General features: G+C 70.1%; 95 protein-coding genes, 3 rRNA genes and 1 pseudogene (2 of these 99 only partly in view). 31 read left to right on the top strand and 68 right to left on the bottom strand.

Features of this window, described 5'->3' with window-relative positions; all coding sequences use genetic code 11:
• Positions 1 to 467 carry the 3' portion of an ABC transporter ATP-binding protein gene (locus OG430_RS37945; RefSeq protein WP_327357188.1) on the top strand. 445 nt of this gene lie to the left of the window's left edge, so only the last 467 of its 912 coding nucleotides appear in the window; the start codon falls outside the window, past its left edge; the stop codon is at positions 465 to 467.
• Positions 464 to 1,294 carry an ABC transporter permease gene (locus OG430_RS37940; protein WP_327357187.1) on the top strand — a complete coding sequence of 277 codons (831 nt, stop codon included), beginning with the start codon at positions 464 to 466 and terminating at the stop codon, positions 1,292 to 1,294. The genes OG430_RS37945 and OG430_RS37940 overlap by 4 nt, the downstream gene beginning before the upstream one ends.
• A 35-nt stretch (positions 1,295 to 1,329) precedes the next feature.
• Here OG430_RS37940 and OG430_RS37935 read toward each other — a convergent pair whose 3' ends face one another.
• Positions 1,330 to 2,289, bottom strand: a complete 960-nt coding sequence (locus tag OG430_RS37935; RefSeq protein WP_327357186.1) for a DNA polymerase Y family protein — start codon at positions 2,287 to 2,289, stop codon at positions 1,330 to 1,332.
• Positions 2,286 to 5,774: a DNA polymerase III subunit alpha gene (locus OG430_RS37930; protein WP_327357185.1), complete on the bottom strand. Its 3,489-nt coding sequence runs from the start codon at positions 5,772 to 5,774 to the stop codon at positions 2,286 to 2,288. The genes OG430_RS37935 and OG430_RS37930 overlap by 4 nt, the downstream gene beginning before the upstream one ends.
• Positions 5,775 to 5,948: 174 nt before the next feature.
• Between OG430_RS37930 and OG430_RS37925 the strand changes: the two genes are divergently transcribed.
• Positions 5,949 to 7,076, top strand: a complete 1,128-nt coding sequence (locus OG430_RS37925) for a DUF3533 domain-containing protein (RefSeq protein ID WP_327357184.1) — start codon at positions 5,949 to 5,951, stop codon at positions 7,074 to 7,076.
• Entirely contained in the window at positions 7,073 to 7,738 is a 666-nt protein-coding gene (locus OG430_RS37920; RefSeq protein ID WP_327357183.1) for an acetate uptake transporter, read from the top strand. The genes OG430_RS37925 and OG430_RS37920 overlap by 4 nt, the downstream gene beginning before the upstream one ends.
• Before the next feature lie 157 nt (positions 7,739 to 7,895).
• Here the strand turns inward: OG430_RS37920 and adhE are convergent, their stop codons facing one another.
• The 12 genes from adhE to OG430_RS37860 form a co-directional block, all read right to left on the bottom strand.
• Positions 7,896 to 10,514 carry a bifunctional acetaldehyde-CoA/alcohol dehydrogenase gene (gene adhE, locus OG430_RS37915; RefSeq protein ID WP_327357182.1) on the bottom strand — a complete coding sequence of 873 codons (2,619 nt, stop codon included), beginning with the start codon at positions 10,512 to 10,514 and terminating at the stop codon, positions 7,896 to 7,898.
• Positions 10,515 to 10,810: 296 nt separating this feature from the next.
• Complete coding sequence (locus OG430_RS37910) at positions 10,811 to 11,896, bottom strand: S1 family peptidase (protein ID WP_327357181.1); 1,086 nt, start codon at positions 11,894 to 11,896, stop codon at positions 10,811 to 10,813.
• A gap of 342 nt (positions 11,897 to 12,238) precedes the next feature.
• On the bottom strand, positions 12,239 to 13,207 hold the full coding sequence (locus OG430_RS37905) for a slipin family protein (RefSeq protein WP_327359411.1): 969 nt from the start codon (positions 13,205 to 13,207) through the stop codon (positions 12,239 to 12,241).
• Between the two features lie 640 nt (positions 13,208 to 13,847).
• Positions 13,848 to 14,750, bottom strand: a complete 903-nt coding sequence (locus OG430_RS37900; protein ID WP_327357180.1) for a S1 family peptidase — start codon at positions 14,748 to 14,750, stop codon at positions 13,848 to 13,850.
• Positions 14,751 to 15,020: 270 nt separating this feature from the next.
• Positions 15,021 to 15,818, bottom strand: a complete 798-nt coding sequence (locus OG430_RS37895) for a DUF1684 domain-containing protein (protein WP_327357179.1) — start codon at positions 15,816 to 15,818, stop codon at positions 15,021 to 15,023.
• Entirely contained in the window at positions 15,815 to 17,134 is a 1,320-nt protein-coding gene (locus tag OG430_RS37890) for an NtaA/DmoA family FMN-dependent monooxygenase (protein WP_327357178.1), read from the bottom strand. The genes OG430_RS37895 and OG430_RS37890 overlap by 4 nt, the downstream gene beginning before the upstream one ends.
• On the bottom strand, positions 17,131 to 18,207 hold the full coding sequence (locus OG430_RS37885; RefSeq protein ID WP_327357177.1) for an LLM class flavin-dependent oxidoreductase: 1,077 nt from the start codon (positions 18,205 to 18,207) through the stop codon (positions 17,131 to 17,133). Before OG430_RS37885 ends, OG430_RS37890 begins: the two co-directional genes overlap by 4 nt.
• 1 nt (position 18,208) lies before the next feature.
• On the bottom strand, positions 18,209 to 19,255 hold the full coding sequence (locus OG430_RS37880; RefSeq protein WP_327357176.1) for an ABC transporter substrate-binding protein: 1,047 nt from the start codon (positions 19,253 to 19,255) through the stop codon (positions 18,209 to 18,211).
• Positions 19,256 to 19,257: 2 nt separating this feature from the next.
• Positions 19,258 to 20,010, bottom strand: a complete 753-nt coding sequence (locus OG430_RS37875; RefSeq protein WP_327359410.1) for an amino acid ABC transporter ATP-binding protein — start codon at positions 20,008 to 20,010, stop codon at positions 19,258 to 19,260.
• A 41-nt stretch (positions 20,011 to 20,051) separates the two neighbouring features.
• On the bottom strand, positions 20,052 to 20,948 hold the full coding sequence (locus OG430_RS37870) for an amino acid ABC transporter permease (protein WP_327357175.1): 897 nt from the start codon (positions 20,946 to 20,948) through the stop codon (positions 20,052 to 20,054).
• A 69-nt stretch (positions 20,949 to 21,017) separates the two neighbouring features.
• On the bottom strand, positions 21,018 to 22,778 hold the full coding sequence (locus OG430_RS37865; protein ID WP_327357173.1) for an FAD/NAD(P)-binding protein: 1,761 nt from the start codon (positions 22,776 to 22,778) through the stop codon (positions 21,018 to 21,020).
• On the bottom strand, positions 22,778 to 23,653 hold the full coding sequence (locus tag OG430_RS37860) for an amino acid ABC transporter permease (protein WP_327357172.1): 876 nt from the start codon (positions 23,651 to 23,653) through the stop codon (positions 22,778 to 22,780). The genes OG430_RS37865 and OG430_RS37860 overlap by 1 nt, the downstream gene beginning before the upstream one ends.
• A 518-nt stretch (positions 23,654 to 24,171) precedes the next feature.
• Between OG430_RS37860 and OG430_RS37855 the strand changes: the two genes are divergently transcribed.
• Positions 24,172 to 25,116, top strand: coding sequence for an ABC transporter substrate-binding protein (locus OG430_RS37855; RefSeq protein ID WP_327357171.1), 945 nt, complete (start codon positions 24,172 to 24,174; stop codon positions 25,114 to 25,116).
• Positions 25,117 to 25,134: 18 nt separating this feature from the next.
• On the opposite strand, the gene OG430_RS37850 is transcribed toward OG430_RS37855, so the two are convergent.
• Positions 25,135 to 26,394, bottom strand: coding sequence for a DUF5685 family protein (locus OG430_RS37850; protein WP_327357170.1), 1,260 nt, complete (start codon positions 26,392 to 26,394; stop codon positions 25,135 to 25,137).
• A 287-nt stretch (positions 26,395 to 26,681) separates the two neighbouring features.
• Between OG430_RS37850 and OG430_RS37845 the strand changes: the two genes are divergently transcribed.
• Complete coding sequence (locus tag OG430_RS37845) at positions 26,682 to 27,131, top strand: cell division protein SepF (RefSeq protein WP_327357169.1); 450 nt, start codon at positions 26,682 to 26,684, stop codon at positions 27,129 to 27,131.
• 30 nt (positions 27,132 to 27,161) lie between these two features.
• Here the strand turns inward: OG430_RS37845 and OG430_RS37840 are convergent, their stop codons facing one another.
• Together OG430_RS37840 and OG430_RS37835 are read right to left on the bottom strand one after the other, a co-directional pair.
• The gene (locus OG430_RS37840; protein WP_327357168.1) at positions 27,162 to 28,352 is read right to left on the bottom strand and encodes an acyl-CoA dehydrogenase family protein; all 1,191 of its coding nucleotides are present in this window, start codon (positions 28,350 to 28,352) and stop codon (positions 27,162 to 27,164) included.
• Positions 28,353 to 28,490: 138 nt separating this feature from the next.
• Entirely contained in the window at positions 28,491 to 30,164 is a 1,674-nt protein-coding gene (locus tag OG430_RS37835) for an MFS transporter (RefSeq protein ID WP_327357167.1), read from the bottom strand.
• Between the two features lie 228 nt (positions 30,165 to 30,392).
• Between OG430_RS37835 and OG430_RS37830 the strand changes: the two genes are divergently transcribed.
• Both OG430_RS37830 and OG430_RS37825 read left to right on the top strand, forming a co-directional pair.
• Positions 30,393 to 31,556, top strand: coding sequence for a glycosyltransferase family 39 protein (locus tag OG430_RS37830; protein WP_327357166.1), 1,164 nt, complete (start codon positions 30,393 to 30,395; stop codon positions 31,554 to 31,556).
• A gap of 227 nt (positions 31,557 to 31,783) precedes the next feature.
• Positions 31,784 to 32,818: a phosphatase PAP2 family protein gene (locus OG430_RS37825; RefSeq protein ID WP_327357165.1), complete on the top strand. Its 1,035-nt coding sequence runs from the start codon at positions 31,784 to 31,786 to the stop codon at positions 32,816 to 32,818.
• 132 nt (positions 32,819 to 32,950) lie between these two features.
• Here OG430_RS37825 and OG430_RS37820 read toward each other — a convergent pair whose 3' ends face one another.
• Positions 32,951 to 33,166, bottom strand: coding sequence for an I78 family peptidase inhibitor (locus tag OG430_RS37820; protein ID WP_327357164.1), 216 nt, complete (start codon positions 33,164 to 33,166; stop codon positions 32,951 to 32,953).
• Between the two features lie 439 nt (positions 33,167 to 33,605).
• Between OG430_RS37820 and ctaD the strand changes: the two genes are divergently transcribed.
• Positions 33,606 to 35,321 (top strand): aa3-type cytochrome oxidase subunit I, encoded by a 1,716-nt coding sequence (gene ctaD, locus OG430_RS37815; protein WP_327357163.1) that lies wholly within the window; start codon positions 33,606 to 33,608, stop codon positions 35,319 to 35,321.
• Here ctaD and OG430_RS37810 read toward each other — a convergent pair.
• Positions 35,245 to 36,240, bottom strand: a complete 996-nt coding sequence (locus tag OG430_RS37810; protein WP_327357162.1) for a helix-turn-helix transcriptional regulator — start codon at positions 36,238 to 36,240, stop codon at positions 35,245 to 35,247. The two genes, ctaD and OG430_RS37810, sit on opposite strands and share 77 nt — an antisense overlap.
• A 62-nt stretch (positions 36,241 to 36,302) precedes the next feature.
• Between OG430_RS37810 and OG430_RS37805 the strand changes: the two genes are divergently transcribed.
• Positions 36,303 to 37,478 (top strand): epoxide hydrolase family protein, encoded by a 1,176-nt coding sequence (locus OG430_RS37805; protein WP_327357161.1) that lies wholly within the window; start codon positions 36,303 to 36,305, stop codon positions 37,476 to 37,478.
• A gap of 34 nt (positions 37,479 to 37,512) precedes the next feature.
• On the opposite strand, the gene OG430_RS37800 is transcribed toward OG430_RS37805, so the two are convergent.
• The 4 genes from OG430_RS37800 to OG430_RS37785 form a co-directional block, all read right to left on the bottom strand.
• Positions 37,513 to 38,358, bottom strand: coding sequence for a hypothetical protein (locus OG430_RS37800; protein ID WP_442816631.1), 846 nt, complete (start codon positions 38,356 to 38,358; stop codon positions 37,513 to 37,515).
• Complete coding sequence (locus OG430_RS37795) at positions 38,355 to 39,623, bottom strand: glycosyltransferase family 4 protein (RefSeq protein WP_327357160.1); 1,269 nt, start codon at positions 39,621 to 39,623, stop codon at positions 38,355 to 38,357. The genes OG430_RS37800 and OG430_RS37795 overlap by 4 nt, the downstream gene beginning before the upstream one ends.
• Before the next feature lie 172 nt (positions 39,624 to 39,795).
• Positions 39,796 to 41,100: an ABC transporter substrate-binding protein gene (locus OG430_RS37790; protein ID WP_327359408.1), complete on the bottom strand. Its 1,305-nt coding sequence runs from the start codon at positions 41,098 to 41,100 to the stop codon at positions 39,796 to 39,798.
• A complete protein-coding gene (locus OG430_RS37785; protein ID WP_327357159.1) occupies positions 41,100 to 41,606 on the bottom strand; it encodes a hypothetical protein in 507 nt (168 codons plus the stop codon). The genes OG430_RS37790 and OG430_RS37785 overlap by 1 nt, the downstream gene beginning before the upstream one ends.
• Before the next feature lie 287 nt (positions 41,607 to 41,893).
• On the opposite strand from OG430_RS37785, the gene OG430_RS37780 reads away from it, so the two are divergent.
• From OG430_RS37780 to OG430_RS37770, 3 genes are read left to right on the top strand one after another with little or no spacing between them, the layout of a single operon-like run.
• Positions 41,894 to 42,400 (top strand): hypothetical protein, encoded by a 507-nt coding sequence (locus OG430_RS37780; RefSeq protein WP_327357158.1) that lies wholly within the window; start codon positions 41,894 to 41,896, stop codon positions 42,398 to 42,400.
• A 1-nt stretch (position 42,401) separates the two neighbouring features.
• On the top strand, positions 42,402 to 45,176 hold the full coding sequence (locus OG430_RS37775) for a branched-chain amino acid ABC transporter permease/ATP-binding protein (protein ID WP_327357157.1): 2,775 nt from the start codon (positions 42,402 to 42,404) through the stop codon (positions 45,174 to 45,176).
• On the top strand, positions 45,173 to 45,856 hold the full coding sequence (locus OG430_RS37770) for an ABC transporter ATP-binding protein (protein WP_327357156.1): 684 nt from the start codon (positions 45,173 to 45,175) through the stop codon (positions 45,854 to 45,856). Before OG430_RS37775 ends, OG430_RS37770 begins: the two co-directional genes overlap by 4 nt.
• On the opposite strand, the gene OG430_RS37765 is transcribed toward OG430_RS37770, so the two are convergent.
• Positions 45,798 to 46,541: a transglycosylase family protein gene (locus OG430_RS37765; protein ID WP_327357155.1), complete on the bottom strand. Its 744-nt coding sequence runs from the start codon at positions 46,539 to 46,541 to the stop codon at positions 45,798 to 45,800. The genes OG430_RS37770 and OG430_RS37765 overlap by 59 nt on opposite strands.
• Positions 46,542 to 46,678: 137 nt before the next feature.
• The gene (locus OG430_RS37760) at positions 46,679 to 47,290 is read right to left on the bottom strand and encodes a transglycosylase family protein (RefSeq protein ID WP_327357154.1); all 612 of its coding nucleotides are present in this window, start codon (positions 47,288 to 47,290) and stop codon (positions 46,679 to 46,681) included.
• 463 nt (positions 47,291 to 47,753) lie between these two features.
• On the opposite strand from OG430_RS37760, the gene OG430_RS37755 reads away from it, so the two are divergent.
• Positions 47,754 to 48,584 carry a hypothetical protein gene (locus OG430_RS37755; protein WP_442816630.1) on the top strand — a complete coding sequence of 277 codons (831 nt, stop codon included), beginning with the start codon at positions 47,754 to 47,756 and terminating at the stop codon, positions 48,582 to 48,584.
• A gap of 320 nt (positions 48,585 to 48,904) precedes the next feature.
• Positions 48,905 to 49,210, top strand: a complete 306-nt coding sequence (locus OG430_RS37750) for a hypothetical protein (protein ID WP_327357152.1) — start codon at positions 48,905 to 48,907, stop codon at positions 49,208 to 49,210.
• 90 nt (positions 49,211 to 49,300) lie between these two features.
• Here OG430_RS37750 and der read toward each other — a convergent pair whose 3' ends face one another.
• From der to OG430_RS37725, 5 genes are all read right to left on the bottom strand, one after another.
• Entirely contained in the window at positions 49,301 to 50,794 is a 1,494-nt protein-coding gene (der, locus tag OG430_RS37745) for a ribosome biogenesis GTPase Der (protein ID WP_327357151.1), read from the bottom strand.
• Positions 50,795 to 50,898: 104 nt separating this feature from the next.
• On the bottom strand, positions 50,899 to 51,594 hold the full coding sequence (locus OG430_RS37740; protein WP_442816629.1) for a lysophospholipid acyltransferase family protein: 696 nt from the start codon (positions 51,592 to 51,594) through the stop codon (positions 50,899 to 50,901).
• Positions 51,552 to 52,262, bottom strand: coding sequence for a (d)CMP kinase (cmk, locus tag OG430_RS37735; RefSeq protein ID WP_327357149.1), 711 nt, complete (start codon positions 52,260 to 52,262; stop codon positions 51,552 to 51,554). Before cmk ends, OG430_RS37740 begins: the two co-directional genes overlap by 43 nt.
• 375 nt (positions 52,263 to 52,637) lie before the next feature.
• On the bottom strand, positions 52,638 to 53,777 hold the full coding sequence (locus tag OG430_RS37730; protein WP_327359407.1) for a prephenate dehydrogenase: 1,140 nt from the start codon (positions 53,775 to 53,777) through the stop codon (positions 52,638 to 52,640).
• Positions 53,778 to 53,962: 185 nt separating this feature from the next.
• On the bottom strand, positions 53,963 to 54,394 hold the full coding sequence (locus OG430_RS37725; protein WP_327357148.1) for a YidB family protein: 432 nt from the start codon (positions 54,392 to 54,394) through the stop codon (positions 53,963 to 53,965).
• Positions 54,395 to 54,623: 229 nt separating this feature from the next.
• On the opposite strand from OG430_RS37725, the gene OG430_RS37720 reads away from it, so the two are divergent.
• The 4 genes from OG430_RS37720 (at position 54,624) to OG430_RS37705 (ending at position 57,314) form a co-directional block, all read left to right on the top strand.
• On the top strand, positions 54,624 to 55,304 hold the full coding sequence (locus OG430_RS37720; protein ID WP_327357147.1) for a hypothetical protein: 681 nt from the start codon (positions 54,624 to 54,626) through the stop codon (positions 55,302 to 55,304).
• A gap of 43 nt (positions 55,305 to 55,347) precedes the next feature.
• A complete protein-coding gene (locus OG430_RS37715) occupies positions 55,348 to 55,944 on the top strand; it encodes a DUF6529 family protein (protein ID WP_327357146.1) in 597 nt (198 codons plus the stop codon).
• An 11-nt stretch (positions 55,945 to 55,955) separates the two neighbouring features.
• The gene (locus OG430_RS37710; protein WP_327357145.1) at positions 55,956 to 56,489 is read left to right on the top strand and encodes a Rieske (2Fe-2S) protein; all 534 of its coding nucleotides are present in this window, start codon (positions 55,956 to 55,958) and stop codon (positions 56,487 to 56,489) included.
• Between the two features lie 96 nt (positions 56,490 to 56,585).
• A complete protein-coding gene (locus OG430_RS37705; RefSeq protein WP_327357144.1) occupies positions 56,586 to 57,314 on the top strand; it encodes a nucleotidyltransferase domain-containing protein in 729 nt (242 codons plus the stop codon).
• Here the strand turns inward: OG430_RS37705 and OG430_RS37700 are convergent.
• The 12 genes from OG430_RS37700 to OG430_RS37645 form a co-directional block, all read right to left on the bottom strand.
• Complete coding sequence (locus tag OG430_RS37700; RefSeq protein WP_327357143.1) at positions 57,276 to 58,055, bottom strand: nucleotidyltransferase domain-containing protein; 780 nt, start codon at positions 58,053 to 58,055, stop codon at positions 57,276 to 57,278. The two genes, OG430_RS37705 and OG430_RS37700, sit on opposite strands and share 39 nt — an antisense overlap.
• Positions 58,056 to 58,619: 564 nt before the next feature.
• Positions 58,620 to 59,639 (bottom strand): ADP-ribosylglycohydrolase family protein, encoded by a 1,020-nt coding sequence (locus tag OG430_RS37695; RefSeq protein WP_327357142.1) that lies wholly within the window; start codon positions 59,637 to 59,639, stop codon positions 58,620 to 58,622.
• Positions 59,636 to 60,358, bottom strand: coding sequence for an NUDIX hydrolase (locus OG430_RS37690; protein WP_327359406.1), 723 nt, complete (start codon positions 60,356 to 60,358; stop codon positions 59,636 to 59,638). Before OG430_RS37690 ends, OG430_RS37695 begins: the two co-directional genes overlap by 4 nt.
• Before the next feature lie 186 nt (positions 60,359 to 60,544).
• Positions 60,545 to 61,801 carry a pseudouridine synthase gene (locus OG430_RS37685; protein ID WP_327357141.1) on the bottom strand — a complete coding sequence of 419 codons (1,257 nt, stop codon included), beginning with the start codon at positions 61,799 to 61,801 and terminating at the stop codon, positions 60,545 to 60,547.
• Positions 61,801 to 62,445: an SMC-Scp complex subunit ScpB gene (gene scpB, locus OG430_RS37680; RefSeq protein ID WP_327359405.1), complete on the bottom strand. Its 645-nt coding sequence runs from the start codon at positions 62,443 to 62,445 to the stop codon at positions 61,801 to 61,803. The genes OG430_RS37685 and scpB overlap by 1 nt, the downstream gene beginning before the upstream one ends.
• Before the next feature lie 11 nt (positions 62,446 to 62,456).
• Positions 62,457 to 63,782, bottom strand: coding sequence for a segregation/condensation protein A (locus OG430_RS37675; RefSeq protein WP_442816628.1), 1,326 nt, complete (start codon positions 63,780 to 63,782; stop codon positions 62,457 to 62,459).
• 289 nt (positions 63,783 to 64,071) lie between these two features.
• On the bottom strand, positions 64,072 to 64,671 hold the full coding sequence (locus OG430_RS37670) for a hypothetical protein (protein ID WP_327357140.1): 600 nt from the start codon (positions 64,669 to 64,671) through the stop codon (positions 64,072 to 64,074).
• Positions 64,656 to 65,675 carry a ParA family protein gene (locus tag OG430_RS37665; RefSeq protein ID WP_442816627.1) on the bottom strand — a complete coding sequence of 340 codons (1,020 nt, stop codon included), beginning with the start codon at positions 65,673 to 65,675 and terminating at the stop codon, positions 64,656 to 64,658. The genes OG430_RS37670 and OG430_RS37665 overlap by 16 nt, the downstream gene beginning before the upstream one ends.
• A gap of 509 nt (positions 65,676 to 66,184) precedes the next feature.
• Positions 66,185 to 67,300, bottom strand: a complete 1,116-nt coding sequence (ald, locus tag OG430_RS37660) for an alanine dehydrogenase (RefSeq protein ID WP_327357138.1) — start codon at positions 67,298 to 67,300, stop codon at positions 66,185 to 66,187.
• Positions 67,301 to 67,444: 144 nt separating this feature from the next.
• Positions 67,445 to 69,553 (bottom strand): tetratricopeptide repeat protein, encoded by a 2,109-nt coding sequence (locus tag OG430_RS37655; RefSeq protein ID WP_442816626.1) that lies wholly within the window; start codon positions 69,551 to 69,553, stop codon positions 67,445 to 67,447.
• A gap of 169 nt (positions 69,554 to 69,722) precedes the next feature.
• Positions 69,723 to 70,349, bottom strand: coding sequence for an NUDIX hydrolase (locus OG430_RS37650; protein WP_327357137.1), 627 nt, complete (start codon positions 70,347 to 70,349; stop codon positions 69,723 to 69,725).
• Positions 70,350 to 70,472: 123 nt separating this feature from the next.
• The gene (locus OG430_RS37645) at positions 70,473 to 72,143 is read right to left on the bottom strand and encodes a CTP synthase (protein ID WP_327357136.1); all 1,671 of its coding nucleotides are present in this window, start codon (positions 72,141 to 72,143) and stop codon (positions 70,473 to 70,475) included.
• 442 nt (positions 72,144 to 72,585) lie between these two features.
• Here OG430_RS37645 and OG430_RS37640 point away from each other — a divergent pair, with 442 nt between their 5' ends.
• Positions 72,586 to 74,388, top strand: a complete 1,803-nt coding sequence (locus tag OG430_RS37640) for a glycoside hydrolase family 15 protein (RefSeq protein WP_327359402.1) — start codon at positions 72,586 to 72,588, stop codon at positions 74,386 to 74,388.
• Positions 74,389 to 74,420: 32 nt separating this feature from the next.
• On the opposite strand, the gene OG430_RS37635 is transcribed toward OG430_RS37640, so the two are convergent.
• Together OG430_RS37635 and OG430_RS37630 are read right to left on the bottom strand one after the other, a co-directional pair.
• A complete protein-coding gene (locus OG430_RS37635; RefSeq protein WP_327357135.1) occupies positions 74,421 to 76,043 on the bottom strand; it encodes a flavin monoamine oxidase family protein in 1,623 nt (540 codons plus the stop codon).
• Between the two features lie 14 nt (positions 76,044 to 76,057).
• Entirely contained in the window at positions 76,058 to 77,602 is a 1,545-nt protein-coding gene (locus OG430_RS37630) for an APC family permease (RefSeq protein ID WP_327357134.1), read from the bottom strand.
• A 160-nt stretch (positions 77,603 to 77,762) separates the two neighbouring features.
• On the opposite strand from OG430_RS37630, the gene OG430_RS37625 reads away from it, so the two are divergent.
• A complete protein-coding gene (locus OG430_RS37625; protein WP_327357133.1) occupies positions 77,763 to 79,415 on the top strand; it encodes a PucR family transcriptional regulator in 1,653 nt (550 codons plus the stop codon).
• A gap of 17 nt (positions 79,416 to 79,432) precedes the next feature.
• Here the strand turns inward: OG430_RS37625 and OG430_RS37620 are convergent, their stop codons facing one another.
• From OG430_RS37620 to recN, 3 genes are all read right to left on the bottom strand, one after another.
• A complete protein-coding gene (locus tag OG430_RS37620) occupies positions 79,433 to 80,587 on the bottom strand; it encodes a glycosyltransferase family 4 protein (protein WP_327357132.1) in 1,155 nt (384 codons plus the stop codon).
• Between the two features lie 519 nt (positions 80,588 to 81,106).
• A complete protein-coding gene (locus OG430_RS37615; RefSeq protein WP_327357131.1) occupies positions 81,107 to 81,892 on the bottom strand; it encodes a hypothetical protein in 786 nt (261 codons plus the stop codon).
• Positions 81,893 to 82,071: 179 nt separating this feature from the next.
• Complete coding sequence (recN, locus tag OG430_RS37610) at positions 82,072 to 83,799, bottom strand: DNA repair protein RecN (protein WP_327359401.1); 1,728 nt, start codon at positions 83,797 to 83,799, stop codon at positions 82,072 to 82,074.
• A gap of 296 nt (positions 83,800 to 84,095) precedes the next feature.
• Between recN and OG430_RS37605 the strand changes: the two genes are divergently transcribed.
• The gene (locus tag OG430_RS37605; RefSeq protein WP_327357130.1) at positions 84,096 to 85,436 is read left to right on the top strand and encodes an ABC transporter permease; all 1,341 of its coding nucleotides are present in this window, start codon (positions 84,096 to 84,098) and stop codon (positions 85,434 to 85,436) included.
• Positions 85,437 to 85,581: 145 nt separating this feature from the next.
• On the opposite strand, the gene OG430_RS37600 is transcribed toward OG430_RS37605, so the two are convergent.
• The 3 genes from OG430_RS37600 to OG430_RS37590 are packed head-to-tail and all read right to left on the bottom strand — an operon-like array spanning position 85,582 to position 87,672.
• Positions 85,582 to 86,532, bottom strand: coding sequence for an NAD kinase (locus tag OG430_RS37600; RefSeq protein WP_442816625.1), 951 nt, complete (start codon positions 86,530 to 86,532; stop codon positions 85,582 to 85,584).
• The gene (locus OG430_RS37595) at positions 86,529 to 87,344 is read right to left on the bottom strand and encodes a TlyA family RNA methyltransferase (RefSeq protein ID WP_327357129.1); all 816 of its coding nucleotides are present in this window, start codon (positions 87,342 to 87,344) and stop codon (positions 86,529 to 86,531) included. Before OG430_RS37595 ends, OG430_RS37600 begins: the two co-directional genes overlap by 4 nt.
• A 7-nt stretch (positions 87,345 to 87,351) precedes the next feature.
• Entirely contained in the window at positions 87,352 to 87,672 is a 321-nt protein-coding gene (locus tag OG430_RS37590; protein WP_327357128.1) for a hypothetical protein, read from the bottom strand.
• Between the two features lie 42 nt (positions 87,673 to 87,714).
• On the opposite strand from OG430_RS37590, the gene OG430_RS37585 reads away from it, so the two are divergent.
• On the top strand, positions 87,715 to 88,062 hold the full coding sequence (locus tag OG430_RS37585; RefSeq protein WP_327357127.1) for an SCP2 sterol-binding domain-containing protein: 348 nt from the start codon (positions 87,715 to 87,717) through the stop codon (positions 88,060 to 88,062).
• 40 nt (positions 88,063 to 88,102) lie between these two features.
• Here OG430_RS37585 and OG430_RS37580 read toward each other — a convergent pair whose 3' ends face one another.
• From OG430_RS37580 to OG430_RS37565, 4 genes are all read right to left on the bottom strand, one after another.
• The gene (locus OG430_RS37580; RefSeq protein WP_442816757.1) at positions 88,103 to 88,981 is read right to left on the bottom strand and encodes an ABC transporter ATP-binding protein; all 879 of its coding nucleotides are present in this window, start codon (positions 88,979 to 88,981) and stop codon (positions 88,103 to 88,105) included.
• Between the two features lie 11 nt (positions 88,982 to 88,992).
• A complete protein-coding gene (locus tag OG430_RS37575) occupies positions 88,993 to 90,021 on the bottom strand; it encodes a FecCD family ABC transporter permease (RefSeq protein WP_327357126.1) in 1,029 nt (342 codons plus the stop codon).
• Positions 90,018 to 91,079: a FecCD family ABC transporter permease gene (locus OG430_RS37570; protein ID WP_327357125.1), complete on the bottom strand. Its 1,062-nt coding sequence runs from the start codon at positions 91,077 to 91,079 to the stop codon at positions 90,018 to 90,020. Before OG430_RS37570 ends, OG430_RS37575 begins: the two co-directional genes overlap by 4 nt.
• 148 nt (positions 91,080 to 91,227) lie before the next feature.
• Positions 91,228 to 92,256: an HAD hydrolase-like protein gene (locus OG430_RS37565; protein ID WP_327357124.1), complete on the bottom strand. Its 1,029-nt coding sequence runs from the start codon at positions 92,254 to 92,256 to the stop codon at positions 91,228 to 91,230.
• Positions 92,257 to 92,328: 72 nt separating this feature from the next.
• Between OG430_RS37565 and OG430_RS37560 the strand changes: the two genes are divergently transcribed.
• Positions 92,329 to 93,603 (top strand): DUF1015 domain-containing protein, encoded by a 1,275-nt coding sequence (locus OG430_RS37560; protein ID WP_327357123.1) that lies wholly within the window; start codon positions 92,329 to 92,331, stop codon positions 93,601 to 93,603.
• A gap of 66 nt (positions 93,604 to 93,669) precedes the next feature.
• On the opposite strand, the gene OG430_RS37555 is transcribed toward OG430_RS37560, so the two are convergent.
• The 6 genes and pseudogenes from OG430_RS37555 to OG430_RS37530 form a co-directional block, all read right to left on the bottom strand.
• Entirely contained in the window at positions 93,670 to 94,497 is an 828-nt protein-coding gene (locus tag OG430_RS37555) for a tetratricopeptide repeat protein (RefSeq protein WP_327359397.1), read from the bottom strand.
• Between the two features lie 486 nt (positions 94,498 to 94,983).
• Positions 94,984 to 95,829 (bottom strand): annotated as a pseudogene (locus OG430_RS49555) (hypothetical protein); the annotation flags it as partial.
• 126 nt (positions 95,830 to 95,955) lie between these two features.
• A 5S ribosomal RNA gene (rrf, locus tag OG430_RS37545) occupies positions 95,956 to 96,072 on the bottom strand.
• Positions 96,073 to 96,204: 132 nt separating this feature from the next.
• Positions 96,205 to 99,327, bottom strand: a 23S ribosomal RNA gene (locus OG430_RS37540).
• Positions 99,328 to 99,634: 307 nt separating this feature from the next.
• Positions 99,635 to 101,160: ribosomal RNA gene (locus tag OG430_RS37535) — 16S ribosomal RNA — on the bottom strand.
• The 16S, 23S and 5S rRNA genes sit together here, the layout of an rRNA operon.
• 628 nt (positions 101,161 to 101,788) lie before the next feature.
• Positions 101,789 to 102,430 (bottom strand): DNA-3-methyladenine glycosylase, encoded by a 642-nt coding sequence (locus OG430_RS37530; protein ID WP_327357122.1) that lies wholly within the window; start codon positions 102,428 to 102,430, stop codon positions 101,789 to 101,791.
• Between the two features lie 175 nt (positions 102,431 to 102,605).
• Here OG430_RS37530 and OG430_RS37525 point away from each other — a divergent pair, with 175 nt between their 5' ends.
• From OG430_RS37525 to OG430_RS37515, 3 genes are all read left to right on the top strand, one after another.
• On the top strand, positions 102,606 to 103,388 hold the full coding sequence (locus OG430_RS37525) for a sporulation protein (protein ID WP_327357121.1): 783 nt from the start codon (positions 102,606 to 102,608) through the stop codon (positions 103,386 to 103,388).
• A 42-nt stretch (positions 103,389 to 103,430) separates the two neighbouring features.
• On the top strand, positions 103,431 to 103,964 hold the full coding sequence (locus OG430_RS37520) for a YbhB/YbcL family Raf kinase inhibitor-like protein (protein ID WP_327357120.1): 534 nt from the start codon (positions 103,431 to 103,433) through the stop codon (positions 103,962 to 103,964).
• A 146-nt stretch (positions 103,965 to 104,110) separates the two neighbouring features.
• The gene (locus OG430_RS37515; protein ID WP_327357119.1) at positions 104,111 to 104,620 is read left to right on the top strand and encodes an HNH endonuclease; all 510 of its coding nucleotides are present in this window, start codon (positions 104,111 to 104,113) and stop codon (positions 104,618 to 104,620) included.
• A gap of 77 nt (positions 104,621 to 104,697) precedes the next feature.
• Here OG430_RS37515 and OG430_RS37510 read toward each other — a convergent pair whose 3' ends face one another.
• From OG430_RS37510 to OG430_RS37500, 3 genes are all read right to left on the bottom strand, one after another.
• Positions 104,698 to 105,627, bottom strand: coding sequence for an SPFH domain-containing protein (locus tag OG430_RS37510; RefSeq protein WP_327357118.1), 930 nt, complete (start codon positions 105,625 to 105,627; stop codon positions 104,698 to 104,700).
• Positions 105,628 to 105,742: 115 nt separating this feature from the next.
• Positions 105,743 to 106,171, bottom strand: coding sequence for an NfeD family protein (locus tag OG430_RS37505; protein ID WP_327357117.1), 429 nt, complete (start codon positions 106,169 to 106,171; stop codon positions 105,743 to 105,745).
• A 41-nt stretch (positions 106,172 to 106,212) separates the two neighbouring features.
• Positions 106,213 to 107,004 carry an ABC transporter ATP-binding protein gene (locus OG430_RS37500; protein ID WP_327357116.1) on the bottom strand — a complete coding sequence of 264 codons (792 nt, stop codon included), beginning with the start codon at positions 107,002 to 107,004 and terminating at the stop codon, positions 106,213 to 106,215.
• A 142-nt stretch (positions 107,005 to 107,146) separates the two neighbouring features.
• On the opposite strand from OG430_RS37500, the gene OG430_RS37495 reads away from it, so the two are divergent.
• Positions 107,147 to 107,935 (top strand): hypothetical protein, encoded by a 789-nt coding sequence (locus OG430_RS37495; RefSeq protein WP_327357115.1) that lies wholly within the window; start codon positions 107,147 to 107,149, stop codon positions 107,933 to 107,935.
• A 354-nt stretch (positions 107,936 to 108,289) separates the two neighbouring features.
• Here the strand turns inward: OG430_RS37495 and OG430_RS37490 are convergent, their stop codons facing one another.
• The 4 genes from OG430_RS37490 to OG430_RS37475 form a co-directional block, all read right to left on the bottom strand.
• Positions 108,290 to 108,529 carry a chaplin gene (locus OG430_RS37490; RefSeq protein ID WP_327357114.1) on the bottom strand — a complete coding sequence of 80 codons (240 nt, stop codon included), beginning with the start codon at positions 108,527 to 108,529 and terminating at the stop codon, positions 108,290 to 108,292.
• A gap of 256 nt (positions 108,530 to 108,785) precedes the next feature.
• The gene (locus OG430_RS37485; RefSeq protein ID WP_327359395.1) at positions 108,786 to 109,031 is read right to left on the bottom strand and encodes a chaplin; all 246 of its coding nucleotides are present in this window, start codon (positions 109,029 to 109,031) and stop codon (positions 108,786 to 108,788) included.
• 168 nt (positions 109,032 to 109,199) lie between these two features.
• Positions 109,200 to 109,844, bottom strand: a complete 645-nt coding sequence (locus tag OG430_RS37480) for a response regulator transcription factor (RefSeq protein ID WP_327357113.1) — start codon at positions 109,842 to 109,844, stop codon at positions 109,200 to 109,202.
• A complete protein-coding gene (locus OG430_RS37475) occupies positions 109,837 to 110,982 on the bottom strand; it encodes a GAF domain-containing sensor histidine kinase (protein ID WP_327357112.1) in 1,146 nt (381 codons plus the stop codon). The genes OG430_RS37480 and OG430_RS37475 overlap by 8 nt, the downstream gene beginning before the upstream one ends.
• Before the next feature lie 172 nt (positions 110,983 to 111,154).
• Here OG430_RS37475 and OG430_RS37470 point away from each other — a divergent pair, with 172 nt between their 5' ends.
• The 3 genes from OG430_RS37470 (at position 111,155) to OG430_RS37460 (ending at position 113,957) form a co-directional block, all read left to right on the top strand.
• On the top strand, positions 111,155 to 111,853 hold the full coding sequence (locus tag OG430_RS37470; protein WP_327357111.1) for an SDR family NAD(P)-dependent oxidoreductase: 699 nt from the start codon (positions 111,155 to 111,157) through the stop codon (positions 111,851 to 111,853).
• Between the two features lie 50 nt (positions 111,854 to 111,903).
• Positions 111,904 to 113,013: an S-adenosylmethionine:tRNA ribosyltransferase-isomerase gene (locus OG430_RS37465; RefSeq protein WP_327359394.1), complete on the top strand. Its 1,110-nt coding sequence runs from the start codon at positions 111,904 to 111,906 to the stop codon at positions 113,011 to 113,013.
• 266 nt (positions 113,014 to 113,279) lie between these two features.
• Positions 113,280 to 113,957, top strand: coding sequence for a transglycosylase SLT domain-containing protein (locus OG430_RS37460; protein ID WP_327357110.1), 678 nt, complete (start codon positions 113,280 to 113,282; stop codon positions 113,955 to 113,957).
• 139 nt (positions 113,958 to 114,096) lie between these two features.
• On the opposite strand, the gene OG430_RS37455 is transcribed toward OG430_RS37460, so the two are convergent.
• Positions 114,097 to 114,211, bottom strand: partial view of an ABC transporter ATP-binding protein/permease gene (locus OG430_RS37455; protein ID WP_327357109.1) — the 3' portion only. The gene runs 2,459 nt beyond the window's last position; the window shows 115 of its 2,574 coding nt (coding positions 2,460-2,574); its start codon lies off the right edge, out of view — the gene reads right to left on this strand; its stop codon occupies positions 114,097 to 114,099.

The following is a 114,211-nucleotide window of genomic DNA, read 5'->3' as shown; positions in this document are numbered from 1 at the left end:
TGCTCTTCGACGAGCCGCTGAACGGCCTGGACGTGGAGGGCGTGCTGTGGGTGCGCGCACTGCTGAGGCGGCTCGCGGACGAGGGGCGGACGGTGTTCGTGTCCAGCCATCAGATGAGCGAGATGGAGAACACCGCCGACGAGCTGATCGTCGTGGGGCGTGGTGAGTTGATCGCGGCGGAGAGCCTGACAGAGTTCGCCGCGCGCGGCACCCGCCTCAGTGTCGCCGTCCGCACGCCCGACCTCGCGGAGCTCACCGGCGTGCTGACGGCCGAGGGTGCCTCGGTGCAGCCGGCCGGCCCGGAGCTGTGCGCGGTGACCGGGCTCAGTGCGGCGCGCATCGGTGAACTCGCCTTCGCCCACCGGGTGTTGCTGCATGAACTCAGCCCCAGGACCGCCTCGCTCGAAGAGGCCTTCCTGGAACTCACCGCCGACAGCGTCGAATACCTCGCAGGAGATGCCCGATGAGCGCCCTTGCCCAGGAACCCCGGGCCCGTTTCCGTGATCTGCTGGCCGCCGAGTGGATCAAGTTGTGGTCGCTGCGGTCGACGTACTGGGTCCTGTTCGTGGGCGCCCTGGTCGTCATCGGGATCAACGTCAACTCGGCCCTGTCCAACGCGGATCTGCTGGCGAACCAGCCGGCCGTGAACCCCAGGGACCCGGGGATGCGCATCGACCCGATGGGTCCCGCCTTCGTCGAACCTGCCTACCAGATCCTGATGCTCATCGCGGGCAGTGTCGGCGCGATCTCCGTCTTCGGGGAGTACACCAGCGGTCTCATCCGTACGACGTTCACGGCCGTGCCCGCCCGGCGCCCGGTGGTGGCGGCGAAGATCGTGGTCGTGACGGTGGTGACGCTGGTGCTCGGCACGGTCGTCGCGGCGGCGTCGTTCGGCGTGACCCAGTCGATCCTCGGCGAGTACGGCGGCCGCTCGCTCGGCGATCCCGGCTCGCTGCGGGCCGTCGCGGGCTCCGCGCTGCTCGCTCCGGTGTGCGCCGTCGTCGGGATGGCGCTGGGCGCGCTGATCCGGCACGCCACGGGCACGGTCGTCGCGGTGGTCGCCGCCCTGCTGCTCCTGCCCGCGCTGTTCGGCGGCGAGACCTACCGCTGGGTCGCGGAGATCGGCAACGCCATGCCGCTCTCCGCGTGGTTCGCCCTGATCCAGGGCCCCACCAGCACCTGGGATCTGGGCCGGTACCAGACGTCGGTCACCGAGGCGTGGATCGTGTTCGCGGCCTGGCCGCTGGTCGCGGGCCTGGTCGCGGTGTTCGTGGTGGACCGCCGCGACGTATGACCGCTCCGGCCCGCGGGCCTCTCCGTCGGACAGGTCTACGCCGCCAACGCTCCCGGCACCACGGCCCCGGGCCCGAACTTGGCCCGCGCCCGGTCCGCGACCTCTTCGATCCGGCGGGCCTTGTCGTCCGCCGGGTCGAAGGTGAGCTGGTGGGAGGCGAGTTCGGCGGGCCCGAGCCCCTCCGCGCGCAGCGAGAGCGCCCTGACCCGGGCGCGCTGCAGGCCGAGCGCCTCGTACATGCGGTACGCGGCCGCCGCGAGCGCCGCCGAGTGCGCGGTGGGTTCGGGCAGGGCCCGGCTGCGTACCGTGGTGGACCGGTCGGCGTAGCGCACCGTGAGGGTCAGGGTCTTGCACACCTGCTGCTCGCCGCGCATCCGGGCGCCCAGCTCCTCGGTGAGGGAGAGCAGCGCACGGCGGTGCCGGTCCTGGTCCAACTCGTCGCGGGAGAAGGGGCGTTCGGCGGCGACCGAGCGGGATGCGGCATTGCGTACGACCGGCACGTGGTCGATGCCACGGGCCCGCTCGTGCAGCTCACGCCCGGCCTTCGCGCCGAGGATGCGCTGGACGGTGCCGAGCGGCGCGGCGCCGAGCTTGCCGATGGAGTCGAGGCCGTACGCACACAGGGTGCGGGCAGTGGCGCGGCCGACGCCGTCGAGGGCGGCGACGGGTTTGCGGGCGAGGTAGTCCGCCGGGTCGTCCACGACGAGGGTCACCCCGGGCGCCGCGTCCCGCGCCGCCATCCGGGCCAGCATCGGACCCGGCCCGGCCCCGATCACACAGTCCACGCCGTACAGGGCGAGCGCCCTGACCCGGACGAGCGCGGCCAGTTCACCGGCACCCCGCCCGAAGTACTTGAGGGCGCCCCGCACATCGGCGAGCGCCCCGTCGGGCGGCACGGCCTCGACGACGGGCGTGAACTGGCCGAGCAGCGCGAGGAGTTCGGGCAGCAGCGCCTCACCCTCGGGCCCGATCCGGAAACGTACGAAGAGAATCATCCCGCGCTCCCCGGACTCTGGTGCCACAACTTCCTTGCGCTCCCCGCCCCTTCGCCCGCCGGACGCAGATCCGCCCAGGGGTGCATCTCGTAGCCCGTGGCCATCCGGATCCGCCGCCCGCCCACCGGGTCACCGGACTCCGCCCCCGACTCCGACCCGCCGGACGCCGCCCCTTGAGCCCGGTCCGCCGGACCACCGCCCTCCGCCGCCCCTGCGGAGCCCTCCGTCGCGAGCCGCGCGGCCACCGCCTCAAGGCCGCCCTCCCCCCGCAGCTCCACCAGTTCGGCGAGGTTCCACGCGGCCGCGCCCACCACGCTCAGGCTCTGCGGCCCGCGCCGCTGCACCACACCCCGTACGAGCAGCAGCCAGGAGTGGAAGACGGTGTGCGCGCACCGCTCGTGGCTGTCGTCGAAGAAGGCGAGGTCGACCAGGCCCGTGCCGTCGTCGAGGGTGGAGAAGATGACGCGCTTGCCGGAGCGGATGGGCGGGGTCTGGGTGGCCGCCTTGGCGCCCGCGACGAGGACGGTCTGCCCGTGCTCGGCCATCCGCAGGCGCTTGGCGGAGGTCACCCCGAGCTCGCGCAGGAAGTCGTGGTGGTCGCCCATCAGATGGCGGGACGCGTCCATGCCGAGCACGCCGAGCTCGGCGCTGAGCCGTTCGGCGTCGCCCAGGTCGGGCAGCCCGGCCGGGGCCGTCTTCCGCCCTCCCGCGAGCGGAAGTTGCTCGCCGTACGAGCCGCGTGCGCCCCGGTGCAGCTCCGCGAGGTGCAGGAGCAGATCCCGCCGATTTCCACCGAAGGCGTCCAACGCCCCTACCTGCGCGAGCCGTTCGGCGACCGGCTTGCCGGGCCTGGCCCGCTCCCAGAAGTCGAGCAGCGAGGAGTACGGCTGCCCGTCGGCGATCCGCGCGGCCTCGGCCGCACTGATCCTGTGCACGTCGGACAGCGCGAGCCGCACGCCCCACTGGTCACCGGAGGATCCAGTACCGTACACCAGTTCGATCCGATGAGCGACCGCAGAGTGGTTCACATCCAGCGGGAGCACCGGCACCCCCCGCCGCCGCGCGTCCGCGAGCAGCAGCCGCTTCGGATACATCCCCGGATCGTGCGTGAGCAGCCCCGCATAGAAGGCCGCCGGATGGTGCGCCTTCAGCCAGGCCGACTGATAGGTCGGCACGGCGAAGGCCACGGCGTGCGCCTTGCAGAAGCCGTATGAGCCGAAGGCCTCGATGATCTCCCAAGTCCGCCCGATCACCTCGGCGTTGTACCCCCGGGCCGCCGCCTGCTGCGCGAACCACACCCGGATCCGCCCCTGCGACTCGACGTCGGAGAGCCCGCGCCGCACCCGGTCGGCCTCGTCGCGGCCGCAGCCCGTCATGAGGTTCACCATCTCGATGATCTGCTCGTGGAAGACGACGACGCCGTACGTGTCGCGCAGCGCCTCTGCCAGGTCCGGATGCGGATACCGCACGGCCTTGCGCCCGTGCCGGGCCTCGATGAACGGCCGCACCATGTCCGCCGCGACCGGCCCGGGACGGAACAGCGAGATGTCCACCACCAGATCGTGGAAGGTCGCGGGCTGCAGCCGCCCGACCAGATCCCGCTGCCCCGGCGACTCGATCTGAAAACACCCCAACGTCTCGGCGCTGCGGATGAGTTCATACGTCGCCGGGTCACCCTCCGGTACGGAGTCGAGGTCGAGCGGCGTACCGGTGGCCCGCTCCACCTCGGCGGCGGCGTGCGCCATCGCGGACTGCATCCGTACGCCGAGCACGTCGAGCTTGAGCAGCCCGAGGTCCTCGACGTCCTCCTTGTCGAACTGGGACATGGGAAATCCCTCGCCGCTGGTCGGCATGACCGGCGTACGGGCGAGCAGCGAGGCGTCGGAGAGCAGCACCCCGCACGGGTGCATGGCGATCCCGCGCGGCAGGGCGTCCAGCGCCTCGACCAGCTCCCACAGCCGCCCATGCCTCTCCATCTCCCCTGCCACCGCCCGCAGTTCGGGCAGTTCCTCCATCGCGGCGCGGGCGTCGCGGGCGCGGATGTGCGGGAAGGCCTTGGCGATGCGGTCGATCTCGGCCGGGTCCATGGACAGGGCCGCACCCACGTCGCGTACCGCATGACGCACCCGGTAGGTCTCGGGCATGGAGACGGTCGCGACCCGCTCGGTGCCGAAGCGGCCGATGATCGCGCGGTACACCTCGAGCCGGCGGGCGGATTCCACGTCGATGTCGATGTCGGGCAGGACGGAGCGCCGCTTGGACAGGAACCGCTCCATGTAGAGGTCGTGCGCGACCGGATCGGCGTGCGCGATGCCCAACAGATGGTTGACCAGGGACCCGGCACCGGACCCCCGGGCGGCAACCCGGATCCCCATCTCCCGTACGTCGTCGACGACTTGAGCGACCGTCAGGAAGTAGGAGGCGAACCCGTGGTGCTCGATGATGTCCAGCTCGTGGTGCATCCGCTCCCAGTACGCGCGCCTGCCGTCGTACCCGCGCCGCACCATGCCGGCCGCGGCCCGGGAGGCGAGCACCCGCTGGGCGGTGCGCCGCCCCGCGCCCACCAGGTGCGGCTCGGGGAAGTGCACGGTGCCGATGCCGAGATCGTCCTCGGGGTCGACGAGGCACTCGGCGGCGGTCTCCTGCGTGGTCTCCATCAGGCGGTACGCGATGTCCTTGCGATAGCCGGCGGCCTCGACGATCCGCTCGGCGGCGCCCAGCATGTCCGCCGCACCCTTGAGCCAGCGCTCACCGCTGTCGAGGCCCTTGCGGGGGTCGATCGGCACGAGGCGGCGGGCGGCGTCGAGAACGTCGACGACGGGGCCCTGACCCGGGTCGGCGTACCGGACGGCGTTGCTGAGCACGGGACGTACGCCCTGCTCGGCGGCGAAGCCGACGGTGCGGGCGGCGAGGCGCAGCGAGCCGGGGCCGGTGCCCCGCAGCCCGTGGTGCACGGCTTCGAGGCGCAGCGCGTCGCCGTAGATCTCCCGCCAAGGGGCGAGCAGCTTGGCGGCCCGGTCGGGCCGGCCCGCGGCGAGCGCCCGGCCCACGTCGGAGGCGGGCCCGAGCAGCACGGTCAGACCGTCGCCGTGATTGGCGTCCCAGGCCAGCAGGGGCCGGTCCTCTGCGGTGTGCGCGGCGGTGACCAGGCGGCACAGGTCGGCCCACCCCGCGGCCCCGTCCCTGGCCAGGAAGGTGACACGGGGCGCGGACTCGTCGATGAAGGCGCCGCCCCGCACGGGCGCCCGCCGCTGCCGACCGCGCACCGGCTCCCCCACGGCGAGCTCGGCCCCGAACAGCGGCCGCACCCCCGCCTTGGCGCAGGCCTTGGCGAACCGCACGGTTCCGGCCACGGAGTCCCGGTCCGTCAGGGCGAGCGCGTCCATGCCGCGCTCGACGGCGCGCTCGGCAAGGCGCTCGGGGTGCGAGGCGCCGTAGCGCAGCGAGAACCCGGAAACGGTACGCAGATGCGTGAACCCCGGCACACGCACCTCCTGACCCAATCCGCTCTCACCTCCCCGCCTCCACCATAGACCAGTTTCGAACAGTAGTACGACTCCACGAATCGGGCATCTTCCGCCGACTTCCTTCAGCCCGCCCCGTCACTCATTCGGCCCCGCCCTGCTGCGAGCCAGGCCGGAGACACGGAGCGTGGGGCCATGACACGGACCACACGCGGCGGCGGCCTCGACGGCGACCCGAAAACCGGCTTCCTCAGCGAGGTCAAGGACGCGGTCAGCACCAGAACCGCCCTCCTGGTCCTCGGCGTCCTGGCCGTCCAGCTCGCCTTCATCGCCTCGTACATCGGCGCCTTCCACCAACCGAAGCCGCACGAGATCCCGATCGCGGTCACCATGGCCGCCCCGGCGCAGGCCCCGGCCGATCCGGCGCAGGCCAAGGCCGCCGAGGCGCAGCTCGCCCAGGCGGCCGACAAGGCCGTACAGCAGCTGAAGGCCCTGCCCGGCAAGCCGCTCAAGCCGAGCTCGTCCACGGACGAGGCGGACGCGATCGCCCGGATCAAGGACCGGGGCGTCGACGGCGCGCTGGTCATCGACCCCCAGGGCACCCAGGACAAGCTCCTGGTGGCCAGCGGCGCGGGCGCCTCCCTCTCGCAGGCCCTCGAAGAGATCCTGACCGCCACCGAGGCAGCCCAGAAGCGCACGGTGAAGGTCGTGGACGTCGTGCCCGACGCGAAGGGCGACGCCCGCGGTCTGTCCGCGTTCTACCTGGTCGTCGGCTGGTGCGTCGGCGGCTACCTCTGCGCCTCCGCCCTCGCGATCAGCGCCGGCGCGAAGCCCGCGAACCCGGCCCGCGCCCTGATCCGGCTCTGTGTGATGTTCGGGTACGCGGTCGTGGCGGGCCTGCTCGGAGCGGTGATCGCAGGACCCGTACTGGGCGCGCTGCCCGGCAGCGTCATGGCCCTGTGGGGGCTCGGCGCACTGATCGTCTTCGCGGTGGGCGCGATCACGCTGGCCTTCCAGGGCATCGCCGGAGTCGTCGGCATCGGCCTGGCGATCCTGCTCGTCGTGGTGCTCGGCAACCCGAGCGCGGGCGGTGCCTATCCGTATCCGCTGCTGCCCGGGTTCTGGCGCGGCATCGGCCCGGTGCTGCCACCGGGCGCGGGCACCTTCGCGGCCCGCTCGATCGCGTACTTCAAGGGCAACGGCGCGGGCGGACCCTTCCTGGTCCTCTCCGCCTGGGCGGTGGGCGCGGCGGCGGTCACGCTCGTCCTGTCCTTCCTGCGCCAGGACAACAAGGCACTCGGGCTCGTGAAGGATGACGCATGAACCTCCTGAACCACCGCTCCGGCCCCATCGCCCAGGCGCTCTCCGTCAAGCGCATGGAGCCGTCCGCGCAGGCCCAGTTGGGGCCGCTCGGCCTCACCGGCTTCATCGTCGTCACGATGATCGCGACGGGCATCGACGCGGGCGTCTTCCCGGAGAAGCTGCTGCACTCGGTCGTGCCGATGGTGGGCTTCTTCATCGGCGGTCTGGCTCAGCTGCTCGCCGGGGTCTTCCAGGCGCACCGCGGTGACACCTGGCACGCCACGGTGTTCGGCGGCTTCGGCCTGTTCTGGATGGCGAAGGCGCTGATGCTGCAGTGGGTGGTGCCGGGTCTGGACCCGTCGCTGCGCGGCGACACGATGGGCCTGTTCACGCTGCCCTGGGTGTTCGTGGTGTTCGTGCTGTGGCTGGGCACCTGCCGCATCCACGTGGCACTGCTGTTCACCTTCACCTGTGTGCTCGGCGCGTTCGTCGGCATGACGGTGAACGGCTTCACGGGCAGCATCGGCTGGAACCGCTTCACCGGCTGGTGCGGCCTGCTGGCCTCGGCCGGCGCGCTGTACCTGCTCGCGGGCCAGATCCTGGCCTCGACGTGGGGCCGCAACGTACTGCCGATGGGCAGGTTCATCGCGCCGCGCCTGGAAGAGGAACACCCCGAGGAGTAACCCCCTCCAGCCGTCGGGCATCCTCATTCAGCCCGTCCGGCGTTTGAGGACAATCTTTTAGAAGCCGGCGGCAGCCTTACGGGAAGGGGCGGGGAGGGGAATCAAAAGGGCCCGCCCGGCACGGATTCCGTACCAGGCGGGCCCAACTCCCAGCGGGTCACGCTGCCTTGGGCGCACCTTCGAGGTTGCCGTAGTAGGCCTGCTTCATGAGCTGCTGCAGATCGTCGATCATCGGCATCCGCGGGTTCGCGGGCGCGCACTGGTCGGCATAGGCGTTCATGGCCTGCTGCGGCAGAGCGGCGATGAAGGCCGACTCGTCGATGCCCTCGGCCTGGAACGAGGCCGAGATGCCACAGCGGTCGCGCAGCTCCTCGACGGCCTTGGCGTAGGACTCGACGCCTTCCTCGGGGGTCTTGGCCTTGAGGCCGAGGAGCTTGGCGATCTCCTGCAGACGCTCCGGGGCGCGGTAGACCTCGGCCTTGGGCCACGGGGTGGCCTTGTGCGTCACGGTGCCGTTGTGGCGGATGACGTGCGGCAGGAGCAGCGCGTTGGTGCGGCCGTGCGGGACGTGGAAGGTGTTGCCCAGGGTGTGCGCCATGGCGTGCACCATGCCGAGGAAGGCGTTGGCGAAGGCCATGCCCGCCACCGTCGACGCGTTGTGCATCTTCTCGCGCGCCTCGGGCGCCTTCGCGCCGAGCTTCACGCAGTCCTCGAGGTTCTCGAAGATCAGCTTGATGGCCTGCAGGCAGAGGCCGTCGGTGTAGTCGTTGGAGTACGCCGAGATGTACGCCTCGGTGGCGTGCGTCAGCGCGTCGAAGCCGGAGTCGGCGGTGACGGAGGCCGGCAGGCCCATCGGCAGGTTCGGGTCGACGATGGCGACGTGCGGGGTCAGCGCGTAGTCCGCGAGGGGGTACTTCTGGGCGGCCTTCGGGTCGGAGATGACCGCGAAGGGGGTGACCTCGGAGCCGGTACCCGACGTGGTCGGGATGGCGACCATCTTGGCCTTGGCGCCGAGCGAGGGGAACTTGAAGGCGCGCTTGCGGACGTCGAAGAACTTCTCCTTCGTGTCGGCGAAGGCGATCTCCGGGTGCTCGTACATCAGCCACATCACCTTGGCGGCGTCCATCGCGGAGCCACCGCCGAGGGCGATGATCGTGTCGGGCTGGAAGTCCCGCATGCGCGCGGCGCCCTCTTCGACGGTCTCCAGCTCCGGGTTGGGCTCGACGTTGTCGATGACCTGGATGTTGACCGCACCCTCGCGGCTCTGCAGGATGTCGATGATCTTCTGGGCCATGCCCAGGGCGACCATGGTCTTGTCGGTGACGAGCGAGACCTTCTTGATGCCGTCCATCTCGCCGACGTAGCGGATGGAGTTGCGCTCGAAGTAGATCTTCGGCGGGACCTTGAACCACTGCATGTTGGTGTTGCGCCGTCCGATCCGCTTGACGTTGACCAGGTTGACCGCGGTGACGTTGTTGGACACCGAGTTGTGGCCGTAGGAGCCGCAACCGAGGGTCAGGGAAGGCAGGAAGGCGTTGTAGACGTCGCCGATGCCGCCGAAGGTGGAGGGCGAGTTGGCGATGACGCGGATCGCCTTGACGCGCTTGCCGAACTCCTCGATGAGCTGCTCGTCCTCGGCGTGGATGGCGGCGGAGTGGCCGAGGCCGTGGAACTCGACCATCTGGGCGGCCAGTTCGATGCCGAGCTCGGTGGAGTCGGCCTTCAGTGCGGCCAGGACGGGGGCGAGCTTCTCGCGGGTCAGCGGCTCGTTGACACCGACCTCGGCGCACTCGGCCAGGAGGATCGAGGCCTCCGCGGGCACCGAGAAGCCGGCCTGCTCGGCGATCCACTGCGGGGACTTGCCGACGACGGTCGGGTTCAGCTTGGCGCTCGTGACGTTGTCCGCGAAGGCGCTGGTGCCGAACATGAAGTTCTCCAGCTGGGTCTTCTCCGCCGCGGAGACGACGTACGCACCCAGGCGCTTGAGCTCCTTCATGCCCTCGGCGTACACCTCCTTGTCGAGGATGACGGCCTGCTCGGAGGCGCAGATCATGCCGTTGTCGAAGGCCTTCGACAGGACGATGTCGTGGATGGCGCGCTTCAGCTTGGCGCTCTTGTGGACGTACGCGGGGACGTTGCCCGCACCGACGCCGAGGGCCGGCTTGCCGCAGGAGTACGCGGCCTTGACCATCGCGTTGCCGCCGGTGGCGAGGATGGTGGAGACGCCCTCGTGGTTCATCAGCGCGCCGGTGCCCTCCATGGAGGGCTCCTCGATCCACTGCACGCAGTTCTCCGGGGCACCGGCCTCGATCGCGGCGTCGCGCACGATGCGGGCGGCCTCCGAGGAGCACTTCTGCGCGGAGGGGTGGAAGGCGAAGATGATGGGGTTGCGGGTCTTCAGGGCGATGAGGGCCTTGAAGATGGTGGTCGAGGTCGGGTTGGTCACCGGGGTCATGGCGCAGATGACGCCGACCGGCTCGGCGATCTCGGTGATGCCGTTGAGCTCGTCGCGGGCGATGACCCCGGCGGTCTTGAGGCCGCGCATCGAGTTGACGACGTGCTCACAGGCGAAGAGGTTCTTGACGGCCTTGTCCTCGAAGAGGCCACGGCCGGTCTCCTCGACGGCCAGCTTGGCGAGTTCGCCGTGCTGGCTGAGGGCCGCGAGCGAAGCCTTCTTGACGATGTGGTCGACCTGCTCCTGGTCGTACGTCTCGAAGTGGTCGAGAGCCTTGAGGGCCCCCTGGACCAGTCCGTCCACCATCTCATTGGCCTGCATGGCAGGTTCTCCTTCGCTGCGACCTTCGGGTGTGCTTTCTGCGATGACTTAATTGCACACCTTTTCGCTCCGCCGGGACGGCCGAAAAAGCCCTAAAGGTGCGGGCCGAAAGGCCATGTGGAGAAATCACCGACCAGGTTTAACCCCATCTGACCTGCACCTATTCATTGGGACCAAAGACCCATGCGCGCTTGTGAAAACTTTCACAAGAATTTCCGAAATTGACCATAAGACCGGGAAAAGCAGCTGGGCCCCGCCACCCGGAGGGGTGGCGGGGCCCAGCTGTAAAGAAGGGATCAGCCGATCTCCGCGCCAAAAGCGGACAGCGCTTCCGGCACCGGCTGGAAGAAGGTCTCCCCGCCGCCCGAGCAGTCGCCGCTGCCGCCCGAGGTCAGGCCGAGCGCGGTGTCGCCCGCGAAGAGCGAGCCGCCGCTGTCGCCGGGCTCGGCGCAGACCGTGGTCTGGATGAGGCCGTTGACGATGTCGCCGTTGCCGTAGTCGACCGTGGCGTCAAGGGCGGTGACCTCACCGTCGTGCACCTGCGTGGTGGAGCCGCTGCGCTGCACCTGCTGCCCGACCGTGGCGTCGCCGGCCTGCGTGATGGCCTGGGTCGAGCCGTTGTAGAGGTCGACCTCGCTCGGGTGCGCGGTGTCGCCGGTGTACTTGACGATGCCGTAGTCGTTGTCGGGGAAGCTGGAGCCGGCGTTCTCACCGATCACCGGGCCGCCCTGCTCCTCGGACCAGCTCTGGATCGCCTCGGTGCAGTGGCCCGCGGTCAGGAAGTGCGGCTCGCCGCCCACCGTGACGTTGAAGCCGAGCGAGCAGCGGCCGCCGCCGCCCCAGATGGCGTCGCCGCCCGCGATGAAGCGCTTGAACTCGCCCTTGGACTGCTTCAGCTCCGCCTTGGAGCCGAGCGCTTCCACGGCCTTGGTGAGCTTGGCGAGCTTCGCGCCCTTGACCGTGCGGTCGGCGGTGACGACGACCTTGTTGGTCTTGGGGTCGACCACCCAGGAGGTGCCCTTGGTGCTCGCCTTCTTCAGCAGACCGGTGCGCGCGGTCTTCAGCTCGGCCAGGGAGTTCTCGACGATTCTGGCCTTGCCGCCGGCCTGCGCGACGGCGTCGGCCGCGGCCTGGTCCAGAACGTTCACGACCAAGGTCTTGCCCTTGGCGTCGTAGTACGTACCCGCGGCGTCGGCGCCCAGGTCCTTGCCGAGGCTGTCGGCGAGCTTTCCGGCCGCGCCGACCGACAGGGTCTTCAGCTCGGGGAGCGGGGTGTCCTCGCTCGCGTTCGCGGTCTGCAAGGTGATGCCCGCGGCGACGAGCGCGATGACGCCCGCACCTGCCAGGGCCGCACGCCGCTTCGGTATGCGTCGGTGCTTCAAGTCACGTCCTCCTGTGGGGGGTCGGACCCGGATCCGTGGGGGTCACCGGGCCCTGAAGGCGTACCGGCACAAAGGCGGCGATTTCAGGCTGCAGTTGGGGGGAATCGAGGGATTCGCACCCCTCGACCTGAGGGATCCGCACCCTCACGCCGCGTCCATGCCAAATGGATGGGAGCCACTATTCCCATCCCGACCGGCAGCACACAAGGTCGACTTCAGGACGCGCACGCGACAAACACCCCGCGCCCTCGGCACGTTCACCCCTGCCGCACGCGCCGGTCACGCTCCCGCGTTCCCGCTCGCACACACCGCGCGCGAGCGGTCGTCGGCAGGCGGTAAGGACTAGTCCTGTCCTGAATCCTTCGGCGGGGCGCCGGAATCCGACCCGACGACGCCGGATTCCGAAAGCGCCTCGACGGCCGGCGACTGCTGATCCTGAACCGCCGGAGCCGGACCCGGCTGGGACCGGCCTTGCTGCCCCTGCTGTCCTTGCCGTCCTTGCCGTCCTTGCTGTCCTTGCTGCCCCTGCTGCCCCTGCTGCCCCGGAAGGTTCTGCTGCGCCCGCTCCAGGAACCGCAGCAGCTCCACCGGGAACGGCAGCACCAGAGTGGAGTTCTTCTCGGCGGCGACCGCCACCACGGTCTGCAGCAGCCGCAGTTGGAGGGCGGCCGGCTCGTCCGACATCACATGCGCCGCCTCGGCCAGCTTCTTCGAGGCCTGCAGCTCCGCGTCCGCGTTGATGACCCGGGCCCGCCGCTCCCGGTCGGCCTCGGCCTGCCGCGCCATCGACCGCTTCATCGTCTCCGGCAGCGACACGTCCTTGATCTCCACCCGGTCGATCTGCACGCCCCACCCCACGGCCGGGCTGTCGATCATCAACTCAAGCCCTTGGTTGAGCTTTTCCCGGTTCGACAGCAGATCGTCCAGATCGCTCTTGCCGATGATCGACCGCAGCGAGGTCTGCGCCATCTGCGAGACCGCGAAGCGATAGTCCTCGACGTTCACGACCGCCTTGTCGGCCTCGACCACCTTGAAGTAGATGACAGCGTCGACCCGGACCGTCACGTTGTCCCTGGTGATGCCGTCCTGCGCGGGGACCGGCATGGTCACGATCTGCAGATTGACCTTGCGCAGCCGGTCCACAAAGGGAAGGACCATGGTGAACCCCGGCCCGCGCGTCTCCTTCTGCAGCCGCCCGAGCCGGAACACCACACCCCGCTCGTACTGTTTGACGACCCGCGCCGCCGCCATCACATAAACCACTCCGGCGGACGCCACCGACACTCCCGCCGCCACCAGCTCCTCGACCATCACGGCCCCCCAGGGTCCGAATTGGACGTATCACTCGAAGGTAACTCCCGCGCCCCACTTAAGGGGAGTGCCCAACTTCATCCCGTCAGACATCTCTTCAAACCACCGGCCGACCGCCATCCCGCCCCCGTCCACCGACCCGGCCCACACCCACTCAACCGGCCGAACCACCCCATCCCGTGAGCACCTCTCCCACCGACCCCGCCAGCACCTCTCCCACCCAGCCGACCCACCCAACCCGTCAGCGCCCTTCCCACCCAGCCACCCCGCCAGCACCTCTTCCACCCAGCCGACCCACCCCGTCAGCGCCCTTCCCACCCAGCTCCCCATCAGCACCTCACCCACCCGACCGGCCCGTCTCACCCACCCGGCCACCCAGCCGGTCCACCCCCACCCACCCGACCGGTCCACCCCATCCACCCAGCCCATCCGTCCCACCCACCCAGCCCGTCCGGCGTTTGAGGACAGAGGCCGAAGGCCGATCCGGGGTTCTAGGGGCGAAGCCCCAGGCCGTCCGCAGGACTTTCGGGAAGGGGCGGGGCGGGGAGAAGAAAGAAGGCGAGCCCCCACCCAAACCCCGGGCGGGGGCCCATCAACTGCTGGCTGCAAGACCGAACGAGAGCCGAGCCTGAGCGAAAGCTCAGTACACACTGACCCCGTACGCGCTCAAAGCCTCGGTCACCGGCTGGAAGAACGTCGTACCGCCGGAGGAGCAGTTCCCACTACCACCGGACGTCAGACCAATGGCCCGAGAACCGGAGTAGAGCGGACCACCCGAGTCCCCGGGCTCGGCACACACATTGGTCCGGATCATCCCGTAGACGACATCCCCGCCGCCATAGTTGACCGTCGCGTTGAGCCCGGTCACGGACCCACCGTGCGTCCCGGTGGTGGAACCACGACGCGTGACGGACATGCCCACCGTGGCATTGGCCGCACTGGTGATGTCCTGGCTGCCGACCGTACCGGGGTGCGCCAGGGACGTGTTGGCGTAGCGCACAATGCCGTAGTCGTTGCCCGGGAAGCTGGACCCGGCCGTGGGACCGATGCTGGTGGTGCGCCCGGAGTTGGTGTACCAGGGCGGATTGCCCTCGGTGCAATGCCCTGCGGTGACGAAGAAGTACGTACCCGCGCTGTTACGGACGTTGAAGCCCGCCGAGCAACGCCAGCTGGTGGCGTAGATCGCGTCGCCACCGGATATCAGCTTGCTGAACTTGCCGGCGGTGCGCTCGACCTTGAGGGCACCCGCGTTGGCGCCGGCCGTGCGCTTGATCTTGTTCAGCTCGGCCTGGGAGACGGTCGAGTCGGCCGTCACGACCAGGCGGTTGGTCTTGCTGTCGATGTTCCAGGCGGTGCCCGCCACATCGGCCTTGAGCAGGGCATCGCTCGCCTGCGTGAGCTGGGACGCACTGAAAGTGTGGGCTTCACCCGCCTGTGCCATGGGTACGGCCAGTGCGGCGACGGCCACAAGGCCGGTCGTCACGGCGCCGATTCGGGTTCGTCTCGCAAAGCCACTGCGGGGGGTAGTGCGCTTGTTCCTCACTTGTGGTTCCTCCCGAGGGGAATCAGGGGGCCCGCTGGGTGGGGTGGGCCCGTGAGGCGCAGCCAAAGGAAACGTCCGGGCCCCAAAGGGAACGTCCGGATTCCGGATACGTTGTGCCCCTGACAAGCGCTTCTCGGGAGTATTCGGGGCTCACAGGGAGGGCACAAGAGCGCCTATCGGCCATCTGCACGTGCACGCCGCGATGCCCCGGCGGCTCCGTACGCGATATGTGCGTACGCCGCCGGGGCTGTTCGGCACGGGTGTGACGTACTAGCGGCCCCGCCGGTTCCGCTCACCCGCCTCGACGGCGACCGCGAGGGTATTTCCGGGTGGCGGGAAAGGGCAGAGGAAGTGGTCGGCGAAGGCGCAGGGCGGCAGCAGCGCCCGGTTGAGATCGACGGTCACCCGGCCCTCGGCATCGGGCACCCCGGGCCGCAGGAAGCGGAAGCGGTAACTGCCGTTCCCGCTGGTCGCGTCGGCGAAGACGGCCCACAGCGCACCGTCGGCCTCGACGGTGACCTGCAGGGTCCGCCGGGCCCCGCCGAACGTGAAGGCGAGCTCCCCGCCGAGCCCGAGCCCGCGCTCGCGCCCGTCCGCGTTCCCGACCTTCACGACACGGCTTTCGTCGTACGCGGTGAACTGTCCCGGCACCACGAAGGCCGGGTCGTACGGCGTGGCCTCGATGCCCCGGAAGGCCGCCCGGTCCGGCGCCGCCGGGTCGAAGTCGCGTACCGCCCAGAGCCCTTCGCGCCGCAGCACCACCAGGCGCCGCTCGCCGTGCGCGAGCCGGGAGTCGGTGGCCGGCCCGGAGTCCTCGGTGAGGAGGACCTCGCCGGTGAAGGGCTTGCCGTCCAGGGTGAGGCCGTCCTCGGCGGTCGCGGTGAGCACGACTTCGTCGCCGTCTTCGGCCCAACTCCCGGGAATGGCCGGAAGTTTGCCTTCCGGATGGTCCGAGAGCCAAATGGTCCCGGTAAGTGAGAGCAGTCCGTAAGGCCCGGAGACGCTCTCATTGCGCTGCTCGTGCCAGCGCTTCCACTCCTGGGCGGCGGCTGCCTGGTCGTCGGTCATGGGGTCGGCCTTTCTGTTCCGGTCCGTTCCGGCTCGCGGAGCCCGAGGTGGGAGCGCAGGGTGCTGCCCGTGTACTGCGTGCGGTACGCGCCGCGTTCCTGAAGGAGCGGCACGACCCGGTCGACGAACTCGTCGAGCCCGCCCGGGGTCAGATGGGGCACGAGGATGAAGCCGTCCGCCGCGTCGGTCCGCACGAACTCGTCGAGCTCGGCGGCGACCGCGTCCGGGGTGCCGATGAAGGACTGGCGGCCGGTCGTCTCGATGACGGTCTGCCGGATGGACAGCCCCTTCTCCTGCGACAGGGCCCGCCACTTCTCGGCGACCGCGAAGGGATCCGCGATCCGCACCCGGCCCTGCACCAGCTCCGATCCGGGATCCGGGTCGATCTCCGGGAGCGGCCCGTCGGGGTCGTACGCGGACAGGTCGCGGCCCCAGATCAGCTCCAGGGCGAGGATCGCGTTCTGCGGCGAGACCTGCTGGCGGCGGATCTCGGCGGCCTTCTCCTGGGCCTCGGCCGCGCTGTCGCCGAGCACGAAGGTGACCCCCGGCATGATCTTGAGGTCGTCCTCCGTACGCCCGTACTTGGCGAGCCGCCCCTTCACATCGGCGTAGAAGGCCCGCCCGGCCTCGATCGTGCCGTGCCGGGTGAAGACCACATCGGCGGCGGACGCGGCGAACTCGCGACCCTCGCCGGAGTCCCCGGCCTGGATCACCACGGGGTGGCCCTGCGGGGAGCGCGGAACGGTGAACTCGCCCTCGATGTCGAAGTGTTGGCCCTGGTGGGCGAAGGGTCCGGGCGTGCCCTCCGGCGTCCAGGAGTCCCACAGCTCGCGGGCCGTGGCCAGGAACTCGGCGGCCCGCGTGTACCGGTCGGCCCGGTCCAGATAGCCGCCGCGCCGGAAGTTCTCCCCGGTGAACGCGTCGGAGGAGGTGACCACGTTCCAGGCGGCGCGGCCCGCGCTGAGGTGGTCCAACGAGGCCAGTTTGCGGGCGAGTTCGAAGGGTTCGTTGAAGGTGGCGTTGACCGTCCCGGCGAGGCCCAGGTGCTCGGTGACACCGGCCAGCGCGCCGAGCACGGTGAGCGCGTCGGGGCGCCCGACGACGTCGAGGTCGTGGATGCGGCCCTTGTGTTCGCGCAGCCGGAGCCCTTCGGCGAGGAAGAAGAAGTCGAAGAGGCCGCGTTCGGCGGTCCGGGCGAGGTGCTCGAAGGAGGAGAAGTCGATCTGCGACTTCGAGCGGGGATCGGCCCAGACGGTGGTGTTGTTGACGCCCGGGAAGTGGGCGGCGAGATGGATCTGTTTCCTTGCCGCGGTCATGCGCTGGTCCCCCCGGCGAGCTCGAATCGATTGGCGGGCCGGGCAAGTCCCAGGTGCTCGCGCAGGGTGCTGCCCGGATAGAAGGTCCGGAACTGTCCGCGGTGCTGCAGCAACGGCACGGTCCCGTTGGCCAGGCGCTCCAGGTCCCGGGCCGGTTGGGCCGGTGTGAAGTGGAAGCCGTCGGCCGCCTCGGCCCGGTGCCAGTGCGCGACGAGGTCCGCGAGGTCGACGGGGCCGCCCCGGTAGACGGGCCCGTCCGCCGTGGGCCGCGGTCCGCCCCCGCCGTGGCCCGCGTCGGCGGAGTGCTCACCGCCGCCGAGGTCGACGACGAGCGCGGCGAGTACCCGCAGTGCGTCCGGCGACCGGCCGTGCTCGGCCGCCTTGCGGCGCAACTCGGTACGGGCCGCCCCGGCCTGTTCGGGGGTGGCGGCGCGGACGAGGGCGACATCCGCGTGGCGGGCCGCGACCTCCCGGGCGTACGGCTCGGTGGCATCGACCACGATCACCGGGTGGCCCTGCGGGGGCCGGGGCACGATGGACGGGCCGCGCACCGAGAACGTACGGCCTCGGAAGTCGGCGTAGTGGAGCTTGTCCCGGTCGATGAAGCGACCGGTCGCCTCGTCCCTGATCTCCGCGTCGTCCTCCCAGCTGTCCCACAACAGCGCGGCCGCGTCGGCGACTTCACCCGCCTCGTGCCAGGCCTCGGTGGGCAGCGCGGGCTCGCGGCGTCCGAAGAGCCGGGCGTCGGCGGCGCTCGTGGACACCTCGACGCGCCAGCCGGCCCGGCCCCGGCTGACCCAGTCCAGGGTGGCGAGGGCCGCCTGGACGTGGAACGGCTCGGTGTGGGTCGTCGTCACCGTCGGCACCAGGCCGATCCGGGTGGTGGCGGGGGCGACCCGGGCCAGCACGGACACGGCGTCGAGGCCGGGGCGCCCGAAGGAGTCGCCGAGCGTCACGAGGTCGAGCGAGGCGGTTTCGGCGAGGCGGGCGAGGCCGACGAAGTGCTCGGCCTCAGGGACGCCCGCACCGTCCAGGGCGACCGCCAGATGCAGGGCCCGCGTGGATCCGGACATGTCACTCACCCGACTTCGGCTTGGGCAGGCCCTGCGGGTTGATCTCCGACTTCTCGACGGCCTCGCTGCTCAGCCCCCAGCGCTTGAGCACCTTGGCGTACGACCCGTCCTTGATGGCGTGATCGAGGGCCGCGGCATAGGCGTCGACGAGCCCGCTGTCCTTCTTCGTGGTCGCCGCGATCTTGCCCTGCACCTGGTCGCCGCCGCCGGAGATCTTGCCGACGATCTCGGTCTGGCCGGCCGAGGCCACGTGGTAGGCGGCCGACGGGTTGGGGCCGAGGTGGGCGTCGATGCGGCCGGACTGGAGGGCCAGGTAGTAGTCGGTGTCCTTCTGGAAGTACTTGATGTCGACCGGTTTCCGTCCAGCCTGCTCGTTCCGCTTGCTCCAGTCGAGGAGGATCTTCTCCTGGTTGGTGCCCGAGGAGACCGAGACGGTCTTGCCCGCCACGTCCCCCGGGCCCTTGACCTTCCAGCCGCTGCCCTTCTTCGCCTCGAAGGCCACGTCGTCGAGGCGGTAGGTCGCGAAGTCGTACTTCTCCTTGCGCTCCTCGGTGACCGTCACATTGGAGAAGACGGCGTCGAACTTGCCGCTGTCCAGGCCGACGAACAGGTTCTCCCAGGACACCGCCTCGAACTCGACCTTCAGGCCGAGGGTGTCGGCGACGAGCGTGGCGAGGTCGAGCTCGGAGCCGATCCGGGTCTTGTCGTCGGTGGCGTAGAAGCCGAGGGGTGGCGAGGCGTCGGCGCTGCCGCCGAGTTTCAACGTGCCGCGTTCACGGACGGATTCCGGCACGAGCGCGGCGATCGCGGCGACCTTCTTGCCGCGCACGCGGTCCTGGTCGGGGCCGATGTTGATGCCGCCGACCTGGTCGCCCTTGGCGGGCTTGCCACCGGTGGTGGCGGCATCGCTGCTGCCTCCGCAGGCGCCGAGCAGGGCGGAGGCGGCGATGGCGGCGACGGTTGCGGCGAGGGAGCGGCGGGTGCGATTCACGTACGAACTCCTGGCGGTGAAGGCCGAATTGATGACATCGGCCGGATAGCGGGGCATGGCTAGAGGACTTTGGAGAGGAACGCGCGGGTCCGTGTCTGCCGCGGCTTGTCGAGTACGTCGCCGGGGCTGCCCTGCTCGACGATGCGGCCCTCGTCCATGAAGACGACCGTGTCGGCGACCTCGCGGGCGAAGCCGATCTCGTGCGTGACGACGATCATGGTGGTGCCCTGGTGCGCCAAGTCCTTGATGACGTCGAGCACTTCACCGACCAGCTCGGGGTCGAGCGCGGAGGTCGGCTCGTCGAAGAGCAGCAGCTTGGGTTCGAGGGCGAGCGCGCGGGCGATGGCGACGCGTTGCTGCTGGCCGCCGGAGAGCCGCTTGGGGTAGGCGGCCGCCTTGTCGGCGAGACCGACCCGGGCGAGCAGCTTCTCCGCGGCCGCCACGGCCTCCTTGCGGGGGCGTTTCAGGGCGGCGACCGGGGCCTCGACGATGTTTTCCAGGACGGTGAGGTGCGGGAAGAGGTTGAAGTTCTGGAAGACGAACCCGATCTGGGTGCGCTGCTTGAGCACCTCGCGCTCGCGCAGCTCGTAGAGCTTGTCGCCGGAGCGCCGGTAGCCGACGAGGGCGCCGTCGACGCTGATCCAGCCGCTGTTGACCTTCTCCAGGTGGTTGATGGTCCGCAGCAGGGTGGACTTGCCTGAGCCGGAGGGCCCGAGGATGACGGTGACCTCGCCGGCCCGCACCTCCAGGTCGACGCCCCTGAGGACTTCGAGCGAGCCGAAGCTCTTGCGCACGGACCGGAGTTCGACCATGGACGTGGCCTTGGACACGGGTGTGGCGGTGGTGTCCGCGCTCATCGGGTGGCTCCCTTGGCGAAGTGACGTTCGACGTAGTGCTGAAGGACCGAGAGCGCGGTGGTCAGCAGGATGTACCAGGCGGTGGCGACCATCAGGAGCGGCACGACCCGGCCGTTGCGGCCGTAGATGACCTGCACCTGGTAGAAGAGTTCGCCGATCGCCATGACGGAGACGATCGAGGTGCCCTTGAAGAGGGAGATGACCTCGTTGGCGGCGTTCGGCAGGATCGACCGCATGGCCTGCGGCAGGACGATCCGCCGCAGCTGCCGAAGCCGCGGGATGCCGAGTGCGGCCGCCGCCTCCAACTGCCCGCTGTCCACGGCGAGTACGCCGCCGCGCACGATCTCCGCCGCGTACGCGGCCTGGTGCAGGGCGAGCCCGAGGACGGCCGCGCTCATCGCTCCGACGAGGCCCATCGTGTCGAAGGAGAAGAAGCCGGGCCCGAAGGGGATCCCGAACTGCAGCTCCTGGTAGAGGTAGGCGAGGTTGAACCAGAACAGCAGCTGCACGATCAGCGGGATCGAGCGGAACGCCCAGATGTAGCCGAAGGCCACCGTCCTCAGGAACGGGCTGGCCGAAAGCCTCATGAAGGCGAGCACGATGCCGAGCGCGAAGCCGAGCGCGGTCCCGTAGAAGGTCAGCTGCAGCGTGATCCACACCGCCTTGAGGACGACGTCGGCGGTGAAGAACTCGGCGAACACCTCCCACTCCCAGCCGGAGTTGGTGGCGAGCCCGTGCACGAACTGCGCGAGCAGCACGGCGGTCACGGCGACGGCGGCCCAGCGCCAGGGGTGGCGCACGGGCACGACCTTCAGGGCGCTGTAGTCGTCGGAGGAGGAGGAGCGCGGCCGGGGTGGAGCTTTGTCGACAGGTGGATCAGCGGTCAGAGACATGGGTTTCCTCAGGAATCGGCAGGCAGCGACAGGCAGCGACAGCGTTGACGGTCCGGGCAGCGGCAGCGTTCAGGCGGCGGTGCTACAGGACAGGTCGCGCAGGAAGCGCAGGACCGCGCGGGCGGTGGCGTCGTTCTGCCGGAACGACGCGGAGTTGGTGCGCGGCCTGACGAAGGCGCCGGGCCCCCGGGCATCGGTGTGCGGGCCGAGCGCGAAGCGCCGGGGGTGCGGCCGGCCGTCCTGCTGGAGCACCCGCCCGTCGCCCGGGTCGACGGCGAGCAGCCCGGTCCCGGTCGCGCGGGCCCCGTCGGCGTACAGCTCCCGCAGGAGCGGTCCGGTGGCTCGGGCCATGCTGGGGCTGGGCAGCCGGGCCTCGACCAGCGCACGGGCCTCGACGTACTCCCCCGGCAGGGAGGCGCTGCCCGCCCTGAAGATCCCGTCGGCGGCCTCGACCGTCATGTCCGCGCCGAGGAAGCGCACCACCCCGGCCCGGGACAGCGCGAGCAGTTGGCGCAACCGCGGTCCGGGCGGCCCGGAGGCCAGATAGCTGAAGAACCCGTGCCACCAGGCGCCGATGTCGCCGAGCCGCAGCACCTGCCCGTACACGGACAGCAGCCCGAGGAAGACCGCCAGGTCGGGGCTGTGCGCCGGGTCGTGGCGGCGCTCCAGGTCGCGCTCGATGTAGCGGCGAAGGCCGTCCTGGACCTCTTCCGCCGAGGCATACCGCACCCCGTCGAGCGGCCGGTCGAGCGCGGTCAGGTCGAGCCGGTCGGCCGGGTCCGGCACGGCCGAGGCGACGAGGGCGGCGAGCTCGGGGCTGCCCGGCTCGCAGACGGCGTACTTCTCGTCGAAGTCGGGCCAGGCGATGCGGGTACGTTCCGGATGGGCGTCGAAGAGGCGGTGGTAGTGGGCGAAGCCGAGCTCCTTCTCGATCAGCGGCCACACATCGCGCCGGAAGTCGAACCCGCCTTCTCTGGCGAGGAGTTCATCGGTCTCGGCGGGCCCGAAGAAGCGGGGCAGCGGCGGCCGTTCGCCCTCCCAGGTGTAGCCGATCTTGGAGTGGTAGGGCACTCCGCGCCGCGACCCGACGTACAGGATCGGCTCGCGCCCGGACGGCACATAGGCATCCCCCTCGAACCGCCCGCCGCGCCCCTCGGTGAGCAGCACCATCAGGTCGACGAACGCGAGCCCGAAGCCCCGCACGATCACCGGTTCCCCGGCCGGGAGCACGGACAGGTCGCTGTCGGCGGTGAAGTCGGGCGGCAGATGCACCAGACCGTGCGCTTCGGCGTACGCAGCCAACTCGCGCTGTTCCTCGTCGAGTTCGGCGTCGAGGTGACCGAGGGTCAGGACCACCAGGTCGGCCAGGAGCGGCCTGGCCCGCCCTTCGAGCCAGACCTGCTGCCGGCCCTCGCGCGGGCCGGTGACCCGCAGCGCCCGGCGCCGGTGCTCGTGCACGACGACGCCTTCGGGCAGTGCGGCCACGGCCTGCTCGTACACCCAGCGCAGATAGCCGCCCTGCCGCTGCCTGCTCGGGAAGGTCTGCCCGTCGAGGCCCGCCCACTCCTCCAGCGTGGGTCCGGGCCGGACGGGACCTTCGAGCTCGACCGTCTCGTCGGTGAACATCGTGACGTCCGAGGCCATGGAGTTCATCCACAGCAACGGCGACTGCGCCTCACGCCAGATCCGGCCGCCGCCGGACGGGAAGGGATCGACCAGGTGGATGTCCACGCCCGAACCGTCGTACAGCTCACCGGCGTTGGCCGCGATGCGCTCCAGGACACCGGTCCCCCGCGGCCCGGCCCCCACGATCACCAGCTGTGCCCGCATCACGCCCGCCCCGAACCGCGCGCGTAGTACCGCTCCACATAGTGCTGGCCCACGCTGAGCACGGAAGTCACCACGGCGTACCAGAGGGTGGCGACCAGGAGCAGCGGGATGACCTGGTAGGTGCGGTGATAGACGAGCTGCACCGAGTAGAGCAGGTCCTGCACGGCGATGATGGACACGATCGAGGTGCCCTTGAGCGTGCCGATCAGCATGTTCCCGGCGGGCGGCACGATGGACTTCATGGCCTGCGGCAGCACGATCCGGCGCAGCCGGCGCCACCGCCCGAGGCCGAGCGACTGGGCGGCCTCGACCTGGCCCCGGTCGACGGAGAGGATTCCGCCGCGCACCACTTCGGCGGCGTACGCGGCCTCGTGCAGCGTGAGCCCGATGACGGCGACGGAGATCGGGCCGAGCAGATTCACCGTCCTGACGCCGAGGATCTGCGGGTAGAGCGCGCCGATGTTGAACCAGAACAGCAGCTGCACCAGGATCGGCGTCGACCGGAAGAACCAGACGTACCCCCAACTGACGCCGCGCAGCACGGGGTTGGCGGAGAGCCGCATGACGGCGAGCAGGGTGCCGAGCGCGAAGCCGAGCACCATGACGAGCACGGTCAGCCAGAGCGTGAGGCCGAGGCCGCGCAGGACGGCCGCGGTGGTGAAGTAGTCGCCGACGACGTCCCATTGGAACGCGTCGTTGCGGACCACGGAGTTGAGCGCGCCCGCGAGCAGCAGCAGGACGGCAACGGCCGCCGCCCACTGGCCGGTTCGCCGCACCGGGACGACGCGGGGTTCGGCGTCTTGGACCTTGACGGGCTCGGCGGGAGGCTCGGGTTTCAGCAGGAGATCGGGCGTGGCGTCTGATTGCACAGACATAGGAAGGCTCCGTGGATGCCAGGATCGAACACGGTGAAGCCTTCACACAGCACAGCGAGTGGGGCCGCGCCCCTCAGCACGACCCGCCCTTGAGACTACGGCGCGCGTTCGGGCAGCTGTCAAGGGTGTCCATACTGTGAGCCGTGCGTCTCAGGACAGTTGACGCAGAAACGGATGCCTGTTCCACTTGGGCCATGAACTCGCAGCAGTGGCTGGTCACCCGCGATCACATCGACTTCGGTCGCGTGTGGTCGTCCTCCTGTTGAGCTGACGCCCTGCTCCACCCGGGACCGCTTGTCCGGCCCGGCTTCTCGCGCTTCGTCGACCGCGTTCCGCCTCCCGTGTGAGGCGTGGAACGCCGTCCCCTTTTCGCGCCTTCACCCACGCCACAGCGCTCCACCCTCCCCTCGCGCCTTCTGCTTTCTCGTACGTCCTCCACGTACGCCCTTTTGCCTTCTCGTATGCCCTGCCTTCCCCCGCCCGGACCACCGGAGAGTGCCTTCGCCATGCCCAGAACCATGTCCCGGACCCGTATCGCGGTCCCCTTCGCCCTGCTCACCGCCGCCGCGCTCACGCTCTCCGCCTGCGGCTCGGGCGAGGACGCGACGGGCGCCGGCGGAGATGCCCAACCGGCCGCCAAGACCGGCAAGATCCCCACCCAGGACGTGGTCTCCTCGGTGCAGAAGGACCCGGCCGCCGCGAAGCTGCTCCCCGCCGAGGTGCGCGAACGCGGCACCCTCGCCCTCGCCTCCAGCGTCGGCACCCCGCCGACTGCGACCTACCTGCCGGACGGCAAGACCCTCGCCGGCCAGGACATCGACTTCGCGAACGCCGTCGCCAAGGTGCTCGGCCTGAAGCTGGAGCGCGAGGTGGCGAGCTTCGAGGCGATCCTGCCGGCGCTCGGCAGCGGCAAGTACGACCTCGGCACCGGCAACTTCGGCGTGACGGACGAACGCCGCAAGACCATCGACTTCGTCACCTACATCAACGACGGCCAGGGCTTCGCCACCCGCAAGGACAGCGACCTCAAGAAGGTCACCGACCTGAAGCAGCTGTGCGGCCTCAACGTGGCCACCGGGGCGGGCACCACCTTCGAGGCGACCCTCGAGGAGAACAAGCACGTGTGCACCGACGCCGGGAAGGACGCGTACAAGGTGCAGACGTACGCCGAGCAGGGCGCGCTGTGGATCTCCCTCCAACAGGGCCGCAGCGATGTGGTGATGAACACCATCAACGGGCTGCGCTACGCCGTGGACCAGCAGGAGGGCCTGAAGTTCCTCAACGAGTTCAAGCGCCTCGACGTCGGCTTCGCCTTCAAGAAGGACACGGACCTGGCACCCGCCTTCCAGGCCGCGGTGAACCGGCTCAAGCAGGACGGCACGTACGACCGGATCCTGAAGAAGTGGGGCACCAGCGCCTCGGCGATCGAGAAGTCGCAGATCTCTCCGCCGGAGCTCAAGTGACCGCAGGCTGACGGGAGTTCAGCAGCCGTCACAGGGGCAGCAGCAATCACAGCCACTGCAGTCGCAGTCGTCGCAGCAGCCCTTGCGCTTCTTCCGCGACCAGGGGCCCTCGTACTCGTCGGCGCAGCACATCTTGCAGGTGCAGCAGACGCAGAAGAAGGCGCCGCAGCCGGCCCAGAAACCGCGCGGCTTCGGCGGCTGCTGCGAGGGCCCACCACCGAGCCACTGGGATCCCGGGCCACCGGGTCCGCCCGGCCCGGCGGGCCCGCCACCCGAGTACGGGTTCTGCGGGCCGCCCGCGTACGGATTGCCACCCTGCTGATACGGATTCCCCTGCCCGCCGTCCCACGGCCCGGACGGCGGCGGCCCGAACCCGCCACCGTTCCCCGGCCCCGGCTGCTGATGCGCACAGCTCCCGCCGTGCGCGACGCCGAAGGCCCGGTCCACGGAGCGCCCCAGCTCGTGCACGAGCAGTACGTGGGCAAGCTTGGCGTCGGTGAACTCGGCGTCCTTGAGGGCGAGCCCGATCCCGTGGACGGCATCGCTGGCGAGCCGCCGCGCCTCGACCAGCGACGTCCCGGTCGCGGTCAGCGGATTCCAGGCACCTGACGCAGCGTCAGCAGCCTGGTCCTCCACGGCGTCAAGGAGATGCGCGAGCCGCCCGAAGAGCCGCCCCGCCTCGGCGAGCGGCTGGGCATTCGCGGGCCGCCCCGCGAGGATCGCGGTGTGCGCGAAGGCCGCGGCGGTCGCCGTCTCGGTCGGCTCGGTGACGGCGAGCACCGAGGTGCCGGGCCCGGCCAGCGCCTCCAGGCCGCCCTGCCGCTCGACCGCGTCGAGCAGCACCGCCGTGTCGAAGCCCACATCGGACCCGGTCCGCGCCCCGGCCCGGTCCCACCCACGGGCCACCTTGCGCGCCGCGGCCGCGACCGGGCGCCGGGCGAAGAGCCCGTCCCGGTCGGCCACATGGTCGCGCACCTTCGCCGAGGCGAGCACCAGGGAGACCGCGGCCGCGAGCCGCGCCCCCTCCCCCTGCGCGACGGAGGCGGTCCGCATGCCGCGCAGCGGACAGGGCCCGGCGGTGCGCCGCCAGTCGGTGGCCCGCTCGGCCTGAGCCTCCGTCAGAACCGAGATGATCAGGCCGTCGTAGTTGGTGACGACCCGCGCGAACTGGCCATGATCACTGCGCAGTGCGAGGCAGAGCCCGCAGAGATGCGCCATCCACTGGGTCTTCAATCCCTCGCCGAGACGATGGCTGCAAGGCCTGACGATGCCGAACAAGACGCTCCCCCGAGAGTCGCAAGTACACGCGTCGAACACGCGCGACCGCATCGTATCGGCCACAAGTGACAGCACGACACGCCCGCCGTCACTCTTACGCCACAACAAATCATATTTCACTCACTGTCAGCAGCCGCGCACAGCAATGCCTTTGGAGAATGGGGGTACGTTCTGCACCAGTCACGTCACGAAACCCCCGCGCGGCGACTATCCACTTGGCGCAGCATCCGCATCATGGACGACCATAGGGGGGCGGACAGCAGGAACCGCTGCGAGAGGAGGCGTCCATGGGATCGGTGCGCAAGGCGAGTGCCTGGCTTGGCCTCGTCGACGACAACGATGACGAGCGTTACTACGACGGTTACGAAGACGATGCGGCCGAGGGCCCGGAGCGCGGCGACGCCGCCTGGGTCACCGACCCGCGGGTGCGGGTGGCCTCCGAGGTGGCCGAGGAGAAGGGCCGTCGCATCGGCACCATCGCCCCGGACGGCTTCAGGGACGCCCGTGGCATTGGTGAGCTGTTCCGGGACGGCGTCCCGGTCATCATCAACCTCACGGCCATGGACCCCTCCGACGCCAAGCGCGTGGTGGACTTCGCGGCCGGTCTGACGTTCGGCCTGCGCGGCTCCATCGAGCGCGTGGCCAACCGGGTCTTCCTGCTCTCACCGGCGGACACCCGGATCGTCAACGGCGAGGCGGCGAGCCGCCCCGCCGACGGCTTCTTCAACCAGAGCTGAGCAAGGCGCCCACCGGTTGCGAGGACGCGTCTACCGAAACGCGTCCAGGCCGGTGAGCGCCTTGCCGAGCACCAACTGGTGCATCTCCACGGTGCCTTCGTAGGTGAGCACCGACTCCAGGTTCGTCGCATGCCGCATCACGGGGTACTCCAGCGAAATCCCGTTCGCGCCGAGGATGGTGCGCGAGGTGCGGCAGATCTCGATGGCCTCTCGTACGTTGTTGAGCTTGCCGAAGCTGATCTGCTCGGGCCTTAGCTTCCCCGCGTCCATGCGCACGCCCAGATGGTGCGCGAGCAGGATGCCCTTGTGCAGCTCGACCGCCATGTCGGCGAGCTTGGCCTGGGTGAGCTGGAAGCCGCCGATGGGCCGGCCGAACTGCTCGCGGGTCTTGGAGTATTCGACGGCCGCCTCGAAGGAGGAGCGGGCCGCGCCCATGGATCCCCAGACGATGCCGTAGCGCGCGTGGCTCAGACAGCCGAGCGGCCCGCGCAGTCCGGTGACCTCGGGCAGTACGGCGTCGGCGGGCAGCCGTACTTCATCAAGGACGAGCTCGCTGGTGACCGAGGCGCGCAGCGACCACTTGTGCTTGATCTCGGGCGCCGAGAACCCGTCGGCGTCGGTCGGCACGACGAAGCCCCGGATGCCGTCGTCGGTCTGCGCCCATACGACGGCGACCGAGGCGACGGACCCGTTGGTGATCCACATCTTGCGCCCGGTGAGCACCCAGTCGGTGCCGTCCCTCTTCGCGTACGTACGCATCGACGCGGGGTCCGAGCCGTGGTCGGGCTCGGTCAGGCCGAAGCAGCCGATCAGTTCGCCGGCGGCCATGCCCGGCAGCCACTGCTGCTTCTGCTCCTCGGAGCCGAACTTCCAGATCGCGTACATCGCGAGGGAGCCCTGCACCGAGACCAGGGACCGGATGCCGGAGTCGGCGGCCTCCAGCTCCAGGCAGGCGAGGCCGTACTGGACGGCGCTGGCGCCCGCGCAGCCGTAGCCGGTCAGCGACATGCCGAGCGCGCCGATCGAGCCGAGTTCGCGGGCGAGTTCACGGATGCCGGGGAGCTCGCCGCGCTCGTACCAGTCGGCGATGTGCGGCAGGACCCGGTCGGCGGCCCAGGTGCGCACCGTGTCCCGGATCGCGAGGTCCTCGGGGTCGAGGAGGTCGTCGATGCCGAGCGGGTCGGTGGGGTCGAACGGCGGCAAAGGGGTGCGGGCTGACATGGCTGAGCCTCCATGTGGTGCTGCGGCACGTACGCGGCACGTCGCGGGAAAACTAGCAGTGGTAGTTGGAGCGCGAGGCCGACGTTACGGCTCAGTGTCCCGCACGTCCAGGACGAGTTGGCGAGGCCTTGGCCACCCTCAGCCGGTGGACTCGGCGGCTACCGCCGTGCGGTCCCGGGCGCCGGACGCCGGGGCCGGGATCTCCGCGATGCCCGACGCGGGAGTCTCGCACTCGTCCGCCGCGGGCGCGCTGCAGTCCATGGTGCGCGGCAGCTTGAGGGCCGCGAGGGCGCCGACGAGGAGCAGGCCCGCGCTGGCGAGGAGCGTGACGTGCAGGCCGTGCACGAACGAGGACTTGGCGGCCTCGCGCAGCGCGGCGCCCGCGCCGCCGTCGAGGTGGTGCGAGACCTCGTACGCCTCACCGAGCGAGTGCCGGGCGTTCTCCAGGTCCGCCGACGGGACGCCCGGGACGGCGGAGATTCCGGGGCCGTACGCGGCGTTCATGACGCTGCCGATGAACGCTATGCCGATGCCGCCGCCGAGCTGGTAGGAGGTCTCGCCGATCGCGGCGGCACCGCCGGCCTGGCCCTGCGGGACCTCGCTGAGCATGGACTCGTACGAACCGAAGAGCGTCGTCTGCAGACCGAAGCCGAGCACGACGAAGCCGGTGAGGAGCAGCAGCCAGTTGTCCTGGTGCCCCATGAACGTCAGCGTCAGCACGCCGAGCGCGGTGAGGCAGAAGCCGAAGGCGACCATCCTGCGCGGGCCGAGCTTCGGCAGGAGCGTCGAGCCGCTGAGCCCGCCGGCCATGGCGGCCAGCGTGAGCGGCACCATCCGCAGGCCGGTCTGCAGCGGCGAGAGGCCGAGCACCAGCTGGAGGTACTGCGCGGCGATCAGCATCAGGCCGACCAGCGCGAGCATCGCGAGGATGATGCAGCCGACCGAGGTGCCGAAGGCCGGCCGGGAGAACAGCGTGAGGTCGACCAGCGGATGCTTGCGCCGGCGCTGGCGGCGCACGAAGAGGAACAGCAGCAGCGCGCCGAGCACCAGCGGCACCACGGTCATGCCGCTGAGCACGCCCTCGCCGCCACCGGCCCGCTTCACGCCGAGGACCATGCCGAACAGTCCGCCCGCGGCCATCAGCGCGCCGACCACGTCCCACGGGCCGTCCCGGTCGCCGAACGACTCGGGCAGGAGCCAGCGGCCGACGAGGAGGCTGCCGAACATCAGCGGGATGTTGATGAGGAAGACGGCGCCCCACCAATAGTGCTCCAGCAGGAATCCGCCGAGCAGCGGGCCCGCCGCGGCACCGACCGCGGCGACCGCGCTCCAGATGCCGATGGCGAGGGCCCGCTCGCGCCGGTCCGGGAAGACCTGGCGGACGATCGAGAGCGTGGCGGGCATGATCATCGCGCCGCCGAGGCCGAGCAGCGCCCGGGCCGCGATGAGCAGCTGCGGGTCGTGCGCGAGGGCCGCCATGAGGGAGGCGACGCCGAAGGCCGCGTATCCGATGAGCAGGACCTTGCGGCGGCCGACGCGGTCGCCGAGGGTGCCGAAGAGGATCAGGAGGGAGGCGCAGACCAGCGGGTAGACGTCGACGATCCACAGGAGCTGGATCGCGCCCGGCTTGAGGTCTTCGGTGACGGCGGGGACCGCGACGTGCAGCACGGTCGAGTCGATGGCGACTATCGCGAGGCTGACGCACAGGACGATCAGGACGACCCAGCGGTTGGCGCCCTCCGGCCGATTGAGCTGAGCCAGGAACCGGGATGCCGAAGGCCGCGTCGGAGCAGCCGTGGTCGTCCCGGACATGTACGTACCTCCCGTAGATGCTCGCCAAGTGCGGTCCCATGGGGGGTGGGGATCGCGGCCCCGGACACGCAGGCGAGTGAGCCGTCAGATTACGCGAGTTAACCGCTGGGGCGGGTGTCCGAACTCTCACGTATCTGACCCGCGCGGTGTGGCGTGCGCCACGCCTGCCCATGACAAGTACGCCGGTCGGCGGGCGTCCGGTTCCGGGCGGCGCCCATAATCGAGCCCGTGACCGACCTGGATCTACGTACGAAACCGACCGGCAGCGCGCCGGGCCGGCTCTCCGCCGCGCTGCGCCGAGCCGCGCCCGCGCTCCTCGTGTACGCGGGGGTGCGAGCGCTGGGACTCGTGGTGCTCGCGGTGTGGGGGGCGGCCGCGGGCAAGAGCCCGCACACGCTGCTCACCGCGCGCTGGGACTCGCTCTGGTACACCCGCGTCGCCGAATCCGGCTACGGCTGGCAGGTGACGCTGCCCAACGGCGACGTCCACTCCAACCTGGCGTTCTTCCCGCTGCTCCCGTGGCTGGAGCGGCTGGGGGCGGCGATCAGTCCGCTGTCGTACCAGGACGCGGGCCTGGTGGTGAGCTGGCTGGCCTCGCTGGCCGCGGCCGGCGGGATCTTCGCGATCGCCGACCGGCTCTACGGGCTCCGTGCCGGGGTGTGCGCGGTGGCGCTGTGGGCGGTGCTGCCGGTCGGCATCGTGCAGTCGATGGCGTACAGCGAATCCCTGTTCACGGCGCTTGCCGCCTGGTCGCTGTACGCGGTGATCAGCGGACGCTGGCTGACCGCGGGTCTGCTCGCGTCGCTGGCCGGGCTGACCCGGCCGGTGGGGGCGGCCGTCGTGGCCGCGCTGTGGGTCGCCGCCGTCCTCGTCGTCGTACGGGAGAAGCGGTGGCCGTGGCGGATGGTCGTCGGTGCGCTGCTCGCGCCGCTCGGGGCCGCCGGGTACGTGCTGTGGGTCGGGCAGGAGACCGGGGGCGGGCTCTTCGGGTATCTCGATGTGCAGGGGCAGTGGGGCAACGGATTCGACGGTGGCCTCGCCTTCGCGAAGTTCGTCGGGGCCAAGTTCACCTCGGTCCCGGGCGCGCTCGCCGGGGTCGGTCTGATCGTCGGGGTCGCGCTGGTGATCTGGCTGTACGTGAAGTGCGTACGGCAGAAGCAGCCGGTGCCGCTCCTCGTCTACTGCGGGATCGTCGTGGCGCTCGCGCTGTGCGCGTCCGGCTACTTCGGGTCGAAGCCGCGGCTGCTCATGCCCGCGTTCCCGCTGCTGCTGCCGATCGCGGTGGCGCTGGCCCGGCTGCGTACGTCCAGGTCGGCGGCGGTGCTCGGGGTCGTGGCGCTGGTCTCGGCGGTGTACGGGGCGTTCTGGCTGCACGGCTCGGGGCCTCCGTGAGGGAAGGGAGAATTCCGTCCGAGCGGCGGGTGAACGAATTCGGGCCACGCATAAACCGGTTGTAAGCAGCAGCCACTATTGGTACGGGAATTTGCGGCCCAAGGTCACTCCGCTTTCCGAAAAAGGGGGGAATAAAGTCCGCCCTGAGATCAATCCCACATCACATCGTCATCACAAAGACACCGATTCGGCCTAGCGCCACGCTCACTCGCTGTAGCGTCGATTGGGTGCGTACTGAACAAACTCTCACCCGTTGGGACCGGCTCTTCGCCCGTCTCGACCGTGAGCCCGAGCGGCCGACAGGCCTAGATGTACCGCGGATGAGCCCGCACAGGATCGTGCTCCTGGGCTCGACGCTGGTCTTCTACCTGCTCATCACCGTGGCCGTGATCAACACGTCGTGGCTGGTCCGCCTGGACTGGCAGGTCATGTTCTTCCGGCCGTACCAGCAGTGGCCCGAGCTGCACGCCTTCATCGACTACTACGTGGTGCTCGGCCAGCGCGGCCCCACCGCGGTGATGGTCGCGGCCTGGCTCGGCTGGCGCTCCTGGCGGCAGCACACGCTGCGGCCGCTCCTGATGCTCGGCACCTCGCTGCTGCTGCTCAACATCACGGTGGGCGCCGCCAAGCTGAGCATGGGCCGCGAGGGCCCGCACTACGCCACCATGATCGGCTCCAACGAGATGTGGCTGACCGGCGACATATTTCCCTCGGGCCACACGGCCAACGCCGTGATCACCTGGGGCATCCTCGCCTACCTCGCCTCCACGCCGCGCACCCGCCGCTGGCTGTCCGCGATCTCGGCCGTGACCTCGCTCGGCGTCGGCCTGAGCACGGTCTACCTGGGGACGCACTGGCTCAGTGACGTCTTCCTCGGCTGGGCCGCGGGCCTGCTGATCCTGCTCGCGCTGCCCTGGTTCGAGCCGCTGGTCGCCCGTGCCGAGGTGTGGATCTTCGCCCTGCGCGACAAGCTGCGCGCCCGCGGTGTCCCCCTGCCGGCGCCCGCGCCGGTCGGTGCCGGCATGCCGGCGATGTTCCCGCAGCGCACCCCCGCCGACGACGAGACCCCGGCGCGCGAACCGGTCGGCGCCGCCCACACCGGCCGCACCACCGCGCACCTCACCCAGCGCCCGCACGCGGTGCGCTCGGAGCGGACCCCGGTCACCCCGGTCGGCAGCCGCCGGCCGCCGCACGGCGACGCCCCGGCCCGGCTGCCGCGCACCACCCCGGCTCCCGCCGCCCGCCCGGTGGCGGGCGGCTGAGCCGCCAGGGCTGAGACCAGCCACCACGGACCGCGGGGCCGGTACGCACAACTTTCCCCGCACGCGAAGGCCCCGGACTCCCTCGAGGAGCCGGGGCCTTCGCCGTTCGTCCCGGATGACTCACACAGTGGTTCAGCCCTTCCAGCAGCGGCTCACCACGCCGTCCTTGACCTCGAAGTTGAGCCGCCCGGACAGGTACTCCATGGTGATGATCGCGCCCGGCGGCAGCGACCTGACGGTGCTCCAGCCGCGCTCACGGGCCCGTCGCTCGGCGCCCGTCGCATCGAGGCCGACGTAGGAGTCGGGGGCGTCCTGGGGTTCCGCGGAGGGGGTCGGTATGGGTGCCATGCCGCCACCGTAGGCCGCGGTGCGCGGGAACGAAAGGCCCGGCCAAAACCCCATACCCAGCGTCACCCGTACCCCTCCGGTCACGCTTGTGTCACAGGATCGCCACACGCGTTTATGGCCCGAAACTTCACACGTACGAGCGGTTCCGAATTCCGTATACGCATCCCCGCAAAAGGCAACGAGGGCTTGGCGATTCACTGACGCGGCAAGCAGAGTTCGATCTTCCGCATTCTGCATTCCGTGCCCCGTCGCACGGATTGACGGGTCGTGAGAAGCCGTGCCGAATTCACAGGTTCCGCTCATTTCCCGCACCCGCCGCACCACTTCGCCGCACCACTCACGTGCGTACGCCCCCTGTTGGAGTCGGGTGCAACGCGAGCATCATGGCGTGAGCCTTCAGGCACTTCGGGCCCAAGCCGTCACAAGCGAGGGAGCAGCGATGGGGACCGACACCGCTCAGGCGGCCGCGCGACCGGCACAAGAACGACGGCCTGGGCGGCTGATCGTGGACTGGCTGACCACCACCGACCACAAGAAGATCGGGCATCTCTACCTGATCACGTCGTTCGCGTTCTTCCTGATCGCCGGCGCGATGGCCCTGATGATGCGGGCCGAGCTGGCCCGCCCGGGGCTGCAGCTGATGACGAACAACGAGTTCAACCAGATGTTCACCATGCACGGCACGATCATGCTGCTGCTCTTCGCGACGCCGACCTTCGCCGGCTTCGCCAACGAGATCATGCCGCTGCAGATCGGCGCGCCGGACGTGGCCTTCCCGCGGCTCAACATGTTCTCGTACTGGCTGTTCCTGTTCGGCGGCCTGATGGTCCTCGGCTCGCTGGCAGTGCCGAGCGGTCCGGCCAACTTCGGCTGGTTCGCGTACGCCCCGCTCAACAGCCTGGAGCGGTCCCCGGGCATCGGCGCCGACATGTGGATCATGGGACTCGCGCTCGCCGGGTTCGGCACGATCCTCGGTGCGGTGAACTTCCTGACGACCATCATCGGGATGCGGGCGCCCGGCATGACCATGTTCCGGATGCCGGTGTTCACCTGGAACACGCTGTTCACGTCGATCCTGATCCTGCTGGCGTTCCCGGTGCTCGCGGCCGCGCTGCTCGTTCTGGAGGCGGACCGGCGGTTCCACTCGGTGGTCTTCGACGCGGAGTTCGGCGGGGCGCTGCTCTGGCAGCATCTGTTCTGGTTCTTCGGGCATCCCGAGGTCTACATCATCGCGCTGCCGTTCTTCGGGATCATCTCCGAGATCCTGCCGGTCTTCTCCCGCAAGCCGATCTTCGGGTACGTGATGCTCGTCGGCGCGACCGCGGCCATCACCGGGCTCTCGGTCGTGGTGTGGGCGCACCACATGTTCGTGACGGGCGCGGTGCTGCTGCCGTTCTTCTCCTTCATGTCGTTCCTGATCGCGGTCCCGACCGGGGTGAAGTTCTTCAACTGGACGGGCACGATGCTCAAGGGCTCGCTGTCCTTCGAGACGCCGATGCTGTGGGCCGTCGGCTTCCTGGTGTCCTTCCTGTTCGGCGGCCTGACGGGGGTGATCCTGGCCTCGCCGCCGATGGACTTCCACGTCAGCGACAGCTACTTCGTGGTGGCGCACTTCCACTACGTGGTCTTCGGCACGGTCGTCTTCGCGACCTTCGGCGGCTTCTACTTCTGGTGGCCCAAGTTCACCGGGAAGATGCTCGACGAACGGCTCGGGAAGCTCCAGTTCTGGACGCTCTTCGTCGGCTTCCACACGACGTTCCTGGTGCAGCACTGGCTGGGCGTCGAGGGCATGCCACGGCGGGTGGCGGACTATCTGGCGGCCGACGGGTTCACCGTGCTCAACACCATCTCGTCGATCGGCGCCTTCCTGCTCGGCCTGTCCACGCTGCCGTTCCTCTACAACGTCTGGAAGACGGCGAAGTACGGCGAGAAGGTCGACGTCGACGACCCGTGGGGCTACGGCCGCTCCCTGGAGTGGGCGACCTCCTGCCCGCCGCCGCGGCACAACTTCGTCACGCTGCCCCGGATCCGCTCGGAGTCCCCGGCGTTCGATCTGCATCATCCCGAGTACGCGGCGTTCACCGCGGCGAAGCAGCCGGAGACTGCTCCTGTCCCCGCAGAAGAGCCCGGGAAAGACGGTCCCGGGCAGCCGTGACATGAGCGGTCAGCTCGACCGGCTCCAGGATCTCGAACTCGACGCCGAGCAGCATCACATGGATCACCATCACATCGAGGCTGTGGGCGCCGGTGCGCAGCAGACAGGTGCCGGCGCCGTCGGCCTCAAGAGTGCCGGTCGAGGGGCTGATCCGCTGGGCGGCCTCCTCCAGCGGGATCAGGAGCCGGAGCACGGCCTGTGCGGCGTACACCTGCCGGGACACCCCCTTCGAGACGTACGCGGCCAGATCCTCGGCGGGCGCCGGGCGGGGCGTGAAGCGCGGGCCGTGCGGCGGCTTCGGGGTGATGCGGTCCGCGCGGAACGTACGCCAGTCTTCGCGGTCCAGGTCCCAGGCGACCAGGTACCAGCGGCGCTCGGTGCACACCAGGCGGTGCGGTTCGACGGTGCGGCGGGTCGACGATCCGCCGTGGTCGCGGTATGCGAAGCGGAGCCGCTCGCTGTCCCGGCAGGCATTGGCCAGCTCGGTCAGGACGGACGCGTCGACGGTCGAGGCGGCCGGGCCCCGCAGCATCGGCACGGTGAAGGTGTTGAGGGTGCTCACCCGGCGGCGCAGCCGGTTCGGCAGCACCTGCTCCAGCTTGGCGAGGGCCCGCACGGAGGTCTCGCCGATGCCCTCGATGCCCTGCCCGGCCGCGGTGCGCAGGCCGACCGCGACGGCCACCGCCTCCTCGTCGTCCAGGAGCAGCGGCGGCATCTCGGCGCCCACGCCCAGCTGGTAGCCGCCCCCGGTGCCAGGTGAGGCGTTGACCGGGTAGCCGAGCTCGCGCAGCCGGTCCACGTCGCGGCGCACGGTGCGCGGGGTGACGCCGAGTCGGTCCGCGAGATCCGACCCGGACCATTCGCGGTGGGCCTGCAGCAGTGAGAGCAGGCGGAGCAGTCGTGCCGATGTCTCCAACATGAATCGAAGTCTGTCAGCCATTGAGGACAGTCACTGTCCTCAAGTCTGGCTACCTTGAGGACATGGCAGACAACAGCGCTACCTCAGAGATACGCCCGTTCCGTATCGAGATCCCGCAGGCACAGCTGGACGATCTGCGCGTCCGCCTGGAGGCGACCCGCTGGCCCGATGAACTCCCGGGCGCCGACTGGGCGTACGGCGCGTCGCTGTCGTACGTGAAGGGCCTGGCCGAGTACTGGCGCACCGGCTACGACTGGCGCAAGCACGAGGCCCGGATCAATGAACTCCCGCAGTTCGTCACGGAGATCGACGGCGCCCAGGTGCACTTCCTGCACGTACGCTCGCCCGAGCCGGACGCCCTGCCGTTGATCCTCACGCACGGCTGGCCCGGCTCTGTCGTCGAATTCCTCGATCTGATCGGCCCGTTGTCCGATCCCCGCTCACACGGCGGTGACCCCTCCCAGGCGTTCCACGTCGTGATCCCGTCGATACCGGGCTTCGGCTTCTCCGGGCCGACCCGCGAGGCGGGCTGGAACGCGAGCCGTGTCGCACGCGCCTGGCACGAGCTGATGCGGCGGCTCGGGTACGAGCGGTACGGAGCCCAGGGCGGCGACCTCGGCGCGATCATCTCGCCGACGCTCGGGCGGATCGCGCCCGAGTCCGTCGTCGGGGTGCATGTGAACGCCGCGTCGGTGGGGTTCATCCCGCTCGGCCCGGTGGCGGAGGAGATCAAGGCCGAGCTGAGCGAGTCGGACCTCAGGCGCCTCGACCTCATCGCCTGGTTCACCGGCGACGGCTTCGGCTACAACAAGCTGCAGTCCACCCGCCCGCAGACCCTCTCGTACGGCCTCACCGACTCCCCCGTCGGCCAACTCGCCTGGATCATCGAGAAGTTCAAGGAGTGGACGCACGAGTCGGCGCAGTTGCCCGAGGACGCCGTCGACCGCGACGCTCTGCTCACCAACGTGATGTTCTACTGGCTGACCGCCACCGGCGGCTCCTCGGCGCGGATCTACTACGAGAACACGCACAACCTCGACTGGTTCCCGGGCGCCCCCTCCCCCGTCCCCACCGGAGTCGCCACGTTCCACGGGGACCCGGCGATCCGTCGCTGGGGCGAGCAGGTCAACAACATCGTCCGCTGGACCGAGTTCGAGCAGGGCGGACACTTCGCCGCCCTGGAAGCCCCCGCGCAACTGATCGGGGACATCCGGGAGTTCTTCGACACCCTGCGCTGACCTCGGGGTCCCGGAGGCCTGCACCAGCAGTGCCCTAGGCTTCCGGGACCTCGGCGATCTGCACCGACAGGTCGTTGTCCATCGTGTAGTACGGCCCGGCCTGCACCGGGCCGTCCTGCCCGACCAGGACCGCCGCGGGATAGGTGAAGATCGGCTTCTTGTCGACGACGTCGTCGAGCAGCCGGGCCACCCGCACCTCGGGGCCCTGCTCGCCCGCCGGGCGCAGCCACAGGTCCCAGGTGCCGCCCTGCGCGGCGAGGGCCGCGTAGTCCACCGTGAAGGCGAACTCGGCGCCCTCCGCGGTCAGTTCGGCGCGGCGCGCGAGGCCGGCCTCCTTGCGGCTGCGCGCCTCGGCGTACGCACCGGCGGTGAGCGCGGCCCCGTAGACCCGGCCGCGGACCGTCAGGGCCGCCTCCTCGATGCACAGCTCGCCGGCCTCGGCGTGCGGGGCGCGGTGCCAGGCGCGCACCGTGAGGTTGCCGTGCTTGGTGGCGTACGGGATGCGTACGGCGACGTGGTCGCGGGCCTCACCGGGCGCCCGGTCGACCAGCGCGCGCAGGTCGTTCAAGCCGGGCACCAGGCGCTCGGAGCTGCCGTCGGCCTGCTCCGCGTACACGTCCCAGCGCCCCTCGGGCAGGGCGACGCTGCTGGGCAGCACGGCGCGCAGCCGTCCGTCCCCGGCCGGGGTCAGCGGCAGCCGCACCTCCTGGCCCGACTCGCGCCGGTGCAGGCGCAGGTGGGCGGCGCCGGGCAGGCCCGGGTCGGCCAGGTCGAAGGTGAGGCCGCCCGCGGTGTCGGCGGCGCAGTCGGCGCTGGTCGGCAAGGGGGCCACGGGGAACTCCGGGGCGGGGTCGGCGGGCGGGGGCAGCAGGGCGGTCACGCCGCACGCCCCTTCGACAGGGTGCGGCCGGCGTCCCGCACGGCGTAGGCACCGCCGAGGAGCGCGCCGCGCGTGCGGTGCAGCGAGCCGCGCATCCGGCCGAGGGCGCCGGCCCGGCGGCCGCTGGTGGCGAGGTCGGCGAAGAGCGACTCGTAGTGCCCGGCGATCCGGGCCGGGTCGAAGCGCTCGGAGCCCTTGAGGGCCGCCTGTGCCATCTGTCCGCGCAGATCGTCGTTGTTGATCAGTTCGAGGAGGCCGCCGGCGATGCCGTCGACCTGGCCGACCGGGACGAGCCTGCCGTCGACGCCGTCGTCGATGATCTCGCCGGGGCCGTGCGGGCAGTCGGTGGAGACCACCGGCAGGCCGCAGCGCATCGCCTCGACGATGGTCATCCCGAAGGACTCCAGGCTGGAGGTGACCGCGGCGATGGAGCCCTTGGCCCACTCCGGGTCGATGGGGTGCGCGGGGCCCATCAGGTAGACGTGGTTGTAGAGGCCGAGCTCGTCGATCAGGGCGCGCAGCTTGTCCTTCTGCTTGCCGCCGCCGTAGATCCGCAGCCGCCAGTCGGGGCGCTCGGCGCGCACCTGGTCGAAGGCCCTGATCAGCAGGTCGTACCGCTTGACTGGGGCGAGCCGGCCGGCCGCCACGACCCATTTGCCGGAGCCGTCCGAGGGGGCGATGCCGGGCTCGGGCACGGAGTTCGGCACGGCCTGGATGCGCACGCCGGGCAGCCGCATCTTGTTGCGGTACGCCTCGGCGTCGGCGTCCGTCGTCGTGGTCAGCGCGTCCAGCCGGGGGTAGACGCTGCGCAGCTGGTTGCGCAGGGCCTTGTTGTGACTGTCCAGGGTGAGGTGCTCCTGGCCCACCCGGATCGGGCCGCGCCTCGTCTGCTTGGCGAGGTGGACGTTGATCCCGGGCCGGGTTCCGACGACGACGTCCGCGTCGACGCTCGCAAGGTGGTCGGCGATGCGGGCGTCGGTGAGCGCGCTGTACTGCTCGTAACGGCCTTCGGACTTGGGAAACACACGCGCCGGGGTGGTGTACGCCGGATCGTCGCCCTCGTACCCCTCGGTGCCCTTGCGGATGTCGACGAGGTGGCGCAGCCGGACCCGCGGGTCCGGCTGGAACACCGGCTCGTCACGGTGCCTGAGCACCGAGACGATCTCCACGTCGTGCTGCTCCGCCAGCGTGTTGGCGAGGTTGTACGTGGTCCGGATCGTTCCCCCGATCCCGTACGCGTTGTGAATCAAAAAAGAGATATGCATGCGTCCCCGTATCCCCCCGTATCTGGCGCTTCCCTGCGGAACGTCGGTCTCGTCCCCTACCAGAAGGTTAGACAGCGCCTCGATGCAGAAGGTTGGGTGGCATCATCATCTTGTTTCAGAACAGTTGCGCGATTGGTAGGCGGAATGGGGAACTCAATCGCACTCAACTGCATCAGGGCCCATAAGGAAGCTGCGGAACGTCGAAGCAGGTGTCGTTCATTTCGCCCTGTCCGACCCATCCGTCCCCGTCCTTCCAGCGTGCCACGGACAGGCAGGTGCGCCGGGTCTCCGGCGGCTCGGGGCGCTGCTCGAAGACGACCGGGAGCAGCAGACCGCGGGCCGTATACGGCTTGCCGCTGCTCATGAAACGGTCGACGCACGCGCGCGTGACGTCGCTTTCCTCCTTCAGGCAGGACTTCGCGGCGTCCGTGAACCACATGGCCGCGGCCCACCCCTCCAGCTCCCACTGCGAGACCCGGTCCCCGCCCTCGGCCGCGTCCACCGCGTCGCGGAACTCCTTGACCGCCGGGTGGTCCACGTCCTCGTAGTTGCGGGACGCCCCCGTCACCCACAGCGCGTTCCGGCAGCGCGGCGCGTCCTTGTAGTCGTCGGCGACCGTGGACGTCCAGTTCTGGGCGTTGGTGACCTTGGCGGTGACGCTCACCCCTGCGTCGTCCATCGCCTTGCACAGCTGGGCATTGCCGTGCGTGTCCATGGCGTCGAAGACCAGATCGGCGCCCTGCTCCTTCAAGTCGGCGGCCGCGGCACGGAAGTTGGGCAGCGCGAAGTCGACCTGCTCGTTCACGACCTTGTAGCCCTCGGCCTTGAGGCCGTCCGTGACCAGACGGGCGTAGGAGGCGGACGCAGACTGGTTGTAGGAGACGACCGCGGCCGTGCGCGCCCCGTGCTCGCGCTTGAAGTAGCGGTAGATCTCCGTCCCGCCGTACTGCTTGCCGTCCCAGCCCGGCTTGCCGCCCTTGCGCGGGGCGAGGCTGCCGTAGATCGAGTAGAGGTGCGGATAGGTGTCGTACGCGGGACCGATGGGCTGTCCGCCGATGTCGGGCACGCCCGCGCGGGCGACCTGGGGGGCGCCCGCGTAGTCGAGGGAGGCGGTGGCCACCAGTGCCACGACCTTCTGCTCGTCGATCAGCTTGTGCACGCATTCGTTGTTGCCGACGCCGCTGCCGCCGTCGTCGCAGGTGTGCACCTCGACCTTGCGGCCCTCGATGCCGCCCTTCGCGTTCAGTCGATCGAAGTACGCCTTGACGCCGTCGCGGGGCCCGGTGAACGTCTCGCCGCCCACCGGGCTGGTCTCGCTCAGGACGATGCCGACGCGCAGCGGCTCGGTGCTCGCCGGGGGCGCGGGACCGGTGGGCCGGTCGGTGAAGTCGCTCTCCGGGAGGCGGCTGCCGCAGGCCGCGGTCAAGGCCATCGGCAGGACGACGAGCAGTCCCGTGACCGCGGCCCGGGGGCGCATCAGGTCGTGCAGCCCGGACCCGGCGAGGTGTCGCCGCTCATCGCGATGAGGCCGCACAGCGTTTTGACCGACACCTTCCAGGTGCCGTCCTGCAGCACGGCGACGCCGTCGGCCTTCGGCAGCACGGTGGCTCCCTTGAGCGCGAGCGCGTAGGTGACCTTGGCCTCCTCGGCCGAGGTGAACTCCACGTCGACCACCTCGGCCGTCACCTGCTTGCCGCGTTCGTCGCCGCTGAAGCCCTTGATGACGTCGCCCATCTTGTCGCCGTTCTCGAGGAGGTCCGGCTTGTCCGCCAGCTTCACCTTGGGATCGAAGAAGTCCTGCCAGTTCTTCTTGATCTCCTTCTCGGCCTTCGCGGCGTCCTTCGGAGCGCCGCCCGCGGCGGGCGCGGAGGAGGTGGGGTCGGGTGCCGGCGCGCTCGTCGTCTTTTCCTGGGACGGAGTGGGCGGTGGGCTGTCGCCGCCTCCGCCGCTGTCGTCACCGCACGCGGCGGCCGATCCCGTCATCAGGACTGCGACGGCCGCCCACGCCGCAATCCGTGCCTTGCCCCGCCTGGGGCTGCTCCCGCGGACCATCTGCTCACCACCGGGTGTCGGACCGGGTCTCGAGCGCCCGGTGCATTTCAGGGTCAGCTACCGGAAGCTTTCAGGCTCAGCCTCCAGAAGGCATAGTGCAAGCGATCGGCTGACATGAACAGTCACGTACCTGATGACATGAACAGACTTGAACAGTCGCGTGGCTGAAGCGACTTCGTCGTGAACGGACACGCACCCCATTCCTCAGGGAGCCCCGGATGCGGACTGCTCGACTGCGCACTGTGCACCCGTTCCTGTGGGCGGGCCCGGCCGCTCTGGCCGTCGGGGCGGTGCTCTGCGTCATTGGCTGGTACGGCGTCTCGGGCGAGCGGTTCGCCGAGCGGCAGGTGCCCTATCTCGCGTCGTGCACGCTGCCCGGGGTCGCCCTCATCATCGCCGGGGCCGTGCTGCTGGCCCAGGGCCAAAGCTCCCTCGCGGCCGCCCGCGTGGCGGAGTTGCACGCCCTGCTCGTCGCCGCGGAGCCGCTCGCCGGTCCGGCCGGCGAGCACGCCGCCGCGCCCCTCGCGACCAGCGACGAGCTGCTGCTCGTGCCCGGCGGCACGCTGTGGCACCGGGCGGACTGCCCGCTCGTCGCCGGAAAGCCGGAGGCGCTGCCGGCCGACGCGCACGCCCGCGCGGAGCTGAGCCCCTGCCCCATCTGCGAACCGTCCGCCAACTCGCCCCAGGAGCCGCCGAATTCGGCCCACCCGTCGCCGGGCCCCTGACATGTCCTCCCTGACGTACGACCTCACGCTCGCCGGACTCGCGATCGGCAGCGCGGCCGCGCTCACCGGCATCGGCCTGATCGTCACGTACCGCGCTACCGGCGTGCTCAACTTCGCGCACGGCGCGGTCGCGATGGTGTGCGCGTACCTGCTGCGGCAGTTGACCGTCGAGTGGGGCTGGCCGCTGTGGCCGGCGGCGCTCGTCACGCTGGTCGTCGTGGCGCCGGGCATCGGACTGATCCTGGAACGGGCCGTGTTCCGGCCCCTCTCGGTGCTCGGCAGCGATCCCGCGCAGACCCTGGTCGCCTCCATCGGGGTGTTCGTGCTCCTGGTCGGCGGCGCGGCCCTGCTGTGGGGGCAGGGGGCACGCTCCGACGCCCCCGAGCTGATCCCGGCCGCCGATCCGTGGGGGCAGCTCGCGGTGGTACTCGTGCTGGCGGCGGGAGTGGGGGCGGTGACGCGCTGGACCCGGTTCGGCGGTGAACTGCGGGCCGTCGTCGACAATCGCCGGCTCGCGGTGCTCGGCGGGATCGACGCGGACCGGGTGGCGTCCGCGGGCTGGGCGTTCGGCTCGTTCACGGCGGGCCTGACGGGCGTCCTGCTCGCTTCGTACGTACGTCTCGACCCGTACGGCCTCCCTCTCCTCGTCATGGAGGTGATCGCGGTCGCCGTGGGCGCGGGCATGAGCAGCCTGCCGATCGCGGTGACGGTGGCGCTCGGAATCGGCGTGGTCCAGAGCCAGTTGACCCGACTGCACCCCTCCGGCTGGGCCGAGCCGCTGCTCCAGGCGGTGGGCGCGAACCTCTTCGTGGTGGCGCTGCTCGTCTCCGCGCTCGTGCTGCCGGGACCCGGGTACGGCGTCGGCCGGGACGCGCTGCCCCGTACGGCCACGGCCCGCGTGCGCACACCGCCGGGCGCGTGGCTCGTGGCGGGCGTCCTGTTCCTGCTCCCCCTCGGCTTCGCGGGCTCCGACCTGCACACCTCCGTACAAGTCCCGGCCCTCGCGGTGGTGCTGCTCTCGCTGGTCGTGGTGACCGGCCGGGGCGGGCAGATCTCGCTCGGGCAGGCGGCGTACGCGGGTCTCGGCGCGCTCTTCACGGCGCTGCTCGCGGCGGGCGGCTTCCCGGGGCTGCCCCAGCTTCCGACGCTGGTGGCGCTCGGCGTCGCGGTCCTCCTCGTCGCACCCCTCGGCCTGCTCACCGGCTGGCCCGCGATCAGCCGGCACGGCCTGGCCCTCGCACTGGCGACCTTCGCGGTCGGGGTCGGGGTGAGCCGCTTCGTCTTCGCGCAGCCGTACGCGACGTCGGGCCTCGGCCTCGACCGCCCGGCGGGCTTCGCCGGCGACCGCGCGTACTACGTCCTCGAACTCGCCCTCCTCGCAGGCGCGTTGCTCGTGGTCGTCGCGCTGCGCCGGGGCCGCACCGGCCGCGCCCTCGCGGCGATGCGCGACCACGAGTCGGGCGCGGTGGCCTCCGGCGTGCCGGTCCCCCGCCTGAAGGTCGGGGCGTTCGTGGCCGGGGCGGCCCTGGCGGCCCTGGGCGGCGGCATGCTCGGCATGGGCCTGCGCGCCTTCGACCCGACGGCATACGACCCGGTACGCGGCCTCCTCTGGTTCGCCGCGGTGGTGGTCCTCGGCTCCGACTCGCTCCTCGGCGCCCTGGCAGCGGCCGCGCTCCTGGTGGGCCTGGACGCGGGGACACGCGGCGGAGTCGCGGCGGCGGTGATCGGGGTACTGGCGGTGCTGATCGGGCGGTTCCCCGGGGGGCCGTACGAGGCCTTGAAGGCGGCGCTGGAAAGGCTACGGCCCAGGCGGGCAGCGCAGCTCACGCAGTTGGGGCTGGAGGCACGGGAGCGCGTGGCCCAATCAGCCCGTCCGGCGTTTGAGTACACCCTTGCCCACCCATCAGCCCGCCCCACACTTGAGGCCACCTCCGCCCACCCATCAGCCCGCCCCACACTTGAGGCCACCTCCGCCCATGAATCAGCCCGTCCGGCGCTTGAGGACACCGCCCGCAGGGCGGAAGGCGGCGCAGCCTTACGGGAAGGGGCGGGGAGGGGACCAAATAAGCCGAAATCCCCCCTACGCGCCCGACAAGCCACGGTCACCTACGACGAGTTCAAGGCCCTCGACAGCGTCGACCTCGACATCACCCCGGGCCAAATCACCGCAGTGGTAGGCCCCAACGGCGCAGGCAAAAGCACCCTCTTCCACTGCCTCGCCGGAACGGTCCGCCCCGACAAGGGGCGAGTGGAGTTCGGCGGCAGAGACATCACCCGCCTACCGGCCCACCGCAGAACCCGGCTCGGCATCGGACGAACCTTCCAACAGCTCGCGGTGTTCCCCTCGTTGACGGTCGCCGAGAACGTACAGGTAGGGGCCGAGCAGGGCCGCGTACGCGACCCCGCGGCAGTCGACCGCACGCTACGGCTGCTCGGACTGGACGGGCCGGTGCGGAGAAGACCCGCCGCAAACCTCCCCACCGGCACCCTCCGCCGCGTCGAACTCGGCCGCGCCCTCGCAGGCGGCCCGCACGTGCTGCTCCTGGACGAACCGGCCGCGGGCCTCGACACGGCGGAAGTGGCCGCGCTCGCCCGCGTATTGAAGGCACTCGCCGCGGACGGCATGGCCCTCCTCATCGTCGAGCACGACCTCGACCTGGTGGCCGACCTCGCCGACACCGTCCATGTGATGGCGGCGGGCCGCATCGTCGCCTCCGGCCCCCCGGGCCACGTACTCGACAGCCTCGAAACACCCGAACCGGCGGCCGGATCATGAGCGCCGAGATAGAGCTGCGCCACGCACGCGTGCGCTACGGCCCCCTGGAGGCGCTGCACGGCGTCTCTCTCGCCGCCCCGCACCCCGGCGTGACCGTCCTCCTCGGACGCAACGGCGCGGGCCGTACGACCGCCCTGCGCGCCCTCGCCGGGACGGTCCGGGTCGCGGAGGGGAGCGTGCTGTGGCGCGGCCGGGACGTGACACGGCTGCCGGCCCACGAACGCGCCCGCCGCGGCCTCGCCTTCATCCCGGACCGGCAGGCGGTGTTCGGCTCGCTGACCGTCGCCGAGAACCTTGAACTCGCCGCACCGCACGCCGACTTCGCCGACGCGCTGAGCGCCTACCCTCAGCTGGGCCCGCTGCTCGGCCGCCGTGCCGGGACCCTCTCCGGCGGCGAGCAGCGGATGCTGGCCCTGTCCCGCGCCCTGCTGTCGCACGCGCGCGTGGTGCTCGTCGACGAGCCGTCGCAGGGCATGTCGCCGGCCGTCACGGCACGTACGTACGAACTCCTCGGCGGCCTCGACGCCACCGTCGTGGTCGCCGAGCAGCGCCTGCCGCCCGGGCTGCGCACCGGCGCCCGCCCGGTCGTCGTGCACGAACTGCGGCGCGGCGCCGTGGTGTTCAGCGGCGAGGCTGCGGAGTTTCGGCGGCCGGGGCGGGCGCCGACTTCGGCGGAATGATCAGCAGGGTTCCGACATTGAGCCGGTCCGGGTGGGCGCCGATCATCAGGCGGTTGGCCTGGTAGAGCGCGTACCAGCCGCCCTTGACCCGGTACCGCTGGGCGATCGCGCTGAGCGTCTCGCCCGGCTTGACCGTGTGCAGCCTCCGCCCGTCCTGCGGCTTGGGCGCGACCGGCGGCTTCGGCCTGGCGGGCAGCTTGGCCGGCAGGGCGGATGCCGGCTGGTCGAGCCGGTAGAGCTTCGAGCAGACCGGCCAGGCCTCCCAGCCCTGGTTGCGCAGGACGGCCTCGGCGACCTTGATCTGCTCCTCGCGGGTGGCGAGGTCGGCGCGCGGGGCGTAGACGAGACCGCCGTGCTCCTCCCACGTGGGCTGCCAGAACTGCAGCCCGCCGTAGTAGCCGTTGCCGGTGGCGATGTGCCAGCGACCGCTGCTCTCGCACTCGGCGAGGCAGCTCCACGGCCGGCGCCCGGCCGAGCAGTCGACGGTGGCCTCGTAGTAGGCGGGGGCGGCGGAGTCGGACGCGGGACCCACCGAAGCCGATCCGGGACCCGCCGCGGCGGACACGGGGGCCGGTGCGGGGGGTGGTGGGGCGGCGGCGTACGCGCCGCTCTGTGCGGCGAGCAGGGAGAGCCCGGCTGCCAGCAGGGTCACGAACCAGGCGCGGGTGTGCGTCATGACGGACATCGCGTCACGCTAATCAGCTCGGCCCGTACCGGGCGCCCTGCCGCGCCCGGTACGGGCGAGCCCCACCCGGTCGGACGACCGGGTGGGGCAGGTGGGCCCACTGGGGCGAGCGGGCCGTGGTCACGGACGGGCCGCGCTCAGAGGTCCAGGCGCTGCCCCGGCAGGATCATGTTCGGGTTGCCCCCGATCTCGGCCTTGTTGGCGTGGTAGATCTTCCGCCAGGCGGTGTGGTGCCCGGCGGCGATGGAGCTCAGGGTGTCTCCCCGCTTGACCGTGTAGTCACCGCGGGACACGCCCCGGTCGGTGTGGCTCTTGTCGCGCTCGGTCTTGGCCTTGGTCCCGGCCTTGGGCGCGGCGGGGGCCGAGCCGCCGGAAGATCCGGTGGACGGTGCGCTGCCGTACGCGCCGGCCCGGGCCGAGCAGGTGGGCCAGGCGCCCCAGCCCTGCGCGCGCTGGACCTTGGTGGCGATGGCTATCTGCTGGCCCTTGCCGGCCCGGTCGGCGGTCGGCGCATAGGCGCCACCGCCGTACGCGCGCCAGGTGGAGGCGCTGAACTGCAGGCCGCCGTAGTAGCCGTTCCCGGTGTTGATGTGCCAGTTGCCGCCGCTCTCGCACTTCGCGATGCGGTCCCAGACTCCGCTGTCGGCTGCTGCGGCTTGCCCGCCTGCGGCCAACAGGCCGAGCGGGGCGAGCAGTGCCGCCCCGGCGAGTACTGCTGCCTCACGACTGCACTTGGGACGTGCGGACATGAATTTCCCTCTCGAAGGACCCGGGCTCCCCCTGGGCGCCGCGGCTCCCACGCGTCCGGCGCGGGCATTCCGTGGCACCCCCGTCCGCCGGAGGTGGCGCTGCAACGTGCTGGCTTTGGTGCGGCCGGCGGACGTACCCGAGCGGTGCTCGTTGCACACGGCGTTGGAATCTAGGGACCCGACTGCCCCGATATCAACCAACTCCTTGTCATTCCAGGCCAGTTGCCTGTTACCTGAAGTAACGGCTTTTTCAGGACACCCACTTCATTAGCTGATTTCGCCATTTGTCGACCTGTCGTCCTGGCGATCTGTGACTCAGCTCACCGACTCAACTTCCTTGTACGCAGCACGAGTTGCCATGGAGTGAGGGATTCCGCCGCTCATCTCACGCTCCGCGTCGGATGGTTCAATTCCGTTCGCTGCCCGGCGTGACTTGCGCCACGGGTCACCCGTTGAACCCTTCATGGGCCGGGAACCCCCCGGCGCCCGCGACGCACCGATTTCCGAGGAGTCACCCGTGCAGCGCTTGCTCGACGTCAGCGACGACGTACGCGCCGAGATCGGCGACGAAGAGGCCGACCGACTGCTCACCGGTGACAGCTCCCCGGGCAGCTACGACTGCACCTCCTGCCGCACCCCCGGCGACAGCGGCCAGGAGCGCACCAGCACCGTGCTGTTCGTCGGCGACGAGACCGCGGTCCTCGCCTTCGCCCACGCCACCTGTCTGCCCTCCCAGGTGGTCGAGGTCGCCGAGGAGCAGCTGGCCGGAGCCGTCCGCTCCATCACCGGCGAGGAAGGCGACGACGGGCAGAGCGCGCCCCGGCAGGCCGTGCTCGGCGTGACCAGCGGCCTCGTACTGCTCGAGGGCGAGCTGCACCCCGCGCTCGTCGTCGAGCCGACCGGCCCCATCGCCCGCCCCGGCACGACAGGCGGCGACGACGACTTCCTGCCGCTCCTCATCGAGCAGGGCTTCATGCCGGTCACCGAGCTCAAGGCTGCGCCGTCCGCGCTGCCCGGCTGGTCCGTGCTGCTCGCCATGGGCCGGCTGCACGCGGTGCTCCAGCCCGGGAACAACGGCTCGGGCTCGGTCGCCTGGTGGCAGGCGCACCAGCCGCTGCCCGTCACCGACGGCTGGCGCGCCGCGGCCAACAAGACCAGCACGGTCCTCATCTTCGCGGTCCCGGTCGGCGTGGTCGGCCGCCAGCCGCGCGAGGACCTGCTGCGTGACGCCCTCGACAAGGCGGCCGCCGGCGGCCAGTTGGTGGCGGCCGCGCTGCCGCTCGCCGGCACCTGAGGGAGCGTACGGCCGACAGCCGAGGGGACGTACGACCGGCTGCGGACGTCGTACGACGAGGGGACGTACGACCGGATACGGATGGCGTACGACGAGCCGCCGTACACCTGGATGCGTCCGGCGTACGACCGGATGCCGCACGCCGGGCGCAGCTGCCGCACGCCCAACTTCCCTACGGACAAGCCCATATGAGGCAGCACCGGCGCGCACCACGGCGCACCTGACGGAGTGCCATAAAAACGCCCCGCATCCGAGGGGGGTCTGGTGTCGTTGGCACATACGTGCCGTCATACGACCCTTCGCGCCACCAGATCCCCTCCATGCGTCCGGCCAGGGACCCCTCAGCGGGCCGCTCGGCCACTCCGATCTACGACGAGCTGTACGCGGAGTGGCGCAGATCCTTCAAGGCACTGCCCGGCGACCGCAGCGGCGAGGACGAGCTGGGGTTCAACGCCTTCGATGCCTTCGGCACCGGGTACGGCACGCACCACCACACCCCGCAGCACCCGGTGCACCGGCCCCCGCCCGACACCTCGGGCCACAACGGCTGGCACCCCGCCCCCCAGCAGCACGGCACCGGGCACTTCCCGGCCGCGCTGCCGCCGGGGCCACGCAGGGAACGCTGAAGGCCCGCACAAGAACACAGAACGCCCCGACAGCGCCGATGCGGCGCCGCCGGGGCGTTCGACGTCCGGCCGGTTGTCCGGCCGGCGTGGCTACTTCTTCTTGCCGCTCTTGTTCGCGCCGCGCTTCTCGCGCACCCGCACCGAGATGTGGATCGGGGTGCCCTCGAAGCCGAACTCCTCGCGCAGACGGCGCTCCACGAAGCGCCGGTAGCCGGCCTCGATGAAGCCGGAGGAGAAGAGCACGAACCGCGGCGGCTTGGTGCCCGCCTGGGTGCCGAAGAGGATGCGGGGCTGCTTGCCGCTGCGGACCGGGTGCGGGTGGGACGCGACCAGCTCGCCGAGGAAGGCGTTGAGGCGGCCGGTCGGCACGCGCGTCTCCCAGCCCGCCAGGGCCGTCTCGATCCCGGGGACCAGCTTCTCCATGTGGCGCCCGGTGCGCGCCGAGATGTTGACCCGCGGCGCCCAGGCGACCTGCTGGAGCTCGGTCTCGATCTCCCTCTCCAGGTAGTAGCGACGCTCCTCGTCGAGGGTGTCCCACTTGTTGTACGCGAGGACGATCGCCCGGCCGGCCTCGACGGCCATGGTGACGATGCGCTGGTCCTGGATGCTGATGCTGTCGCTGGCATCGATCAGGATGACCGCGACCTCGGCCTTCTCGACCGCGGCCGCGGTGCGCAGGGAGGCGTAGTAGTCGGCGCCCTGCTGCAGGTGGACGCGCTTGCGGATGCCCGCGGTGTCCACGAACTTCCAGGTGACACCGCCGAGTTCGATGAGCTCGTCGACCGGGTCACGGGTGGTGCCCGCGAGCTCGTTCACGACGACGCGCTCCTCGTTCGCCACCTTGTTCAGGAGGGACGACTTGCCGACGTTCGGACGGCCGATGAGCGCGATCCGGCGGGGGCCGCCGATGCCGGCGCCGCCGAAGGTCTGCATCGGCGCCTCGGGCAGCGCCTCCAGGACGGCGTCCAGCATGTCGCCGGTGCCGCGGCCGTGCAGCGAGGAGACCGGCCACGGCTGGCCGATGCCGAGGGACCACAGGGCGGTGGCGTCGGCCTCGCCGCTCTGGCCGTCGACCTTGTTGGCGCAGAGCACCACGGGCTTCTTGGCCTTGCGGAGCAGCCGTACGACGGCCTCGTCGGTGTCGGTCACACCGACCGTGGAGTCCACGACGAAGACCACGGCGTCGGCGGTCTCGATGGCGTACTCGGCCTGGGCGGCCACGGCCGCGTCGATGCCGAGCACGTCCTGCTCCCAGCCGCCGGTGTCGACGAGCTTGAAGCGGCGGCCGGCCCATTCGGCCTCATAGGTGACGCGGTCGCGGGTGACGCCGGGCTTGTCCTCGACGACGGCCTCGCGGCGACCGATGATGCGGTTCACCAGGGTCGACTTGCCGACGTTCGGGCGGCCGACGACGGCGAGGACGGGCAGCGGGCCGTGACCGGCCTCGCCGATCGCGCCCTCGACGTCCTCGAGGTCGAAGCCCTCCTGCGCGGCGAGCTCCATGAACTCCGCGTACTCGGCATCGCCAAGCGCACCGTGCTCGTGCTCGCCGGCGCCCTCAGCGGCGGGGGTCTGGTCGTTCATGAAGTCGTACCTCTGTCATCGTCATCATCGATGGACCGTGCAGATCACGATCCACTACTGAACTGCTGAAGCGGCGCAAAAGCCCCGCCACTGAGAAGTCTCGCTCAGCGCCCGGTGAGGCGCCTGGCGTTTTCCAGGTGGCCGGTGAGCCGCTCCTGGATCCGCACCGTCGCCTCGTCGAGTGCCTTGCGGGTACGCCGCCCGCTGCCGTCCCCGGCCTCGAAGGCGTCCCCGAAGACGACGTCCACGCGGCTGCGCAGGGGCGGCAGCCCCTTTATCAACCGTCCGCGACGCTCCGCGCTTCCCAGCACGGCCACCGGAACGATCAGCGCCCCGGAGCGCACCGCGAAGTACGCGAGCCCGGCCCGCAGCGAGGCGAAGTCTCCCTCGCCCCGGGTGCCCTCGGGAAAGATTCCGAGCACGCCGCCGTTCTGCAGAACCGCCAGCGTGTCCGTGATGGCCGTGCGATCGGTGGTCTCACGGTCCACTTTCAGCTGGCCGATGCCCCGCAGGAACGGGTCGAGCGGCCCGACGAACGCTTCCTTCTTGATCAGGAAGTGCACCGGCCGGGGCGCGGTGCCCATCAGCATGGGACCGTCGAGGCCGTGGGTGTGGTTCACCGCAAGGATGACAGGTCCGGCGGCCGGCACCTTCCAGGCGCCGAGCACGCGCGGCTTCCAGAAGCCATACATGAGGCCGACCCCGATCCGGCGGCCGACCTCCGCACCCCGCTCGGAGGGCGCTGTGGCGGGCTCGGTCACTTCGCGGCCCGCTTCTCCTCGACCAGGGTCACGACGCACTCGATGACCTGCTGCAGCGTGAGGTCGCTGGTGTCGACCTCGACCGCGTCGTCCGCCTTGGCGAGCGGCGAGGTCTTGCGGCCGGAGTCGGCGGCGTCCCGCTTGAGCAGGGCCTCACGGGTGGCGTTGACGTCGGCGCCCTTGAGCTCACCGCTGCGGCGGGCGGCGCGGGCCTCCGGCGAGGCGGTGAGGAAGACCTTGAGGTCGGCGTCGGGCAGCACGGTCGTACCGATGTCCCGCCCCTCGACGACGATGCCCCGCTCGGCGCCGGCGGCGATCGAACGCTGCAGCTCGGTGATCCGGGTACGCACCTCGGGCACCGCACTCACCGCGCTGACCTTGGAGGTGACCTCCTGGGTACGGATGGGGCCCGCCACGTCCGTACCGTCGACGGTGATGGTGGGGCCGGCCGGGTCGGTACCCGAGAGGATCTCCGGCTTGCCCGCGGCGGCGGCGATGGCCGACGGATCCGTGATGTCGATCCCGTTGTGGACCATCCACCAGGTGATCGCCCGGTACTGGGCCCCGGTGTCCAGGTAGCTGAGCCCGAGCTGCTCGGCCACGGCCTTGGAGGTGCTGGACTTGCCCGTGCCGGAGGGGCCGTCGATGGCGACAATCACTGCCGAGGGGGCGGCGGTTTCCACGGTGGCAAGCACCTTCCTGGTCACGGGTCTGCGGTATGGGGCGAGAAATAGCCCCGGACAAGGTTACTGGCTCGCGCGAGCCGCCCATTCCACGGGCCTCCGGATCAGCCCCGGCCCGATTCATCCAGCCCGTCCGGCGTTTGAGGACGAGCGCGAAGCGCGATGGGGGGTCAGGGGGCGCAGCCCCCGATCTCGAACGGCCAGCCACCCACCCGGATCCCCGATCCCCCACCCGCCCCCAAGCTCCGCAGGATCTAGGGAAGGGGCGGGGAGGGGCAAAAGACAGCCCGTCCGGCAAGGACCGGGGGCCCGGGGGCAGCGCCCCCGCGACCCCAGCCACGACAGGGCCGGACGAACCCGGCCCAGCCACAACAGAGCGAGGGCCAAAGCCACGGCAAGCTATTGCCGAATGGCCCAGCCCCGCTCCCGCAGCGCCGCGCTCAAGCGGGCCGCAGCCGCAGGCTCCACCATCAACTGCACAAGCCCCGCCTGCTGCCCCGTCGCATGCTCGATGCGCACATCCTCGATGTTGACCCCGGCCCGATCCGCATCGCCGAAGATGCGAGCCAGCTGCCCGGGCTGGTCGTCGATGAGCACGGCCACGATCTCGTACGCGGTCGGCGCCGACCCGTGCTTGCCCGGCACCCGCACCTGCCCCGCATTGCCCCGCCGCAGCACATCCTCGATCCCGGCGGCGCCAAGGCGGCGCTTGTCCTCGTCCGAGGACTGCAGCGCCCGCAGCGCCTCGACCGTCTCGTCCAGGTCGGCGGAGACCGCGGCGAGCAGCTCGGCGACCGGCCCGGGGTTGGCCGAGAGGATGTCGATCCACATCCGGGGATCGGACGCGGCGATCCGCGTGACATCGCGGATGCCCTGACCGCACAGACGTACAGCCGTCTCCTCGGCGTCCTGGAGCCGGGCCGCGACCATGCTGGACACCAGATGCGGCATGTGCGAGACGAGCGCGACGGCCCGGTCGTGGGCGTCCGCCTCCATGACGACGGGCACGGCCCGGCAGAGCGCGACCAGTTCGAGGGCGAGGTTCAGCACCTCGGTGTCGGTGTCCCGGGTCGGCGTGAGCACCCAGGGCCGCCCCTCGAAGAGGTCGGCGGTCCCGGCCAGCGGGCCCGAACGCTCGCGGCCCGACATCGGATGCGTACCGATGTAGGAGCTCAGATCGAGCCCGAGCGCCTCCAGTTCGCGCCGCGGCCCGCCCTTCACGCTGGCCACGTCGATGTAGCCACGGCCGACGCCGCGCCCCATCACCTCGGCGAGGGTCGACGCCACGTGCGCCGGCGGCACGGCGACCACGACGAGGTCGACCGGACCCTCGGGGGCGGCGTCGGTGCCCGCTCCGAGCGCGGCGGCCGTACGGGCCTGCTCCGGGTCGTGGTCGACGAGGTGCACGGTGACACCGCGACTCGCGAGCGCCAGGGCGACGGAGGTACCGATCAGGCCGGTCCCGTGGACGGCGGCGGTTCTCACTGTGGATGTCCTCGCTGCGCGGTGGGTCGGATATGCGGCTCTGCCCGGGGTGATTCGGTGCGGAACCGTATGCGGTCTGGTGCGGACCGGACCGGTGCGGTCTCGTGCAGGCGTGCGATCTCGTGCAAGCGCCAAGCGTAGTAAGTCGCAATACACAGTAGTCAGTCGCGTACACAACAGTGCACGGGGCCCGTCTGCCGAGACGGGCTCCGTGCACGGTGCGGGGCGGTGCGGCCGGGTCAGAGGCCCTGCTTGCGCATCAGGTCCTCGATGGACTCGGCGGGAACCTGCCCTTGGGGCGTCAGCTGGTCGACCGCCTGGGGCAGCACCTGAGCGATCTCGTTCGCGGCTTGCTCAGGGCTGACGCCGACCTTCTGCGCCACCTCCTGGAGGGTCTCGTCGGGCAGGGCCTGCTGGACCTGGGCGCCGGTCACCTGCTGGTTCTCGCCCTGCTTGACCCAGGACTGGCTCTCGTCGGCGAGCCCGGCCTTGTTGAACTGCTCGAGCAGACCGGAGAGCGGGTGACTGCCGCCGCTTCCGCCCTTGTTCATGAACGCGCTGAGCAGCGCGGCCAGAATTCCGCCGCCCCCGCCACCACCGCCGGAACCGCCCTGCTTGCCTCCGCCGAGGAGGCTGCCGAGAAGGTCACCAAGAGGATCATTGCCCGCCATGTCACGCCTTTCGAGAGTGCGGCCGGGCCCGGTGCCCGCGCGGGGGCGCCGGGAACCTCGGACAGTCCAAATGTCACCCGAACCGCCCAGCACCGCCACTTGGGACCGCTGCGACCGCAGTGTCCCGTTTTGGGACCGTCCACCCCCTGGACGCCGGTGCACCCGTCCGCTTGCATGGAGGCTCCGCAACTGCGGGCCGGCGACCGCCGCGCCTCGGGGGAGGCTCCAAATGAAGCGCTCCGGACCCCTCTTCACCCTTCTCGCTGGGCTTTTGCTCGCCCTGTTCATGCTGTCCCTGAACGCGACGACGGGGACCGGCCGCTCCGCGTACGGGGGCGGCTCCGGCGGAGCGTCGCCGACTCCCTCCGCCGGTACGCCGACGAGCGCGCCCGCGAGCTCGGACAAGCCGTCGGCAAAGCCGTCCACGAGCAAGCCGGCCGAGCCGCCGCCGGACGCGGACTACGCGGGCCGCACCGACGACGACTCCGCGGCGGTCTCGGTCTCCGTGAAGGACGGCAAGGCGGTCGCGTACTTCTGCGACGGCCGCAACAAGGAGTCCTGGCTGAAGGGGAACGTCGAGGACGACGGCTCGATGCGGCTGACCGGCAAGCACGGCAGCAAGCTCGAAGGCACGCTCGCGGGCAAGAAGCTCACCGGGACCGTGGACGTCGACAAACAGGCCTACCGCTTCAGCCTCACCAAGGCCGTCAAGCCGTCCGGCCTCTACCGCGCCACCCAGACGGTGCGCGGGGCCAAGCTCGACGGCGGCTGGATCGTGCTGCCCGACGGCAAGCAGGTCGGCATCCTCAAGCGGGACGGCAAGCCCGGGCCCGCGCCGCGCATCGACCCGGAGACCGGCGTGGTCGTCGTCGACGGCGAGAAGGTCACCGCCCGCCCCGTCGTCCCCTGAGCCCGTCCCCCGTACAGCCCGACAGACGTCCCGTGAGGTGACCATGAGCGTCGACCCCAACGCCGCCACCCAGAGCTTCCCGGGCCGGCCGCACACCACGCACAGCCGCCCGCGCCCGGCCCGCTATCTGGTCCCGGCCCTGGTCGCCGCGGCGGTCGCGGTCGGGCTCGGCGCCTACGGCAAGGTGCACGACCCGGAGGGCACCGCCTTCAACCTCGCGGGCTTCAGCAGCACGGGCGCCGTGAAGGCGTGGCTGGGGACGGCCGCGTTCGCCTTCGCCGTGGTGCAGTTGGGCTCGGCCCTCGCGCTGTACGGGCGGCTGCCCGGCGTGCGCTCCAAGCCGTGGATGGCGTTCGTGCACCGCTGGTCGGGGCGGGTGGCGTTCCTGCTCGCGGTGCCGGTCGCCGTGCACTGTCTGTACGCGCTGGGCTATCAGACGTACGACACCCGGACCATGTGGCACTCCCTGTTCGGCTGCGTCTTCTTCGGGGCGTTCAGCGCGAAGATGCTCCTGCTGCGGACCGAGCGGCTGCCGGGCTGGCTGCTTCCGGTCGTGGGCGGCCTGGTCTTCGCGGTGCTCACGGTGGTCTGGCTCACCTCGGCCCTGTGGTTCTTCCGGACCTTCGGGGTGACGACATGACGAGTGGCGACATGACCACTGACGATGTGGCGTCCGTACGCGCCTCCCGGCGCACGGTCCTGGCCGCTGGGGCCGCCGCGGCGCTCGCGGGCTGCAGCAAGTACGGCGACGAGGGCGGCGGCGGCGAGGCCCCGACCGCACCTTCCGCGACGGCCACGCCCGGGTCCCCGACCCCGGCGGAGCCGGAGCCGTCCGGTGACGGGCCGACGAGCGGCAAGCCGCCGAAGGGCGAGGCCTCGAGCGAACAGCCGCCCGCAGGCGAGGAGTTGGCCAAGACGTCGGACGTCGAGGTCGGCGGCGGCAAGATCTTCAAGGACAAGAAGATCGTCGTGACCCAGCCCACGGCCGGCGACTTCAAGGCCTTCTCCGCGGTCTGCACCCACGCGGGCTGCACGGTCAACGACGTCTCGGGCGGCACCATCAACTGCCCCTGCCACGGCAGCAAGTACCGCATCGCGGACGCGGCGGTGGCGGACGGCCCGGCGCCCGCGCCCCTCTCGCCGCAGCAGATCACGGTTTCCGGCGACTCGATCCGCCTGCCGTGACGGGCGACTCGGTCCGCCTGCCGTGAGCAGCGACTCGGTCCGCCCGGCGCAAATACGGAGGTGTTCCGGGCCCTTGCTCCCGTAACCTCGGGCCGCATGACCGCACCACCCCCCGATGATCAGCAGACGGCCCTCGTACGCGACCACACCATCTACTCCTGCGTGATGGGCTCGCGCGCCTTCGGCCTGGCCACGGACGCCAGCGACACGGACCGGCGCGGCATCTTCCTCGCCCCGACCCCGCTGTACTGGCGCTTCGACAAGCCCCCCACGCACATCGAGGGCCCGCTGGACGAGCAGTTCTCCTGGGAGCTGGAGCGCTTCTGCGAGCTCGCGCTGCGCGCCAACCCGAACATCCTGGAGTGCCTGCACTCGCCGCTCGTCGAGCACATCGACGACACGGGCCGCGAACTCCTCACCCTGCGCCCGGCGTTCCTGTCCCGCCAGGCCCACGACACGTTTGCCCGCTATGCGCTCGGCCAGCGCAAGAAGCTGGACGCGGACGTACGCACCCACGGCGCCCCGCGCTGGAAGCACGCCATGCACCTGCTGCGCCTGCTGATGTCCTGCCGCGATCTGCTGCGCACCGGCGAGCTGGTCATCGACGTGGGCGAGGCCCGCGACGACCTGCTCGCCGTGAAGCACGGCGAGGTCCCCTGGCCGGAGGTCGAGGCCCGCATGAACCGGCTGGCGGCCGAGGCGGCGGAGGCCGACGCGAAGTCCCCGCTCCCGACGGAGCCGGACCGGGCGAGGGTGGCCGACTTCCTCTTCCGGGTCCGCCGCGCCTCAGCGCTCCAGTCGGACCCGGACCACCAAGTCGTGTAGGGCGTCGTACGCGGCCGGGGCGTCCGGAAGTCCCGAGTCCGCCTGCGCCGCGTCGAGCAGGGCGTGCAGCCGGGCCAGATCGTCGGCCACGCGCGCGTGCTCGACGTCGGCGGCGCCGTGCTCGGCCCCGGCCTTGGCCGCGACGAGGTCGGGCAGATACGCGGGAGCGTCCACGAGCCCGATCAGCGACGGCAGATGGGCCTGCACCTCACCGCTGCGCATCAAGTGGATCCCGGTCAGCAGTACCCGGAACGCGTACAGGAGCGGCTTCAGCTCGCCCGTCTTCTCGAAGAGCCGCTCCTGGGTGGTCGCGAACCCCCGGTAATGATGGGCGTGATGACTGGTCAGCACGTCGGGGGCGAGCGCCACCAGCTCCGCGTGCGCGTCCGACGTATGCACGACGAGCGGTGACAGGAGCTGCTCGAGCACATAGCCGTTGCGCCGCAGCATCAGCCGTACGAACTTGCGCAGGTCGTGCGTGACGAGGTCCATCTCGATCCCGTCCCGCACCCACATCCTGCTGCGCGTCTCGTCCGGCTCGCGCAGCCCGACCAGCGCGTCGAGGGGCAGCAGATGCACCCCGCGCAGGTCCACGTCCGAGTCCTGGGACGGAAACCCGTACAGATGGGCCCCGGAGACGGTGGCGAAGAGCAGCGGGTCGGCCTGCTCGGCGAGGACGGGCCCGAGGTCGGTGTCCGGGAGACCTGCCTCGCGGAGGCGTATGTCGTCGTGCGTGCGCATGCGCCAAGCCTCGCAGAGGCCGTCTGCCGCCCGGAACCGGCCCGGCCGACTCATGGGCATGGGCCGCCTCCGCCTGCACGCCCGACCTCCTGCGGAGACCGGAGCCTGGCCCCGCACAAGCGCCCCACTGGCAGGTGCGTGGCCCCGCACAGCACCCCACGGGCAGGTGCGGGACCACTGCCCGGCCCGGTGGACAACCGTTCAGCCCCAGCCCCAGCCACTCCACCACCTTGCGGGCACGCCGCCGGATTCCCGCAGACGAGCGCACGGCACGTCGCCCCGATTCCCGCAGACGAGCGCGCCGACCGCCGCCCGGATTCCCGCCGCCGAAGCGTGCGGCCCCGCAGGCTCCCCGCCACGGGCGACGCACGGTCCCCCGCACCGCACGCCGCCCGCCCTTCCCCCGCCCGGGTCCCCCGACCCGATCCCCCACCCTGCGCGGGCCCCCACCCGCGCAAGCCTCAAGGTCCCGCAACGCCCCGGGGCCCACGCGCCCCGCAACGCCGCAGACCTCACGCGTCCCAGAGCGCCGCGGCCCTCACCCGCCGTGCGGCGCTGTGCGCCTCACGCGTCCCAGAGCGCCCCGAGCGTCAGCAGTTCCGACCGGTACTCGATCCGCTCGGCCCACCCCGAGGGCCACACGTCCGATCCCAGGTAGGCCCCGGCGAACGCCCCCGCCAGGCAGGCGATCGAGTCCGAGTCGCCCGAAGTGCAGGCCGCCCGGCGCAGGGCCGTCACCGGCTCTTCCGGGAAGAGCAGGAAGCACAACAGGCCGGTCGCGAAGGCCTCTTCGGCCACCCAGCCCTCCCCCGTCGCCAGGCAAGGGTCGGCCTCCTCGTCCCCGGCCTGCACCGCCGCCTCCAACAGGTTGAGCATCACCAGGCACTCGTCCCAGCCGCGCGCGATGAAGTGCTCCGGCGTCGGGTCCTGGGAGCGCGTCCACAGATCGCCGAGCCAGGTCGCGTGGTAGCGCGTGCGGTTCTCGAGCGCGTACGACCGCAGCAGCCCGATCAGCTCGTGCGGCTCCGCGCCGTGCATGAGCAGGAACACCGCCCGCGCCGTCAGATCGCTCGCCGCGAGGGCCGTGGGATGTCCGTGCGTGAGCGCCGACTGCAGCTGCGCGGCCCCGGCCCGCTGGCCCTCGCTCAACCCGGGCACCATCCCGATGGGCGCGACCCGCATATTGGCGCCGCAGCCCTTGGAGTCGATCTGGCTGGCCTCCTGCCAGGGCCTGCTGCTGTCGAGCCGCCGGCAGGCCACCAGACAAGTGCGGCCCGGGGCGCGGTTGTTCTCCGGCGAGTGGTACCACTCCACGAACTCGGGCCGCACCGAGTGCTCCATCCGCTTCGGCCCGAGCAGCCCCCGTCCCATGGCGTCCCGCAGGCCGCGCCCGAGCGCGAGCGTCATCTGGGTGTCGTCCGTGACGATCGCGGGCCTGGGCAGCTCCATGTCCCGCCAGGGACCGCACTTGGCGAGGATCGAGGGGATGTCGTTGAACTCGGTCGGGAACCCGAGCGCGTCCCCCAGGGCGAGCCCGATGAGTGATCCGGTCGCCGCACGCTTCATGGTTGCCACTCGCTTCATGAGAGGTCTCCTTCCGGGACTGACGGACGCAGCAGGGGTGGATGCAGCGCGGCGTTGGCCCCCGCGCGGTACAGCGCCGCGGGCTTGCCGCGTCCGCCGGTCAGCCGCGCGGCCCCGGCCAGCGGCTCCACGAAGCCGGGCGTGGCGAGCACCTTGCGGCGGAAGTTGGCCGGGTCGAGCGCGGTGCCCCACACCGTCTCGTACACCTGCCGCAGCTCGCCGAGCGTGAACTCGGGCGGGCAGAAGTGGGTGGCCAGATCGCTGTATTCGAGCTTGGCGCCGATCCGTTCGTGCGCGTCCTCGAGGATCTGGTCGTGGTCGAAGGCGAGCGGCCCGTACGAGGCGTACGGCAGCCACGCGGCATGCGCGGCGTCACCACCGCCGCGCGCCTCGGGGGCGTCGGGCACCAGCGCCGTGAAGGCGACCGAGACGACACGCATCCTCGGGTCCCGCTCCGGGCCGCTGTAGGTCCGCAGCTGCTCCAGGTGCAGCTTCTCGACGTCCGACAGGCCGGTCTCCTCGGCGAGTTCACGCCCGGCCGCCGTCTCCGCGGACTCGTGGGGCAGTACGAACCCGCCGGGCAGCGCCCAGCGCCCCGCGTACGGCTCCTGGCCGCGCTCGACGAGCAGGACGTGCAGCATGCCCGCGCGGAGCGTGAAGACGGCAAGGTCGACCGTGACGGCGAACGGCTCGAACGCGTACTTGTCGTAGCCCTCCATCACGCTCACCTCTTAATGGTCACAATGACTATTGGTCACCTCGACTATAAAGACGGACTGCGGCCGCGCACAACCCCTTGAACACGAAAAGACGGCCACGACACACGAAAAGGCGGCCACCCTCGCTTCCCGCGAGGGCGACCGCCTGATGTTCGGCGTGCGCTACGACCTACAGTGCGCTACGACCTACAGATCGACTTCGTTCATCAGCATGCCGACCTCCGTGTTGGACAGCCTGCGCAGCCAACCCGACTTCTGGTCGCCGAGCGTGATCGGCCCGAACGAGGTCCGCACCAGCTTCTCGACCGGGAACCCGGCCTCGGCGAGCATGCGGCGCACGATGTGCTTGCGGCCCTCGTGCAGGGTCACCTCGACCAGGTAGTTCTTGCCGGTGTTCTCGACGACCCGGAAGTGGTCGGCCTTGGCGTACCCGTCCTCGAGCTGGATGCCGTTCTTGAGCTGCTTGCCCAGGTCGCGCGGGATCGGGCCGACGATCGCGGCCAGATAGACCTTCTTCACGCCGTACTTGGGGTGCGTGAGGCGGTGCGCCAGCTCACCGTGGTTGGTGAGCAGGATGACGCCCTCGGTCTCGGTGTCGAGCCGCCCGACGTGGAAGAGCCGCGTCTCGCGGTTCGTCACGTAGTCGCCGAGGCACTGCCGGCCCTCGTTGTCCTCCATGGTGGAGACGACGCCGGCCGGCTTGTTGAGCACGAAGAACTGGTACGACTGCGTGGCGACGGTCAGCCCGTCGACCTTGATCTGGTCCTTCTCGGGGTCGACCCGCAGCCCCTGCTCGATCACGATCTCGCCGTTGACCTCGACGCGCGACTGGTCGACCAGCTCCTCGCAGGCCCGCCGCGAGCCGTAGCCGGCGCGGGCGAGGATCTTCTGCAGACGCTCGCCCTCCTGCTCGGCGCCGGGGAAGGTCTTGGGCGTCTTGATCTGCGGCTTGCCCGCGTACCGGTCGCGGTTGCGCTCCTCGGTACGCGTCTCGTACTCGCGCGAGCGGGCCGGCTCGGTGCGGTTACGGCCGCGCTGCTGCTGTCCCTGCTTGGGACCGCCCTTGGCGCCACCGCGCGCCGACGCGCCACGCCCCGACTTCGGACCCTCGTGCGTGCTGCCCGGGCCTACGTCGTAGCGCCGCTCCTCGGGACGCGGCTTGCTGGGCCTGCTCGGCCTGTCGTCGCGGCTGTCACTGCCGCCCCGACCCTGGCCCTGCCTGTCGTCGCGGCTGTTACCGGCACCCCGGTAATCGCCTCGGCCACCACTGCTGGGGCGGCCACCACCACTGCTGGGGCGCCCACCACCGCTGGAGGGTCGGCCACCGCTACTGGGGCGGCCACCTCCGGAGGGGCGGCCACCGCTGCTGCCACGGCCGCCGCTGTTGCCACCACGGCTCCCGCCGTTGTTTCCGCTGCTGTTCCTGCCGTTGCTGCTTCGCATCAAATTTCCGTCTTGTCGTCTGCGTCGTCTAGATCCGGAGCGTCCGGATCGAACGACGGCACCCCTTCCTGGGTCTCGGACTCGATCGCTTCCGCCTCGGGCAGGAACGGTGCGAGCTCCGGGAGCTCGTCCAGGCCGCGCAGGCCCATCCGCTCCAGAAAGTAGTTCGTCGTCCTGTACAGGATCGCACCTGTTTCGGGTTCCGCGCCCGCCTCCTCGACCAGACCCCGCTGCAGCAGGGTCCGCATGACCCCGTCACAGTTCACCCCGCGCACCGCGGAAACCCTCGACCGGCTGACCGGCTGCCGGTACGCGACGACCGCGAGGGTCTCCAGGGCCGCCTGGGTGAGCCGGGCCTGCTGCCCGTCCAGGACGAAGCGCTCGACGGCGGCGGCGTACTCGGGACGGCTGTAGAACCGCCACCCGCCCGCGACCAGACGCAGCTCGAAGCCCCGCCCTTGCACGGTGTACTCGTCGGCCAGCTCCCGCAGCGCGTCGGCGACCTGCCGCCTGGGCCGGTCGAGCACCTTGGCGAGGTGCTCCTCGGTGGCCGGCTCGTCGACGACCATGAGGACCGCCTCCAGGGCGGGCTTCAGCTCCAGCTCGGCGACGGCGAGCAGTCCGGCCGGGGCCGCCTCGAGCATGTCCTCACCACTCACACCGACTCCTCCACTACCTCTACGTCCTGTACGTCGTCGCCCTTGCCCTTGTCCTCAGGCGCGTCCGGCGGCCGGTCGAACTCATCGGTGACCAGCGGCTCGGCGCCCTCCCCACCGGTCCAGCGCACCGTCAGCTCGCCCAGGGCCTCGTCCTGGTCCAGCGCGACCGCCTTCTCTCGGTACAGCTCGAGCAGGGCGAGGAACCGGGCGACGACGGTGAGCGTGTCCCCGGCGTCCTCGACAAGCACCTGGAAGCTCGCCTCCCCCAGCTCCCGCAACCGCCCGATGACGACCTCACCCTGCTCCCGCACGGACACCAGCGGGGCATGGATGTGATCGACGTACACCTGCGGCTTGGGCTTGGGCTGCATGGCCTTGACTGCCAGCTTGGCGAATCCCTCGGCCCCGATGCTGATGACGACCTCGGGCAGCAGCTCGGCATGGTGCGGCTCGAGCCCCACGGTCCGCGGATACCGCCGCGCCTCCTCGTCGAGCCGCCGGTTGAAGATGTCGGCGATCTGTTTGTACGCCCGATACTGCAGCAGCCGCGCGAACAGCAGGTCCCGCGCCTCCAGCAAGGCCAGATCGGCCTCGTCCTCCACCTCGGCGGAGGGCAGCAGCCGGGCGGCCTTCAGATCGAGCAACGTCGCGGCGACCACGAGGAACTCCGTGGTCTGATCCAGATCCCAGTCGGGCCCCATGGCCCGGATGTGCCCCATGAACTCGTTGGTGACGATGGACAAGGCCACTTCGGTGACGTCCATCTTGTGCTTGGAGATCAGCTGAAGCAGCAGGTCAAAGGGCCCTTCGAAGTTGGCGAGCCGAACCTTGAACCGCCCGTCGCCAACTTCACCGACCGCTTGACCCTCACCTTCGACGACCACCCGATCCTCGCCAGGTTCCGCGGGCGCCTGGGCCACGCCGGACTCTGCGGACACGTGGCCCGCGCCAGGTTCCGCGGACACGTGGCCCTGGCCGGACTCGACCGGCGCCTGGACCTCCCCGAACTCCGCGGGCGCCTCATCCTCGCCAGGCTCTGCAGGGGTGGGGGCGTCGCCGGATTCTGCAGGCGCCTGGCCCTCGCCAGGCTCTGCGGGCACCAGGACCACGCCAGGATCGGCAGGCACCCGCGCCACGTCTGACTCCGCAGGCACAACGTCGGCCGCCCGGTCGCCGGACTTCGCCGGAGCGCCGCTCTCGGCCGGCCCGCTGGCCACGGGAGCCTCGACCGGTACGACGGCCGCCGGAAGCCCGTCGGCTTCGGTCTCGGCGCGCTCGGCCGGCGCGGCGGACTCCGCCGCCGCCTCACGCGGCTCCGGCACCTGAGCCGGATCGACCCCGGCCTCGCTGTCCCGCCCACCCTGCTCCCCGACCTCACCCTGCCGGGGGTCTGGGGGCTCGCCCCCAGTTTCGGGAAGGGGCGGGGCTGGGGAAAAAGAACCCTCGTCCCGCACCACCGACGACCCCGCCCCGGGCCCACGGCCCAGACTGCGGCGCCGCGGCTGGGAGGCGTCGGGTGATTCGTGCGTCGGCATCGCGGTCCAGGAAGCAGGGAAACGTACAAGCGCGTACGAACGGGCAGGCTACCGCCCCCACCACGTCAAGGCGCGGTCAGCGCCCCCGCAACCGCCGTACGAGAATGCTCGCGTCACCCCGCGACTCGAGATCCGCGAGAACGACGGCGACAGCCTCCCGCACGATCCGCCCGCGGTCGACCGCGAGACCGTGCTCACCGCGCAGCACGAGCCGCGCGTGCTCGAGGTCCATCAGCTCCTCGGCCGACACATAGACCGTGATCTTCTCGTCGTGCCGCTCACGCCCGCTGGGCCGGCGCCCGGATCCCCGCCCACGCCGCCGCGACGACGACGCGGGCGCATTGCGCTGCCCGGCCGCCGCGGCCGCGTTGGCCGAACCTTCCTGCACCTGCTCACGAGCGGAAACGGCGGCACCGGCGCCCGCCTTGCCGCCCTCCGCACCCCGAGTGCGATGCCCGCCCGACTCCGCCTCGGCGGGGGCGTGTTCGGCGCTGTCACCGTCCTCGGAGGCCCCTGAGGCACCCTCCGAAGCGGCCACGGCATCGCTCTCGCCGGCCGGAGCCGGCACGCGTGCCTCACCGTTGGCCTGCCGCCTGGGTGAGGACGACTGGAGCGCCATTCCCCCGGTGGTACGGAACAGTTCGTCGGCCCCCGGCAGACTCACTCGGCGTGACACCGGGCGAGCACCTCCCTGGCGAGCTGACGATAGGCGGCGGCGCCAACGGAGTTGGAGGCGTACGTCGTGATCGGCTCACCGGCGACCGTGGTCTCCGGGAAGCGCACGGTCCGGCCGATCACCGTGTGGTAGACGTGATCGTCGAAGGCCTCGACCACACGGGCCAGGACCTCCCGGCTGTGCACGGTGCGCGAGTCGTACATCGTGGCGAGGATGCCGTCCAACTCCAGGTCGGGGTTGAGACGTTCCTGCACCTTCTCGATGGTCTCCGTGAGCAGCGCCACACCGCGCAGCGCGAAGAACTCGCACTCGAGCGGCACGATCACCTTGTGCGCGGCGGTCAGCGCGTTCACGGTCAGCAGACCGAGCGAGGGCTGACAGTCGATCACGATGTAGTCGTAGTCCGCCATCAGCGGCTTGAGCGCGCGCTGCAGCGTGGACTCGCGGGCGACCTCGCTGACCAACTGCACTTCCGCGGCCGAGAGATCGATATTGCTCGGCAGCAGGTCCATGTTGGGCACGGCGGTCTTCAGGAGCACCTCGTCGGCCGCCATGCCCCGCTCCATGAGCAGGTTGTAGACGGTGAGGTCGAGCTCCATCGGGTTCACGCCGAGGCCGACCGACAGGGCTCCCTGCGGGTCGAAGTCGACGAGCAGGACCCGGCGTCCGTACTCCGCGAGCGCGGCGCCCAGGTTGATGGTCGACGTCGTCTTGCCGACGCCGCCCTTCTGGTTGCACATCGCGATGATCTTCGCGGGGCCGTGATCGGTCAGCGGGCCCGGGATCGGGAAGTACGGCAGCGGGCGCCCGGTCGGGCCGATGCGCTCCCGGCGCTGACGGGCAGCGTCCGGGGCCAGCGTGGCCGCGTACTCGGGGTCGGGCTCGTACTCGGCGTCGGGGTCGTAGAAGTGCCCCTCGGGCAGAACTTCGTCGTAGTCAGCGAGTTGGGTGGGGTTCTCGCCACTCCGGTCGCCGGCCATGGCGTTCACTTGATGGCCATCCATGCTCTGGTGGGCTGACAGCGTTACCTGCGGACGCTGAAAGCGCTGCGTGTTGTTCTGGCGGTCGGCGAAGGTGCGGACAGCGACGGAGCCGACGGCCTCAAGGCCCGCGGGGCCTGGGCTTTGCGCAGGCATTCCTGGTTGACCACCCCCGGGAGTAAATGTCGACTCATTCACAAGTCGTCTTACCTCCTTGGTGACCAGGGAACTTCTAGACAGGTCAGCGTGGCACCATGCCGACGATTGGCGACTCTATGGCGTGTCACCGGTCCGCAGCAACACAATCCGCCGGACCCGGCCCGATGTGTCGGCAACTGAACACCCCTCTGTCAAGGGTGCGCAGGGGTCTCACGGGTTGTTTCACGGGTGTACGAAACGGTTAAAGAGTTACGTTCGAGGCTAGTTGACCGAGCCCGACAAAGTGACCCGATACACACACGGCCGGGCCTCGCTGAGCAAGGTCCGGCCGTGTGCGCGAGGTTGACGCGACTTGTTGACAAAGCCGCCTTGGATCAGCCGAGCAGCGTGCTCAGTTCGAGCGTCTCCAGGCCGTGCGCCTCGGCGACGGGGCCGTAAACCACCTGGCCATCATGGGTGTTGAGGCCGAGCGCGAGCGCGGGGTCGCGGCGCAGCGCCTCGACCCAGCCGCGGTTGGCGAGCTCGACGATGTACGGCAGCGTCGCGTTGGTCAGCGCGTGGGTCGAGGTGTTCGGCACCGCGCCCGGCATGTTGGCGACGCAGTAGAAGACCGAGTTGTGGACCTTGAAGGTCGGCTCGGCGTGCGTGGTCGGACGCGAGTCCTCGAAGCAGCCGCCCTGATCAATCGCAATGTCGACAAGTACACTTCCGGGCTTCATCCGGGAGACGAGCTCGTTGGTGACGAGCTTCGGCGCCTTCGCACCCGGGATGAGGACGGCACCGATGACGAGGTCGGCGTCCAGGACCGCCTTCTCGAGCTCGAAGGCGTTGGACATGATCGCCCGGACCTTGGTGCCGAAGACCTTGTCGGCCTCGCGGAGCTTGTTGATGTCGCGGTCGAGCAGCGTGACGTGGAAGCCCATGCCGACGGCGATCTGCGTGGCGTTCCAGCCGGAGACGCCGCCGCCGATGACGACCGCCTTCGCGGGCTGGGTGCCGGGCACACCGCCGGGCAGCACGCCGCGGCCACCGGCCGAGCGCATCAGGTGGTAGGCGCCGACCTGCGGGGCGATGCGGCCCGCGACCTCGGACATCGGGGCGAGCAGCGGCAGCGCTCGGTTCGCGGTCTCGACGGTCTCGTACGCGATGGCGGTGGTGCCGGACTCCAGGAGCGCGTCCGTGCACTCGCGGGAGGCCGCGAGGTGCAGGTACGTGAAGAGCGTCTGGTCCTTGCGCAGGCGGTGGTACTCCTCCGCGATCGGCTCCTTGACCTTCAGGAGCAGGTCGGCGGTGGCCCAGACCTCGTCGGCCGTGGCCAGGATCTGCGCACCCGCGGCCACGTACTCCTCGTTGGTGATGGAGGAGCCGACACCGGCGTCGTGCTCGATGAAGACCTGGTGGCCCTGGCGGGCGAGCTCATGCACGCCGGCGGGGGTGATCGCCACCCGGAACTCGTTGTTCTTGACCTCGCGGGGGATGCCGACCTTCATCGTCGATCACGGTCCTTGGCTCAGGGATGTTTCGGGCAACAGCAGAGATACCGGTACGCACAACCGCGCAACGGGAGACACCACGGAAGTACGCGGCGGAGCCAGTCTAATGAAGGATATTCAGCTGTCTAGCCTTTCAATGCATCAATCTTCTTCAGATGCACTGCGGATTTCGTAGGCAGCGTCGCCACGGGGTTCCGCTCCCGTTCCGTGAAGCTCTGGTCCCAGGATGCGCTCGGCCGCGGCCCGGTGCAGCCCGGCGGCGGCCGAGTCGCCGAGCCGGTCCAGGGTGTCCGCGAGCCGCAGCTCGAGCGCGGCCTGCAGCCGGACGTCCTTCGCCTGGCGCGCCCAGTCCACGGCCTCCCGGCAGGTCCGCAGGCACTCCTCGGGCCGGCCCGCGTACTCCTGGACCCGGGCCAGCTCGCTCAGCGCACGCGCGAATGCCGGGACGTCACCGCCCTTGCGATAGCCGGCGCAGGCGGAGCTCCAGTTGCGCAGCGCCTCGCCGTACCGGCCCGCATAGGTGTGCGCGGTGCCGATCCGGCCGTACAGGCGAGCCACGACCAGCTTGTCGCCGCGCGCTAGACGCGCGCTCAAGGCCCGCCCGAACCAGTCCGCGGCCCGCTGCCAGTCCCCCAGCTCCTGGTAGGCGCCGCCTACGGATTCCATGGCGCGGCCGGTCGCATAGGGGTCGTTCGCCACCCGCGCGGCATCGAGCGCGGCGCGGTAGCGGGCGAGCGCTTCCTGCGTACGTCCGGTCTCCGCGTCCAGGTCCGCGAGGTTCAGCAGCGCCGCGGCCTTCTCGCGGGGCAGCTCGCGCCGCTCGGCAACGTCGAGGACCAGCTGGTGGATGCCGTACAGCTCGGGCGCGGCCGCCTCGGTGCCCCGGTGGGCGACCAGTGCGCGGGTCAGCGCGGCCATCAACCGCCTTGCCAGGGTGTCCAGTTCACCGTCGGCGACCGCGAGCCGGGCCGAGGCGAGCAGCGCGGGCTCCCGCAGGTCGAGCCATTGAGCGGCGGCCCGGGCGGTCGGGAAGCGCAGGGCGCGGGGCAGCCCGGCGAGCTTCTTGCGGGCGGGCGATCCGTCGGGTTCGGTGACGGCACGGCAGGACTGCAGCAGCCGCACCGTCCGCTCCAGCATCCTGGCCCGCGCCAGCTGCACCTCCCCCGGGCGGTCCTGCGCCTCGGTGAGGGCCTTCAGCAGGGGCTGCAGACAGCCCGGGACCTCGTACTGCGGCTCCTGCGGGGCCGGCGAGTCAAGCGGGTGCAGCAGCCCGATCGCCGCGAAGTCGTCGAGCGTGGTGCGGGCGGCGGACACCGAGCAGCCGGCCAGCGCCGACGCGGTGTGCGGGTCGGCGATCCCGGCGGGCGCGAGGCAGAGCAGTCGCAGTATCCGGGCAGCGGGGCTCGGCAGGGAGTCGTAGACGAAACGGAAGACCCGGCTCAGGGATCCCTTGCCGACTCCGGTGTCGTCGTCCGGCAGTTTGTGCAGCTGTTTGGCCAGTTCGGCGACGGACGCCTTGGGCCGCTGCGCCAGCCAGCCCCCCGCGAGCACGAGGGCCGCGGGCTGGTGCGCGCACTGCTCGGCGAGGCTCTCGGCGGCCCGCGGGTCGACGGTGATGCGTACGGACCCGGTGTAGCCGCTCAGCAGCTCGAGCGCGGATTTCGTGTCGAGGCCGCCCAGCGTGCACGGCCGCACGTCGGAGATCCCGGTCAGCGGCCCCTCGGCGGTGGCGACGACCAGGCACTCGGGGGCGTCCGGCAGCAGCGGCTCGACCTGCTCGGCGTCCGCCGCGCCGTCGAGCAGCAGGAGCACCCGCCGTACCGAAAGCGTCTTACGCAGTGCCTCGGTCAGCTCGTCCTCGCCGGCCCCGGGCGGCACCGGATGGTCGAGCCCGGCAAGCAGCTCCCGTGCGGTGCGCTCGGTGGGCACCGGGGTGCCGTCCGGCTCGGTGAGGCGGGCCCGGAGCACTCCGTCGGGATAGTCGCCGGAGCCGGCGAGGAGCCCGGCGAGCTCTTCGGCGAGCGCGGTCCGCCCCGAGCCGGGGCGCCCCGCGATGAGCAGCACGCGCGCGCGGGGCTCCTTGCGGCCGGTGAGGGTGTCGAGGCCGGTGCGCTTGATGTCGGCGCGCAGCTCCTTCAACTCCCGCTGCCTGCCGACGAATTCGGGGCCCGACTGGCGTACGACACCGCCCTGCGCCGAGCCTTGCGGCCCGGGCGCGGGCGCCTGGGTGTCCACCGCCTGATCCGTCACGGGCCACGCTCCCGTCCACCTGCGCACATGCCCCGCCGCGGCTGCGGCCGGGAGGTATGAAGACAGATTCGAGCGTAGTTCACGCTCTGCGACGAAACGGGGGGAGCGCGGCGGACAAATCCCCCGATCGGATCAGCAGATGGTCACACCGGAAGGTCCGAATTGCTTCCTAGACCTCGAAAGGCCGCGCGGGCCACGGCGCCTCGGCCGGGCGCAGCGCGTCGAGTCCGTCGCCGTGCTGCGCGGCGACCAGCGACAGGACGCCCACGACCAGGCAGTTGTTGTGCAGCTCGCCCGCCAGGACACCACGTACGAGATCTTCGAGAGGGACGCGCTTGAGCTCCATGTCGGCCTCCTCCTCGGAGACCTCGAAGCGCTCGCCCTCGGCCTCCGAGAGATCGCGGGCCAGGAAGATGCGGATCGCCTCGTCACAGCCGCCGGGGGTCGTGAACACATCGGTCAGGACCCGCCAGTCCTCGGCCTTGACGTGCGCCTCCTCGTAGAGCTCGCGCTGGGCGGCGTGCAGCGGGTTCTCGCCGGGGACGTCCAGAAGTCCGGCCGGGATCTCCCAGAGCTTGTGCCGCACGGGGTGCCGGTACTGGCGGATCACCAGGACACGGCCGAGGTCGTCGAGCGCCAGGACGGCCACCGAGCCGGGGTGGACCTGGTAGTCACGGCGGGCGACGGTGCCGCCGGGCATGACGACGTCGTCGGTGCGGACGCTGGTCTTGTTGCCGACGAACGGGGTCGCGGTGGCCGTGATCTGCCACTCCTCGGCGGTGTCCTTGATCGTCATGACGGAACGTCCTCCCACGTACGCAGCCACACAAAGCGGCCCACAGAAAGCAGAAACCGGGGTACGCGCCCCAAAAGGCCCGTACCCCGGCAACCGTATCGCCTGGGTCCGACTGACCCCCGACTAGCCCTTCTTGGCTGCCTTCTTGCCCGCCTGCTGGCGCTCCACAGCCGCCTTGACCAGGCCCGCGAAGAGCGGGTGCGGCCGGGTCGGGCGGGAGCGCAGCTCCGGGTGGGCCTGGGTGGCGACCAGGTAGGGGTGGATCTCGCGCGGGTACTCGACGTACTCGACGAGCTTGTTGTCCGGGGACGTACCGGAGAAGACGATGCCGGCCTTCTTCTCGAGGTCCGCGCGGTAGGAGTTGTTGACCTCGTAGCGGTGGCGGTGACGCTCCTCGACGTACTCCTTGCCCTCGTACACCTCGCGCACGATGGAGCCCTCGGTGAGCTTGGCCGGGTACATGCCGAGTCGCATGGTGCCGCCCATGTCGCCGTCGCCGGCCACGATGTCGAGCTGCTCGGCCATCGTGGAGATGACCGGGTGGGCGGTCGCGGCGTCGAACTCGGTGGAGTTGGCGTCCGGGATGTCCGCGAGGTTGCGGGCCGCCTCGATCACGATGCACTGCAGGCCCAGGCAGATGCCGAGCAGCGGCACCTTGTTCTCGCGGGCGTACTGGATCGCGCCGATCTTGCCGTTCACACCGCGGTCGCCGAAGCCGCCGGGCACGAGGATCGCGTCCACGTCGCCGAGCTGCTTCTTGGCGCCGGCCGGGGTCTTGCAGTCGTCCGAGGTGACCCACTTGACCTTGACGCGGGCCTTGTTGGCGAAGCCGCCGGCGCGCATGGCCTCGGTGATCGAGAGGTAGGCGTCGGGCAGGTCGATGTACTTGCCGACCAGCGCGACGGTGACCTCGTGCTGCGGGTTGTGCACGCGGTCGAGCAGGTCGTCCCACTGGGTCCAGTTCACATCGCGGAACGGGAGGTCCAGCTTGCGGACGACGTACGCGTCCAGGCCCTCGGTGTGCAGCACCTTCGGGATGTCGTAGATCGACTTGGCGTCGATGGCCGCGACCACGGCGGCCTCGTCCACGTCGCACATCAGCGAGATCTTGGCCTTGATGGACGCCGGCACCTCGCGGTCGGCGCGCAGCACGATGGCGTCCGGCTGGATACCGATGTTCCGCAGGGCCGCAACCGAGTGCTGGGTCGGCTTCGTCTTCAGCTCCCCGGAGGGGCCGATGTACGGGAGGAGCGAGATGTGGACGACGAACACATTGTCGCGACCGACCTCGTGACGGACCTGGCGGACCGTCTCCAGGAACGGCAGCGACTCGATGTCGCCGACCGTGCCGCCGACCTCCGTGATGACGACGTCGACGTCGTCGGTGGCCATGCGGCGGATGCGGTGCTTGATCTCGTTGGTGATGTGCGGGATGACCTGCACGGTGTCACCGAGGTACTCGCCGCGTCGCTCCTTGGCGATGACCTGCGAGTAGACCTGGCCGGTGGTGACGTTGGCCGAGCCGTCGAGGTCGACGTCGAGGAAACGCTCGTAGTGGCCGATGTCCAGGTCGGTCTCGGCGCCGTCGTTGGTGACGAACACCTCACCGTGCTGGAACGGGTTCATCGTGCCCGGGTCGACGTTCAGATAAGGGTCGAGCTTCTGCATCGTGACCCGAAGGCCCCGTGCCTTGAGGAGCGCACCCAGGCTGGAGGCCGTCAGGCCCTTGCCGAGGGAAGAGGCGACTCCCCCGGTGACGAAGATGTGCTTGGTCGTCGTGGCTTTGGACGGCATGGCCAAGAGGGGGCTCCCGTGGTCGCGAGGTGGTGGTGCGTACCGGCTCCCCGGAGAGAATCAGGGGTTGAGCCGTCGCTGCGTTCCGGGGTTTTTCTCCACCGGTCCACGGGCCACCAGGGTATCAGCGACGCGGCGGCCCTGCTTCCGGGCACGCTGGCCCGGCACCCCGTGCCGACCTCTCCCCCACCCTGCGTGGCACTCCGTGCACGCTCTGCGCGCGCACCACCGGATGCTCACCCGTTCGGCTCAGCGGCGTTCCCGCGACCCTCGCACGGATCACTAGGGTGCGTCGTATCCTGCTCGGACCCATTCGCTGCCGAGTCAGTCCGGACCAGGCACCATCCCGCCCTCGACCGGTTCTTGAGCTCGTCACGCGACCCTGTGACTCGCAACGCAAGCGCCCCGCGGGGCGGACGTGGCCGTTCGACTGGAGATGCACGTGGCCGGGCGCATCGAGGACTACGCACTCATCGGCGACATGCAGACCGCCGCCTTGGTCTGCAGGGACGGCACGGTCGACTGGCTGTGCCTCCCCCGCTTCGACTCGCACGCCGTTTTCGCGGGCCTGCTCGGCACCGAGGAACACGGCTTCTGGCGGCTGGGCCCCGCGCACGGCTCCGAGGCGGGGCCGCCGCACGCGAACCGCAGGACCTATCGCGGTGACTCGCTGGTCCTCGAATCGGAGTGGGACACCCCGCGCGGCACGGTCCGGGTGACCGATTTCATGCCGCCGCGCGACGGCGCACCCCAACTCGTCCGAATCGTCGAGGGCGTGAGCGGGCGCGTGCCGATGCGCTCCGCGCTCCGGATGCGCTTCAGTTACGGCCGGATCGTGCCGTGGGTGCACAAGGTCGACGGTCGTACGGTCGCGGTGGCCGGGCCCGACTCCGTGTGGCTGGACACGTCCACGGAGACGTACGGCAAGAACCTGACGACGTACTCGGACTTCACCGTCGCACCCGGCGACCGCATCGCCTTCACCATCAGCTGGGAGCCCTCGCACAAGCAGCCGCCGCCGCTGCACGACCCGGAGGGCGCGCTCGAGGCGACCGAGGACTTCTGGCGGGAGTGGGTCGCGCAGTGCACCTATCACGGCCCCTACCGGGAGGCCGTGGTCCGCTCGCTGATCACGCTGAAGGCGCTGACGTACGCGCCGACCGGCGGGATCGTCGCCGCCCCGACCACCTCGCTGCCCGAGGACATCGGCGGCTCGCGGAACTGGGACTACCGCTTCACCTGGCTGCGGGACGCGGCGATCACGCTGTCCTCGCTGCTGCGCACCGGCTATCGCGAGGAGGCCCGCGCCTGGCGCGAGTGGCTCCTTCGGGCGGTCGCGGGCGACCCGGAGAACCTGCAGATCATGTACGGGATCGCGGGTGAACGGGAGCTCGGCGAGAGCGAGTTGGACTGGCTGCCGGGCTATGAGGGCTCGCAGCCGGTGCGGGTCGGCAACGGTGCGGCGCACCAGTTGCAGCTCGACGTGTACGGCGAGGTGACCGAGGCGCTGCACCTCGCGCACATGACGGGGCTTTCCCGCAACGACCACGCCTCGCTGCTGCAGCTGAAGCTGATCCGCCACCTGGAGACCCACTGGGACCAGCCCGACGAGGGCATCTGGGAGGTACGCGGGCCGCGCCGGCACTTCGTGCACTCCAAGGTGATGGCGTGGGTCGCCGTCGACCGGACCATCAAGCTGATCGAGTCCGGTGACGCGGACGGGCCGCTCGAGAAGTGGCGCGAGATGCGCGACGACATCCATCGCGACGTCTGCGAGAAGGGCTACGACCCGGAGCGCAACACCTTCACCCAGTCGTACGGCTCGAAGGAACTGGACGCCTCTCTGCTGCTGATCCCGCAGATGGGCTTCCTGCCGCCCGACGACAAGCGGGTCGTCGGCACCATCGAGGCGATCCAGCGCGAGCTGTCCACGCCGGACGGCTTCGTGCTGCGCTACCCGACTGAGGGCGAGAACGCGGGCGTGGACGGACTCGAGGGCGACGAAGGCGCCTTCCTCGCCTGCTCGTTCTGGCTCGCGGACGACCTGGCGATGATCGGGCGCGTCGACGAGGCGCGCGAACTCTTCGAGAAGCTGCTCTCGCTGCGGAACGACCTGGGGCTGCTCGCCGAGGAGTGGGATCCGCGGCTGCAGCGCCAGGTCGGGAACTTCCCGCAGGCCTTCAGCCATGTGCCGCTGATCGACACGGCACTGCGGCTGACTGCTTCGGGGGCGTACGGGGGCTGAACTGCCTTATCGGCGTACGGGACTCAACTCCCTTACAGCAGCTTGCCGATGACCTCCCTGGCGGCGCGCTCGCCCTCGGTCGCGCCGCCCTCCATGAAGCCCTGGAAGTCGTAGCTGCAGTGCTCGCCGCCGATGTGGACGTTGCCCTGCGGCGTGCCCTCGTAGCCGGCGTAGCGGTGGAGATAGCTCACCGGCCAGTACGAGTACGCGCCCAGGGCGTAGGGGTTGCGGTGCCAGGCGGAGAGCTGGGCCCTGCCGGTCCACTTCGCCGACGTGCCGGGGAAGAAGGCATCGATGCCCTTGAGGCGCTTTGTCGCCAAGTCGCGTACGTAGCGGTCGGATTCGGTGGCGAAGGGTGTGGCCGGGGTCAGGGCCTTGGCCAGGCTGCCGCTGCCGTACTGGATGAGGATGCCGCCCGTGCCCGGCTGGATCTTGGTGGTGTCCCAGGTCTGCTGGACGTCCGTGTCGGTGAAGCAGTCGCCCGCCGAGACGCCCGGCCAGGCGCCGGTGCCGCGCCAAGGGCGGCTGCTGAACTGCATGTTGAGCTTGGTGCAGTGGCCCATGCGGGCGTCGCGCAGCAGGTTCGTCATGCGGGGATCGAAGCCCGCCTTGGTGAGGTCGAGCTGCTGCAGGATCGGCAGCGGGACACAGAGGATCGTGTGGTCGGCGGTGACCGTGCGGGTGGCGCCTGCCTCGGTGAAGGTGAGGGTTTGGGTGCCGTCGGTGTTCGCGCGGACCGCTGTCAGGGAAAAGCCCTGGCGGATCGTGCCGTCGGGCAGGAAGTCGGCGATGGCGTGCGGGAGTTGACCGTTGCCGCCGGTGATGTGGTAGCGCTCGTTGGACAGGCCCCAGATGTTGAAGTTGCCGGGATTGGGCTGGTAGCCCATCAGCAGGACGAGGGCGAGGGCTGACTGCTGGTCGGTGTCGGCGCCGTACTCGACGTTGTACGCGACGTCGAAGAAGCGGCCGAGCGGTGAGGCGTGGCCGCCGGGGACGCGGGAGTCGATCCACTCGTAAATCGACATGTTGTCCAGGGCGGTGCCGGTCGGGGTCGTCTGGTTCCAGAAGACCTCGCCGGAGTCCTGCAGGTCGCGGTGCAGGGACTGGTAGACGGCGTTGAAGTCCTCGTCGGCCTGCTCGCGCGGGTAGTAGCCGCCGTTGAACCAGAGGACTTCCTCGGCGCCGCCCGGGCCGCCGCCGAGGAAGTCCTCGGTGGGCAGGTCGAAGCGGCGACAGAGTTCGAGGATCTTCTTGTGGCTGGTGTCGATCAGCTCGCCGCCGATCTCGGAGGTCTGGCCGTACGCCCAGTGGTCGCGCTGGGACCACATGCGGCCGCCGACCCGGTCCGGATTGGCTTCGTAGAGCGTGCAGCCCAGGCCCGCGTCGTGCAGGGTCAGGGCGGCGGTCAGGCCCGCGATGCCGGCGCCCACGACCGCGATGCGGGGTGCGGCCGCGGCGCTTCGGGCCGGGGCGGGGGCCGCCGTGGCGAGCGTGGGGGACGCCACGGTCGCGCCGAGGCCCAGGGCGGCGGCCCGCGCGAGCAGTTGACGACGGGAGGCGCCGCGTACCTCGGCGGCGGGGAGGCGGAGTCTTCGGGCGGCGCTGTGCTGTGCGGCGAGCTGCTTCAGGGCGTGCATGGGTTGCGTACGTGCCATGGGAGCGAGCCTCCTCAGACCGTGGTGGTCTTTGCCTCGGTGACTGCTTCGGTGTCGTCGCGCTCGGCCGCGTCCTCCAGGACGATGCGGCCGATGATCTCGTAGCGGGCCGGCTGCCTGGCCTTGAGATAGAGGCCGAGACCGAGGCCGCCGAAGAAGACCACGCCGACGATCCACGGGATGGCCTTGAAGAAGACCGAGTCTGCGGCGAGGCCGGCGGCGGTCTCCATGTTCAGCACCAGGAGGACCACGACCGCGATCATGCCGATGCCGCCGAGCAGCGGCGCGGTGAAGGTCTTGAACCAGTGCCGGTCCTCGGGGTGGTTCTTGCGGAAGTAGCCGATGACGGCGAAGGAGCACAGGGTCTGCACGATGAGGATCGCCATCGTGCCGAGGATCGCGAGCAGTGTGTACAGGTGGATGTACGGGTCCTGGTCGGTGAGCCAGAAAACGCCGACAAGGAGGACGGCGATCGCGGACTGGACGTACGAGGCGATGTGCGGGGAACCGTGCTTGGGGTGCGTACGGCCGAGGGAGGGGTGCAGGAAGCCCTCGCGGCCGATCGCGTACAGATAGCGCGAGGCGCACTGGTGGAAGGCCATGCCGCAGGCGAACGAGCCGGTGATGAGCAGCCATTGGAAGGTGTCGACGGCCCAGGCGCCGATGAAGGTGTGGGCCGGGGCGAAGAACAGGTCGAGCGGGGTGGCCGAGGACGAGATCTTGACCGACCCGGACAACCCGTTGCCCGCGATCGTCATCCAGGAGACGTAGATGTAGAACAGGCCGACGCCGACGACCGAAATCAACGTCGCGCGCGGGATGACCTTTTTGGGGTTCCTGGACTCCTCGCCGTACATGGCTGTCGACTCGAAGCCCACCCACGACCAGAAGGCGAAGAACAGACCGAGTCCGGCGGAGGCGCCGGTGAAGGCGTTCTTGGGGTTGATGGGCTCCAGCGGGATGCCGTCCGGGCCGCCGCCGTGCAGCGCGACCGCCGTGGCCACCGCGAACAGCACGGCGATCTCGGCGACCAGCATGACGCCGAGCGCCTTCGCTGTGAGATTGATGTCGAAGTGCGCCAGGATGCCGGTCACGGCGAGCATCGCGGCCGCGTACAGGATCCAGGGGAGATCCACACCGAGCTGTTCGTGGACGGTCGTCCTGGTGAAGTAGGCGAAGACCCCGACGATCGACGCCTCGAAGACGACGTACGCGAGGACCGCGAGCATCCCCGAGGCCATCCCGGCGATGCGGCCGAGGCCGTGCGACACATAGCCGTAGAAGGCGCCCGCGGCGGTGATCCGCTTGGCCATGGCGACGTAGCCGACGGAGAACACGGTGAGGACGAGCGTGGCGAAGAGATACCCGGCGGGCGCGCCCGTGCCGTTGCCGAAGCCGACCGCGATGGGCAGGTTTCCGGTCATCGCGGTGATCGGCGCGGCGGTGGCCACCGCCATGAACACCACGCCGACGAGACCGACGGAGTTCGCCTTGAGCCGGTGCACCTCGCGCGGCTGTGCCTCAGGTGGCTGTACGTCGCGGGTGGGAGTGTCTGTCATGGCGGCGCAGCCTGCCCGAGAGTGACGCACGCCACAAGCGACAGTAAGTCGCGCAATCGCCTTGTGCGGACGACGAGTTGTCTGGTTCCCGGCCCTCGTGATCGGTCCCGTAATCGGCGGGTGATGTTCCTGGAACGTGGCCGCGGGTAGCGTCGCGCGAATGGACACTCAGGGCACCTCGGGCATGCAGGGCACACCGGCCGGGATCACCGTGCAGCGCGCCCTCGAGCTGCCCGGACTGCGCGGCGGGCTCCCGGAGGTCGTGGCCGGCGGCGAGCGGCTGCAGCGGAGCGTGCGGTGGGTGCACGCGGGCGAGGTCCCGAACATCGCGTCGCTGCTCAAGGGCGGCGAGCTGCTGCTGACCACGGGCCTCGGCCTCGGCACCCGGCCCGCCGAGCAGCGCGCCTTCGTAAGGAAGCTGGCAGAGCGCGGAATCGCCGCCCTGGTGGTCGAGTTGGGGCCGCGCTTCACCCGGCTGCCCGCGGCCCTGGTGGACACCGCGCGTGCGGCCGGTCTGCCGCTGGTGCAGCTGCACCGCGAGGTGCCCTTCGTGACCGTGACCGAAGAAGTGCACACCGAGATCGTCAACGGCCACTACGCGCTGCTGCAGCAGGCCGACGAGGTGCACCGGCGCTGTACCCAGGCGCTGCTCGGCGGGGGCGGCATCCCGCAGGTCCTGTCGGTGCTCGCCGACTTCAGCGGCAACCCGGTGTTCCTGGAGACGGCCGACGAGCAGCTCCTGTACGCGGCCGGGCCCACGTCGGACACGGCCGCGTGCGATCCGCTGCAGGTGTGGGAGGGGCTGCGCGGCCGCGCGCGGGGCGACGGTCCGCCGGCCGGGGCGGTCCTGGTGGACGTGCCGGGCGGCGGGTCGGCGGCGGGGCTCGGGGTGCGGGCCCGGATCGTGCTGCTAGGGGTGTCGTCGGCGCTGCTTCCGGTGCACCGGATCGCGGCCGAGCGGGCGGCGGGCAGCCTTGCCGTGGTGCTGATGCAGGCCCGGCAGGAGGAGGAGCTGGCGGCTCGGGGGCGCGGCGACTTCCTGACCGACCTGGCGCAGGGGCGCATCACGGCGGAGGACGCGCCCGCGCAGGCCCGGGTGCTCGGGTTCAAGCCGGGCACGGGACCGCTCCTGCCGGTGGTGATGCGGCTCGCGGACGGGTCGTCGCCGTCCGGGAGTTGGTCGGTCCTGGCGCGGGCGGTCTCCGAGGAGCTGGCGTCCGTCGGGGTTCCGGTCCTTTTGGGCGTACGTCCCGTCGAAGGGCGGGTGCCGCTGCTGCTCGGGCTGCGCACGGAGTCGGAGCGTACGGCGGTGGCCGACCGGGTCGCGGCGGCGCTGCGGGCCGGGGTCGAGCGGGCGGGGATGCAGCGGGCGGGGCTGCAGCCGCCGGTCGTGGTCGTGGGGGTCGCCGGCGGCTGGGCGGCGGCCTCGGCGGGGCTTCGGCACGCGGCGGAGACGGCCACCGCGGCGCAGGGGCTCAGCGACCGGGCCTGGTACGACGCTCGGCGTCTGGACACCGACCTGCTGCTTTGGCGGCTGCGCGACCATCCGGACCTGGCGGCCTTCGTGGAGCGGGCGATCGGCCCGCTGCGCGAGCACGACCAGCGCTCCAAGCCGCCGCTGCTGCCCACCCTGGAGACGTATCTCGCGCACGCGGGCCGCAAGGCCGAGACGGCACGCGAGCTGCATCTGAACCGGCAGACGCTCTACAACCGGCTCGCCCGGATCGCGGAGCTGCTGGGCACCGACCTGGACGACCCGCAGACGGTGCTCGCGCTGAGCCTGGCGCTGCGGGCTCGGCGGCATGTGCCGTAACTCGCAGGGCGGGGCGCTCAGTGGGCGAAGGGCTGCGCCAACTCGTCGTACACGCTGAGGATCTGCGCGACCGTCTCGTCCTCGGTCGGCCAACTCGCCGCCTGCGCAAGCCCCCTGCCCCGCAGCCACTCCCGCCGCGCCGGATCGGCGAGCAGCCCCGCGACGGCCCCGGCAAGCGCGGACGCGTCCCCGTACGGCACCAGCTCGGCCGCGTCCCCCACCAGCTCCGGCACCCCGCCCACCGCGGTCGCCACCAGCGGTACGCCGCCGTGCAGCGCCTCATGGGCGAGCACCGAGCGGGACTCCCAACGGCTGGGCAGCACCGCGACGTCGGCCGCGGCGAGCAGCTCGCGCACATCGCTCCGGCTGCCCACGAGCCGCACCGGCAGCCCCTCCGCGTCGATCCGCCGCTGCAGCGCACCCCGCTGCGGCCCCTCCCCGGCGATCACAAGGAGCGGCACCGGGTCGAGCGCCCGCCACGCGCGCGTGGCGTCGAGGAGCGTGGGATAGCCCCGATGCCGGTCGAGCGACCCGACGGCCATGAGCAACGGCCGGTCCACCGCGCCCAGTTCGGCCCGGGCCTTGTGCCGCAGCCGGTCGGGGTCCTCGTGTGCCTCGGCGCCTCGCGGTGCGGGGAAGGCGATGGGGGCGAGCCGGGCGTCCCGGGCACCTCTGCTGCGGGCCCGGTCGACCAGTTCGGAGGAGGTGCCGAGGACGACCGCCGAGGCCTTGGCGACACGCTTCTCGAGCAGCCGCTGAACCTGGGCCCGCGCCCCTTCCGCGTGCGCGCGCGTGTGCCAGGTGACGACGAGCGGGGTACGCCGGCCGTCGGCCTTGACGCGGCGGGCGGGCAGCGCGAGCGAGGAGCGGATCGCGGCGTGCAGACCGTGCGCGTGGATCAGGTCGGCGTCCGCACAGGCGGTCCGCAGAGCGGCGACCGAAGCGGGGTCGCTGCGGCGCGGCACGGGCACGAAGGACGCCCCCGCACCCGCGAAGTCGTAGATCCGGTCGAGCTCCGTGGGCGCGCACACCGTGACGCGCACACCGCGGGCGACGAGTCCCGCGGCCAGTGACCTGACATGGGCACTGCTGCCCACGCTGCCGCCGCCGAGCACTTGCACGGTACGCAGGGGCGGCTTGCCCTGCGGTGGCTGGCTGCTCACGTGACTCACGCGGCCTGGACTCCTGGGTCGGCGTCGGGCGGGGCGCGCCCCGCGTGGTGACAGGGCGCGAAGTGCTCCGCCAAGGATGCCAGTCCGTACGGGAGTTCCGGCACCGCCGATGGGGCGGTCCTGTGCGGGGCCGTCGCGGAAATACACCGGATCACTCGTACGGGTGACGCGGGACGGGCGACAAGTCCCGGATGGTCCTTGCCTGTTAGGGCGGTTCGGGCCCCGCTCAAAGTTGCCGGCTTGGAGCGTTTCAGGCCCACCGGAGGTCGCCCGCTCAGAGCGGCGCAGGCCTGCTGGAAGTGCCTGCTTGGCGCGGCTCAGGCCCTTTTGAAGTGCATGCCTGGTGCTGCTCGGGCCCTCTTGAAATGCATGCCTGGCGCGGCTCGGGCCCTCTTGAAACGCCTACGTGGCACGGCTCAGGCCCTCTTGAAATGCCTACCTGGCGATTACTCAGGCCCTCTTGAAACGCCCCGCGCAGCGCGGTTCGGGCCCGCTTGAAGCACACTCGCCTGCCGCGTCTCACACCCGCGGCAGCGCCTTCACGGCCCGGCTCACCGCATCCCCGCAGGCGGCCGCCGCGACGAGCCCCGCGGCATGCGCGACGAGCCCGAACCGACCGTTGCCGGCAACGATCGCCGCACCCAGCGCCGCGCCCAGCGCATGCGCGCCGGTGTCGCCGATCATGGTGCGCTCCCCCAGATCGTCGGCAAGGACGGCCGCGGCGGCGCCCATCGGGGCGGCGGCGAGGGCGCCTTGCGGCTTCAGTAGACCCGGGGCGCCGAGCGCGAGCACGGTGGAGGCGGCGGCTCCCGGCCGTACGTCCACGAGGTTGACGAAGTGCGCGGTGCCCGCGATGACCACGCCGGCAAGCACCTTGTCGACGGCCCGCTCCTTGAGCAGAGCTCCCGCGACCAGTCCCACTCCCCCGATGCCGATGAGCTTCACCGCACCGCTGGTGACCTCGCCGTCCCGCAGCGCCCCGAGGTGTGCCCGGAACCCGCGCCGCGCATCGCCGGCTCCCACGACATCGTCGTACGCGCCGCAGAGACCGGCCCCGACAACGGCGAGCGAGGCGGCACCACGCACGCGTGCCGGCAGATTCCGCGCGGCAACGCCTCCGGCGACCGCGCCGACGGCGGCCGCGGGTCCCGCGCAGAGGTCGACGGTGCGCCCCGCGTAGTTCTTCCGCTCCCACTGTCCCGCGCCGCCGGGCTTGAGCTTGCGCAGCGCGAGATATCCGGCGCGGGTGGCGGCGACGGCGGTGAAGAGGGCGACGGCACGCTGGTTGATCCGGGCTGAACTCATGATCCGGACCCTACGTGGGCACTTGGCGGGTCCTGCCGGGCAGGGCGTGCTCCGGCGAGGACAGCCCGTCCGGCGTTCGAGGACCGGGACCCGGGGCCCAGCGGCAGCACCCCGACGAGCCGCCCGGAACCAGGGCGGCCCCGGCGCAGACCCGGGCCCGGGCGCACCGGGCCCCGCCCTCAGCCGGAGGCCCGCGCCGCTGCCAGCAACTCCTCCGCGTGCGCCCGGGCCGTCTCCGAGTCCTCCTGGCCGGCCAGCATCCGCGACAGCTCCCGCACCCGCTCCTCGCCCTCCAGGACCTTCACCCCGGACCGGGTCACGGACCCGTCATTGGTCTTCTCGACCAGCAACTGCCGGTCCGCGAAGGCCGCGACCTGCGGCAGGTGCGTGACGACCACGACCTGCGCGGTCCGGGCGAGCCGGGCCAGGCGCCTGCCGACCTCCACGGCCGCCTTGCCGCCGACGCCCGCGTCCACCTCGTCGAAGAGATAGGTCGGCACCGGGTCGGAGCCCGCGAACACGACCTCCACCGCGAGCATCACCCGCGACAGCTCACCACCGGACGCGCCCTTGGCGATCGGCCGCGGCGGCGCCCCGGGGTGCGGGGCAAGCAGCAGCTCGACCTCGTCGACGCCGCTCGGCGTATAGGCGACCAGGCGGCCGCCGACCTCGATGCCGTCCCCGCCCTCCGCGACCTCGGTCTGCTGGATGTCGATGCTCACGCGCGCGTGCGGCATGGCCAGTGAGGCCAGCTCGTCCGTGACGGCTGCCGCGAAGCGCGACGCCGCCTCGGTGCGCGCATCGGTCAACGCCTGGGCGAGACCGGCCAGTTCGGCCCCGAGGGCGTCCCGCTCCCCGGCCAGGTCGCCGATGCGGTCGTCGTCACCGTCGAGTTCGGTGAGCCGGGCCGCGCTCTGCTCGGCCCAGGCCAGGACCGCGTTGATGTCCTGGCCGTACTTGCGCGTCAGCTGGGTCAGCGCCGCCCGGCGCTCCTCGACCGCCGCGAGCCGCAGCGGATCGGCGTCCAGGTCGTCGGCGTACCCGGCGAGCTCGCCCGCCACATCGCCGAGGAGGATCCCGATCTCGCCGAGCCGCTCGGCCAGCGCGGACAGTGCGGGGTCGTGGGAACGTACGGCATCCAGCGCCCGCTGCGCCCCGCCCACGAGCAGCCCGGCGTCGACGCCCTCCGGGTCCTCGGGGTTGCCCGCCAGGGCCCCGTGCGCGGCCGTCGCGGCGGACGCGAGGGCCTCCGCGTGCCCGAGCCGCTCCGCCTCCGAGGCGAGTTCGACGTCCTCGCCCGCGCGCGGCTCCACCGCTGCGATCTCGTCGAGCCCGAAGCGCAGCAGGTCGGCCTCCTGAGCGCGTTCTCGCGCGCGCGTGGTCAGCTCGTCGAGCTCCGCCACCACGGCCCTCAACCGCCGGTACGCGGCCGAGTACTTGGCGAGCGGCACGGCCACCGCGTCCCCCGCGTACCGGTCGAGCGCACCGCGCTGGCGGGCCGGCTTGAGCAGGCCCTGCTGATCCGTCTGGCCGTGCACGGCGACCAGGTCGTCCGCGAGCTCCCCGAGCAGCCCCACCGGCACCGAACGGCCACCCAGATGCGCCCGGGAGCGCCCCTCGGCGGAGACGGTACGGCTGATGAGCAGCGCTCCGTCGTCGAGTTCGGCCCCGGCCTCCTCGGCGCGCACGATCGCGGCAGCGCCCGGGGGCACGGCGATCCGGCCCTCCACGACCGCCGACTTGGCGCCGATCCGCACCAGCGCCGGGTCGGCGCGACCGCCGAGCAACAGGCCAAGGCTGGTCACCACCATGGTTTTGCCCGCGCCGGTCTCGCCGGTCACCGCGGTGAAACCGGGTGACAGCTCGACCACCGCGTCGTCGATGACTCCGAGCGACCGTATCCGCATCTCCTCCAACACGGACACGACCTTACGAGGTCAGGGGGCCGGTGTGCGACGGGCCCTGCCTCTGGGTTGTGAAGCCGCAGGTGGTGAGGGGGCGCTGTCACCCGCTGGGGTGGGCGGTTCGTCCCAGAAGTGCCCTGGAAATGCCCTGGAAGTGCCCTGGAAGTGCCCCGAGCATGCCCCGGACGTGATCCGGAAGGGCCCACCCGGCAGAACGTACGGGGTGGGGACAACCCCCGGTCGAGGTCTGCGGGCCGCACCATGGTCCGGCCCGGCCACCGGCAAGGACCCTGGAGATCATGAAGACCGGACTGTCCAGAGCGGCCCTGCGCGGCCACCTGCCCGCGTTCGTCGGCACCGCGGTGGCGGCGCTGTTCGCCGCCGCGGTGGTGAGCGCGAGCACCATGATGCTGATCTCTACGAGCACCGACGGAGTGTCCGCGGCCGCCCGCAAGCAGCTCACCGAGAACTCCGTGGGCGACATGGCGGCAGTCCTGCTCATCGGCTCGGTCTACATGTCGATCTTCGTGGTCGCGTCGACGATGGGCACGGCCGTCGTCCAGCAGCATCGCGAACTGGCCCTCGTCCGGGCGATCGGCGGCCGGCCCCGGCAGATCCGCCGAGCGGTGGCGGCCCAGGCGCTCGCCGCGTCCGTGCCGGCCGCCCTACTGGGCTTCGGGCTCGGCGGCGTACTGGCCCGGCTCTGGTTCGACGGCATGGTGTCGCACGGCCTGGTCCCGGCCGAGGTGACGTTCCGCTTCAGCTGGGTCGCCCTGCCGGTGTGCCTGGGCGTGGCCATCGTGACGTCGACGCTGGCCGCCGTCCTGTCCTCGCTCCGCTTCTCGCTGCTGCGCCCGTCCAGGGCCCTGGACGAGGCGTCGGCGGGCAGGCGCGGCCTGGGCTTCGTTCGGGCCCCGCTGGGCCTGATCGCGGTGGCGGGCGGCTGCGTACTGTCCGTGGTCCTGACCGGACAGCCGGCGGACAAGGCGGGCCAGGGCGCCTTCCTGGTCCTCATCCTGTTCTGCGTGGGCGCGGGCCTGCTCGGCCCGCGCATCGTCGGCCCGGCGGCCTGGCTGGTGTCGTCCCTGGTCGGCCGCTTCGGCAGCAGCGCACGGCTCGCGATGCTGAACGTACGCTCCCAGCCGAGGCGCTTCTCGGCCGCGGTCGTCCCCTTGGTCCTGGTCGTCGGCTTCGGCCTCACCAAGATTGCGATGCACACCACGGCCCAGCACCACACCGGTTCGGCGGGCAGCACGGGCGAGGTGTGGCTGGACTACATGGGAACCGCCCTGTACGCGGGCTTCGCAGCCATAGCCGCGGCCAACACCCTCGCCATGATCTCCTTCGAACGCCGCCGCGACGTGGCCCTGCTCCGCATCATCGGCACCCTGCCCCGCCAGGTACGGGCGATGGCGGCATGGGAGGCCCTGGTGGTCGCGGGAACGGCCCTACTGCTCGGCACGGCGATCGCACTGGCAACACTGGCCCCGATCCTGAGCACGGCTTTCGGCTCGCCGTGGCCGTACGTTCCGGGGGCGATGCTTGGCGGGATCGGCGGGGCAACGCTGCTCCTGGCCCTACTGGCGACGGGCCTGCCGGTCCAGTCGGTACTACGACGCAAACTCAGCCCGTCCGCATAAATCAGCCCGGCCGCATGAATCAGCCCGTCCGGCGTTTGAGGACAGAGGCCGAAGGCCGATCCAGGGGCCAGGGGCGAAGCCCCAGTCGTCGAAGACTTTCGGGAAGGGGCGGGGCGGGGAGAAAAATCCCCCGCCCCGGGACGGCCTAGTGCGGCGCCCCGCGCCAACCAGAAACCGGCAAGGCGAACTTGGCGACAAGTCGATCCGCGAACGAAGCGTGATGCAGCCGAGCCAGCCGCACCGGCACGGCCCCCCGCCGAACCTCGACCCGCGCCCCCGACGGCAACGACACGGTCCGCCGCCCGTCACACCACAACACCCCATGCGGCGTATGCGGCTGCACCTCCACCGCAAGCACCGAATCAGGCGACGTGACAAGCGGCTTGGCAAAGAGCGCATGCGCACTGATCGGCACCATCAGCAGCGCCTCGACCTCGGGCCACACCACGGGCCCACCGGCCGAGAAGGCATACGCGGTCGACCCGGTCGGGGTCGCACACACAATGCCGTCACACCCGAAGCCCGAAACGGGCCGCCCGTCGATCTCGAGCACCACCTCGAGCATCCGCTCCGGCGACACCTTCTGGACCGCGGCCTCGTTCAGCGCCCAATCCGCGTGCACGACATTGCCGTTGTTGCGTACGAGCACATCGAGGGTCATCCGCTCCTCGACCTCGTACTCCCGGGTGACCACCCGGTCGACGACCTTGTCGAGGTCGTCCCGCTCGGCCTCGGCGAGGAACCCGACCCGCCCCAGATTGACGCCGAGCATCGGCACCCCGGAGGCACGGGCGAACTCGGCACCGCGCAGCAGCGTGCCGTCCCCGCCGAGGACGACGATCAGCTCGCAGTCGTCGAGGACTTCGGGCGTCGCCTCGGCGACCCGTTCCGCCTCGGGCGGCAACGGCAGATCACAGGCCTCGGCTTCGAGGACACGTACGCCGAGACCGGACTTGAGCAGTCCCCGAACGACGAGTTCGGCACTCCGGATGGCAGCGGGCCGACCGGTGTGCGCCAGCAGGAAAACAGTCCGCGCAGATGCTGCAGATGCCACAGACGCGGCCGGCACTGCCGCTTCTGCCTTGTTCGTCGTCAACGAGGTCCCTCCGCCACTGCACGGTCGACATCGGCCGGGTCGAGCTCGGGCGCCCCGGCCTTGAGCCACAGAAAGTACTCGACGTTGCCGGAAGGGCCGGGCAGCGGGCTCGCGGTCACGCCCTGCACACCGAGGCCCAGCTTCCAGGCCTGCCCCGCCACGTTCCGTACCGCGTCGGCCCGCAGCTCCGGGCTGCGCACCACACCCCCGCTGCCGAGCCGCTCCTTGCCGACCTCGAACTGCGGCTTGACCATGAGCACCAGATCGGCGTCCGGCGCCGCACAGCGCGCGAGCGCGGGCAGCACGAGTCCCAGCGGGATGAAGGAAAGGTCGCCCACGACCAGGTCGACCGGCTGGTCGTCGATCGTCTCGAGCGTCAACTCCCGTACGTTCGTACGGTCCTTGACGGTGACCCGGTCGTCGCTCTGCAGCGACCACGCGAGCTGCCCGTAACCGACGTCCACGGCCACCACGTGCGCGGCCCCGGCCCGCAGCAGCACATCGGTGAAGCCACCGGTCGACGCGCCGGCGTCCAGCGCCCGCCGTCCCTCGACCGCGAGCCCCTCGGGCACGAAGGCCGCGAAGGCGCCGGCCAGCTTGTGGCCGCCGCGCGAGACGTAGTCGGGGTCGCCGTCGTCGTTCGCGACCACGATGGCGGCGCTGGTCTCCACCTGCGTGGCCGGCTTGCTCGCGGTGTTGCGGCCGACGGTCACCCGTCCGGCGGCGATCAGCTGGCTCGCGTGCTCGCGCGAGCGGGCGAGCTTGCGGCGGACCAGCTCGGCATCGAGGCGGCGGCGTGCCACTCCTGCCACGTTCGGTTCAGCTCCTGTGGTCGTGCGAAGGTCGGGGTCCGGGCGCATGCGCGGGTCCCGGCGCGGGAGCCGGCGGCCCCTGGCGTGCGTCGAGCGAGGTCAGCGCGGTACGCAGGCCTCGATGTACATCTTCGTACACCTCGATGTGTCCGTCCGTGGCGAGGTGGTCCACATCGGCCAACCGCTCGATCCGGGCGTCCACCTCGGCGTCCCCGGTGGCGGTGCGCGGTACGCCGAGGGACTCCGGCTCGGCGGGCCCGGACGCCTCTGGCTGGGGGCCCGCACAGGCCTCCGGGCCCGCCTCGGGACCCGGCATCGTGTCGCTCATGGCACGACGCTACCGCGAAGAGCTGGGGTACCGTCGATCACGATGGCGACCAAGGAGGAGTGCCGCAGCGCACTCGACAAACTCTCGGACAATCTCGCGCAGGCCGACGGGGACGTACGCAGTGCCGCGTCGCTCGACCGTTCCCTGAGCTGCCGCATCACGGACCTCGACATCACTTTCGTGGGCCGTCTCAAGGAGGGCCGGATCGAAGTTCTGGACACTCTTGAGGGCCCGCCCCGCGAGAAGGCCCAGATCCGCCTTGCGCTGACCGGCGACGACCTCGTCGCGATGGTCGGCGGCGAGCTGAACTTCGCGAAGGCCTGGGCCTCGGGCCGGGTGAAGCTGGAGGCGGGCTTCCGCGATCTGCTCCAGCTCAGAAAGCTGCTCTAGCTCTAGCCCTAGCTCCAGCTCAGTCGAGCGCCAAGGCGGCTCAGGAAGCCGCTTTGGCGACTTTCTTGGTACGCGCCGTCCGCGCGGCAGGCACCACGAGCGGCGTACCGGTCTCCGGGTCGTCGATGATCTGGCACGGCAGCTGGAACACCTCTTCCACCAGCTCGGCCGTGACGATCTCGGAGGGCGCGCCCTCCGCCACGACCTTGCCGTCCTTCAGCGCGATGAGATGCGTGGCGTACCGCGCGGCATGGTTCAGGTCGTGCAGTACGGCGACGAGCGTGCGGCCCTGCTCCTCGTGCAGCTCCGCGCAGAGGTCCAGGACGTCGATCTGGTGCTGGATGTCGAGGAAGGTGGTCGGCTCGTCGAGGAGCAGCAGCGGCGTCTGCTGGGCGAGGGCCATGGCGATCCAGACGCGCTGGCGCTGACCGCCGGAGAGTTCGTCGACATAGCGATCGGCCAGTTCGGCGACTCCGGTCGAGGCCATCGACTCCTGGACCACCCGCTCGTCCTCCGGCGACCACTGACGAAGCAGCCCCTGATGCGGGTAACGGCCGCGCGCGACCAGGTCGGCGACCGTGATCCCGTCGGGCGCGATCGACGACTGGGGCAGCAGCCCGAGCATCCGCGCGACCTTCTTCGCGGGCATCGAGTGAATGGTCTGCCCATCCAGGAGCACCCGCCCCTGCGAGGGCTTGAGCATCCGGGAAAGGGCCCGCAGGAGCGTCGACTTGCCGCAGGCGTTCGGCCCGACGATCACCGTGAAGGAGTTGTCCGGAATCTCGACCGACAGCTGTTCGGCGATGATCCGCTGGTCGTAGCCGAGGGTGACGTTGTCCGCGATCAGGCGGTTCACGGCGGTGCTCCTGCTCTTCGAAGTGTTCGTCATGTCCGGCTTCGTGATGTCCGACTTCGCCATACTCGGCTTCGTCATATCCGGCCCGCCTTGCGTTCGGTGGCGAGCAGCCACAGCAGATACACCCCGCCGAGCACACCGGTCAGTACGCCGACGGGCAGGGTGTCCGCGCCGAACGCCCGCTGCGAGGCCAGGTCCGCGACGATCAGCAGGGCGGCGCCCATCAGCATCGACGGCACCAGATTGGCCCCGGGCGAGCGGGTGAGCCGGCGCGCCAGCTGCGGCGCGGTGAGCGCCACGAAGGAGACGGGCCCGGCGGCTGCGGTCGCGGCCGCGGTGAGCAGCACGGCGCAGGTCATCAGGACGAGCCGGGTGCGCTCGACGCGGACGCCCAGGGCGTACGCCACGTCGTCGCCCATCTCGAGCATCCGCAGCGGACGCGCGTACAGGAGCGCCAGCGGCACGAGCACGACGCACAGCCAGAACAGCGGCCACACCTCCGCCCAGTCCCGCCCGTTGAGGGAACCCGCCAGCCAGGTGTAGGCGCGGGCGGCGTCGACCAGTTCGGCCTTGGTGAGCAGATAGCCGATCACCGCGGTGAGGATCGCGGCCATGCCGATGCCGACGAGCACGAGCCGGTAGCCGTGCACCCCTCGCTTCCAGGCGAGGGCGTAGATCACCGCACCGGTGATCAGCCCGCCGATCAGCGAGCCCACGGCCACCTCCCCGGCGCTCCCCTTGAAGAGGATGATCACCGCGAGCGCGCCGACCGCGGAGCCCTGCCCGAAGCCGATGATGTCCGGACTGCCCAGCGGATTGCGGGAGATGGTCTGGAAGATCGCTCCGGAGAGCCCGAGTGCGGCGCCGACCAGGAGGCCGACCAGGACTCGGGGCAGGCGCAGGTCGTTGACGATGAACTCGTGCGCCGGCTGCCCGTTGCCGAGCAGGGTGCGGATCACGTCGGCCGCGGGGATCGAGAAGTCGCCGGTGCCGATGAGGACGATGCTCGCGGCGAGCGCCACGGCCAGGAGCAGCCCGCCCACGACGAGCGCGCGCAGGTCCACGCGGACGGAGAGGCCGCTGCGGGTACGTAGGGCCTTCACAGCTGAGCCATCCTCCGGCGTCGTACGAGATAGATGAAGACCGGCCCGCCCAGGAGCACCGTGACGATGCCGACCTGCAGCTCGCCGGGCCGGGCCACCACGCGTCCGACGACATCGGCGCCGAGCAGCAGCACGGGCGAGAGGACGGTCGCGTACGGCAGGATCCAGCGCTGGTCGGGGCCGGTGAAGGCGCGGACGATGTGCGGCACCATCAGGCCGACGAAGACGATCGGGCCGCAGGCGGCGGTGGCGGCCCCGCACAGCAGCGTCGCGGCGGTCATGGCGAGGGCGCGGGTCCGGTTGACGTGGGCGCCGAGGGCGCGGGCCGTGTCGTCGCCCATGCCGATCGCGTTGAGCGGCCGGGCCAGGGCCAGGGCGAGAACGATGCCGACCGCGATGAAGGGCAGCACCTGCCCGATGGTCGTCATGTTGGCGGAGGCCAGCGAACCGACCGTCCAGAAGCGCAGTTTGTCGAGCGCCGCGTCGTCGGTGAGGATCACGGCGTTGACGTAGCCGATGAGCGCGGCGCTGACGGCCGTGCCCGCGAGCGCGAGCCGCACCGGCGTCGCGCTGCGCACCCCGCCGAGCGTGTAGACGACGACGGACACCACGGCGGCGCCCACGAAGGCGAACCACACATAGCCGCTCAGCGAGGTGATCCCGAAGAAGCTGACGGCGGAGACGACGGCGGCCGAGGCCCCCGCGTTGATGCCGAGCAGGCCCGGGTCGGCGAGCGGGTTGCGGGTCAGCGCCTGCAGCACGGCGCCGGCCAGGCCGAGGGCGCAGCCGACGAGCAGGCCGAGGATCGTGCGGGGCAGCCGGAGGTCGCGTATGACCACGTCGTTGTCGGTGCCGGTGTGCTGGAAGAGGCCGTGCCACACGTCGGCGATCGGTATCTGCTTGGCTCCGACCGCGATGCTCGCCACCACTATCAGGGCCAGCACACCGACCGATATGAGCAGTCCGGCGGCGCGCAGCGCGTTCCGCTTGCGCTGCCCGGCGGGTGCGGGCGGCGGGGGCTCGGGGGTGCGCTCTTGGGGAGGACTGTCGACCAACACCTGGTTAGGTTAGCCTACCCTGCCAGTGCTGCCGCACCCCCGGAACGCTCTGTTCCGCACGGTCGAACCACCTGGTCCGAGCCCTGCCCGGCACGTGAGGCCCGAGGCTCGAAGCCCGAGGCCCGAGCCCCGAAGCCCGCCCCGGGGCTCACAGCCCCAGCCGCGCCAGCGCCTTCCCCGAATCCAGCGCACACGCCCCGTCTCCGGCGACGGTCCACGCCGCGGCACACAGCGCCCGCAGCCCGTCCAGCGCCTCCCCGTCCCCGTCGAGCTCCAGCGCCTCGTCGCCGGCCCGCGCGACCCAGCCCCCGCACCGGAAGCCCTCGCCCTCGGCCACCACTTCGGGCTGTCCCGTGAGCATGCCGCGCAGATCGGCGTCGACGTAGGTGGGCCGGTGCTGGGGCGGCGCCGCGAGCAGCTGCGCCCCGTCCGTCACGCCGGTCAGGACGAGCAGCGAGTCGACATCGCCGTTGAAGGCGCCCTCGATGTCCGTGTCCAGGCGGTCCCCCACGACCAGCGGCTTCTTGGCCCCGGTCCGCAGAATCGTCTCGCGGTGCATCGGGGGCAACGGCTTCCCCGCGACCTGCGGCTCGGCCCCGGTCGCGATACGGACGACCTCGACCGCCGCGCCGTTGCCGGGCGCGATGCCGCGCGCGCTGGGGATCGTCAGGTCGGTGTTGGACGCGAACCACGGCACGCCCCGCGCGATCGCGTAGCAGGCCTCGGCGAACCGGCCCCAGGCCAGGTCGGGCCCGCCGAAGCCCTGCACCACCGCCGCCGGATCGTCCTCGGCCGACTCGACCGGCTCGAGCCCGCGCTCGCGCAGCGCGATCCGCAGCCCCTCGCCACCGATCACGAGCACCCGGGAACCGCTCGGCACCTGCTCGGAGATCAAACGAGCCACGGCCTGCGCCGAGTTGATGACTTCGGCCGGTTCCGTCGGCACACCGAGGTCGGTGATGTGCGCGGCCACGACCTCCGGCGGACGCAGCGCATTGTTGGTCACATACGCCAGCCGCATCCCGCCCGCACGCGCGCTGAGCAGGGAATCCACGGCGTGCACGATGGCCTCGCCACCCGCGTACACCACCCCGTCGAGGTCGAGCAGCGCCGTGTCGTACGCCTCGCTCAGCGCCTGCGCACTGCCGGCCGGGCTGGTCCTGACGGTGTGGCTCATTCCGTGTCGCTCCCTTTGTCGATACGTCTCCCCCAATCATCTCGTACTCATCTGCACACATACGATGCAGCAATGAACACCAGAGGTCCTGCGGCCGAAGGCCTGCACCTGATCCCGTTCCGCGGACTGCGCTACGTCCCCGAACGGGTCGGCAGCCTGGCCGCCGTGACCTCCCCGCCGTACGACGTCGTCGTACGCCCCGACGGACTGCTGCACCTGGAGTCGGCCGACCCGCACAACATCGTCCGACTGATCCTGCCGCAGGCCGACACGGTCGCCGCCCGCAACCAGCAGGCCGCCGACACCCTGCGCCGCTGGCTCGCCGAGGGCGTCCTCGCACCGGATCAGAGCCCTGCGCTGTACGTCTACGAGCAGCGCAACGGCGACATGCTGCAGCGCGGTGTGATCGGAGCGCTCGAACTCACCGAGGCCGCGGAGGGCGTCGTACTGCCGCACGAGGACGTCATGCCGCACATCGTCGCGGACCGCGCCGCCCTGATGCGCACCACGGCCGCCAACCTGGAGCCCCTCCTCCTCACCTACCGCAGCGACGGCACCGCGACCGGCGCGACGGCGGTCATCGAACGCACCGCCCGCACCACCCCGCTCCTGGCCACCACCACCGAGGACGGCTACAGCCACCGCCTCTGGGCGGTCACCGACCCGGCCGACCTGGCCGAGGTACGCACCGACCTCTCCCACCGCCAGGCCCTGATCGCCGACGGCCACCACCGCTGGGCGACCTATCTGCGGCTGCGCGGCGAGCACCACGACTCCGCCGCCTGGGACTTCGGCCTGGTCCTCCTGGTGGACACGGCCCGCTACCCGCTCCGGGTCCGCGCCATCCACCGTCTGCTGCACCAACTCCCGGTCTCCCAGGCCCTCGAGGCGGTTTCGGACGTCTTCCGCATACGCCGCATCGACGGCGACCTGCCGCGCGCCATGGAAGCCCTGGCCGAAGCGGCCGCCGAGTCCAACGCCTTCCTGCTGGCCGGCGACGGCGCCTTCCACCTGATCGACCGCCCGTCCCCGGCCATGCTCGATCACACGATCCGCAAGGATCGCCCCGAGGCCTGGCGCACCCTGGACGCGACGGTCCTGCACTCCACGCTCCTGGACCACATCTGGCAGATCCCGGACGCCCCGGAGCACATCGCGTACATCCACGACACGGCCGCGACCGTCGAGAAGGCGGAGCGCGACGGCGGTACGGCGGTCCTGATGCACCCCGTCCGCGAGGAGGTCGTCCGCGACCTGGCCCGCCAGGGCGTGACCATGCCCCGCAAGTCGACTTCCTTCGGCCCGAAGCCGGCCACCGGTCTGGTACTGCGCAGCCTCACCCACTGATCCGGCCGGAGCACCCGGACACGCAAAAGGGCGGGACCACAGAGGTCCCGCCCTTTCTCAACGCGCTTACTGCTTCTCTACGTCGCCCTCGTCGCCCTCGACCGACTCGGCGGCGGCGTCCTCAGCTTCGATCGCGGACTCTTCGGAGCCGAGCTCCTCCGACTCCTCCGACTCCCCGGACTCCGCTTCCTCGTCGCCGTCCTCGTCCTCGTCCTCGTCGAAGGCATCGACGAACTCGACGCCGTCCATCTCGGCAAGGCGGTCGGAGGCGTCCGTGCTGCCGTCCTTGTCGGCCTCGACAGCCTTCGCGAACCACTCCCGCGCCTCGTCCTCGCGCCCGGCCTCAAGAAGGGCATCGGCGTAGGCGTAGCGCAGGCGAGCAGTCCAGGGCTGCACCGAGTTGGAGGCCAGCTCGGGGCTCTGCAGCGTGACGATCGCGGCGTCCAGCTGCCCCATGTCCCGCCGCGCACCGGCCGCGACCAAGCGCATCTCGACCTGCCCGGCCTTGTCGAGCCGCTGCACCTCGGGCTCACCGGCCATGTCGAGGGCCTTCTCCGGCCGCCCGAGCCCACGCTCGCAGTCGGCCATGACGGGCCACAGCTCCGCGGACCCGGTCATCCGGCGCGCGGCACGGAACTCGGCGAGCGCCTCGGAGTACTTCTGACTGGCGTACGCGGCGAAGCCGGCGGCCTCCCGTACGGCAGCCACACGCGAGGCGAGCCGCAGGGCGATCCGCGAGTAGGCGTAGGCCTGCTCGGGGTCCTCGTCGATGAGCTTGGCGACCATCACCAGGTTCTTGGCGACGTCCTCGGCAAGCCCCTTCGGCAGGCTCTGCAGCTCCTGCTGTACGTCCTTGTCGATCTCGTGGCCCGTGACGTCCTCGGGAATCGGCAGCCGCTTGATGGGCTCCCGGTCCCGGTCGCCGCGGTAGCCACCGCGGTCATCGCGCCGGTCGTCACGCCGGTCGTCGCGGCGGAACCCACCACGACCGCCGCCACCGGGACGCCCACCACGGTCATCACGGGACCCGCGGTAACCGCCACGGTCGTCACGACGCTCGAAGGAACGGCCACCACGGTCGTCATCGCGGCGCGGACCGCTGGGACGGTCGTCCCGACGGAATCCACCACGGTCATCGTCACGTCGCGGCCCGCTCGGCCGGTCATCACGACGGAAGCCACCACGGTCGTCATCACGACGCGGCCCGCTCGGGCGGTCATCACGACGGAAGCCGGGCCGGTCGTCACGGCGGAAGCTCGGGCGGTCATCGCGACGGTCGTCACGGCGGAACCCACCACGGTCACTGTCCCTACGCGGCCCACGGTCATCGCGCCCAGCACGGTCGTCACGCCGGTCGTCACGACGCTCGAAGGGACGGCCACCGCGGTCATCCCTGCGGTCATCGCGGCGGAATCCACCACGGTCGTCATCACGACGCGGCCCGCTCGGCCGGTCATCACGACGGCCGTAGCCACCGCCGCCACCGGGACGCCCACCACGGTCGTCGCCACGTCGGTCATCACGACGCTCGAAGGGGCGGCCACCGCGGTCATCCCTGCGGTCATCGCGGCGGAATCCACCACGGTCGTCATCGCGACGCGGCCCGCTGGGACGGTCGTCCCGACGGAATCCACCACGGTCATCGTCACGTCGCGGCCCGCTCGGGCGGTCATCACGACGGAATCCACCACGGTCGTCATCACGACGCGGCCCGCTCGGGCGGTCATCACGACGGAATCCACCACGGTCGTCATCACGACGCGGCCCGCTCGGGCGGTCATCACGACGGAAGCCGGGCCGGTCGTCACGGCGGAAGCTCGGGCGGTCATCGCGACGGTCGTCACGGCGGAACCCACCACGGTCACTGTCCCTACGCGGCCCACGGTCATCGCGCCCAGCACGGTCGTCACGCCGGTCGTCACGACGCTCGAAGGGACGACCCCCACGGTCGTCGTCGCGACGAGGTCCACTCGGCCGGTCATCACGCCGGCCATAGCCGCCACCACCGGGACGCTCACCACGGTCATCACGGGACCCGCGGTAGCCACCGCGGTCATCTCGCCGATCGTCACGCCGCTCAAACGAACGCCCACCACGGTCGTCGTCCCGACGCGGCCCACGCGGGCGGTCGTCACGGCCTCCGCGGAACCCGCCCCTGTCGCGGTCACCACCGTCCCGACCGCGCGGCTCGCGCTCCGGGCGATCGTCGGGAGAGTTGGTCGACATCGTGACTCCTAGTCTTCGGTACCACAGTCATTCTCACGCAACCGACTACCGGCCGCGCTTCGGGAAATACAAAAAAGGACCCTTGGTCCCAGCGTGAACGCTGGGACCAAGGGTCCTCAAATAATTGTTCGGCGGCGTCCTACTCTCCCACAGGGTCCCCCCTGCAGTACCATCGGCGCTGTGAGGCTTAGCTTCCGGGTTCGGAATGTAACCGGGCGTTTCCCTCACGCTATGACCACCGAAACCCTTTCAAGTAGCCCCAGAAATCAGGGCAATGAACAGGGCAGCGAACAAGCACACTCTTTAATTGAGGAACTGTTCAGCCGGCAACAGCTGTTCGTTACTTCAGAACTAACACAGTGGACGCGAGCAACTGAGGACAAGCCCTCGGCCTATTAGTACCAGTCAGCTCCACCCCTTACAGGGCTTCCACATCTGGCCTATCAACCCAGTCGTCTACTGGGAGCCTTAACCAATCAAGTTGGTGGGAATACTCATCTTGAAGCAGGCTTCCCGCTTAGATGCTTTCAGCGGTTATCCTTTCCGAACGTAGCCAACCAGCCATGCCCTTGGCAGGACAACTGGCACACCAGAGGTTCGTCCGTCCCGGTCCTCTCGTACTAGGGACAGCCCTTCTCAATATTCCTACGCGCACAGCGGATAGGGACCGAACTGTCTCACGACGTTCTAAACCCAGCTCGCGTACCGCTTTAATGGGCGAACAGCCCAACCCTTGGGACCGACTCCAGCCCCAGGATGCGACGAGCCGACATCGAGGTGCCAAACCATCCCGTCGATATGGACTCTTGGGGAAGATCAGCCTGTTATCCCCGGGGTACCTTTTATCCGTTGAGCGACGGCGCTTCCACAAGCCACCGCCGGATCACTAGTCCCGACTTTCGTCCCTGCTCGACCCGTCGGTCTCACAGTCAAGCTCCCTTGTGCACTTACACTCAACACCTGATTGCCAACCAGGCTGAGGGAACCTTTGGGCGCCTCCGTTACTCTTTGGGAGGCAACCGCCCCAGTTAAACTACCCATCAGACACTGTCCCTGATCCGGATCACGGACCCAGGTTAGACATCCAGCACGACCAGAGTGGTATTTCAACGACGACTCCCCCTGAACTGGCGTCCAAGGTTCAAAGTCTCCCACCTATCCTACACAAGCCGAACCGAACACCAATATCAAACTGTAGTAAAGGTCCCGGGGTCTTTCCGTCCTGCTGCGCGAAACGAGCATCTTTACTCGTAGTGCAATTTCACCGGGCCTATGGTTGAGACAGTCGAGAAGTCGTTACGCCATTCGTGCAGGTCGGAACTTACCCGACAAGGAATTTCGCTACCTTAGGATGGTTATAGTTACCACCGCCGTTTACTGGCGCTTAAGTTCTCAGCTTCGCACACCCGAAAGTGCACTAACCGGTCCCCTTAACGTTCCAGCACCGGGCAGGCGTCAGTCCGTATACATCGCCTTACGGCTTCGCACGGACCTGTGTTTTTAGTAAACAGTCGCTTCTCGCTGGTCTCTGCGGCCACCCCCAGCTCAGGAAGCAAGTTCCTTCACCAGTGATGGCCCCCTTCTCCCGAAGTTACGGGGGCATTTTGCCGAGTTCCTTAACCATAGTTCACCCGAACGCCTCGGTATTCTCTACCTGACCACCTGAGTCGGTTTAGGGTACGGGCCGCCATGAAACTCGCTAGAGGCTTTTCTCGACAGCATAGGATCATCCACTTCACCACAATCGGCTCGGCATCAGGTCTCACCCTTATATGTCATCCGGATTTGCCTAGATGACGGGCTACACCCTTACCCCGGGACTACCACCGCCCGGGCTGGACTACCTTCCTGCGTCACCCCATCGCTTACCTACTACAAGTCTGGTTCGTCGGCTCCACCACTTTCCTTTCCCCGAAGGGTCCGGAACGGCTTCACGGACTTAGCATCGCCTGATTCAGTATTGGGCGTTTCAAAGCGGGTACCGGAATATCAACCGGTTGTCCATCGACTACGCCTGTCGGCCTCGCCTTAGGTCCCGACTTACCCTGGGCAGATCAGCTTGACCCAGGAACCCTTAGTCAATCGGCGCACACGTTTCTCACGTGTGTATCGCTACTCATGCCTGCATTCTCACTCGTGAACCGTCCACAACTCGCTTCCGCGGCTGCTTCACCCGGCACACGACGCTCCCCTACCCATCCCAGCGGGCGTTGGCCCTATTGCTGGAATGACACGACTTCGGCGGTACGCTTGAGCCCCGCTACATTGTCGGCGCGGAATCACTAGACCAGTGAGCTATTACGCACTCTTTCAAGGGTGGCTGCTTCTAAGCCAACCTCCTGGTTGTCTCTGCGACTCCACATCCTTTCCCACTTAGCGTACGCTTAGGGGCCTTAGTCGATGCTCTGGGCTGTTTCCCTCTCGACCATGGAGCTTATCCCCCACAGTCTCACTGCCACGCTCTCACTTACCGGCATTCGGAGTTTGGCTAAGGTCAGTAACCCGGTAGGGCCCATCGCCTATCCAGTGCTCTACCTCCGGCAAGAAACACGTGACGCTGCACCTAAATGCATTTCGGGGAGAACCAGCTATCACGGAGTTTGATTGGCCTTTCACCCCTAACCACAGGTCATCCCCCAGGTTTTCAACCCTGGTGGGTTCGGTCCTCCACGACCTCTTACAGCCGCTTCAACCTGCCCATGGCTAGATCACTCCGCTTCGGGTCTAGAGCGTGCAACTCAATCGCCCTATTCGGACTCGCTTTCGCTACGGCTTCCCCACACGGGTTAACCTCGCTACACACCGCCAACTCGCAGGCTCATTCTTCAAAAGGCACGCAGTCACGACGCATTGAGTAAACTCAATGCGCGACGCTCCCACGGCTTGTAGGCACACGGTTTCAGGTACTATTTCACTCCGCTCCCGCGGTACTTTTCACCATTCCCTCACGGTACTATCCGCTATCGGTCACCAGGGAATATTTAGGCTTAGCGGGTGGTCCCGCCAGATTCACACGGGATTTCTCGGGCCCCGTGCTACTTGGGTGTCTCTCAAACGAGCCGTTGACGTTTCGACTACGGGGGTCTTACCCTCTACGCCGGACCTTTCGCATGTCCTTCGTCTACATCAACGGTTTCTGACTCGTCTCACAGCCGGCAGACTGTGAAAGAGAGATCCCACAACCCCGCATGCGCAACCCCTGCCGGGTCTCACACGCATACGGTTTGGCCTCATCCGGTTTCGCTCGCCACTACTCCCGGAATCACGGTTGTTTTCTCTTCCTGAGGGTACTGAGATGTTTCACTTCCCCTCGTTCCCTCCACATGCCCTATGTGTTCAGGCATGGGTGACAGTCCATGACGACTGCCGGGTTTCCCCATTCGGAAACCCCCGGATCAAAGTCTGGTTGACGACTCCCCGGGGACTATCGTGGCCTCCCACGTCCTTCATCGGTTCCTGGTGCCAAGGCATCCACCGTGCGCCCTTAAAAACTTGGCCACAGATGCTCGCGTCCACTGTGTAGTTCTCAAACAACGACCAACCACCCATCACCCTGACCCTTACGGTCAAGTTCACTGGGGCCGGCACTGAAGACAGCCATACGGCCGTTACTTCAGATACCCAACAGCGTGCCCGGCCCAGTCCCCAACCCGCTTCGCTTTCCACGCTCCGAAGAGCAGTACTTGCGGCCCGAGTTGGCCAACTGTGCCGAATAATCAACGTTCCGCCCATGAGCAACCAGCATCGAACGTGCGCCGATGTACTGGCCTCTGACCGAGCGAACTCGGTAAGAAGTGCTCCTTAGAAAGGAGGTGATCCAGCCGCACCTTCCGGTACGGCTACCTTGTTACGACTTCGTCCCAATCGCCAGTCCCACCTTCGACAGCTCCCTCCCACAAGGGGTTGGGCCACCGGCTTCGGGTGTTACCGACTTTCGTGACGTGACGGGCGGTGTGTACAAGGCCCGGGAACGTATTCACCGCAGCAATGCTGATCTGCGATTACTAGCAACTCCGACTTCATGGGGTCGAGTTGCAGACCCCAATCCGAACTGAGACCGGCTTTTTGAGATTCGCTCCACCTTGCGGTTTCGCAGCTCATTGTACCGGCCATTGTAGCACGTGTGCAGCCCAAGACATAAGGGGCATGATGACTTGACGTCGTCCCCACCTTCCTCCGAGTTGACCCCGGCGGTCTCCTGTGAGTCCCCATCACCCCGAAGGGCATGCTGGCAACACAGGACAAGGGTTGCGCTCGTTGCGGGACTTAACCCAACATCTCACGACACGAGCTGACGACAGCCATGCACCACCTGTATACCGACCACAAGGGGGGCACTATCTCTAATGCTTTCCGGTATATGTCAAGCCTTGGTAAGGTTCTTCGCGTTGCGTCGAATTAAGCCACATGCTCCGCTGCTTGTGCGGGCCCCCGTCAATTCCTTTGAGTTTTAGCCTTGCGGCCGTACTCCCCAGGCGGGGAACTTAATGCGTTAGCTGCGGCACCGACGACGTGGAATGTCGCCAACACCTAGTTCCCACCGTTTACGGCGTGGACTACCAGGGTATCTAATCCTGTTCGCTCCCCACGCTTTCGCTCCTCAGCGTCAGTAATGGCCCAGAGATCCGCCTTCGCCACCGGTGTTCCTCCTGATATCTGCGCATTTCACCGCTACACCAGGAATTCCGATCTCCCCTACCACACTCTAGCTAGCCCGTATCGAATGCAGAACCGGGGTTAAGCCCCGGTCTTTCACACCCGACGTGACAAGCCGCCTACGAGCTCTTTACGCCCAATAATTCCGGACAACGCTTGCGCCCTACGTATTACCGCGGCTGCTGGCACGTAGTTAGCCGGCGCTTCTTCTGCAGGTACCGTCACTTTCGCTTCTTCCCTGCTGAAAGAGGTTTACAACCCGAAGGCCGTCATCCCTCACGCGGCGTCGCTGCATCAGGCTTTCGCCCATTGTGCAATATTCCCCACTGCTGCCTCCCGTAGGAGTCTGGGCCGTGTCTCAGTCCCAGTGTGGCCGGTCGCCCTCTCAGGCCGGCTACCCGTCGTCGCCTTGGTGAGCCATTACCTCACCAACAAGCTGATAGGCCGCGGGCTCATCCTTCACCGCCGGAGCTTTTAACTCCCTGCCAGGAGGCAAGGAGTGTTATCCGGTATTAGACCCCGTTTCCAGGGCTTGTCCCAGAGTGAAGGGCAGATTGCCCACGTGTTACTCACCCGTTCGCCACTAATCCACCCCGAAGGGCTTCATCGTTCGACTTGCATGTGTTAAGCACGCCGCCAGCGTTCGTCCTGAGCCAGGATCAAACTCTCCGTGAATGTTTTCCCGTAATCGGGATGACACCACGAGAGCGGAACAACCAGGAGGAATAGTCCCGGTCGTTCACAGCGTCCTCGCTGTGTTTGCCTACCAACCGGTGTAGATCGGCAGGACTTTTTCAAAGGAACCTCATCCCCGGCCAAGATTGGCCGTGGACGGGGTATCAACATATCTGGCGTTGATTTTTGGCACGCTGTTGAGTTCTCAAGGAACGGACGCTTCCTTTGTACTCACCCTCTCGGGCTTTCCTCCGGGCGCTTCCCTTCGATCTTGCGTTTCCGACTCTATCAGACGCTTTCCTGTCCGACTTCCTCGGCGCTTTCCAGGTTTTCGCTTTCGCGTTTCCCTTTCGGCGTTTCCAACTCTACCAGATCCTTTTCCCATTCCGTTTCCGGTGTGGAATTCGAATCCGTGGCCGTTGGGAGCCATTCGCCTTTCGGCTGCCGCTACGTTAACCGATTCCCTTGGCGGCTCATAATCGAGTCACTCGGGTTCGAATTTCGGCATGCCGAAATTGACCCCGTTGAGGGTGTTCAGTAGGTAGTGGGTTGGCCGCTCCCGGCTGCTGTCGAAGGCAGTACCCGGTTCAAGCGGCTCGGACTACATTACGGATCGCCCACAGGTGCGTCAAGTCGCCCTCCGCCGGGGCGTATGGGCCCGATAAGGGCTCACCGTCGGGTCGTTGGCGGTCCAGAAGCGCCAGGGGTGGACGCCTCCCTCACCCGACACCCCTGTGCGGGGACCGTTGCGTACCTGGTCGGCCGGGGTGGGCGTGCCCGTGAGGAGGGAGAGCGGGGAACGGGGGCCCGCGCAGACGTCCGTGCCGTCCAGGCTGCGGTCAACATCGAGGGCGGTGGCCAGGCGGGCCGGGCCTTTGGCCAGTTCCTTGTCGTTGCGGGCCGATTGTCGTCGCTCCCGGGTGAGCTCCGCGCCGGCGACGATCTCGCCCGCACGCAGCAGGACGCCGCTCGCGTGGCCCTCCGGACCGCACACCAGGTTGAGGCAGTGCCACATGCCGTAGGTGAAGTAGACGTATGCGTGACCTGGCGGGCCGAACATCACGCCGTTGCGGGCGGTCCGGCCGCGATAGGCGTGGGAGCCGGGGTCGGCCGCACCCGCGTACGCCTCGACCTCTGTGAGGCGGAGTTCGATCGGACCGTCCGGTGTGCGGCGCACGAGAGTGCGCCCCAGGAGGTCGGGGGCGACTTCCAGGACGGGGCGGTCGAAGAAGGAGCGGGGCAGGGGCGTACGGTCGGGGGCCGCGATCATGGCGTACGAGCGTAGTGCAACGGATACGGGCGCAACTGTGGTCACGGGTCATCCGGCTTGCCAGGGTGAGGGCGCGGAACCGGTCGGTGCTGGTTCGCGTTTGTAGAGAGCAACACAGAGATCAGCAACAGAGATCAAGGTTCGAGCCACCAGGCGTGGCCTGGGGAGGAGAGTCATGGGGTTCAAGAAGCTGCTCGCGAGCATGGGCGCCGGCGGTGCTTCGGTGGAGACCGTGCTCACTGAGGTGAACGTCGTACCCGGTGGGGTCGTCCAGGGTGAGGTGCGGATCCAGGGCGGGTCCGTCGACCAGGACATCGAGGCGCTGGCCGTCGGGCTGCAGGCGCGGGTCGAGGTCGAGGGCGGTGACCAGGAGGTCAAGCAGGACATCGAGTTCACCAAGCAGCGGCTCGGCGGTGCCTTCAAGCTGCAGGCAGGTCAGGTCTACGCCGTGCAGTTCGGGCTCGAGATCCCCTGGGAGACGCCGATCACGAGCATCGACGGCACGAACCTGCGGGGCATGAACATCGGTGTGACCACCGAGCTCGAGATCGCGCGGGCCGTGGACTCCGGTGACCTGGACCCGATCAGCGTGCACCCGCTGCCGGCGCAGCAGGCGATCCTGGATGCCTTCATCCAGCTGGGCTTCCGCTTCAAGAGCGCGGACATGGAGCGCGGGCACATCCGGGGTACGCGGCAGAAGCTGCCCTTCTACCAGGAGATCGAGTTCTACCCGCCGCAGCAGTACCGCGGCATCAACCAGGTCGAGCTGAGCTTCGTCGCGGACGACCGCGAGATGGACGTCGTCCTGGAGATGGACAAGAAGCCGGGTCTGTTCAGTGAGGGCAGCGACTCGTACAAGTCCTTCAAGGTCGGGCTGAACGACTTCCAGGGGACCGACTGGGCCGCGTTCCTGAACCAGTGGCTCTCGGCCGTCGGTGGCAAGCGCAACTGGGCCTAGGCTCTGGGGCGCAGGTGTGACCGCTGGACTGGAGGTTCTGACGTGACTGACAAGAGGCCGCCGCTTCCCCATGACTTCCTGCCTCAGGTGCCGTCGTTCACGGTGCTGAGTGAGGACGTCGCGCCGGGTGAAGTCCTGGACGACGCCCAGGTGCTCGCTGCGGGGAATGTGTCGCCGCAGCTGCGCTGGGAGGGGTTCCCCGCCGAGACGAAGAGTTTCGCGGTGACCTGTTTCGATCCGGACGCCCCGACGGGCAGCGGGTTCTGGCACTGGGTGCTGTTCGATGTCCCGGTCTCGGTCACCGAGCTCCCGGTGGGTGCGGGCAGCGGCAAGTTCGAGGGCCTTCCCGAGGGTGCCGTGCACGCGCGGAACGACTACGGGACCAAGGACTTCGGCGGTGCCGCTCCCCCGGCCGGTGAGCACCACCGCTATGTGTTCACGGTGTACGCCGTGGACACGGAGAAGCTCGGGCCGGACGCGGACACCTCGCCCGCGGCCGTCGGCTTCAATCTGCGGTTCCACACGTTGGCGCGCGCCCAGCTCGTCGGTGAGTACACCGCGCCTTCGGACAACTGACCGTTCACCGGTTGTTTGCCCGCCTCTGGTCATGGAAGTGATCAGGGGCGGGCATTTTTTATTGCGTTGTCCATTGCGGCGCGCCCGGCCAGAGTTGATCCCAGTCCGCCGCGGGGTGGGCGGGTGCACACGGGAGGGTGGGCGAAATGCGGGACACGCTGGTACTGAACGCGAGCTTCGAGCCGTTGTCGACGGTGTCGCTGAACCGGGCCGTCGTACTGGTTCTGACCGACAAGGCCGTCGTCGAGCACGCCCACCCCGAGCTGCGGATGCGTGGAGCGGCCGTGGACATGCCGGTTCCCCGGGTGATCAGGCTCTGCCGGTTCGTCAGGGTGCCGTTCCGAAGACATGCGCCGTGGTCGCGGCGGGGTGTCCTGATACGGGACGGGCACAAGTGCGCCTTCTGCGGCAGGCGGGCGACCACGGTGGACCACGTGGTGCCGCGGTCGCGGGGTGGTGCGGACTCCTGGCTGAACACGGTGGCCTCGTGCGCCGAGGACAACCACCGCAAGGCGAACCGGACGCCGGAGGAGGCGGGGATGCCGCTGCTCTTCGCCCCGTTCATCCCGTCGCCGAGCGATGCGATGCTGCTCTCGATGAGTGCTGAGGGCCGGTCCGGCCTTCCGGACTGGTTGCCGCAGCCGGCAGCGGCGTAGCGCATCAGTATCTGCGTACGTAACGACTGAAGCCCGCCTTCCTCGCGAAGGCGGGCTTCAGTGTTGCTTGCGTTTCCTCAGTCGACCGGCGGCTTTTCGCGGCGCTCGGTGCCGCTTCCCGAGCCGCCGCCCATCGGGCCGAAGTTGCCCATGGCGCCGGACAGGCCCTTGAGGGCGTCGCCGATCTCGCTGGGGACGATCCAGAGCTTGTTCGCGTCACCTTCGGCGATCTTCGGGAGCATCTGGAGGTACTGATACGCGAGGAGCTTCTGGTCCGCGTCGCCCGCGTGGATCGACTCGAAGACCGTACGGATGGCTTGTGCTTCGCCCTCTGCGCGCAGGGCCGCGGCCTTGGCCTCACCTTCGGCGCGCAGGATCGCGGACTGCTTCTCGCCCTCCGCGGTGAGGATCTGCGACTGGCGGATACCTTCGGCGGTGAGGATCGCGGCGCGCTTGTCACGGTCGGCGCGCATCTGCTTCTCCATCGAGTCCTGGATGGAGGTGGGCGGCTCGATCGCCTTCAGCTCGACGCGGTTGACGCGGATGCCCCACTTGCCGGTGGCCTCGTCGAGGACTCCGCGCAGGGCGGCGTTGATCTCCTCGCGGGAGGTCAGGGTCCGCTCGAGGTCCATGCCACCGATGATGTTTCGCAGGGTGGTGACCGTCAGCTGCTCGATCGCCTGGATGTAGGAGGCGACTTCGTACGTGGCCGCGCGGGCGTCGGTCACCTGGTAGTAGATGACCGTGTCGATGTTGACGACCAGGTTGTCCTGGGTGATCACCGGCTGCGGTGGGAAGGGCACGACCTGCTCGCGGAGGTCGATGCGGTTGCGGATCGAGTCGATGAAGGGGACGACGATGTTCAGGCCGGCGTTGAGCGTGCGCGTGTAGCGGCCGAAGCGTTCCACGATGGCGGCGCTGGCCTGCGGGATGACCTGGATCGTCTTGATCAGGGCGATGAAGACGAGCACCACCAGGATGATCAGGACGATGATGATCGGTTGCATCGTGCTCCCGTGCCCTTCCGAGCTCTAGAAGATCTTGATGGTCGAGTCTGTCAGAACGCCGCGTGGCGTGTGGGGAGTTCGGCGGCTTGCGTCCGGGTTGATCCGGCGTACCGGCTTACATCACGACGGCCGTGGCTCCGTCGATCTCCACGACGTCGACCTGCTGGCCCACTTCGAAGGCCTGCTCCGCATCGAGCGGGCGGGCGGACCAGACTTCTCCGGCGAGCTTGATGCGGCCGCCGTCGCCGTCCACGCGTTCCAGTACGAGGGCCTGTTTGCCCTTCAACGCGTCGATGCCCGTGGCCAGTTGGGGCCGCTGGGCGCGGTGCCGGGTGGCGATGGGGCGTACGACTGCGATCAGCGCCACCGAGACGGCGGCGAAGACGATGACCTGGAGAACGATGCCGCCGCCGAGACCTGCGGTCACGGCGGCGGCGACTGCGCCGGCGGAGAGCATGCCGAATTCCGGCATCGCGGTCAGGACGAGCGGAATTCCGAGTCCGACCGCGCCGATCAGCCACCACACCCATGCGTCGATGTCCACATGGTCAATGGTAGGTGCGCGGGCACCTGCGGCGACAGAGGTCAGGCGATGGGCAGACCCTGGGCGGTCCAGCGCTCGCCGTTCTGTTCGACGACCAGCGGGAGGCCGAAGCAGAGCGAGAGGTTGCGCGAGGTGAGCTCGAGCTCGAGCGGGCCCGCGGCGAGGACCTTGCCCTGGCGGATCATGAGGACGTGGGTGAAGCCGGGGGCGATCTCCTCGACGTGGTGCGTGACCATGATCATCGAGGGGGCGATCGGGTCGCGGGCCAGGCGGCCGAGGCGGCGTACTAGGTCCTCGCGGCCGCCGAGGTCCAGGCCGGCGGCGGGCTCGTCGAGGAGGAGCAGCTCGGGGTCGGTCATCAGGGCGCGGGCGATCATGGTGCGCTTGCGCTCGCCCTCGGAGAGGGTGCCGAAGCGGCGGTCCAGGAACTCGGTCATGCCGAGGCGGTCGAGGAAAGCGCGGGCGCGCTGCTCGTCGACGTCCTCGTACGCCTCGTTCCAGCCGGCGGTCATGCCGTACGCGGCGGTGAGGACGGTCTGCAGGACGGTCTGGCTCTTGGGGAGCTTGTCGGCGATCGCGATGCCGGCCATGCCGATGCGCGGGCGCAGCTCGAAGACGTCCACCTTGCCGAGGGTGTCGCCGAGGATCGTGGCGGTGCCATTGCTCGGGAACAGGTAGCTGGAGGCGACGTTGAGCAGGGTGGTCTTGCCCGCGCCGTTGGGGCCGAGGATGACCCAGCGCTCGCCTTCCTTGACCGACCAGGAGACCTGGTCCACCAGAGCCCTGCCCTCGCGGACCACGGATACGTCCACCAGCTCCAGCACATCGCTCATGAGCGCGTTGTCTCCCATTGCAGTCTCAGTCTCGGCTGTCCGCTTGCCCCTGTGGGCGTGGCCCGCAGGGAAGCCCCCTTGGGAAAACTTACGCCACCGCCCGGCGGCTCCCACCGCCAGTACGGTCCTTAGGCTGGTGTCCATGCTCACGGAACCACGCTCGGGCCTCTTGGCCTCTTGGGGAAATGCCCTGATTGCGGGACTTGTATCCCCTGATGACGCTGTCCTTGCCATCGTCGGCGAGGACGCGGTGCACCGGGTCGAGGGGCTGCCCGGGGAGTCGGGGCAGGTCGGACTGACTTTGGCACTTGGCCGGCTGCGGGCCCTCGGGGCGACCGGGCTGCGGGTGGCGCTGCCGGCGCCTGGACATCCGCTGGGGCTGAGCGGGCCACCCGAGTTCAATGCGCGGGCGCTCGACGCGGAGGAGGCGGTCGTCTGCCAGGGGGTCGCGCTGGGACTGGTGCCCGAGGTGTACGAGGCCGGGCCCGAGGGCGATGTGCATGTGGAGGTCGTCTGGCACTGCCTGCCGGTGCGGGAGGCGCCGCCCGCGGACGTGCCGTCGCTCGGTGAGGCCGAGCGGGAGCTCGCGGAAGCGCTGCGCGAGGCGACGGCGGTGCTTGCGCGGCTCGATGTGGCCGGGTCGGGGCCGGTGGCCGAGGCGGCGATCGACGCGTATCGGGCGCGGGCCGAGGCGGGGCGTGAGGTGTTGGCGCCCGGGTATCCGCCGCGTGCGGTACGGGTGTTGGAGCTGGCTCAGCGGGTGGGGCTGCTGATTTCGGTGGCGTACGAGAACGGGCACGGCGGGGCCGTGAGCGCCTCGGAGATGAGCTCTCGGGCGCTGGCCCTGCGGCCGGTGGAGCGGACCGCTCGGCGGGCCCAGGTGGCCGCGTACAACGCGTTCGTGGAGGAGCGGGAGCGCGGGGTGCGCTGAAGGCGTGGCCGACGGTCGACGGACGGAGTCCGGCGCAGCGGCTCGAAGCCGTGAGGCGCCCCGGCGCCGAGCGGTGCGAGAGGCGCGTCAGGGAGGGGCCAACGCGTTCGTGGAGGAGCGGGAGCGCGGGGTGCGCTGAAGGCGTGACCGACGGTCGACGGACGGAGTCCGGCGCAGCGGCTCGAAGCCGTGAGGCGCCCCGGCGCCGAGCGGTGCGAGAGGCGCGTCAGGGAGGGGCCAACGCGTTCGTGGAGGAGCGGGAGCGCGGGGTGCGCTGAGTCTCGACCGGGAACGGCGAAAGCCCCGCGAACCGGAAGGTGTTCGCGGGGCTTCGGTGTGCCGGTGTCAGGCAGCTCAGCCGTTCGACGACGTGTTGTCGAAGGTCGGGTTGAGGGCGCCGATGACGTTCACGCTGTTGCCGGTCGCGTTGACCGGGACGTGGATCGGGGCCTGGACGTGGTTGCCGGAGGCGACACCCGGGGAGTTGGTGGCCTTGCCGTTGGCGTCGGCGTCGGCGAACGCGGCACCGGCGGAGGCGCCCGCGGCCATACCGGCGGTGACGAGAACCAGGGCGGCCTTCTTGGCAATGTTCATGAAAGGTGTTCCTCCTGCGAAGTCCCGGGATTTTCCCGGGAGTTGGTAGTGCTGCGACCCCAGCCGCGGAGTCGCACGCTGAAGAACGCATGGACAGTCCGTATGACACGGGATGCGGTGCGGATGCCCCCATTCGGATCAATAGGCCGACCATCTGCGGAACGCCCATCGGGATCCTCCGGGTGCCCACAACGCCGGACCGGCCCCCCAGAAAGCTCTGGAGGGCCGGTGGTCACTGCTGGACCGGGGCGATACGTCAGCCGTTGTAGCCGTCGTTCGCGAAGGTCGGGTTGAGGGCACCGATGACGTTCACGGTGTTGCCCACCACGTTCACGGGGACGTGGACCGGGGCCTGGACCAGGTTGCCGGAGGCGACGCCCGGGGACTTGACGGCCTTGCCGTGCGCGTTCGCCCCGTCGGTCGCGGCGGCAACGCCGGCTCCAGCGGCAACGATGCTGCCGGCCACCATGGTCACTGCCGCGGCCTTCTTCAGGTTCTTCACTTCTAAGTCCTCCTTGCGGGAGCCGCGGCCAGCCGCCGCAGCATGCATGGAGAACGGCTGCGGTCCGCGCAGGATGCGCCATCCGGGGGACATCCACACGACGGTATGAATCTCAGCCCGGAACGCGACGGTCCGCTCTGCCCGTCGCGTAGTGCGCCAGTGGGCGGATCAGGTGGTCAGGCCATGGCGTACGGCCCACAGCGCGGCCTGGGTACGGTCCGCGAGGTCGAGTTTCATCAGGATGTTCGACACATGGGTCTTGACGGTCTTCTCGGAGAGGACGAGGGCGCGCGCGATCTCCCGGTTGGAGCGACCGTCGGCGATCAGGCCGAGCACCTCGCGCTCCCGTTCGGTGAGCGAACCGCCCCTGCCCTGGGCGCCGGTGCCCACGTCCTGGGAGAGCAGCGCGTCCGCCACCTCGGGCTGCAGCAGGATGTGGCCCGCGTACACGGAGCGGATGGCGCCGGCGAGGGCCTCCGGGTCGACGTCCTTGTAGACGTAACCCGCGGCGCCCGCGCGCAGGGCGGGCACGACCGTGCGCTGCTCGGTGAAGCTGGTGACGATCAACACCTTGGCGGGGTTGGCGAGTTCGCGGAGCTTGCGCAGGGCCTCGACGCCGTCCATACCGGGCATCTTGACGTCCATGAGGACGACGTCGGGCTTCAACTCCTCGGTACGGGCGACGCCTTCCGCGCCGTCCGCGGCCTCGCCCACGACCTCGATGTCGTCCTGGATCTCCAGGAACGTACGCAGGCCGCGCCTGACCACCTGATGGTCGTCGACCAGCAGCACACGGATCACCTTGTCAGCCACCGGGGACCTCCATCTCGATCGTGGTGCCCTTTCCGGGCGCCGATTCCACGGCCAGGGCGCCGCCGACGCCGCTCGCCCGGTCCCGCATGGAGACCAGGCCGAGGTGGCGTCCCGCGCGGCGTATCGACTTGGGCTCGAAGCCGCTGCCGTCGTCCGTGATGCGCAGCACCGCTCCCTGGCCGCGCTTTTCCAGTACGACGCCGACGTGTGCGGCGCCGGAGTGCCGCAGTGCGTTGTGCAGGGCCTCCTGGGCGACGCGGAGCATCGCCTCTTCCTGGGCGGCGGGCAGGGCGCGTACGCCGCTGCACTCGAAGGTGACGTGGGCCGCGTGGGCGCGGTCCAGGACCTGGATCTGCGTACGCAACGTGGCCACCAGGCCGTCCTCGTCGAGGGCCGCGGGCCGCAACTCGACGACGGCGGCGCGCAGTTCGTCGGCCGCCTCGGCGGCGAGGACGGCCACCTGCTGGAGTTCGTCCTTGGCGCGGACCGGGTCGCGGTCCACGAGGGCGGCGGCGGCCTGGGCGGTCAGACGCAGCGAGAAGAGCTTCTGGCTGACGGCGTCGTGCAGTTCATGGGCGAGCCGGGAGCGCTCCTCCGCGATGGTGAGCTCGCGGCTGCGCTCGTACAGGCGGGCATTGGTGAGGGCGATCGCCGCGTGCTGGGCGAGGATGCCGAGCAATTGCTCGTCCTCCTCGGTGAAGCCGCAACCGCCTTGGGGCTTGGGGCACTTCTTGTTGGCGAGGAAGAGCGCGCCGATGGTCTCCTCGCCGTCCCGGATCGGCATGCCCAGGAAGTCCGACATGTCGGGGTGCGCGGAGGGCCAGCCCTCGAAGCGGGGGTCCTGGCGGACGTCGCCGAGGCGCTCGGGCTCCGCCTTGTGCAGCATCGCGGCGAGGATGCCGTGCTGGCGCGGGAGCGGGCCGATGGCCTTCCACTGCTCGGCCGTGACGCCGTCCACCACGAACTGGGCGAAGCCGCCGTGGTCGTCCGGGACGCCGAGCGCCGCGTACTCCGCGTCGAGCAGTTCGCGGGCCGAGGCGACGATCGTCTTGAGGACGTCGCGCACCTCGAGCTGCCTGCTCATGGCAAGGAGCGCGGAGCTCACCGCGAACAGCCCTGATCGTGGTCCTTCGGTCATGGCCACACCGTACCGGCGGGCCCTGACAGTGCGGATCGGACCTGCGGCGGCCCTCGCTTAGGGCTTCGGGACTAGGGCGAAGTGCCCCCGGCGGGCGGGGCTCCGGCACGAGGCGGCGGGGGCGGGTGCGTTCCTACGTTGGGGCCAGGACGCACTTGAGGGGATGGGCATCATGCCGGTTGCGATCATCACGGGGGCTTCGAAGGGGTTCGGGCGGGCGCTGGCCGCCGCGCTGGCCCGCCGGGGCTGGGATCTAGTGCTCGACGCGCGGTCCGCGGGGCCGCTGGAGCAGGCGGTGCGGGAACTTCGGGGGCACGGTGGGCGGGTAGCGGGGCTGCCGGGCGATGTGAACGACGCCGGGCATCGCGCGGCGCTCGTGCAGGAGGCGAAGGAGCTCGGCGGGCTCGATCTGCTGGTGAACAACGCGGGGGTCCTGGGCGCCGAACCGCTCGTACCACTTGAACAGCACTCGCTGGACGGCTTCCGGGCGGCCTTCGAGACCAATGTGGTGGCCCCGCTGGGGCTGCTGCAGGAAGCGCTGCCCCTGCTGCGTGCGGCGCCGGCCGGTGCGGTCGTCAACCTGAGTTCGGACGCGGCCGCGGAGGCGTACCGGACCTGGGGCGCGTACGGGGCGACGAAGGCGGCCCTGGACCAGCTGTCGGCCGTACTGGCGGTGGAGGAGCCGGAGCTGCGGGTCTGGTGGGTCGATCCGGGCAGCATGCGGACTCAGATGCTGGCCACCGCGGAGCCGGACGAGGACCTGTCGCAGACGCCCACGCCCGAAGAGATCGCCCCCGTTTTCCTGCGCATCCTCGACCGGCGCCCGGCGAGCGGCCGCTATGCCGCTCCCGCGCTCCTGGAGTCACGGTGACCGGCGGAGTCACCGCGACCGGCAGGGGCGCGGTGTCCGGCGGGGGCGCGGTGGCGGCAGCGCTGCGGGTGCCGGAGGAGCTGTCCGCGCGGGTGCCGGCCGAGGAGCGGGGGCCGGGGCTCGACAGAGATGCCGTACGTCTTCTCGTCTCGCGCGGGAGCGCGGTTTCGCACCATGACTTCGTGGAGCTGCCCGGGCTGCTGCAGGCCGGCGATGTGCTGGTGGTCAATACGTCGCCGACGTTGGCGGCCGCCGTGGACGGACGCCTGGAGGGAGTCGCCGGCGGGCACGCGCGCGTGGTGGTGCATTTCTCCACGCGGGGCGAGGACGGGCGATGGGCCGTCGAGCTGCGGGACCCCGACGGCGCCGGGACCACACGGGCGCGGGGCGGCGGTCCGGCGGGGACGGTGGTGAAGCTTGCCGGGGGTGCGCGGCTCGTCCTCGACGAACCGTTGGACCCGGCGGGGGTGCGGCTGTGGTGGGCCCGGGTCGCACAGGCCCCGGAGGGCGGCGTGCCGGAGCTGTTGCGGGCGCACGGCCGGCCCATTCGTTACTCCTATACAGAGCGGGACCAGCCGCTGTCCGCCTATCAGACGGTGTTCGCCCTGCCGTCCCCGGACCAGGCGGGCTCGGCGGAGATGCCGAGTGCCGGGCGGCCCTTCACCGCACGCCTCGTCGCGGAGCTGGTGAGCCGGGGCGTGCAGTTCGCGCCGATCACGCTGCACACCGGGGTCGCCTCGGCGGAGGCGCACGAGCCGCCCTGTCCGGAGCGGTTCGCGGTGTCCGCGGCCTCGGCCCGGCTGATCAACGCGGCGAGGGCGGGCGGCGGGCGGGTCATCGCGGTCGGCACCACGGCCGTGCGGGCCGTGGAGTCGGCGGCGGGGACGGACGGGGTGGTGCGGGCCGCCGGGGGCTGGACGGACCTCGTGGTGACGGCCGAGCGCGGGGTGCGCGTCGTGGACGGGCTGCTGACCGGCCTGCACGAGCCCGAGGCCTCGCATCTGCTGATGCTGGAGGCGATCGCGGGAAGGGCCGCGGTGGACCGGAGTTATACCGAGGCACTGGACCGTCTCTACCTATGGCACGAGTTCGGCGACGTACACCTACTACTTCAGGAGGAGGCCGGTGACTGCATGAATTGCCATGGCAACTATTGGTGAGACTGTTACGTGTTCGATGTGAGCCCGCACATAGGGCGCACATCACGTACGAAGTCCCTTAGTGGACCCCTAAGGGGCCTGTAAGCGGCGTGGGGGTAGGTGCCTGCGTCGCTTATGACCCCCCTGATCCACTAAGCGCGATCGTACGTCACACCTTTGCCACAGGATTTTGCGGCCGCTAAGAATGGCTCCCGTCGCTCGGCGCTGGTGAATGCACCAGCGCTTTCTGCCGGAGTGACCCCCGCTATTCGAAGAGGTCCATCGCCATGCCCAAGCACAGCACCCCTGGTCATAGTTCGCTGACCAAGAGCCAGAAGATCTCGATCGCCGGTGTCGCCACTCTCGGCGCCGCCGCCCTCGCGTTCTCGTTCGTGCCGGGCAACCACGCCGAGGCCACCCAGGCCGCCGAGGTCAGCGCCGCTCCCGTGGCGTTCACGACCAACGTTCACGAGGTCAAGGCGAGCGTCACCAAGCAGCAGGTCGCGGCCGGCAAGAAGGCCGACGACGCGCAGGCCGCCGCCGACAAGAAGGCCAAGGAAGACGCGAAGGCCGAGGCCGAGGCGAAGAAGGAGCGCGAGGCGAAGGAGGCGGCCAGCCGTGCCGCCGCCCGCAAGCCGGTCTACGCCAACAACCTCGACGGCTGGATACGGCAGTCCCTCGACATCATGAAGTCGAAGGGCATCCCGGGTACGTACGACGGCATCCACCGCAACGTGATGCGTGAGTCGACCGGCAACCCGAACGCGATCAACAACTGGGACATCAACGCCCAGAACGGCACGCCGTCCATCGGTCTGCTGCAGGTGATCCAGCCGACGTTCAACGCGTACCACGTCGAAGGAACCGCTCACAATCTGTACGACCCGGTCGCGAACATCGTCGCCGCGTCCAACTACGCCGCCGACCGTTACGGCTCGATCGACAACGTCAACAGCGCGTACTGAGCCTGCTGACTGCCGGACCCGACTGCCGGTCCCGCTTCATACGCCGAAGGGCGGCACCCCCTGTGGGGTGCCGCCCTTCGGCGTTCGTACGGACCTGATTGCGTTCGTACGGACCTGATTACGGTCGTACGGACCTGCCCTACTTGCGCATGACCTCGGGCTCGTGGCGGCGCAGCAGTCGCGCCACGACGAAGCCGAGCACAACGCCGATCGCGATCAGGAAGCCCATGTCGAGGATCCAGGTGACCGCCTCG

It is taken from the genome of Streptomyces sp. NBC_01304 (genome assembly GCF_035975855.1).
GTDB lineage: Bacteria > Actinomycetota > Actinomycetes > Streptomycetales > Streptomycetaceae > Streptomyces.
Note: the sequence above shows the minus strand (reverse complement) of the source record. Positions and strands in the feature narration are given on the sequence as shown.

Bases quoted from the DNA above. Each gene is read 5' to 3' on its own strand.
- OG430_RS37940 (WP_327357187.1), top strand. From the start codon at position 464: ATGAGCGCCCTTGCCCAGGAACCCCGGGCCCGTTTCCGTGATCTGCTG.
- OG430_RS37935 (WP_327357186.1), bottom strand. From the start codon at position 2,289: ATGATTCTCTTCGTACGTTTCCGGATCGGGCCCGAGGGTGAGGCGCTG.
- OG430_RS37925 (WP_327357184.1), top strand. From the start codon at position 5,949: ATGACACGGACCACACGCGGCGGCGGCCTCGACGGCGACCCGAAAACC.
- OG430_RS37920 (WP_327357183.1), top strand. From the start codon at position 7,073: ATGAACCTCCTGAACCACCGCTCCGGCCCCATCGCCCAGGCGCTCTCC.
- adhE (WP_327357182.1), bottom strand. From the start codon at position 10,514: ATGCAGGCCAATGAGATGGTGGACGGACTGGTCCAGGGGGCCCTCAAG.
- OG430_RS37905 (WP_327359411.1), bottom strand. From the start codon at position 13,207: ATGGTCGAGGAGCTGGTGGCGGCGGGAGTGTCGGTGGCGTCCGCCGGA.
- OG430_RS37895 (WP_327357179.1), bottom strand. From the start codon at position 15,818: ATGACCGACGACCAGGCAGCCGCCGCCCAGGAGTGGAAGCGCTGGCAC.
- OG430_RS37890 (WP_327357178.1), bottom strand. From the start codon at position 17,134: ATGACCGCGGCAAGGAAACAGATCCATCTCGCCGCCCACTTCCCGGGC.
- OG430_RS37885 (WP_327357177.1), bottom strand. From the start codon at position 18,207: ATGTCCGGATCCACGCGGGCCCTGCATCTGGCGGTCGCCCTGGACGGT.
- OG430_RS37880 (WP_327357176.1), bottom strand. From the start codon at position 19,255: ATGCCCCGCTATCCGGCCGATGTCATCAATTCGGCCTTCACCGCCAGG.
- OG430_RS37875 (WP_327359410.1), bottom strand. From the start codon at position 20,010: ATGGTCGAACTCCGGTCCGTGCGCAAGAGCTTCGGCTCGCTCGAAGTC.
- OG430_RS37870 (WP_327357175.1), bottom strand. From the start codon at position 20,948: ATGTCTCTGACCGCTGATCCACCTGTCGACAAAGCTCCACCCCGGCCG.
- OG430_RS37865 (WP_327357173.1), bottom strand. From the start codon at position 22,778: ATGCGGGCACAGCTGGTGATCGTGGGGGCCGGGCCGCGGGGGACCGGT.
- OG430_RS37860 (WP_327357172.1), bottom strand. From the start codon at position 23,653: ATGTCTGTGCAATCAGACGCCACGCCCGATCTCCTGCTGAAACCCGAG.
- OG430_RS37855 (WP_327357171.1), top strand. From the start codon at position 24,172: ATGTCCCGGACCCGTATCGCGGTCCCCTTCGCCCTGCTCACCGCCGCC.
- OG430_RS37845 (WP_327357169.1), top strand. From the start codon at position 26,682: ATGGGATCGGTGCGCAAGGCGAGTGCCTGGCTTGGCCTCGTCGACGAC.
- OG430_RS37840 (WP_327357168.1), bottom strand. From the start codon at position 28,352: ATGTCAGCCCGCACCCCTTTGCCGCCGTTCGACCCCACCGACCCGCTC.
- OG430_RS37835 (WP_327357167.1), bottom strand. From the start codon at position 30,164: ATGTCCGGGACGACCACGGCTGCTCCGACGCGGCCTTCGGCATCCCGG.
- OG430_RS37820 (WP_327357164.1), bottom strand. From the start codon at position 33,166: ATGGCACCCATACCGACCCCCTCCGCGGAACCCCAGGACGCCCCCGAC.
- ctaD (WP_327357163.1), top strand. From the start codon at position 33,606: ATGGGGACCGACACCGCTCAGGCGGCCGCGCGACCGGCACAAGAACGA.
- OG430_RS37810 (WP_327357162.1), bottom strand. From the start codon at position 36,240: ATGTTGGAGACATCGGCACGACTGCTCCGCCTGCTCTCACTGCTGCAG.
- OG430_RS37805 (WP_327357161.1), top strand. From the start codon at position 36,303: ATGGCAGACAACAGCGCTACCTCAGAGATACGCCCGTTCCGTATCGAG.
- OG430_RS37795 (WP_327357160.1), bottom strand. From the start codon at position 39,623: ATGCATATCTCTTTTTTGATTCACAACGCGTACGGGATCGGGGGAACG.
- OG430_RS37790 (WP_327359408.1), bottom strand. From the start codon at position 41,100: ATGCGCCCCCGGGCCGCGGTCACGGGACTGCTCGTCGTCCTGCCGATG.
- OG430_RS37785 (WP_327357159.1), bottom strand. From the start codon at position 41,606: ATGACGGGATCGGCCGCCGCGTGCGGTGACGACAGCGGCGGAGGCGGC.
- OG430_RS37780 (WP_327357158.1), top strand. From the start codon at position 41,894: ATGCGGACTGCTCGACTGCGCACTGTGCACCCGTTCCTGTGGGCGGGC.
- OG430_RS37775 (WP_327357157.1), top strand. From the start codon at position 42,402: ATGTCCTCCCTGACGTACGACCTCACGCTCGCCGGACTCGCGATCGGC.
- OG430_RS37770 (WP_327357156.1), top strand. From the start codon at position 45,173: ATGAGCGCCGAGATAGAGCTGCGCCACGCACGCGTGCGCTACGGCCCC.
- OG430_RS37765 (WP_327357155.1), bottom strand. From the start codon at position 46,541: ATGTCCGTCATGACGCACACCCGCGCCTGGTTCGTGACCCTGCTGGCA.
- OG430_RS37760 (WP_327357154.1), bottom strand. From the start codon at position 47,290: ATGTCCGCACGTCCCAAGTGCAGTCGTGAGGCAGCAGTACTCGCCGGG.
- OG430_RS37755 (WP_442816630.1), top strand. From the start codon at position 47,754: ATGGGCCGGGAACCCCCCGGCGCCCGCGACGCACCGATTTCCGAGGAG.
- OG430_RS37750 (WP_327357152.1), top strand. From the start codon at position 48,905: ATGCGTCCGGCCAGGGACCCCTCAGCGGGCCGCTCGGCCACTCCGATC.
- der (WP_327357151.1), bottom strand. From the start codon at position 50,794: ATGAACGACCAGACCCCCGCCGCTGAGGGCGCCGGCGAGCACGAGCAC.
- OG430_RS37725 (WP_327357148.1), bottom strand. From the start codon at position 54,394: ATGGCGGGCAATGATCCTCTTGGTGACCTTCTCGGCAGCCTCCTCGGC.
- OG430_RS37720 (WP_327357147.1), top strand. From the start codon at position 54,624: ATGAAGCGCTCCGGACCCCTCTTCACCCTTCTCGCTGGGCTTTTGCTC.
- OG430_RS37715 (WP_327357146.1), top strand. From the start codon at position 55,348: ATGAGCGTCGACCCCAACGCCGCCACCCAGAGCTTCCCGGGCCGGCCG.
- OG430_RS37710 (WP_327357145.1), top strand. From the start codon at position 55,956: ATGACCACTGACGATGTGGCGTCCGTACGCGCCTCCCGGCGCACGGTC.
- OG430_RS37705 (WP_327357144.1), top strand. From the start codon at position 56,586: ATGACCGCACCACCCCCCGATGATCAGCAGACGGCCCTCGTACGCGAC.
- OG430_RS37700 (WP_327357143.1), bottom strand. From the start codon at position 58,055: ATGCGCACGCACGACGACATACGCCTCCGCGAGGCAGGTCTCCCGGAC.
- OG430_RS37695 (WP_327357142.1), bottom strand. From the start codon at position 59,639: ATGAAGCGAGTGGCAACCATGAAGCGTGCGGCGACCGGATCACTCATC.
- OG430_RS37690 (WP_327359406.1), bottom strand. From the start codon at position 60,358: ATGGAGGGCTACGACAAGTACGCGTTCGAGCCGTTCGCCGTCACGGTC.
- OG430_RS37685 (WP_327357141.1), bottom strand. From the start codon at position 61,801: ATGCGAAGCAGCAACGGCAGGAACAGCAGCGGAAACAACGGCGGGAGC.
- scpB (WP_327359405.1), bottom strand. From the start codon at position 62,445: ATGCTCGAGGCGGCCCCGGCCGGACTGCTCGCCGTCGCCGAGCTGGAG.
- OG430_RS37665 (WP_442816627.1), bottom strand. From the start codon at position 65,675: ATGGATGGCCATCAAGTGAACGCCATGGCCGGCGACCGGAGTGGCGAG.
- ald (WP_327357138.1), bottom strand. From the start codon at position 67,300: ATGAAGGTCGGCATCCCCCGCGAGGTCAAGAACAACGAGTTCCGGGTG.
- OG430_RS37650 (WP_327357137.1), bottom strand. From the start codon at position 70,349: ATGACGATCAAGGACACCGCCGAGGAGTGGCAGATCACGGCCACCGCG.
- OG430_RS37645 (WP_327357136.1), bottom strand. From the start codon at position 72,143: ATGCCGTCCAAAGCCACGACGACCAAGCACATCTTCGTCACCGGGGGA.
- OG430_RS37635 (WP_327357135.1), bottom strand. From the start codon at position 76,043: ATGGCACGTACGCAACCCATGCACGCCCTGAAGCAGCTCGCCGCACAG.
- OG430_RS37630 (WP_327357134.1), bottom strand. From the start codon at position 77,602: ATGACAGACACTCCCACCCGCGACGTACAGCCACCTGAGGCACAGCCG.
- OG430_RS37625 (WP_327357133.1), top strand. From the start codon at position 77,763: ATGGACACTCAGGGCACCTCGGGCATGCAGGGCACACCGGCCGGGATC.
- OG430_RS37615 (WP_327357131.1), bottom strand. From the start codon at position 81,892: ATGAGTTCAGCCCGGATCAACCAGCGTGCCGTCGCCCTCTTCACCGCC.
- recN (WP_327359401.1), bottom strand. From the start codon at position 83,799: ATGCGGATACGGTCGCTCGGAGTCATCGACGACGCGGTGGTCGAGCTG.
- OG430_RS37605 (WP_327357130.1), top strand. From the start codon at position 84,096: ATGAAGACCGGACTGTCCAGAGCGGCCCTGCGCGGCCACCTGCCCGCG.
- OG430_RS37590 (WP_327357128.1), bottom strand. From the start codon at position 87,672: ATGAGCGACACGATGCCGGGTCCCGAGGCGGGCCCGGAGGCCTGTGCG.
- OG430_RS37585 (WP_327357127.1), top strand. From the start codon at position 87,715: ATGGCGACCAAGGAGGAGTGCCGCAGCGCACTCGACAAACTCTCGGAC.
- OG430_RS37580 (WP_442816757.1), bottom strand. From the start codon at position 88,981: ATGGCGAAGTCGGACATCACGAAGCCGGACATGACGAACACTTCGAAG.
- OG430_RS37565 (WP_327357124.1), bottom strand. From the start codon at position 92,256: ATGAGCCACACCGTCAGGACCAGCCCGGCCGGCAGTGCGCAGGCGCTG.
- OG430_RS37560 (WP_327357123.1), top strand. From the start codon at position 92,329: ATGAACACCAGAGGTCCTGCGGCCGAAGGCCTGCACCTGATCCCGTTC.
- OG430_RS37530 (WP_327357122.1), bottom strand. From the start codon at position 102,430: ATGATCGCGGCCCCCGACCGTACGCCCCTGCCCCGCTCCTTCTTCGAC.
- OG430_RS37525 (WP_327357121.1), top strand. From the start codon at position 102,606: ATGGGGTTCAAGAAGCTGCTCGCGAGCATGGGCGCCGGCGGTGCTTCG.
- OG430_RS37515 (WP_327357119.1), top strand. From the start codon at position 104,111: ATGCGGGACACGCTGGTACTGAACGCGAGCTTCGAGCCGTTGTCGACG.
- OG430_RS37510 (WP_327357118.1), bottom strand. From the start codon at position 105,627: ATGCAACCGATCATCATCGTCCTGATCATCCTGGTGGTGCTCGTCTTC.
- OG430_RS37500 (WP_327357116.1), bottom strand. From the start codon at position 107,004: ATGAGCGATGTGCTGGAGCTGGTGGACGTATCCGTGGTCCGCGAGGGC.
- OG430_RS37495 (WP_327357115.1), top strand. From the start codon at position 107,147: ATGCTCACGGAACCACGCTCGGGCCTCTTGGCCTCTTGGGGAAATGCC.
- OG430_RS37490 (WP_327357114.1), bottom strand. From the start codon at position 108,529: ATGAACATTGCCAAGAAGGCCGCCCTGGTTCTCGTCACCGCCGGTATG.
- OG430_RS37475 (WP_327357112.1), bottom strand. From the start codon at position 110,982: ATGACCGAAGGACCACGATCAGGGCTGTTCGCGGTGAGCTCCGCGCTC.
- OG430_RS37470 (WP_327357111.1), top strand. From the start codon at position 111,155: ATGCCGGTTGCGATCATCACGGGGGCTTCGAAGGGGTTCGGGCGGGCG.
- OG430_RS37460 (WP_327357110.1), top strand. From the start codon at position 113,280: ATGCCCAAGCACAGCACCCCTGGTCATAGTTCGCTGACCAAGAGCCAG.